The organism is uncultured Rhodospira sp. (assembly GCF_937138205.1).
GTDB lineage: Bacteria > Pseudomonadota > Alphaproteobacteria > Rhodospirillales > Rhodospirillaceae > Rhodospira.
This window is the reverse complement of sequence record NZ_CAKZOT010000081.1, coordinates 1-89,413: the sequence shown is the minus strand read 5'-3', so window position 1 is coordinate 89,413 and position 89,413 is coordinate 1. Positions and strand designations below refer to the sequence as shown.

Below are 89,413 nucleotides of genomic sequence, written 5' to 3'. Positions count from 1 at the left end.
CCTGGTCGCGGCGCGCTGCCAGGCCTGACCGCCCGGACTTTTGCCCCGGTTACGCGACGTTTGCCGTCAAGGGTGTAGCCCTTGACGGCGTCGCTGCACTAGGTCGGCCGGAAGAAGTCGTTGCCCTTGTCGTCGACGATGACAAAGGCGGGGAAGTCCTCGACCTCGATGCGCCAGACGGCTTCCATGCCCAGTTCGGGGTACTCCAGTACCTCGACCTTCCGGATACTGTTGAGCGCGAGCTGGGCCGCCGCGCCGCCCACCGAACCCAGATAGAACCCGCCGTGCTTGGCGCAGGCGTCGGTGACGGCCTTCGACCGGTTGCCCTTGGCGATCATGACCATGGAGCCGCCGTTGGCCTGGAACAGGTCGACGTAGGCGTCCATGCGGCCGGCCGTGGTGGGACCGAACGAGCCCGAGGCCATGCCCTCCGGCGTCTTGGCCGGTCCGGCGTAGTACACCGGGTGGTCCTTGAAATACTGCGGCAGGCCCTGGCCGGCGTCCAGGCGTTCCTTCAGCTTGGCGTGGGCGATGTCGCGGGCGACGATCATCGGTCCCGTCAGGCTGACCCGGGTCTTGATGGGAACCTGGCTGAGCGTCCGCCGGATCTCGGTCATGGGCTTGGTCAGGTCGATCTTGACCACGTCGCCCGACAGCTTTTCGTCCTTGATGTCCGGCATGTACTTGGCCGGGTCGGTCTCCATCTGTTCCAGGAAGACGCCGTCGCGGGTGATCTTCGCCTTGGCCTGACGGTCGGCCGAGCACGACACGCCGATGCCCACCGGCAGCGAGGCGCCGTGGCGCGGCAGGCGCACCACCCGCACGTCATGGCAGAAGTACTTGCCGCCGAACTGGGCGCCGATGCCCAGGCGCCGCGTCATCTCCAGCACCGCCTGCTCCAGGTCCAGATCGCGGAAGGCATGGCCGTGGTCGCCGCCGGCCGTCGGCAGCCCGTCCAGGTACTTGGCGGAGGCCAGCTTGACGGTCTTCATGTTGGCCTCGGCGGAGGTGCCGCCGATAACGATGGCCAGGTGATAGGGCGGGCAGGCCGCCGTGCCCAGGGTCTTGACCTGCTCCTCCAGAAACGCCAGCAGGCTTTTCGGGCTCAGGACCGCGCGCGTCTGTTGGTACAGGAACGCCTTGTTGGCCGAACCGCCGCCCTTGGCCATGAACAGGAACGAATAGCCCTCGCCCGGCGTGGCGTACAGGTCGATCTGGGCCGGCAGGTTGTTGCGCGTGTTGACCTCGTCGTACATGTCGCGCGGCGACATCTGCGAGTAGCGCAGGTTCAGGTTGGCGTAGGCGTTGGCCACGCCCTCGGACAGCGCCAGGGCGTCGTCGCCGCCGGTGAACACGCGCTGGCCCTTCTTGCCCAGGATGATGGCGGTGCCCGTATCCTGGCACATGGGCAGGACCATGCCGGCCGAGATGTTGGCGTTCTTCAGCAGTTCCAGGGCGACGAAGCGGTCGTTGGCCGAGGCCTCCGGGTCGTCCATGATGGCCCGCAGTTGCGCCAGATGCGACGGCCGCAGCAGGTGGGAGATGTCGCGGAACGCCTCCTCGGCCAGCCGGGTCAGGGCCGCCGGCTCGACCACCAGCATGTCCTCTCCCCGGAAACGGTCGAGGGCGATCCCGTCGGCGGTCACCTTGCGATAGGCCGTGTCATCGGTGGCGAGCGGAAACATCTCGGCGAAGCCGGCATCAAGCATGGCGCACTCCCGTTGAAACACGGCGCGAGCCAGCGCGCGCGGCGGCCGGCCGGCACCGATGATGTCGTCTGTGGACCGGGTTTACTGCTTCTTGCGGAAGGCGTCGAGGGCGATGACGTTGGCGCCGTCGGCGTCGGTCTGCGCCGCCGAGTCGGGCTGGCCCTGCTCGTCGTTGGTCTCGCCGTCGCCCATCAGCGCGTCCCACTCGGCCGCGCCGCTGTCGTCCATGTCGTCCAGGTCGGTGCCGCTCTCGGTCTGGAACTGCAGGCCGAAACTGGCGTGCGGATCGGCGAAGGCGGTGACGGCGGCGAACGGCACGCGCAGGCGCTCGCGCTTGCGGTTGAAGCTGAGGGTCACCTCCAGCGCGTCGTCGAACACCTTCAGATCCCAGAACTGGTTCTGCAGGACGATGGTCATGTCCTGGGGGTGCTGCGCGCGCAGCCGGTCGGGCAGAACGACGCCCGGGCGGGTGGTCTCGAAGGTGATGTAGAAATGGTGCTCGCCCGGCAGTCCGCCCTGGGACTCCACCACCCTGAGTGCGTCACGCAGCACGCCGCGCAGGGCGGCCTCGACCATCCGGTCATAATGGAAGGTGGTGACTGTTTCGCTCACGTCGTTGATCCCGTGCGCTTGTCGTGGGCCGGCAAGCCGGCAGGGCGAAAAGCAACTGTCCGTTCTTGCGTCCCGAGTCTTGCGTCCCGAGCGTTCCATACGTTCCGTCCCGCGAACCCGGCCGAACAAGGCCAAGGTCCCGGTGCCCACGGTGCTGTCCACGGTGCGCCAGGATGGCCGGGACGAGTGGAGGGCTTCTGTTGCCAGGTGCCCTCCGGACCCCGCCCGAACGTGCTACCGCCCGGGGCTTAGATCGGTCACCAGCACCGCATTACGCGGCGACGGCTTCCGGAGCATAGTTGTCGTTGGCAACTATTGCGTTTGGCCCGATAACGGTGGTGCCATGCCGAACACAGCCTGTCTCTTTACCACGCGTGTCGATCCTGTTTCGCCCCCAGGACAGGTCCCGCCGCCGCCGGCGGGACCGGGAACTGGTGGAGGCGCCGGGCACTGCCCCCGGGTCCACTACGCTTATTCCAGACAGGGTTTAGCGTCATAGCCGGCGAACCGGCATTAAAGAATATAGGACGATGGGCGGCCGGATGCAAAGGCCGGGTGCGGTTCTGGTTTTTTGGCCAGCGGCTCGCGGCGGATGGGCCACACCGTCGGCCTGGCACATTACGCCAGCGGATCGGTGCGTCGGGCGATGTCCAGAAATACCTCCTCCAGGGTGCGGCGGCCGTGGCGGGCGATCAGGTCGCCCGGCGCGCCCTGGTCATGGATACGCCCGCCCTTCATGACGAACACGGTATCGCACAGCCGCTCCACCTCGGCCATGTTGTGCGAGGCCAGCAGGATGGTGGCGCCGCGCCGCGTCCGCCAAGTCTCCAGGTGGCCGCGCACCCAGTCGCCGGTGTCGGGGTCCAGCGACGCCGTCGGCTCGTCCAGCAGCAGGAGTTCGGGGTCGTTGAGCATGGCCTTGGCCAGGGCGACCCGGGTCTTCTGCCCGGCCGAGAGCTTGCCGACCGGGCGGGTCAACAGGTCCCCAAGGTGCAGGTCGGCCACCACCTCCGCGATCCGCTCCCGCACGTCGCGGACACCGTACAGGTGGCCGTAGACCGTCAGGTTCTCCCGCACCGTCAGGCGGTGCGGCAGGTCCACATAGGGCGAGGACACGTTCATGCGCGCCAGCGCCAGATGCCGTTCGCGCCCCATGTCGCGTCCCAGCACCCGGATCGTCCCCGTCGTCGGCAGCAGCAGCCCCGAGATGATCGACAGAGTCGTGGTCTTGCCGGCTCCGTTGCCGCCCAGCAGGCCAACCGTCGTTCCGGCGGAGATGGTCAGGTCGAGATCCCGCACGGCGGTCACCTTCGACCCGGAGGGACCCGGAAAGACCTTGCCGACGCCGCGTGCCTCGATCACCGCGTCGCCGGGCAGCGCGGCGGGTGGCGCGCCGGGGCCGTGGGCGGCGCCGGCGGTCATGCGCGCCTCGCGATCACCGGCCGCCGCCGCCCGCCAGCAGCTTGTCCATGTGGTGGCCCTGGAACATGGTGATCCCCAACGACTTGCCCAGGTCTATGGCCGCCGGGTCGTCGCAGCGGGCGAGGATGGTGGTGGCCCCCTCGCCGTCCCGCAACCGCTCGGCCAGTTCGGCGCCGGGACCCTGTGATAGAAGCTCGGGCAGGTCCGGCCGCCAGAACAGCTTCATCATGTCGACACCCAGGCGTTCCCGGTTGAGCAGGGCCATTTCCTCGGGGCTCAGTGAATCCAGGCAGATCCGGTACCCGCGCTGGTGCAGGAAGTCGCGCGCGAAGGTGAAGGCCTCCAGGTCGGCGAACACGTCCTCGACGCGCAGTTCCAGAACCGCCGTGCCGTGCAGGGCGGCGGCGACACGCTCCTCGAACCGCAGGAAGGCGTCCGACAGGATCGACCCGACGTTGATGTTGATGGCGAAGCCGCCACGGATCAGGCGCGGACCCTCGTGGTTGAGCCACGACAGGATGCGCCGATCCAGCGTTTCGGTGAAGTGCTGGAACAGCCACCGGTTGGCGGTCAGGTCCACCTGCGGCGCCACGGTATCGCGCAGCTTGGGGATGGAGACGTAGATCTCCGAGTACAGCGATTGCGGCGGCGCCCCCCCCACCACCGCGCAGATGGTCTGCAACCGCACGTGGTTCGACAGGTCGGCGCGGTTGAGGCCGCTGATCAGGCGGTCGAGAATGTCGGCGTCCAGGGGCTGGCGGTCCGACCCGGCCGGCCGGTTGCTGCCGGTACTGTCAATAAGGCCGGGCGGTGGCCCGTCGGGCGCCTCGTCATCGATGCCCTGGGGGCGTTGCGGGGCCGTTTCGGCCCTCTTGCCTTCGGCGAACGCGGCCGACCGGGAGTAGTCCGGCCGGGGCTTGGTCTGGCTCTGGGCGGCGGCGGTCTCGGCTTTGGCCATGGCCACGGCCTCGATCCGCTTGGCCATGGACCGCAGCACGGCGAAATCCCGGTCCAGCGACCACCACGTCAAAAGCGGGCTGTTCTGTCCGGCCGGGTTCAGCAGATGCGCGGTCAAGGGATCGTCGGGGATCAACAGGCGCATCCGGATCAGCAGCGAGCGCACGGCATCGGTCTGATCGCGGTGAAAACAGATCAGGTAATCCTTGCCCGGCAGCCGGAAGACGCGCACGCCGTTGGACCGCGCCAGCGGCTGGATGGCCTGATCCAGCGCCTGAATGACATCGGTGTCCCAGCTGTCGGGGCGCAACTCGGACAAGGCCAAGCGCAGGGCTCTCACGTCCTGATGGCTCTCGGAAATCTCTCTCACGTATTCGGGCAATGCAAACGCGGAGGAAACGGCGGAGCGAACCTCAGCCATGAGCACCTCCCTGGGGCGCGGCGGGGTTTCCGGAGGCGGACCGGCCACCGAGCCCGCCCGCGAGATTGTGCAGGCGCGTCACGGAGTCGAGATGCGGCGGATTGGGGCACGCCCCGCGGGTCGGACCCGCGGCCGAGCGGCGGCGCTCGACGCACTGCGCCAGGGTGCACATCTCGCGCTTCGGGCACCCGGCCATGGTCGTGGCGCCGATGACCCGGTCGACGAAAAACCCCTGGAAGGAGTGGATGCCCTGCGCCATGCCCCAGGTCAGGGCGGTCTCGTTCTCGACCCGGGCCAGGATGATGCGGTCGACCCCCAGCGTGCGGATCAGCGCCTTCGGGTGCGGACCGTCCCAGATGGCGGCCGGATCGGCCAGATCGGGATCCCAGGTCAGTTTCAGGCCGCCGACATCCAGCCGTGCCGGGTCGATCATGGCCAGGGCGCGGGGCGAGACGCCGTCCAGCACCAGGCTATGCCCGCGCTTGGTCAGCCACGCGTTGGCCTGGCCCAGGCGGTCGAGGTTGGTGAAGGCGTCGATCACCTGCACCTCGACCGTCATCCGCGATCCCTTGGGCAGGGCGGTGTGCAGCCGTTCCATGGCCGGGCTGAGCACCGTTTCCAGGTTGAGGTTGAGGCCGACGCCAATCGGCGGCTTCGGCAGCGGCAGTTGGGTGATCGCGGCGACGATGCGTGGGTCCAGTTGCCGGCAGACGTCCTGGAACAGCCAGCGGTTGGCGAACAGGTCGACGTTGGGCGCGCAGGCCTGGCGCACCTCGGCCATGGCGACAAAATATTCTTCGTACTGGAAGCGACCGTGGCGATCCTCGTCGATTCGCAGCACGGCCTGACGCTGCACCAGCGGCTGTGGGTCGAGGTTGCCCAGCGCCCGGCCGATATGGCGCAGGTGACCCGGTGCCAGGGGCTCGTCCTTGGCGCGTTCGGTCTGAACGTCCTTGCGTTGGGACTCGATCAGCTCTACGTGGTCCCGACCCAGCTCTTCCACCTTCAGGCGCAACGACTCCCGGTCGCGTTGCAGGTCGTAGAGGGTCAGGAAGGGATCGTTGCCATCCGAATCTTCGCTCGTGCTGCCCGGGTCGGACCGGAACAGGGCGCGCAGGCGCTCGCCCTGGACCTCCAGGGCGCTGGGCGGCATGTCCGTTCCCAGGACCACCAGATCCCCGTTCGAAAGGATGAAGACCTCACAGCCGTAACCGGCCACGAGGGGCGCGAACAACTGGGCGGCAATGCGGACCCGGATCGGCGTTCTGTTGCGTGGCCGCAGGCGCGACAACGCTATATATATGGCCTCGCGCCCCCGGATCGATCGCGACATGCGGGCCAGGGAATCCAAAAGACTCTGGTCCGCATGGAGGAAGGCATTGCCTGTGATCATGTGTTAAACTGCCATGAAATCATTACAGGGCTCCATGCGACCAAGGCATGACCGAAGGGTGCGCGCGACACGGCAACATTAGCCTCTTGCTCGCCTCCCGCCAAGGCGGAGAACCCGCCTCCACGGTTCGTTGGTGGAATTGGTGTCGGGTTTCGCGACCGAAAAGAGAGAGTCTGCATCGTGACCATGATGGAGGGAACCTGGCCCGTCGACTTCTGGATCCCGGCGCCCGGCCGGGCGCCGGACGGCACCAGGGTCTACGCCGTTCCCGACATCCATGGGCGTGCCGACCTGCTTGAGGGGCTGCTGGACGCCATTGACGTGGACCTGGCCCGGGCCGACGAGAGCCTCGATCGGGCTGTTGCCGTGTTCCTGGGGGACTACATTGATCGCGGGCCACGGTCGCGCCGGGTTCTCGATATCCTGACCAACGGAATGCCCAAGGGCCTTGAAACGGTCTTCCTGAAGGGCAACCACGAGGATTTCCTGCTGTCGTTCCTCGACGGCAAGGCGGAGGTGGCGGGCTGGCTGTGCAACGGCGGGTTCCAGACGCTCGCGAGCTATGGCGTGCCGGCACCGGACAGCGCCTTCCTGGTCGGGGAGGCGGAAAACCACTTGCGCGCCGCGCTTCTGGACGCCCTGCCCGAGCGGCACATGCTGTTCCTGCGTGATCTGAACCTGATGCACCGCGAAGGGGGTTACCTGTTCGTCCATGCCGGGATCCGGCCCGGGGTGGATCCGGATCACCAGGCCGCAGACGATCTGTTGTGGATCCGGGGGCCGTTCCTGACCAGCGATGCCGATTTCGGCGCCGTCGTGGTACATGGCCACACCATCACGCCGCGCCCCCTGATGCTGACCAATCGCATTGCCCTCGACACCGGTGCCGTGGAGACAGGCCGCCTGACCTGCGGCGTGTTTGAGGCCGACCGGCTGCGGTTCCTGCAGACCGAGCCCGGCGCCTAACGCTCGGCCAGAAAGGCGCCCAGGACGCGCCGCAGGTTCTCGCTCAGCGTCGGCGAGATGTAGCCCCCCTCCTGCACCAGGACAGTGGGCCACCGGACGGCGCCCAACAGCGCGCCCAGGCGGGCGAAACCGTCGGGGGTCACACGCAGGCCACCGAACGGGTCGTCCTCGGACGCATCCAGGCCCAGCGCCACCACCAGAGCGTCCGGCGCGAACGCGTCGATGCGCGCCAGCGCCGTTTCGACCGCCGCCAGATAGCCGTCGTCGCCGGTGCCCAGCGGCAGCGGCAGATTCAGGTTGAAGCCCAGCCCGGCGTCCCGGCCGCGCTCGGCGGCGTGTCCCCAGAAGAACGGATAGAACGCGGCCGGGTCGGCATGGACCGAGACGGTCAGCACGTCGGCGCGATGATAGAAGATGTCCTGGGTGCCGTTGCCGTGGTGCAGATCGACGTCCAGCACGGCCACGCGCCGGCCGCCGGCCGCCAGTTCGGCGGCGGCAATGGCGCTGTTGTTCAGGTAGCAGAAGCCGCCGGCCAGGTCCGGCCCGGCATGGTGCCCGGGCGGCCGGCACATGGCATAGGCCTCGCCGGCGCCGCCGGTCACCGCCCGCGCCGCCGCCACCGCCGCGTGCGCGCTGGCGCGCACCGTCGGCCAGGTATCACGCAGCACCGGACACGCTTGATCGCCCAGGTGGAACCCGGCCCGGCCCACTGGCGCCAGCGGATACGCGCCGTCGCGCCGGGGCGGGTGCACGTTGGGCCGCACATCGCCGCCGGCACCGGGCAGGGTCTGCCAGACGTCCCAGATGGTGCGCAGGAAGTCCAAATACTCCGGCGTGTGCACGCGGGCCAGCGGCCGGTCGCCGGCGTCGGGCGGGGTCTCGACGGACAGGCCCAGGGCGGCGACGGCGCGGTCAAAGTGGTCCAACCGCTCCGGCTGCTCCGGGATAGGACGGGGCTGACCGCTGACCAGGAAGGTGTCGCCGGCGTGGCCGCGCTGCGCCGGGGACTGGAACACGCGCATAAAAACCTCTTCGCTCCGGGCCTGTCGGATGCACACACGTCGTCGTCTTCGCCGCCTCATTGCGAGGAGCGAAGCGACGACCCTCGACTGACGGCCTATTGTATTCACACGTGATGGCAGACCGGCAAGACCGGTCAATCCTGGCGTCGGCCGGGATCACGCCGCGCCCTGGTCCGCCGGGTCGCCCACAACGCAGGCCGGCGCGTCCGTCAGGCCCTGGCAGCACTCTTCCAACAGGTAGTCAAGCATCGCCTTCGCCTCCTTCGTATCCACGAAGCAGCGCAGCGACCGGCCCTCGCGTTTCTGATGCACCAAGCCGACCATGATCAGGTGCTGCAGGTGGTGCGACAACGTCGACTTGGGGATATCCACGTGTCGCAACAGGTCGCCCACAACCGCGCCCTCCGGCCCCGCGCGCACCAGCAGGCGGAACACGGCCAGGCGCACAGGGTGGCCCAGTTCGCCCAGGCAGCGGGCGGTGGCTTCCAGGCGGTCGTCGATCATGGGCCGAGCGTGGCACGCCACCGACGCGCTGTCAATCGATTGTTCTGCAATCGCCGAACAGTCACGCATCCGCCCTGGCCACGCGCCGCCGCACCGCCGCGCCCGCCTCGTACCAGCCCTGGGTGCGGTTGACGATGGCCACGACGGACAGCATCACCGGCACCTCGATCAGCACGCCCACCACCGTCGCCAGTGCGGCCCCGGAGTCGAAGCCGAACAGGCTGATCGCCGCCGCCACCGCCAGTTCAAAGAAGTTCGAGGCGCCGATCAACGCCGACGGCCCGGCAACGCAATGGGCCTCGCCGCTGATCCGGTTCAGCAGATAGGCCAGCCCGGAGTTCAGGTACACCTGGATCAGGATCGGCACCGCCAGCAGGGCGATGATGAACGGCTGCGCCAGAATCTGCTCGCCCTGGAACCCGAACAGCAGCACCAGGGTCGCCAGCAACGCCCCCAGCGACGCCGGTTGAAGCCGGCTCAGCCATCCCGCCAACGCCGCCTCGCCACCCCGCGCCAGCACCCGGCGCCGCAACGCCTGGGCGAGGACCACCGGCACCGCGATGTACAGCACCACCGACAGCAGCAGCGTGTCCCAAGGGACGGTAATGGCCGACAACCCCAGCAGCAGGCCGACGATGGGCGCGAAGGCCACCACCATGATGGAATCATTCAACGCCACCTGGGTCAGCGTGAAGTGCGGCTCGCCCCGGCACAGGTTCGACCACACGAACACCATGGCCGTGCACGGCGCCGCCGCCAGCAGGATCAGTCCGGCGATGTAGCTGTCGATCTGCTCGGCCGGCAGCCAGGGCGCGAACAGCCAGCCCATGAACAGCCACGCCAGCAGCGCCATGGTGAACGGCTTCAGCGCCCAGTTGACCAGCAGTGTGACACCGATCCCGCGCCAGTGCTCGCCGACGCGGGCCAGCGCCGCGAAATCGATCTTCACCAGCATGGGAATGATCATCAGCCAGATCAACACCGCCACCGGCAGGTTGACCTTGGCCACCTCGGCGGCGCCGATGGCCTGGAAGACCGATGGAAAAAAGTGCCCCAGGGCGATGCCGGTGACGATGCAGGCCGCCACCCACAGGGTCAGGGTGCGTTCGAAAAATGACATTGCGCGCTCAATCCCTTGCGACGGCGCCACGACCGATCCGGTCGCGGCCGGAACCATAATTCGAGAATATTCGAACCGATCCGCGTCGTCGAGGTTATTTTCATGACAATCGAAATGTTACGGACTCGGAGCCGCCGACGGTCGGGTCCGCGTGGGGACACACTGCCGGCCCCGCCCGAGGGTCACTCCCACTCCATCTCCGAGAACACCTGCTGCGCGTTGCGGCCGGCGAGCCCCTCGAACTGCGCCAGATGGGAAAAGGCCGACTGGTCCACGCTTCCGACCTCGGTGATCGACCCGCCGGCGTCCAGATGCGCGCCCACCACCGCGCGCAGGTGGGCGAGGTAGCCCCGCGTCTCCGCGCGCGCCCGCTCCAGCGTGGTGGCCGGACCGTGGCCCGGCACCAGGTACGCCGGGTCGTGGGCGGCCATGGCGTCGAAGGCCTCGATCCAGGCGCGCGCGTTCGAATGCTCCTGCACCCCCAGCAGACGACCCACGAACACGATGTCGCCGCTGAACACGATGTCCTTCGACGGCACCCAGACATAGCTGTCGCCCGGCGTGTGGGCGGGACCGGGGTGGTACACCTCAAACGCCACGCCGCCCAGGCTGAAGGTGTGATTGTCATCGAACACCGTGCCGGCGTGGACCGGCTCGGTGCCGTTAAGGCCGTCCCCGATCAACTGCGCCAGCATGGAGAGCTGCATCGAACCGCGCTCCTGCTGGTCGGCGACAGCCTCGGCCGAGGCGATGATGTCCGCCCCCTGGTCCACCCAATAACCGTTGCCGAGCCAGCGGTGATCCTGCCCGCCGGTGTTGACGACCACGCGCACCGGCTGGGCGGTCACCGTGTCGATGGCCGCGTCGATCTGGGCGGCGCCCTTGTAACTGCCGCCCGGATCGATCAGCACCGCGCCGTCGTCCGTGACGACGAGGCCAAAGGTGGCGTTGTTGCCCAGGTTCTCCGGATCGCGCTGCGCCATCGGGCCGACCAGGGCATAGACACCGTCGGTGACGGGCTGCACCTCCAGCGGCGCAGCGACGGCAGGGGCGGAAAAGGCCAGGGCCAAGCCGATTCCCGCGCCGGTTGCCAACACACGAGACCAAGACCGCATCGGGCTTCCTCCTTCGGTTCCGTGATGGTGCCGGGATCGCCGGACCGGGCGAGGCAAAACCACGCGCCTATGCGTCCCGCCCTTCCTCCACCGCGTGACAGGCCACCAGCGCGCCGTCGTCCTGGGGCAGCGCCTTCGGCACCTCGGCCGAGCAGCGGGCATTGGCCAGCGGACAGCGGTCGTGGAACACGCACCCCGACGGCAGGTTCATGGCCGACGGCACCTCGCCGGGCAGGCCGGGCGGCTGCATCTCGTCGGTGGAAATGCGCGGGATGGCGGACAGCAAAATCCGCGTGTAGGGGTGGCGCGGCCGCTCGAACAGCGTCGCCGTGTCGGCCAGTTCGCACAGCGTCCCCAGATACATCACCCCCACGCGGCTGCCGAAGTGACGCACGACGGACAAATCATGGGTGATGAACAGATAGGTCAGGTCCAGCTTGTCCTGCGTGTCCATCATCACGTTGAGGACCTGCGCCTGGATGGACACGTCCAGCGCCGAGATGGGCTCGTCGGCCACCACGAAGTCCGGCTCGACCATCAGCGCCCGGGCGATGGAGATGCGCTGGCGCTGGCCGCCTGAGAACTCGTGCGGATAGCGCTTAACCCAGCCGGGATCGTTGCCGACCGACACCATGATGCGCTCGACCCGCTCCTTGACCTCGGCATCCGACAGCTTTGGGAAGTGGAAGCGAACCGGCTCCTCCAGCGTCTGCTGCACCGTGCGGCGCGGGTTCAGCGACGCATAAGGGTTCTGAAAGATCATCTGCATCCGGCGATGGAACGGCTTGCGCGCCGTGTGCTTGAGCGCGTCGATGCGCGTGCCGTCGAAATGAATCGCGCCGTCGGTGGGGTCGAGCAATCCCATGATGACCCGCGCCAGGGTGGACTTGCCGCAACCGGACTCGCCCACCAGACAGAACGCCTCGCCGCGCCGCACGGTGATGGAGACGTCGTTGAGCGCCTTCACCACCGGCCGCTCGCGTTGCAGGAAGTGCCCGCCCAGGTCGAAGTGCTTGACGATGCCCCGCGCCTCGACCAGCGGGTGATCGGCCGCCTCTCTCATGCCGCCGCCCCCGCCATCAACTCGTCGGCGCGCACGCACCGCACCCTGTGTCCCTCGAAATCGTCCAGCGGCGGCACGGCCGCGCGGCAGCGGTCCTGCGCATAGTCGCAGCGGGGATGGAACGGGCAGCCCTCGGGAATGGCGTTCAGCGACGGCATACTGCCCCGGATCTGGCTCAGGCGCGCGCCCGGCGTGCCCTCGCCCGGCAGCGCCGACAGCAGGCCGCGCGTGTAGGGATGCACCGGGTCATGAACCACACGCGCGGTGGCGCCCGATTCCACCACCCGGCCGGCATAGAGCACCACCACCCTTTGCGTGACCTGCGAGACCACGGCCAGATCGTGGGTGATGAGGATCAGCCCGACGCCGTGGCTTCTGCACAGGGCCAGCATCAGGCTCATGATTTCCGCCTGGATGGTCACGTCCAGGGCCGTCGTGGGCTCGTCGGCGATGATCAGCGCCGGCTCGGTCAACAGGGCGATGGCGATCACCACGCGCTGGCGCATTCCGCCGGACAGTTCGTGCGGATAGGACCCCATGCGGTTCTCCGGCGAGGGGATCTTGACCTCACCCAGGCGGGCGATGGCGATGCGCTTGGCTTCGGCATCGCTGATGTCGCGCCGGTGGGCCTTCAGGGTCTCGATCATCTGCGTACCGATGCTCAGCACCGGGTTCAGCGTCATCATCGGATCCTGAAAGATCATGCTGATCCGGTTGCCCCGCACCGAGCGCATCTGTTGCGTCGACAGTTTGGTCAGGTCCCGCCCCTCGAACAGAATCTGTCCGCCGGCGATGCGCCCGGGGCGGCTGAGCAGGTTCAGGATGGCGAACGCGGCCACGGACTTGCCGGCGCCCGACTCGCCGACGATGCCCAGGCGCTCGCCCTTGTCCACGGTGAAGCTGACGGAGTCGACCGCCGTCAGGGTGCCGTGCCGGGTGGGGAACTCGACCACCAGGTCACGCACGTCCAGCAGGGGCATTCAGGAGAGTCCTTCGTGGTTTTGGCCGGAAAGCGGACCCCGGATCGTCCCCGGGACCCCTCAAGACATGGGGTCGCCACGCTCCCTCAGAACCCATGCAAATGCAATTCCTGAATCGCCGGGCGGAGGCGGCACGGGGGCCATTTTTGTTCTTGCTCCGTTCTGACCTTCGGGCATGATGGCCGCATGAGCCGAGCCACGCATCGACCGACCGCCCCCCATCGCGGCGCGCTGTCCAACCCGGACGGCCGCTTTGAGCCGGTGCGCCACGAGATCGAGGACGACGGCTGGGGCACACTGGCGCCGCGCGCGGACGACGGAGACGACCCGGAGGGCTGGGGTCCCCTGCCCGCCCCGGAAACGCGGGTCGCGGTGGACACCAGCCGCTCGATCATGACGCGGAACTGTTCGCCGGACGTGCCGTTCGACCGCTCGATCAACCTGTACCGGGGCTGCGAGCACGGCTGCGTCTACTGCTACGCCCGGCCGACGCACGCCTATCTGGGCCTGTCGCCGGGGCTGGACTTCGAGACGCGGCTGTTCATGAAGCCGGACGCCGCCGCCCTGTTGGACGCCGAACTGCGCAAGTCGGGGTATCGGCCCGCGCCCATCGCCATCGGCACCAACACCGACCCGTACCAATCGGTCGAACGGCGGCTCGGACTGATGCGGCAGGTGCTGGACGTGCTGTCCGCGTTCAACCATCCGGTGACCATCACCACCAAGTCGGCCATGGTCGAACGGGACGCGGACCTCCTCGCCGACATGGCGGCGCGCAACCTCGCCGCCGTGGCGCTGTCGGTCACCACCCTGGACCGCGACCTCGCCCGCCGGTTGGAGCCGCGCGCCAGCCCGCCGGCCGCGCGGTTGCGGGCGGTCCGCACGCTGGCCGACGCGGGCGTGCCGGTGGCGGTGATGGTGGCGCCGATCATCCCGGGCCTGACCGACCACGAGATGGAACGCATCCTTGAGGCCGCCGCCGAGGCCGGCGCGGCCCAGGCGGACTATATCGTCGTGCGCCTGCCGCTGGAGGTGGAGGGGCTGTTCCAGGAGTGGCTGGAGACGCACGTGCCCGACCGCGCCCGCCGGGTCCTGAGCCGGATCGGCGCGATGCGCGACGGCGCGGCGTCCTCGTCGCGCTTTCATGAGCGCATGAAAGGCACCGGACCGGATGCCGCGTTGCTGTCGCGCCGGTTCGCCGTGGCCACCCGCCGCCTGGGCCTGACCCGGCGGGGCTACGACCTGGATTGCACCCGCTTTGCACCGCCGCCCCGGGCGGGGGATCAACTGCGGTTGTTGTAGGGCCTCGGCGGGCTGACCTTTCAGGGTGCCGCTCAGGCTATCGCCGCTCTTGGAAGAAGGCGCGCATCAGGGCGCCGGCCTCACTGGCGCGCACACCGCCGATGACCTCCGGACGGTGATGGCAGGTGGCGCGCTCGAACACCCGCGCCCCGTGCTCCACCCCACCCCCCTTCGGGTCGTAGGCGCCGAACACCAGTCGCCGCACGCGCGCCAGGGCGATGGCCTGGGCGCACATGGCGCACGGCTCCAGCGTGACCACGAGGGAACAGCCCTCCAGCCGAGGCGTCCCGAGGCGCCGGGCGGCGGCGCGGATCACCAGCATCTCGGCGTGGGCCGTGGGATCGGCGTCGGCTTCCACCTGGTTGCCCGCTTGGGCGAGAACATGGCCCTGGGCGTCCAGCAGCAGGGCGCCAACAGGGACCTCGCCGCGCGCACCGGCCGCGCGCGCCTCGGCCAGCGCCAGCGCCATGGAGTCGCCGACCCCTGAGGTCACCAGGGAAGACATGAGAAGAGACCCGGGATGCCCCCGCCCTTTCGGCTACTGCCGCAGGGCATCAAGCAGCCGTTGCAGCGGCCCCGGCGACTCGCCGGCCGCCGGTTCCAGCGCCGCCAGGTCCTCGGGCGACAGGGCGTTGAGATCAGCGGCGACCCGGCTGGACCCGGCGTCCATCGATCCGAGAACGGCGCCAAGCTGGGGCACGCCCAAGGCCACGACGACCAAGCCCACGGCCCCGCCCATGAGGAGCCGGTTCCGCAGCCGCCGCGCCGCCCTTGCGTCGTCCGCATAGAGGGACCGCGCGAAGCGTTCGGTCTCCGCATAGGCCGAGGCCCGCGTGTTCGGCGCCAAGCCGCGTGCCGCGCGCGACGCCTGATGGCGCGAGTCCGACTGTCGACGCCCGAAGGCTAGCGTCCGTGCCATGGCGGTCCCTCCCGGAGGTTTTCCGCAAATTTTACCACTATTTTGACGATACGACAGTGGCCCGCCGTGTCAAGAGGCCACCGGCCCTACTCCGCCGCCGCGCCGGTGCCCGCCGCCTGGGCGTCCTCCTTGGCCTTTTGGGTCGAGCGTGCCCCGCCCGAGCAGCCGGCCGCGTTCAGGCGCCGCACCCGGTTGACCGACGACAGGATGGCGTTCAGCGACGCCTGCACGATGTTGGTATGGCGGCCGACGCCGTACATGGGCGCGTGGCCTTCCGCCTTCATCTCGACGTAGGCGTAGGCCTGGGCGTTCGCCCCCACGCCCAACGCGTGCTCGGAGTAGTTCACCACCTCCAGCGCCATGCCGAGGTCTTTCCGGAGGGCATCGACGAACGCATCCAGCGGTCCGTTGCCGCGCCCGGAGATCTTGTGCTCCTCGCCGTTCACCACGAGCACGGCGTCAAGCACGCGAACATCGGTGGCGTGGGTGTCGGGCACCGTACGGTATTCCTTGAGCGACAGATCGCCCGGGTGCTGGACCAGGTATTCCTTCTGGAAGATGTCCCACAATTGCTTGGCCGTGACCTCGCCCTCGCTCTCGTCGGTGATGTGCTGGACGACACCCGAGAACTCAACCTGAAGGGTACGCGGCATCTGAAGCGCGTGGTCCCGCTCCAGAATGTGCGCCACCCCGCCCTTGCCGGACTGGCTGTTGATGCGGATGACAGCCTCGTAGGTGCGGCCCACGTCGGCCGGGTCGATCGGCAGGTACGGAACCTCCCACACGCCGCTGTTGGACTGGCGGATGGCGCGCAGGCCCTTGTTGATGGCGTCCTGGTGCGAGCCCGAGAAGGCCGTGAACACGAGTTCGCCCGCATAGGGGTGGCGCGGATGCACCGGCAGGCGGTTGCAGTATTCGGCCGTGGTCACGAGCTCGGGCATGTTGGAGCAATCAAGCCCCGGGTCCACGCCCTGCGTGAACATGTTGAGCGCCAGGGTGACGATATCGACGTTGCCGGTGCGTTCGCCGTTGCCGAACAGCGTGCCCTCGACCCGGTCGGCCCCGGCCATGAGCGCCAGTTCCGTCGCCGCCACGCCCGTCCCCCGGTCGTTGTGGGGGTGCAGGGAAATGATGACGCTGTCGCGGTTCTTGACGTTCCGCGAGAACCACTCGATCTGGTCGGCGTAGACGTTCGGCGTGGCCATCTCCACCGTGCTGGGCAGGTTGAGGATCAGGCGCTTTTCGGGCGTCGGCTGGAAGACATCCATCACCGCCTCGCAGATCTCAACGGCGAAGTCGAGCTCGGTGCCGGTGAAGCTCTCGGGTGAATACTGATAGTGAATGTCGGTGTCGGTCTCACCGGCCAGCGAGTGGATCAACTCGGCGCCTTGGCGGGCGATGTCGATGATGCCGGCGCGATCCATGCCGAACACGACGCGGCGCTGCAATTCCGACGTCGAGTTGTACACGTGGACGATGGCCCGGCGGCAGCCCTTCAGCGCCTCGAACGTGCGGCGGATCAGCGGCTCGCGCGCCTGCACCAGCACCTGAAGCGTCACGTCCTCCGGCACCATGTCGTTCTCGATCAGGTAGCGCGCGAAGTCGAAATCGGTCTGCGAGGCGGCCGGGAAGCCGACCTCGATCTCCTTGAAGCCCATGCGCACCAGGGTTTCGTACAGGCGCGCCTTGCGCTGGATGCCCATGGGCTCGATGAGCGCCTGGTTGCCGTCGCGCAGATCGACCGAAGCCCAGATGGGGGCCTGGGTGATGGTCGCCGACGGCCAGGTGCGGTCGGGAAGGTCGATGGGTTGGAACGGGCGGTACTTGGCTTTCGGATCGACGTGCATGGAAACTCTCCGGTCGTCGCGGGGCGCCTTTCGGGGCGCGATTTGGGCTCAGTCTACACGAGGAGATCGGTGGCCGCGATACGGTCGCCGGCGGGCCACGCAAGACGCGGCCGGCGACCGCAGGCTAGTCGCAGGGTGCGGATGGACGTCAAACGACCGGAGGCGGCCGGACTGCGCATGGCGGGGATCATGGGAACGGAACCTTGCGGGACGGTGGTCTCTGGACGGCGCCGCGCGGGCGCGGCAACGGGCTTACCGGCGGGTTAGAGCCAGTAGCAGGTCCAGGCGTAGGGCCAGCGTCTTGATGGGCAAGGTCGTGATCATGCGGCCACGATGGGCAAGCCGGGCGCCGCCGTCAACACAAAAAAAAAGTCGGGCTGCGTCAGGCGCTACCCGGCCGGAGGGCTCACAACCTTTCATGGGCCGCGCTACCTGGCCCGCTACACCGACGACGGCACCCTTCTTGCGGACGCCGATGGCAGACAGGCCGCTTAACTCCGCTCGGCGGCCCGGCCTGTGGATTTGTGGACGCCGCTTCGCGCCGCCCACAACCCCACAGGCCCAACATCAGCAGCGGACATTTGATGTGCTATGAAAACCTGACATCTTCACGTGCTATTGACACTTTCGGTCGCGCATGGACGGACCTCTCGTCCGGTGGACGCACGCCAATTTGCCACACTGGTCGTCGCGGTGCGGCCCCTGTCGACGCGCCATCTGGTCATGTCTATTCGATGGCGCTAAAGTTACGACCGTGCGCAAAAAAAAGGGACCGCGCGGCGGGGATGTGGAGGCCGAACGGTGAACGACCTGACACCGGTGCCGGGCGTTGGCGCGCCCGGTGACCAATACGAGATCGAACTGGACGCCGGGCAGACGTTGTTTCACGAGGGAGACGCGGGCGACCGCGCCTACGTGGTGCGCTCCGGCAAGTTGGAGATCTCGCGCCGGGTCGGCGGTGCCGAAGTGGTGATCGCCGTGGTCGAGGCCGGCACCCTGCTGGGCGAGATGGCCCTGATCGACGACCAGCCCCGCAGCGCCACCGTCCGCGCCCTGGAGCCGTCGGTCCTGACGGTGGTTCCGAAAGCGGCGTTCGAGTTTCATCTCGCGCGCACCGATCCTGTCATCCGCATGATCCTGGAACGGTTCACGAACATCATTCGCACCCTTAACGCGGAGAACGTGCGCCTGACGCTGGGGATCCGTTAACCGCCCCTGCGCGCCATCCCCGCCAGCACCGCCCGATAGCGGGCCAAGACGGCCTCGCGTGAAAAGTCGACGGCGACGCGCTCCAGGCCGCGCCCGACCAGATGCGCGGCCAGATCCGGCGCCTCCAGCACCCGGCGGATGGCGCCGGCCAGGGCGGCGGCGTCGTCCCTGGGCACCAGCAGGGCGTCGTCCCCGTCGCGCACGGTCTCGGCCGGGCCGGCGGCGTCGGCCACCACCAGCGGCCTGGCGTGCGCCCACGCCTCGACCGTGACCGTGCCGAAGGGTTCGAAGCGCGAGGGAAACACCACGAGATCGGCGGCGCGCATCAGCGCCGTGCGGTCGTCGCGCCAGCCCAGGAAGCGCACCCGCCCGGCGACATCGAGCCTCTCCGCCAGGGCCTCCAGCGCCGCCCGCTCGGGTCCCTCGCCGGCGATCCACAGCCAGGCGCCCGGCACGTCGGCCAGGGCGTGCAGCAGCACGTCCAGCCCCTTGACCGGGTGCAGCCGCCCCAGGGCCAGAAGCAGCGGTGCGGCCTCGGGCGTGTCGTATTCGGCGCGCGGCACAGGGATCGCCGTCTCATCGACGACGCAAAAATTGGGAATGTAATGGACGCGGTGGTCCGGCCAACCGCCGTCCAGGATGTGGCGGCGGATGCCGGGGGTGACCGCGATCAGGTGGTCAAAGCCCCGGTAGTACTTCAGGTCGTAGTACCCGCCCAGGCGAGCGGCGCGGATCCACGGCCCGGCCGGCAGTTTCGACGCCGCCCGGTTCATCCAGGACAGTGCCACCGTGGCCTCGTGGGACCGCAGGTGGCGGCGCAGAAGGCCGGGCGTGCGCAGGTCCAGGCGACCGCCGAACGGCGCGGTCTCGACCCGGCAGCCGGCCGCGCGCAGGGCGTCGACCCGGTGCACGTGCGGGCGAACGACCAGCGACTGGTCGACGCCGTCCTGCTGCAGGGCGACAGCCAGCGTGGAGAAAAAGGTCTCGGCGCCGCCGTGGGCCGCGCCGGCCAGGACTTGGGTGAGATGCATGAACGCGGCCACTAGACTCTATGAACCGAAGGGATATCTGACGGTTTCAGCACCGGCTTATTCACTTGGCTCCGGCAAACCCAACATGGTGTGCTGGACGAGTGTCCCATCGTACCAGATCGCGCCTCTACCGGAGCCAAGTGAATATGCCTTTTCGGCATTTGACATCTCCGTCCTCAAGGAGCCCCTTTGACAGGGCGAACACGCCCGGGAACCACGTAAGGACGCACCAACCTCAACCTTGCCGCGAAAAGGCGCGGACCATCGGCCAGAGAGGCCCGACCCTAATCGCCAGCCTCTACTGCAGCCAGATCTCGGCGGCGGCGGAGCGGCCGGCGGCATCGACCACCGTCACCCGCGCCTGCCCGCGTCCGTCCGGCCGCCATTGGGCGCCCCGGTGCCAGGGCGCGGTCTCCAGCGGACGGCCGTTGACCAGCCAGGCATAGGGGCGGCGGCCGCCGTCGGCCTCCAGCACCAAGCCGAGCGCCGCCTGGTCCCAATCGAGGGTAGCACCGTCCGGCGGGAAACGCAGCCGCAGGGGATCGGCCCCGGTCCCCGGCCCGGTCAGCCGCCGGCCGGCGTCCGGCGCGGTCAGGCGGCGCAGCGGCGGCGGCAGGTCGGCGGGGCTGGCCACCGCCAGCAGCCCGGGCGGGGGTGGCCCCGGCACCGGATGGCGCGGCGATGGCAGCAGATCGAACAGCGCCCGCATGAGCGGCGCCGCCGTGTCGCGGCCGATGTGGCCGGGAATGGGCGTGCCGTCGGCGCGGCCCACCCACACGCCGATGACGTGGTCGCCGTCCAGGCCGATGGCCCAGGCGTCGCGGAACCCGTACGACGTGCCGGTCTTGAACGCCACCGCGCGCCCACCCCGGGTGGCATCGTCGGGCGCGAAGCCGGCGGCCGGCGGCGCCTCGGCCAGGATGGCCCGCACCTGCCACGCGGCGGCCTCGGACAGGATGCGCACCGGGTCGTCCGTGTCCGGCGGGGTCGGCTGAACCCGAACCGTGCGGCGCTCGCCGCCGGCGGCCATCGTGGCGTACAGCCCCACCAGTTCCTCCAGCGTCACCCCCAGCCCGCCCAGCGCCAGCGGCAGACCCGGCGTGCCGAGCCCGCCCCGGCGGCGCGGGGTCACTCCGGCCTCGGTCAGGCGGGCGGCGAAGCGCATCGGTCCCACGCGGTCCAGCACCGCCACCGCCGGCACGTTCAACGAGCGCCGCAGCGCCTCCGCCGCCGTCACCCGGCCGTGATGGGCGAAGCCGAAGTTCTCGGGCGTATACCCGCCGCCGAACCTCATTGGCCGGTCATCAATCTCGGTCAGCGGATGCAGCAGGCCGTCCTCGAACGCCATGCCGTAGATCAGCGGTTTCAGGGCCGACCCGGGCGAGCGCGGCGCCTGGGTCATGTCGATGGCGCCCCGCCGTTGCGTGTCCAGCAGGCCGGGCGAGCCGACCCAGGCGCGGGCCGCGCCGGTGGGTGCCTCGACCACCAGGGCGGCGACGGACACGCGATCGCCCAGGCTGTCCGCGTGGGCGCGCACCAGGGACTCGACCCTGGCCTGAAGGGCGGCGTCCAGCGTGGTCGGGATCACCGGCGGGTCGGCCGGGTCGCGCGCCGCCGCCAGCCGCCGCGCCACGTGCGCCGCCAGCAGGGGCATGGGCTGGCGCACGTCGGGCAGCGGCTCGGCCTCGGCCTCGCGCGCCTGGGCGGCGGTCAGCACCCCGGCGCCCACCATGCGCCGTAGCACCTTGGACCGCGCCGCCCGCGCCGCCTGCGGGTGGCGGTCGGGGCGCCACGCCGTGGGGTTCTGCGGCAGCGCCACCAGCAGCGCCGCCTGCCCGGGGGTGAGCCGGCGCGGCTCCTTGCCCCACCAGGCCAGCGCCGCCGCCCGCACGCCCTCGATGTTGCCGCCGAAGGGGGCCAGCGTGAGATAGGCGTTCAGCACGCCGTCGCGGCCCAGATGCGCCGTCAGTTGCAGCGCCCGGGCCATCTCGATCAGTTTCGAGGACAGCGTGCGCGGGCGCGGCTCCAGCAGGCGGGCCGCCTGCATGGACAGGGTCGACGCGCCGGAGACGACCTCGCCGTGCCACGCGGCCTGCGCCGTGGCGCGGACCACCGCCAGCGGGTCCACCCCCGGGTGCCAGGGGAACCGCTTGTCCTCGTAGGCCATCAGCGTGGCCAGATACAGCGGATCGACGTCGGCCCGGGTGGTCGGCAGCCGCCACGTCTCGTCGGGGCTGAGGAACCCGCGCAAGACCTGCCCGTCCCGCGCCGTCACCGTCACCGTCGGCGCCAGCCGGCGCAGGTCGGGCGGGTGCAGGCGGTCGAGCGCCAGGGCGCCGGCCACGCCCGCGACCACCAGCACGCAGGCCGCCAACGCGACGGGCTTTGCGGCCGCGCGCGCCCGCGCTAGAAAGGGGCGACGAGACCCGATCACGAGAGGACCCCCATGCAGCCGTTCACCACCCTGACCGGCGTCGCCGCGCCGCTGGCCATCGTCAATGTCGACACCGACATGATCATCCCCAAGCAGTTCCTGAAGACCATCAAACGCACCGGCTTGGGCAAAAGTGTGTTCTACGAGATGCGATTTGACGATGATGGAAAGGAACGGCCGGAATTCGTGCTGAACCAGCCCGCCTATCGCAAGGCCTCGATCCTGGTGGCCGGCGACAACTTCGGGTGCGGCTCGTCGCGCGAGCACGCGCCGTGGGCGCTGCTGGACTTCGGCATCCGCTGCATCATCGCCCCCAGCTTCGCCGACATCTTCTATAACAACTGCTTCAAGAACGGCATTCTGCCGATCCGCCTGCCGCAGGAGGACGTGGACAAGCTGATGGACGACGCCCAGCGCGGCGCCAACGCCACGGTGACGGTGGACCTGGAGGCGCAGGAGATCCGGGGGCCGGACGGCGGCGTGGTGCGCTTCGACATCGACCCGTTCCGCAAGCATTGCCTGCTCAACGGCCTGGACGACATCGGCCTGACGCTGGAGAAGGAAGACGCCATCACCGCGTTCGAACAGACGCGGGCGCGGCAGTTCCCCTGGCTGGCGGCGGAGTAGGGGCGATAGGCGGCCCGTTCAAGTCGTCGCGCCGGTATAGCCCGGATCGGCGTCCGATCCCTCACCCGATCCGCCGGGCGGCGCGTTCGGCCTGCCAGAGGATGTCGGCCGGGTTCTCGCCCCGGCGGACGACGTGAACCCCGATCAGCGGGTGCACGGGCACCATCCCGCCCTGCCAGGCCAGGTGGACCTCGGCGGCGCGGCCGAGCGCCCGGGCGCGCGCCCACAGGTGCTCCACATCGCCATCAAAGGGCACCAGCACCACCACGCTGGCGCCGCCGGTCGATCCCATCGCCTCGGGCTCGTCGCGCGCGTCGGCCAGGGCGTCGACCATCGCCCGCCGCGCCGCCTCGGCCGCCGCGATGCCGTGGCGGACCCGCACGTCCTCGTAGTTCGCCATGTACAGAAACGCCACCGCCAGACCGGTCTTGCCGCTGGTCATGGCGGCCAGGCGGGCGTGCAAGGTCTCTTCCAAGGCGGCGGGATCAAGCAGACCGGCGCGCGACTCGGGCCGCGCGTCATCACCTTGATCGGCCTCGAACGGATGCGGCGCGACCAGCCCGGACGGCGCGCGCTCGGCCAGGGCGCGGCGCAGGCGGTCCACCTCGCTGATCAGCCGGCTCAGGGCGCGACGCACCGCCGGTGTCAACTCCTCCGGCGGAATGCCCTGCACCGAGACGGAGTCCGACGGCTCGCCGGGGTCGGCGCCGTAGCGCTCGTACACCTCGGCCGCCCGCGCGAACGCGGTGCGCCCCTGTTTCCTGCCGTCGCGCGGATCCTGACGCCTTTGTTGCTGCCACACCACCGCCTCTGGCGGCGCGGCCTGTCCGATGTCGTCGGCCATGGTCCCCCTCCGCCCGGCTTTGTCCCGGGGAGTCCCGTTCTGGTCTCCCCGGGATCATAGCACGAGGCACGGGGTCGCGGGTGGAGAAAGAGACAAAGCCCGCAACTTTTGTGGCGACGTTTAGAAAGCGTCCTCCGCCATCGCCATCAGGCTGTCCGGCCCGGCCTCGGCCGCCGCCCGGTGGGCGCGGGTGAACGGCAGGATGGCGCCGGCATAGAACTGGGCCGTGTCGATTTTCGCGGTCCAGAGGGCCGGGTTGCCCTCGCCGGCGTCGAGGCGCCGGCGGGCCTCCAGCGCGCCCCTCATCATCATCCAGCCGCCGGCGGCCACCCCGAACAGCAGGGTGTAGGGCATACAGGCCGCCTGTGCCGAGGCCGGCGAGGTGTGCCCCAGCAACCAGGCCGTGGTCTCCTCCAGGTCGTCCAGGGCGGACGCGAACGCCCTGGCCATGCCCGCCACATCGTCCGGCGCCGTCGCCAGCGCCGCCTGGGTCGCGCGCATTTCCTCGAACAGAGTCCGGGCCGCCGCGCCCTTGTCGCGCAGGATCTTGCGGCCCACGAGGTCCATGGCCTGGATGCCGTTGGTGCCCTCATAGATGCGGCAGATGCGGGCGTCGCGCAGATGCTGGGACGCGCCCGTTTCCTCGATGTAGCCGGTGCCGCCGTGCACCTGCACGCCCAGGTCGGCCACCTCGAAGCCGACCTCGGTGCACCACGCCTTGACCACCGGCGTCAACAGGTCCTGGCGGGCGTGGGCCGCCGCCTGCACGGCCTCGTCGGGGTGGGCGCGCACGATGTCGGCCTGGGCCACGGCGTAGTAGGTCAGCGCCCGCGCGGCCTGGGTCTTGGCGCGCATGGTCAACAGCATCCGCCGCACATGCGGGTGGTGGATGATGGTGACGGGACCGTCCTTGGGGGCGGCGATGTTGACGCCCTGCACGCGCTCGTGGGCGTAGGCGACGGCCTGCTGATAGGCCCGTTCGGCGATGCCGACGCCCTGCAGGCCGATGTTCAGGCGGGCGTTGTTCATCATGGTGAACATGCAGGCCAGCCCGTGGTGGGGGGCGCCGATCAGGGTGCCGACCGCGCCGGCGTCATCACCGAAGGCCATGACGCAGGTGGGGCTGCCGTGAATGCCCAGCTTGTGTTCCAGCGACACCGCCTTGACGTCGTTCTTCTCACCCAGCGATCCGTCAGGATTGACCAGGACCTTCGGCACCAGGAACAACGAGATTCCATGCACCCCTGGCGGCGCGTCGGGCAGACGCGCCAGCACCAGATGACAGATGTTCTCGGCCAACTCGTGGTCGCCGTGGGTGATGAAGATCTTCTGGCCGTGGATGCGGTACATCCCCTCGCCCAGGTCCGGGGCCGGTTCGGCCTTGCACCGCAACTGGGCGAGATCAGACCCGGCCTGCGATTCGGTCAGGTTCATGGTCCCGGTCCACTCGCCACTGACCAGCTTGGGCAGATAGAGCGCCTTCTGCTCGTCGGTGCCGTGGGCCGACAGCGCCTCGATGGCGCCGGTCGTCAACAGCGGGCACAGCGCCCAAGCCATGCTGGCGGCCTGCCAGATCTCCTGGACGGCGGCGCCGACCACGCCGGGCAGGCCCTGGCCGCCGTAGTCCGGGCTGAACGGCAGGCTGTTCCAGCCCCCCTCGACGAACTGGGCATAGGCCTCGGCGGCCCCGTCCGGCAGGCGCACGGTGCCGTCCGGCTCCAGCGCGCAGCCCTCGCGGTCGCCCGGCTCGTTGAGGGGCGCCAGCACGCCGGCGCCGAACTTGCCGGCCTCCTCCAGGATCGCGTCGATCAGGTCGGGGGTGGCCTCGGCGAAGCGGGGCAGGGCGGCGATGTCGGACAGCCCGGCAAGATCAAGCGCAAAACGCATATCATCCAGGGGCGCCGCGAACACACTCATGACGGACTCCTTCGGTCTTCAGGGGCCGGAGGCGGGGCGGACCGGACCGGACGGGCCGGCGCCCCGCGAGGCACCCCTTACAGTAACGCCTGAACCGCCGGACATCACGTGTTGTTCGTGCATGGCGGCGGTATCGTGGCGGGCCGCCGCCTTGCCGCGCGTGGCGTCATCGGTTGCCATGTGCGCTGATCGATGATATAACAAACCAAGAAGAACAGAAGTCCGCATCAAGACCGCCGCGCGCCACGCAAAATGACACGCGGGTTGGCAGGTGCGATGCAAATTGACGGAGCGGGCCAACGGCAACAAAAAGAAGACATTCGCCTGCAAGCATTTTTGTGCTTGCTTCGTTTGGCGATTTGTTATATGACCTTTGCTATGGGTGCAAGCCTTTATGCGTCGCGCGATTATTTGTGCGCGCACAAGAAACGCGCATCGCTGCGCCAACACCAAACCGCGACCGCCGGAGGCGGCCGCGGGGTGTGCTTTGGCTTGGACTTTGGTTTATGTGGGAGGAAAGGGACTGAACTTCGCGCTTTCGTTGGCGTTTTTGGTGGGGCCAAAAGACCCGCGCCAGCGCGGAAGGCGGGGAACGGGGTGGCGAAGAGAGGGAGCAAAACGACACCACCGTTCCCCGCGCCGCCGTCCGACCCGTAAGCCCGGTAACCGAACCCCCGGGGATCGGATGTCGAACGGGACCTGGGGTGTATCCGACCGCGGACACGGAAAAGCCGGATACGCCCCGCGTGACAGGATCGCCGGAGGGGGGGGTGCGACCCTGTCACAGGGATTTTTTGCACGCGCCGTGCCAAACCTAGGTTGCGGGGGCGGTGGTGTGCGATTAATCGGTATTTTCGCGCGAACCCTTTTGGTCGCATCGATTCTGCCGATCAACTTGTTATATCAGCGTGCGTTACAACACGGGAGGCCGTCCGACCTTCCGGTCAGCCCTGTCATACCGGCCGACGATAGGATTGACTCGTCCGGCCTTCACGACGCCCAGCCGGCGTTGTTGAGCCTTTGTTTTTTTTCGCCGCAGCGCCCCTTCGGGGCGCGCGGCTCCGCCGCTTCGCGGCGCCGGTGCGGTCGCACCGGCCGCCCTCCGAAAAGGTCACCCTTTTCGTCGCGCGGTATCACAGCCCGGCGGCCATGTCCTTGACGAAGGCCGCGACCTTGTCGCGCATGTCCGGGCGGTCCAGCGCGAACGCGAGGTTCGCCTGCAGGAAGCCCACCTTGTCGCCGCAGTCGAAGCGGGTGCCCTCGAACCGCACGCCGTGGAACGGCACGCCGTCGTCGAGCGTGGCCGCCATGCCGTCGGTGAGTTGGATTTCCCCACCCGAGCCCTTGCCGATGGACCCCAGCCGGTCCATCACCTTGGCGTCCAGCACATACCGGCCGATGATCGACAGGGTGGAGGGCGCGTCCTCCGGCTTGGGCTTTTCCACCAGGCCGTCGGCGCGGGCCAGGCGGCCGTCGTCCGACTGCACCTTGAGGATGCCGTACTTGTTGGTCTGGTCGCGCGGCACGTCCTCGGTGGCCACCACGTTGCCGCCGACCTCCGAATGGGCCTGGATCAACTGGCCGATGGCCGGCGTGTCCGACAGGATCAGGTCGTCGGGCAGGATGACGGCAAACGGCTCGTCCTCGCCGATGAAGGCGCGCGCGCACCACACCGCATGGCCCAGGCCGAGCGGGTTGCGCTGGCGCGTCGAGATGACGGTGCCCGGGGCGGGAATGGCGGCGCGCAGGTCTTCAAGCGCCTCGGTCTTGCCGCGCGCCTCCAGCAGCTGTTCAAGCTCCACGGCGTGGTCGAAATGCTCGACCAGCACGTGCTTGCCGCGTCCGGTGACGAAGATGAAATACTCGATGCCGGCCGCCGCCGCTTCCTCGACCGCGTACTGGATCAACGGCTTGTCCACCACGGGAAGCATTTCCTTGGCCATGGTCTTGGTCGCCGGCAGGAACCGGGTGCCGAGACCGGCCACCGGAAAGACGGCTTTGCGCACAGGCTTGGTCATGCTCTTTCCCCTTGCGAAGGATGAACTGCTCGCGTCAACAGAGTGACGGTCCAGGGTGCGTGGGTTGTGCCACGGTTGCGCACCGGCCGCAAGCGGGGGGCTTGGTGTGACGTCGGGCGGAAAAGCGCGTGCAACCCCCAGCGGCTCATGTCCCGAGGGGTTGTTTCGGCAGATAGTCAACCCGAGGCAAACCCTCGAAATGGCGATCACACGTCACGACATCGGCATCCCACATGAGGGCCGTCGCGTAAACGACGGCATCGGCCATCGCCAGAGTGTGCCGGGCCGCGACCTCAGCGGCGAAGAGTGCCGTTCTGGTGTCCAGCCCGGCGACCACACACGTCTGGGTAAACGCGATCACGCGATCGCACGTCTCATCTCCTGTCTCTCGCATCAGCCACTTTGCCAGCTCGAACTGCACGATCGTCGGAACCAGCCATTCACCCGGGGACGGCAGCCTCGGCGTGATCGCGGTGGCGAGAGGAGATCCTATTAACACCTCGATCCACGCGGACGTGTCGACCAGCCGCATCACCTGCGATCCGTACGATCACGGTACCCTGCCGGGTCGGCATCTCGGGCCAGCCCGACCAAATCCGGGGGGCTTGGCACCGGGATCAACAGAACACCGTCGCCTTTGGGCACAAAGGCGAACTCCTGCCCCGGCTGCCAGTTCCGGTCCGTCCGCACCGCCTTTGGAATGGCGATGCGGAACGAGGCCGATAACGTGGCGGTGTTCTTCGCGTACATGGGCGACCTCCAGACCACACTCCCGTCCACTCAAATCAGCGTATCGCGCCGGCGTCGGCGGTTCCAGGGCGGTCGATGCCATTCGGCCCCGTCACCGCCGCCCGTCGCCCAGCAACACGTCGCGGGCCTGGTTGAGCCGCGCCGCCAGGTATGGCGTGCCGCCCCGGTCCGGATGCACCAGCACGATCAGGCGCCGGTGCGCGGCGCGGACGTCGTCGGCGCTGGCGCCCTCCTCCAGGCCGAGCACCTGCAGCGCCTCGGCGCGCGACATCGGGCCGTTGGAGGCCGGGGACTCGGGCGGCTCCTCCGGCCCGGCCGCGCGGGCGGCGGCGTGCCACTCGGGCCGGGCGCGCTCCAGCCAGGCATCGAGCACCCGGGCGCTTTCCGGATCGGCCTGGACCGCCTGCCACAGGCTGGCCGCCTCCTGCTCGCTCAGATCATCCAGGGCGCGGCCGCGCAACGGTCCTTCGCGCACGACGCCGCTCATGGCGCCGGTGGCGTGCGACAGCCTCATGCGCAGGAAGCGCGTGGTGACGGTCGACTGGTCGTCCGGGTCCGGGTCGGCGCGACCGAAACCGCCCGGGCCGCCGAGCCCACCGCCCCCAGACAAACCAAGCCCGCGCAGAATGCCGGCCGCCTGACGCCCGACGGCCGCGACCCGCAAACCGCGCACCACCCACGGCGCCAGCGCCGCCAGCCCGGTCAGTGCCCAGGCCATGCGCCCGCTGACGATTAGGAACAGCACGCCCGCCAGGATCACCGCGCCAAGGCTCCACCCCAGCACGCGCAGCAGCTGGCGCGCGTCGACCGCCGTCGCTTGCCGCAGCACCACCACCAGCACCAAGGCCAGGATCACACCAAGAATGAGCATCGGCACCATGGCTCAGCGACTCCCACGGCCGGTCGCGGCGCGCGTCATCTGGTCGGTCAGGCGCAGCACGGCGCCGCCGGCCTTGCGGGCGTGATCCTCCAGCGCCGGGCGGCCGCCGGCCGCGTACACCGCCACGGCGCCCAGCAGCCGGCGCAGCTCGTCCGGTCCGCGCGCGTCAAAGCGGCAGCAGGCCCCGCCCGACAGGCGGGCGATGTGGCCCAGCGCCTGGGCGGCGTGGGGTTCGTGCCCCTCGTGAAAGATGAAGGCCGGCAGCTTGCGCAGGCCCATCTCGCCGGCCAGCCCGTACAGCTCGTCCGGTTCCTCCTCGACGCAGTCACCGATGAACACCAGGGCACTGACCGGGGCCTCGGCGTGGACCTTCAGCGCATGGCGGAGGATGCGGGCGATCTGTGTGCGGCCGGCGCGGCAGGTGACCGACGTCATGCGCCGCACCATGTCGTCGGGGCGGGTGACGAACGGGCCGGCCTTGCATTCCCCCATGCCGCGATAGAACACCAACTGAACGGCCAGATCGCCGGCCGTGGTGGCGGTGGCGAACATGGCCGCCTGGGTCTCCATGGCCAGGTCCCAGGTGGGCTGGCGGCTGGCGGTGGCATCCATGGCGAAGATCAGACGGCCCCGCCCGGTGGTCGGGGTGGCCCGCACCTGATCGAGAAAGGCATCGACCGACCCGCCGGCCGCCGGCGCGGGAGTCGCCGCGCGCGCCCGCTTTAGGAAGGCGTCGACGTCGGAGCCGCCGCGCGGCGCCGGCGTGTAATCGTCGGGGCGTTTATGATCCTTGTCAGACGGCACCACGCACTCACCCAAGCCCTTGTCGTCCCCGCAAGATGGGGCGTTTCCGGGCGCGGGGAAAGGGGGGGTGGATGCCCTCACCCCACCGCCGCCGCGCGCACCGGCTCCGGCTCGTCGGCGCCGCCGGCCTGCTGCGGCACGCCCAGCGCGTCGAGCAGGCGGCGCAGTTCCTGCCGCGCGGCGATGTGCGACATGGACAAGGTGATGTCGGTGCCCTTCTCGCGCAGGTCCAGCAGGGTCAGGCCCTTCAGGTACATCTCGCGGTAGATCACGCGCTCGCACAGGCCCTCGATCAGCTGGAAGCCGATGCGCCGCGCCAGATCGCGCAACAGGCCCTCCATGTCGCGCTTGTTGCGGGCGTCGAGTTGCGACAGTCGGTTGCGCAGCACCACCCAGTGGATCGAGCCGCCGTCGCGCAGGCCGCGCTGTTTCTTGATGTCCCAGACCATCTCGCTGTAGTGGCTGGGGCGCAGGATGCGCATACTGGCCGGGCTCCCTCCCCATGAAATGGGGAGGGTTGGGGTGGGGTTTTGTGCCGATCTGTCGGCTCTCGCCAACGCATGAGGGGGTCGAGGAAACACCTGGATCACCGAACCGGCGCGCGGACGCGCGCGGCGGCGTCGATCACCTCGCTGGTCGGCAGGTCGGCCAGGGCGTCGCGCCGCAGGCACGCCACGGCCGGGCCGCGCGGCCGGTGCTTGTCGGGGTTGGAGGCGGCCGAGAACAGCGCCACCGTCGGGCAGCCGGCCAGGGCGATCATGTGCAAGGGGCCGGTGTCGTTGCCCACGGCCAGGGCCGCGCGGTGTCCCAGCGCCGGAATATCGAGCAGCGCCGTGCGGTCCACCAGCGGCACGGCGGCCGGGCAGCCGGCCCGCACCTGTTCGATCACCCCGGCCTCGGACGCCGTGCCCAGCAGCACCGGCGTCAGGCCCTCGTCGCTGAGGGAGCGCGCCAGCGCGGCGAACCGCTCGGCCGGCCAGCGCTTCTCCGGCCGATGCGCCGAGCCGCCCGGCACCAGCAGCGCGAACGGCTGCGGCAGGCCGAAGCGGTCCACGTCGGCGGCGTTCGGTCCCTGCCACGTGAACGACAGGTCGGGGAACAGGGTCTCCGGAATGCCGGCCAGGCGCAGTTGCTCCGCCTGACGCTCGATGGAGTGCAGGCGCGTGCGGTGCGGCGTGTCGTGGCGGAAGGCACAGCCCCGGGCGATGCCGCTCCACGGTGGCGCCTGGCCCATCAGGCGCAGGGCCTGGAAGTATCCGGACGAGCGGTCCGATGTCTGCAGGTCATACACCCGGTCGAACCGCGCCGCCGCCAGCCAGCGGATCAGGCCGACATAGGCGCCGGGCCGCCGCGGGCCGGCCTTCGGGTCCAGGTGGATGGCGTCGAACAGGCCGCTCGCCTCCAGCAGCGGCGCGAACGGGCGCGTCGTCAGCAGGGTCAGGTGGGCGTCCGCGTGGTGCCGGCGGAGGGTGGCCATCGGCCCCAGCGCCAGGACGACGTCGCCCAGGGCGGACAGCTTGATGACCAGAATGCGCGGGCGGCGGGAGGGGTCGGGCATGGTGTCGGTGACGGTCTACGCGGGTGGTCCGTGCCATCGAATCTCGGCCGGCGGTGCCTCGTCGTACAGGACATCGCGGTACACCGCCAGGGTGCGGCGGACCATGACGTCTTTCGCGAACTCCCGGCGGGTCAGCATCATGCCGCGCCAGGCCATGGCGTCATAGGCGGCCTCGTCCAGGTCCAGGGCCACGGCCAGATGATCGGCCAGGCTGGCGCCGTCGCCGGGCGTGAACAACCAGCCCGATCCGCCGGCCTCGACGATCTCCGGCGCCGCCCCGTGGTGGGGCGCCACGACCACCCGGCCCATGGCCTGCGCCTCGGCCGGCACGCGGCCGAACGCCTCCGGCTCCAGCGAGGCCGACACCACAACGCTGGCCAGGCGATAGGCCGCCGGCATGTCGTCGCAGTGATCGACGATGTGAACCTGCCCGCCCAGGCCGTGCGCGGCGACGAGCGCGTCCAGCTCGTGGCGATACTCCCTCCGGCCCTGGTCGGACCCGACGATCACGCACCGCACCGTGGGCCGGTTCAGACGCGCCATGGCCTCGATCAACAGGGCCTGCCCCTTCCAGCGGGTCAGCCGCCCGGGCAGCAGCACCACCGGCGCGTCGTCCGGCAGCCGCCACCGGGTGGCCAGTCGGGCAATGCGGGCGCGGGTCACGGCCTCCGGCGTGAAGCGGGCCAGATCGACGCCGCGTGGAATGACGCGGATGCGCTCCGGCGGCGTATGGTAATGCTCGTGCATGTGCCCGGCGATGAAGCGGGAAATGGCGATCACCCGCGCGCCCAGCGTCATGACGCGGTTGTACGGAATCTTCAGGCCCAGCGGCCCGTGCGTGTAGGTGCCGTGAAAGGTGGTGACCAGCGGCACACCGGTGGCCCGCGCGGCCAGCCACGCGCTCCAGGCCGGGGCGCGGCTGCGGGCGTGGATCAGCGAAACCCCGTGCTCGGTCACGAGGCGAGCCAGCCGAGCGGCGTTGCGCCGCATCGCCAGAGGGTTCTTGGTTGCCAATGGCAGGGTAACATGGGTGCCGCCGGCCCGCTCGATCTCGCGCGCCATGCGGCCGCCGGACGAGGCCACCAACGAGCCCCAGCCGGCCGCCGCCAGCCCCTCGGCCACGTCCACCGTGCCGCGCTCGACCCCGCCGGTCTCCAGCGCCGGCAGCACCTGCAGCACGACCGGTGCGCCGTCCGTTTCCCTGCTCCGCCCGTCGGTGGTACCGTGCGCCGCCAATCCATCCCCCGCACCAACCCCAGGACACCCGCCAGACATGACCCAGACGACCACCGAACCCGATGCCCCGCGGCGCCTGACCCGGCCGGATGGGGCCACCATCGCCTATCACGCGACAGCCGGCAAGGGGCCGGGCGTGGTGTTCATCCACGGCTTCATGTCGGACATGACCGGCAGCAAGGCGGTCCACCTGGAGGCCTGGGCACGCCGGACCGGCCGCGCCTTCGTCCGCTTCGACCAGCGCGGCCACGGCCAGTCGGACGAGCGTTTCGAGGACGGCACCATCGGCGCCTGGGCGGACGACCTGATCCAGGTGCTGGACCATGTCACCGAGGGACCGCAGGTGCTGGTGGGCAGTTCCATGGGCGGCTGGCTGATGCTGCTGGCGGCGCTGGCCCGGCCGCAGCGGGTAGCCGCCCTGGTGGGCATCGCCGCCGCGCCCGACTTCACCGAGGAGCTGATGTGGTCGCTGTTCGATGACGCGGCCCGGGCGACGCTGGAGCGGGACGGCGTGCTGTACGCGCCGACCGAATACGGCGACGACCCCTATCCCATCACCAAGCGCCTGATCGACGAGGGGCGGGACCACCTGCTGCTGGGCGGGCCGATCCCCATCCGCTGCCCGGTGCGGCTGATCCAGGGCATGAAGGACGAGTCGGTGCCGTGGCAGACCGCGCAGCGCCTGCTGGAGCGGCTGGACAGCGACGACGTCGACCTGACGCTGATCAAGAGCGGCGAACATCGCCTGTCCGAGCCGCATGACCTGGCCCGGCTGGAGGCGGTGGTCGAGGGGGTGTTGCGCCGGGTCGAGGGGTGAGATTGGCCCACGCGGGAGCCCCGACGTTTCGGCCTTGACGAACTGTTCGCTCTATGTTCTCATTCCCGACAGGAACATAGAGGGAACAACTTCAGCAAAGGGGCGAAAACGATGACCATGACGGACATGCTGCGGGAAGGGGCCGCGTTGTCGGGGCTGTTCCTGGTGTTGGTTCTGTGGTCGGTAGTGGGGCACGCGATGATCGGGTGACGCCGGTGTCACGCCTCCACCCGCACCGCCAGCAGGCTGGCGCCGCCGCCGCCGTGCCAGGCGCTGGGCCGCCCGAACACGGCCCAGAACGAGGCCAGGTCGGAGACGGCGGACGTGTCGGGCAGGGGCTCCAGCACCCGGTTGCCGTCCTCCGTCCGCGCCTCGACCAGGACGATCAGCGCCACCGCCCGATAGCCCGGCCCGGGCGCCAGGGCGCCGGCGTCGGCAAGTTCAAACCCGTTGGGCGTGAACCGCCGGGCGCCGCCGGGAACGGTGAACGTCTCCTGGCCGACGCTGGTCCAGCCGGTGACGTCGGCGAACCCCGGGTACGGCGCGGCGAACAGGCGCACCTCGACCTCGATGGGGGCCTGACGCCGGTTGCCCACGGCGACGTAGATGTGCCGGGTGCCCGTCGCCGGCAGCGTGGGCGTTTCCGCCGGCGGTTCGGCGAGCGCGGCGTCCGGATCGGGCAGCGCAGTTTCGGCGATGCGGATGGCAGGGCTGCGACCGCCCCAGGCCAGCATCCGCAGGTCCCGGTCATCCACGCCGTCGGCCACATGCAGGACGGGCTCGGTCCGCACCACCCGCAGGGCCACCCGGCGTTCCGTCCGCGACAGCGCCCCGGCGTCGTTGCGCGCGTCGACGCTCAGGGAGGGACCGTCGGCCGTCAGGTCGTCGTCGGCGTGCGTGATCACCGCCAGCACGGCCACGTGCCGGCCCAGCGTGCCCGGCGGCGTCCAGGGCAGGCCCACCACCTTCGGCGTGTCGGGGGCGACGCCGTCGACGGTCGTGTGCGCGGCCAGCCGCCATGTGGCGCCGTCCGGCGGCGGCGTCGGGAAGTCGTCCCAGAAGCCGGCATCGAGATCCGGCGCGCGCGGATCCTGGCCGGGCGCCGCCGCCTCGGCGTGGGCGTAGTACAGGCGCAGGTCGATCCCGTCGACCGTCTCGTGCCCCGCCGTGTGAATCTGCGCGAAGATCCGGTTCTGCCGGCCGACGTTCAGAATGCCACTGCGGAACGACTCGTCGAAGTCGACGCCGTCGAACGTGTCGCCGTAATCGAAGTTGTCCCGGCTGTCGACGCGCAGGTCGAACGCGCGGTGCCAGTGCAGCTCCTCCGTCGCGTCGGTTCCCACCATGCGAATGCGCGGGTCGATGGTCGTGGCCGCCTGCGAATCGTGATAGGTCGTGCCGTCATCGATGACCGTCGCGCGCATGAACAGCCGCACAGCGGGGGTGCCGTCCAACGCGCACTCGTACAGGCCCCGGCCGTAGGTCGCGCACAGCAACAGATGCCGGGCGACCGAGCCATCCTCGGCCAGGATCGGCACCAGGTGCAGGTCCTGCACCGTGACCAGGGGCATCCCGGCGTTGAGGTGCCGCCACGTTCCGTGCGGGCTGGCGGCCGACAGGTCTATGTCGCGGGCCACGAACACGCCCGCCCCGGTGCCCACATAGAGCGTCTGTGGCTGGCTCAGGTCGTTCGGGCTGTTGGGATCGAAGCGAACACAGGTGACCGGCGTCCGGGGCATGTCGCGGTTGGGATCGCCGCTGCTGCGGGCGACTTCGTGCCACGTGGCACCCGAATCCGGCGTCACGTAGACCTGATCGGCATCGCGCGACAGGGCGACCGCCGCCACCTCCGGCCGGGTCGGGTGGCCGCTGACGTCGGCGATGTAGCTCATCTGGCTGGTGTCCACGCGCAGCCACGACGCGCCGCCGTCCGTGGTCCGGAACAGGAACGCGTCGTTGGCGGTTCCCTCCGTACCGACCCACCAGTGGGTGTCCGGGCTGGCCGGCGAGTAGGCCAGCGCCGTGACATCGCGGCCGCTGATGGCCGACGGGTCGTTGGCGCCGCTGCCCGTCAGGCGGTCGAACTGGACACCGTCGGTCGAGCGATAGGCCGCGCCGCCGCGCGCCACCAGGAAATCCGGCGTCGCGTCGGGATGGTCGATGACCCGGCCGCCGAACACGCCCCCGTGCTGGAACCCGGTGGTCCGGTTCGTCTGGTTGCCGACGGTGATGCGAAACGGGCCGTCGTGCTCGGTCGGCCCCAGCCCGGCCACATCGGGCAGCGGGTTGCGGTATTCCAGTTCCGGCTGCACACGCGGAAGGGGCATCAGGCGGGTTTCCGGCCGGGCATCGATCAGGCTGAAAACATGGTCGGATCCGCCCTGCCAGCTCAGCAGCAGGCGCTGGATGTCGCCGTGGTAAAAGGCGGACCCGCCGCCGTCGCCGCCGCCCATGTGGTGCCAGGTCGGACCGCCGAAGCCCATCCAGGTGCCGTTGTCCTGGAACCCGCCGGAGCGGATGTAGGGGAACTCCGGATGCACCTGGATGTCATAGAACTGGGTGGCCAGAATGCCGTGACTGCGCTTGCGCCAGGCCGAGCCGTCCGTCAGGCCCTGACTGACGCCACCGTCGTTGGCGACCCAGATCTCGCGCGGCCGGCGGGCGTCCGGCCCGGTGAAGGCGGCGGCGTTGCCGTACTGGGCGTGTTCGAACACCACCGCCTTCATGTCGGCGTGCTGGGCCCGGTCGCCCAGGTCGTACTGCGTCCAGTCCAGGATCTTGGTCCAGGCGCCGCCGCCGTCGCGGGTGGCATACAGATTCACCGACCCCGCCACCACCACGTCCGGGTCGCGCGGGCAGACCTCCAGCACGTAGGCGTGGAAGTGCTGGTTGCCGTCCCGATGCACACCTTGGCTCGCGCTCAGGGCCGGCGTGGGGTTCCACGTGGCGCCGGTATCGTCCGAGCGGAAGACGCGCGAGGACTTGGTGCCGTCCTGGTAGTAGCTGAACACGCAATACAGCCGGTCGGGCTGCGACGCGCACAGCGCGAACAGGATGCGTCGCGGATTGGCGGCATGGGGCGACGGATCGAACACCCGGGTCCACGTGGTGCCGCCGACCACGTCATAGGTCTGCGTCGACCAGTCGAATACGCCCCGATAGACGCCCTGTCCCTTGATGGCCGCGTAGACCGTATACTTGGCCGGCCGCGCGGCGGGGTTCAGGCCGCCGAAGTCGATGGCCAGATCGCTGACGTCGGTGCTGGGCAGGCCGGTCGTGTCCGCCGTAGGCTGGGCCTGCGGCGGATCGCCCGCCGTCGCCGCCGGTTCCGTGCGGTACAGCCCGTGCTCCGAGGCGCACCAGGCCCGGCCCGGTTCCCACGGATCGACCAGGATCTTGGAAAAGCGCCGAAAGGCGTCGCCGGCGCCGTGGGTTTCCGCCGCCACCTGGTCGAAGGTCTGGCCACCGTCGTCGCTGTAGAACAAGCCGATGCCGGTGATGGTGTCTTTGTCGATGAGGACCCCCGTCGCCACATAAACATGATCGGGCGAACGCGCGCACAGCCCCACCGCGCCGACGGCGGCGGCCACCTCCTTGTTGGCCCGCACCAGACCTGTCAGGGGCGCCCAGGTGTCGCCGTGATTGGTGGTCTTCCATGCCCCGCCCTGGCTGCTGCCGGCGTAGAACGTTCCCGGGTTCTGCGGGTCCTGGACCAACGCCGTGATGCGCCCGCCGACGTTGCGGGGACCGCGCCCCGCCCAGGTCAGGGCCGCCGACCGCGCATCGGCGAAAGCCGGATCGGCCGCCCGGTCGAAGGCGCTGGTCGGGATGCGGTCCAGGTCCAGACTGGTCAGCGCGTGCAGGATGACGTCCGGGCGGTCCCATTCGTCGTCGGGCTTGCGGGCGAAGAGCCGGCTGTCGTTGTCGGCTTCGGTTCCGGCCTCAAGCAGGGTGTCGTCGTCATCCGCCATGGCGTGGCCCTCGGTCTTTCCTGGATCGGCCCGGACCCGGACACGTCCGGCTCCCGGCCTCCGCGGTGTCGCGCGCCGTCAGCCGCGTTCGATGATCATCCACGTCTCATGCACGCCGCCCGGGGCGTGCAGGGTCTCGACGCCGATGGCGGCATCCAGGGCGGCCGAGAAGAAACGCTCTTGTTCGTCGAAGATCGAGCCGACATGCAGACGGATGATCAGACGCCCGCCGTCGATCAGAACCTCCTCGATCATGCCAGGCTCGACCGCCGGCTTCCAAAAGACGCCGGCGCCGTCGAGGGTGGTGGTCCCGTGCAGGGTCAAAAGCGGCTGTGGCGCCTGAGTCTCGGCGCGCGAGAACCAGACCTCGACGATCTGCGGCTGGCGCTCCAGCACCGTCGGGTGCGGGTCGACGGACAGGGTGGCCTGGAGATTGGACAGCAGGCGCACGGCATCTGGCGGGCTCATGGTGGCGCCGTGCTTCCAGGCCATCTCGGCCACGAACGGCCACTCGCGGGACAGGCCCTTGCCGGGCTCGCCCTGGGGGCCACGGGAGCCCCGGGGGCCGGGCGGGCCGGTGTCGCCGGGCGCGCCGGGTGCACCGGTTTCCCCCTGCGGCCCCGGAGGCCCGGGCTCGCCCTGTGGTCCCGGATCGCCGGCCGGACCCGGAGGCCCGGGATCCCCCGGCGGACCAGGATCGCCCGCCGCGCCCGCCGGACCCGGGTCTCCCTGCGGGCCTTGTGGCCCGGGCGGGCCTTCGGGGCCTTGTGGCCCGGGCGGACCTTCGGGGCCTTGCGCCCCGGGCGGACCATCCGGCCCCGGCGGCCCTTGCGCCCCCTGGATCTCGGCGCCGTCGAAGCGCCAATGGCCGAATTCGTCCTGAACATGGGCGCCGGTGTGCCCATGAACGCCCGTGGCCACGAACAGCCCGTCCGGCTGGGCCAGCGCGTCCGACCCGTCCACCGTGGCGATGACCAGGGCGTCCGGCCCCACGTCGCCGCCGTCGTCCGGTTCCAGTGTGACCGTGGTGGACAGGGTCACCAGGGTCTGCACGTCGCCCACCCGCAACGCCTCGACATCGCTGTTGGCCGCCCGCATGACCAACCGCAACGGCCGCTCCGGCGGCAGGTCGTGCGATTGAGGACTGTCCACGAACAGCCGCACGCCGGACGGCGTGAAGGCCGCGCCGGGGGTGAGCGCCACGGCGCCCCCATCCAGAGTCGCCCGCAGGCCCCAGGCGACGCGGCCCAGCCCGACCGTCATCCGCAGGTCCATGACGGCCTCGCGCAGCCGGTCCTGCATATGCTGCAGGTGGTCGGCCGTGACCCGCAGGCCGTCGACGAAAGTGGTGCGCGCATCCTGGGCCATGGCTCGTCCGTCCTAGATATCGGAAACGACGTCGATGTCGGTCAGGGTCAGGGTCATCGCGGTCAGGGCCACCAGGTCGAGCGCCGGCCCGCCCCCCGCCCCCACGGGGAGCGTCACCCGCGTCCCCTTCTTGGTCGGCATGACCGTTGCCGTCGCGGGCCAGCCCAGCGCCAGCGGGTCGATCGGGCTCTCCGCCGGGGCGGTGCCGGTCACGCGAACGCGGGCGCGCAGGCCGGCATAGCCCTCTTCATCGAACAACGCCGGCAGTGTCTGGAACGGCCCGGCGCTCGGCCCGACCCGCACCCGCCCCACCTCTGTTGGGGTTGGGGTCGGGGTTGCGGTTTGGGGCGCGGCGTCGGTCATGGTCAGGGTGGCGGCGCCCCGGCTGCACAGGATGGCGGCCCACAGCGGGCGGTCGGCGGGCATTTCCACCGGCTCCGCGAACGGCAGGCGCGCCCAGCCCTCGACCCCGGCCGCCAGCGTGGCCGGCTCGCTGGCCGGGGCATCGAACGGACCCGTGGGGATCGAGACCAGGGTTTCGGTCACCGCCTCCTCCGCGTCCACCCGCGAGTCCCACAACAGGGCGCGGATCTCGGCCCCGGCGGGACCGGCCGTGGCGGCGACCTTCAGGCCCTCCAGGACCGCCAGCCCGGCGGCCACCGGCAGGCGCACCAGCACGGCATGGTCGGGGTCCAGCGTCAGAGTCACCTTCGGGCTCGGGTCCGGCCCCACCGGAGGGATGGTGCGCGGCGGTTTCGGCGTGGCGCTGGCGGTGAAGCGGATCTCGCTGATCTGAGCCTCGGCGGGCAGGCCGGCCACGGTCAGGGCCTGGACGATCCTCCCCTCCCCGTCGAACTCAACCGCCTCGCCCGACTGCCCGGTCAGTGTGGCGCGGCGGATGCGCCGGGTCTCGCCCTGAAGGTCGGAGATCAGCAGCACGCCCGGCGCCGTGCTGGTCAGCGTCAGGGCCAGGGTCGCCTCGCCGCCGGCCGTCGGGTCGCCCAGGCGCGCCCGCAAGGCCTCGGTCAGGTCGACCCGGCGCTGGCCCTGGTCGTTCCAGGCGGTGGTCGTCAGGTCGCTCCCGGTGGTGGGGGTGACGATCCCCTGCTCGCGCCAGACGATGCCACTGCCCTCGATGGCCAATTGCAGGTTGGCCGGCGCGTCCGGCAGGGAGAGGATGGTGCCGTCGATCAGGTCCTGCTCGGCGCCGTCGCCCGTCAGGGTGATCTCCAGCCGCTCCGTCCGCACCTCGGCGGGAAACACGATATACGAACCAAAGCTCGATCCATCGGCCGGCAGGGCATTGGGCACCGGGAACACCGGCGGATCATTCGCGAAGGCCGTTCCGTTCCAGGCGCGCACCGCGTAGACCCCGAAGCCGGACGGCACCGCCACGGCGGTCACCGTGCGCGGCACGCCCAGGTCGACGATCAGCGCCCGCTCGGCGATGGCCTCATAGCCGTGTTGGGGCGGCGCGGTGCGCACCTGCGCCACCGCGCGCGCCGGGGTCAGGGCGGCGGGATAGGCGCTGAGCACCACGGACACATCGTCGACCAGCGTGTTCGCGGGCAGCGTGATCTCCCGTCGTGCCTCCAGCGCGCCCCGTGGCAGCAAGGCCTGGATCAGGCCGGCGTCGAGCTGCGCCGCCAGTTCCGTGACCGCGCTCTCCAGCACCTCGGCCGTCACGCTGACGGCGAACTGCGCCGGTTTGGCCCGAGCGTAACGGCTCTCGGCGTGTCCCTCCACGACAAGCGCGTCGGCGGCAGCGTTGGAGGTGCTCTTGACGGCCATGGCACGGCCCCCGTCTCGACTGAAGGCCAGCCTCAACTGAAGGCCAGGGCCGACTTCATGGTGCGGAACGCGGCATCGGCGCTGAGGTCGGCCTGCGTGTCGTCGACAGGCACATCCCGGTCCTGCAGGCCCTGGCGGAATGCCGCGCGTTCAGGCTCCGGCATTTCCTCAAAAGACTTGTATTTCGCGACCCGTTCCCGTTGGTCGCGCGGCGCCAGGACGCCTTTCACGATATCGTCCATCGTCGTGTCCTCTTGGGCGATGCCGCGATGCGGCGCCGGGATCAGGGTGCCCGGCACCGACTGGCGCGGCGCCATGAACAGGTCGACCACCGTGCCGCGTGGCACCTTGTTGCCGGCCTTGACCGACTGCGACACCACGCGGGGCGCCGAGGACGGCTTGACCACGTCCTCCAGCACGAAACGGTCAAGCGCCTCCTTGTCCAGCGTCACCGACGGGACGGACAGGCCCTCGCGCACGATGTTGGCCTTGGCCGCCTCCTCGCTCAGGTCCACGAACTGTACCTTGGAGGAGACGGTCATTGTCTTCGCCTTGACCGGCGGGCTCGTGAACCGGGGTTCAGCCATGGTGTTTTTCCTCCCATCAGGTTCGGGTGGTGACCTTGCCGAGCACCAGGCCCAGGTCGTCCAGGACCTTGCGCGCCTCGTCCAGCGTCAGGCCGGTCAGCGACGGCACCTCGACCGACGGCTCGACCTTCAACGCGGCGGCGACGACAAGCTGGGCGCCGCTGTCCGCCGCCACCGGCTCGCCAGCGGCCGGCAGGTGCATCAGCACCGGCGCGTCGCGGTAGTCCGGGTCGGGGTTGGCGGGGGCGACGTCGCGGCCGGTCACGTCGACGATGCGCGCCACCACGATCCCCGCCGCCTGCAACGTCGACAGCGTGGCGTCCAACGCCTGGCCGAACACCGCCGGCATTCGCGGCTTGGTCCGTTCCATGGTCAGTTGGACCGGCGCGGCGGCCGGCGCCGTGATGGCCGCCGTGGCAGCGCTGAAGCCGGGGGCGCTGGCCCGGATGGTGTACGGCCCGGGCATCAGGTTGGTGAGGATGAACGGGCCGCCCGGTGTGATGGGCCGCGCCGCCTCGACCGCGCTGCCGTCCTCGCCCAGCGCCGTCACCCGGATGCGCGCCGGGTCCAGGTCGCTGTTGCCGACCGTGACCTCGACGACCGAACCCGACAGGCCCTGGACGGTCGAAATGAGATCGGCCGTGGCGCGCACGATGTCGTTCCAGGCCTGGGCGGTCAGGGGCTCGCCTGGCGCCACCTCCCGCGCGATGAAGTCTTCCAATGCCATAGCCGTGTCTCGCTCCTGCTCGCCGAACGCCTGAACATCATTCTGTCTCGGGGCTGTCCCACAGCACCGTGCCGCCCTTCAGGGCATCGATCGGATCGACCGCCGCGCCCTCGCTCAACACCGCCTCGCCGACCACGAACCGGTCGTCCAGGAAACGCACCTCCAGCACGATCCCGGCGGCGCGGAACCGGTCGAGCGCCGTTGCCACGTGTCGGCGCACGGCGGCGCCGTCCTCGTCGTCGGGGTCCAAAGCGCGGAAGCGCGCCGGGATGACCACCTGAACGGTGTAGGCCCGCCGCTCCAGCCAGCTGAAGGCGATGGCGCCGAAATCGGGCCGCGTGCCGTCGTCGAGGCCGGCGAACACGGTGCGGTCGAAGGTACCGGAAAAGGCCGTCGGCACCGGCGTCACCACGGGCGCCTCCGCGTTGATCCGGCTGCCGAAATGGGCGAGGCCGCAGAAGGCCGCGTAACGCGTCACGCCGACGCCAATGCCCGGCACGGTGATCGGCTGACCGGCGTGGGGATAGGAATAGCCGCGCCCGATGGCGCCGGCCGGCTGGCTGACGGCAAAGGTGCAATCCGCCGCGTCGAAACGGAAATCCTTGGCGTGCGGCGCGTCGGCGTCGGCGAACACGGCGCCCTGGAACGAAAACGCGAACGACGTCACGTCGGCGCCGTCCAGGCGCGCGTGCCCGTCCTCGTCGATCTCCAACAGGCTGCCGGCCGGCACCTGCCCCATGAAGCCGACGCCGCGCCCCTCGTCACGGTTGACCACCATCGGCCGGTGGGTGCGCTCGGCCTCGCCGTAGACCTGGATCGCCAGCCGCACACGCTCGAACCCGCGGCGTTTCACCTCGAACACCTCGCCGTGGTGGCGGAAGGTGGCGTCCGTCGTCTCACGCCGCCGCGGGTTCTCGATCAGGCCGATGATCTCCTCGGCCGCCGGTAGAGGTGCCGCGCGGCCGGTGTCGTCGGGTGGTCCGTTCAGGCGCAGCCGGTCGGTGGCCAGGGCGGCGTGCAGGTAGCGGTCCTCGCTGTGCAAAATCGGCCCGATATCCAGGTCCAGCGCGTTGGCCGCGCCCTCGATCAGCGCCGCCACCGTGCCGTTGCCGCGCGCGTGCCGGCGGCAGATGCCCAGCACCCGCGCCCGCGCCAGAGTGACGTACGCGGCCCGGCGCAGGGCGCGATGCGCGGCCGCCGACAGCCGCACCAGGGCGATGGCGCCGTCCGGCCCGTCAAGCGCGGAGGCGTCCAGGCCCGCGTCCAGCCAGGCGGTGAGGCGCGGCGCCTCCACCGCCACCCCAAACGTATCGAGCAACCGTTCCGCCGCCGCCAGCCGGTCGGGCTGCGGGTCGGTGCCGTCCATGGCCGCCAGCTCGGCTTTGGCGCGCTCGAAGCGCAGCGCCAGCACCTCAAGTTCGGCCGGCCTGATCCGGTGCAGCGCCCCCAGGCGCATGACGTCGACCAGCTCGTCCGCCTCGCGGATGCGATGGGCGCGGCGGATGGCCGCCATCTCGGCCGCCGCCACGTCCATGTCGCGCGCCTGCGCGCCGGCGATCACCCCCAGCAGCTTGCGCGGTTGCCCGGCCTCCAGGTGGGCCGGAAAGCGCGACAGGATGGTGTCGGCCCGGCTCATGCGCCGTCTCCGTCCAGCAGCGACACACCGCGCACCCAGAGTTGCTCAAGCCCGCCCAGCGGCAGCGTCACGTCCTGGCTCTGCACCCGCACGCCGGCGTCCTGGTAGGTGACCATGTAGTGCAGTTCGCGCACCTCGTAGGTGTCGGACGTGGACAGCACGCCGCGCAGCACGGCCTCGGTCAGTTCGGGCGCGGCCAGGGTGGGCACGCCGGCGCGCAGTTCGGCCTCGACCGCCGCCCGGGCGCTTTCCCGCGCCGAGTCCGGCTGGTCGAGCAGGGCCACGCCCTTCAGCGTGACGGCGATGGACACGTCGATCAGGATCAGCGAGGCGCCCACCTGCACGGCGATGGTGCCGGCCCGGGGCCGCGCGCCGGGCTTGGCGGGAAGAATGTTCTTCTGCCGGGCGCTGGAGGCGTCGCCGGGCAGGCTCATCTCCAAGGAGACGTCCAGCACGCCCTCCAGCGCCATCAGCCGGGACACGAGGCGGTTGAACACCAGTGTCTCGCCCAGCCCGGCCTCGGCGATGAAGGCATTGACCTCGCTCTCGCCGGCCGCGCGCAGGGTGGCGCGCTCCTCGGCGGCGAGATCAAGGCGGGCCGGGATCAGCGTGGCCGAGACGTCGACGTCGACGAACAGGTCCTCGCCACCGGCCATGGTGACGGGATCGCCGGCCTCGCTGGCGCGCGGGTTGGCGGTGGGCGCCGTCGCCCCAACCGGCAGGGGCGCGTCCAGGTTGGCCAGAACACGGATCCCGGCGGGCCGGCTCTCGTCCAGCAGGTCGGCCACGCGGGCGACGGTCTCGGTCCGCTGGATCTCGTCCAGCTCCTGACCGATGGCCACGTCGAGTTCGATGATGCCCGGGCGGGCGATGGGATCCTCGCCCACGCGCACGTCCTTCTCGCGCACGCCGGCCACGCGGGTCAGGGCGCCGACGATGGCGCCCCGCGTGGCCTTGCCGGCGCTTTCCAGGGCGCGCGAGGCGCGGGCGCGCAGGTCGACGTCGCTTTCCCGGGCGCCGCTGAGCGCCGTCGGCCGCGGGTTGCTCACCGTGTCGATGCCCAGGATGGGCCGGTGCAGCAGGCCGATGGCCCCTTCCGGCACGATGCCGTCGGGGCCGTCGATCAGGGCGGAGACGGGCACATCGACCGACAGCTCGCCGCGCCGCAGGGTGCGGGCTTCGGACACCTCGAAGATCACCTCGGGCGTGTCCACCGTCGACAGCCGCACCCCGGCCGCGATTGAGATATCGCCCGGCGCCGGCGTGGCGCGCGAGAACACCACCAGCCCGGTGGCGGCGCTGGCCCCGCGCCGGGTCACCCCCACCAACGCCACCACCTGGTCCAGATCGCGCCCCTCGGCGGTCTCCAGGAAGGCGGCGCGGTAAACCGCCTCCAACTGCCCCGACAGCACCGCGTGCTCGCGGCCCATGCTCTCGGCCAGCAGGCGGGTCACACTGCCCGGGTTGCGGTCGGTCAGGCGCGGCGTCGACTGGAACAGGCCCCGGTGTTCGAAGTTGGCGTAGAAGCGCGTGCCCGGGTCGGGCCAGACGGCGGTCTCGCGCCGGCCGCCGTCGGGTCCGGTCAGCCAGACAATGCGCGTCTTGTCGACCTCGAAATCGCGGGTGCGCTGGAACACGCGGTGCGCGCCACCCGCGATGCCGTGGACCCGCACGGTCTTGGCCAGCACCTCGGCCGGAGCGCTCAACTCGAACGGCTCGTTTTCCGGCAGGAAGCGGAACACCTGCCGGATCGACCCGCCGGTGAACGCCGTCAGCAGGTCATCGACGAACAGGGCATAGGGCTCGGCGACATAGGTCATCTAGGACGCCTCCAGCGAGAACGGGATGACGAGGTTGGCCGGCGCCTGCACGCCGATCAGCTTCAGGCCCAGGGCGATCCGCACCACCTCGCGCGGCGGGGTGTGGGCCGCCGTGACGTCGCAGCGGATCACCTTTTCGATGCGCGGCTCGCGCTTCAGCGCCTGCAACACGTACAGCTTGATCAGGTTGCGCGTGCGCTCGACGTTGGGCTCGCCCAGCAGTTCGTGGTGGCGCGAGCCGTAGTCGGGGTGCCCCAGCGGCGCCAGTTCGCCCTTGCGCGTCTTCAGCCGGTTGGCGACCGCCTGGATCACGGTGTCCAGCTCCGGCGCCACGGTCAGGTCGGCGAGGCGGCCCGGCCCGGCCGAGCGCTCGGCGATCACCAGGTCGGCGTCCTCGTAGAATCCGCCATGCCGGTAATCGAGCAGGAGGTCGCGCCCCCAGACGGGCCGCTGGGTGATACTCATGTCACGGCGCCCCCTGGTCGGTGATCCACGGCGCGGCGGGCGGGCCGAGGATGGTCATGATGCCGCTGCCGGAGGGGATCATGTCGCCCATGCGTACCAGGGCCTTGCCCTCGACAGTGACCACGGTGGAGCCGCCGGCCGAGCCGATGGGCAGCGGATAGGGCGCGCCGCTGACGGAATTGACCATCTGGCACAGGCTCCCGGTGGTGGCGAGCGGCATTCCGCCCGCCGAGATGAACGGCGGCAGCACGGTCATGATCACGCCGGTATCCGGCGGGCCGGCGGCCCCCGGGCTGACGGTCACGGCGCATCCGATGGAGACGGGCGGTCCTGGCATGGCGTTGCCTCCTCACGCCATCTTGAAGCTGGTGGTGCCGGCGAGGGTCAGGAGTGTCCCCTTCACCGAGGTCTCGGTCTGGCCCTCGACGGCGACCTTTAGGCCCTTGAGCGTCAGGTCGGTGGCCGCCTGCAGCGTCAGGGCGGCATCGCTGGAAACCTCGATCCCGGCGGCCGCCTTGATGGTGATCGACCCGGCGGCCTCGATGACGATGTCGCCGTCCTGCTGCACCTCGACCTTGGTGCCGCCGGCCTCGATGGTCGTGCCCTGGTCGCCGATGGTCACCGATCCGCCGCCCGGGGTTTCGATGTGGAAGCGCTTGACGGCGTCGTCCGGGTCGTCGGGCGGGACGAAGGCGGTATCCAGCTTCTCGGCCGGCGGCGGATTGCGGTCGCTGTCATAGACCGAGCCGACGACGATCGGCCGGTTGCGATCGCCGCCGATGAACACGACCACCACGCGGTCGTCCACCCGGGGCAGCATGGAAAAGCCGAGGCGCGGCACGGCCACCGGCACGTACGGCAGGGCGGTGCCCGAGGCGAGCAACTGCACGCTGACCTGGTGGTTGCCCGCGCCGCCGGCCGGATAGACGTCGGTCACCACGGCCAGTTCCGCCACGCGGATGTTGGCCAGTTCGTCGCGCACGATCTCCCGCAGGATGTCGACGAGTTCGGTCATAGGCCCACCCCGCCCAGTCCGCCGGCGCCGCCGCCGGCCTCGTCAGGAGCCGTCGACCCGCCCAGGTCGAGGACGGTGACGAAGCCGGCCTCGCGGTTCATGTGATGCGACAGGCCCACCACCCGGTACGGCGGCTTGGACGCGCCGCCCAGCCCCCCCAGGGCGCCAGCCACGGCGTCGAGCAGGCCACCGCCGGCCTGCTCCAGCGCCAGGTCGACCGTGTCGCCGATGCGCACCGCCGGCCGTCCCCACAGGCGGGCGCGGGCGCGCACGGCGGCGTTGGCCGCCCGCGCCGCCGCCGCCGCCGTCGCCGCCTCGGCCGCGTCCTTGGTGGCGAACGCGCCGACGACGCGGCTTTCGCCCGTGTCCGCGCCCTTCACCTCGGCATCCAGCCAGTGCCACTTGTCCGACCCGGCGCGGCTGCCCGCCCCGTGCACGGCGTAGGTCTCGGCCGGCGCGGCGGCCACGGCCAGCGTTTCCCACGACAGCAGGTCGATCCCCTTGTGGAAGGTGTGCGTCTCGCCCGCCCCGTACGGCGCGAACACCAGCCCGCCGTCGGGCGCGCAATGCAGGTCGGCGCCGGCCATGTCGGCCAGCTCGCGCAGATGGGTCCAGACGCTGCGGCGGCCCTCGACGGCGTACAACGAAAGCTGGATATCGCTCTCGGCCGCCGAGACGGACACCTCGCCGGCCAGCCCGCGCACGATGGCGGCGATGGTCTGGTTGACAAAGGACTGATTGACCCGGGCCGACAGCAGCGGCGCCGGCGCCTCGCGGGCTTCGATGACGACGGCCTGGTGGTCCTTTCGCACGGTCTCGACGGTGCCGCTGAAGACGGGGTCGAGAGCATCGGCGGCGCCCAGATTGAGGGTGATCTGCTCGCCCGGCGCCGCGTCCTTGAATGCCGAGTCCGGCCACAGGCTGATGCGGGCGGATCCCACGGATCCGGTGGCCAGGTCGATCACCAGGCCGGCCATGGCCGCCTCCGCCGCCGTCAGGGCGCGGCCGGCGATGTCGATGGAGGCATCCGGTTTGAGCACCCAGGTCATCGGCCGCGTCCTCCGATCCCTTGGGCGCGCGCCTCGCGGCGCAGCAGGTCGGCGAGGCGTTCGGCGAAGCGCGCGTCGTCGTCGAGACTCCCGGCGACCGCGTCGGAGCGGGGCCGATCATTGGCGCCGGTCAGATCTACGGACGAGGCGGCCTCGGCAGGCGGTGGCGCCTCGGCGTGCGGGGGCGCGACCGACGCCGGGATCGCCCCCGCCCGCTCGGCCAGACGGCGCAGGCCCGACGGCGCGGTGCCGATCAGGATGGGCGCGGGCGTCGGCGACGGCGTCGGCGTCTCGAACGCCTGCGCGTGCGGCGCCCCGGGGGCGGGCGCGTCGGACAGGGCCGGCGCGGCCGGCGGCGCGGGCTGGCGATGGGGCGGAGGCGGCGCCGCCCGGGCCGCGTCACCCCGGATCCGCGCCAGCGCGTGGTCGATCCGGGACAGCGCGTCCGCCAGGGGACCGGCCGTATGGTCGGATTTCGGCCCCGCCGGCGTCGCCCGCGCCACCGCCGCGTCGAGCGCCCGCCGGTCGCCCGCCAGCAGGGCGCGGCGCACGGCCGGCGGTAGACCATCCTCCAGGCGCACCGGCCCTGTCGTCCGAGCGTCCCGGGGCGGAGCGTCCGTCATCGGCCGCGGCTCGCCCGGGGGAGCGACCGCTGCCCGGTCCGGAGCGGACGGCAGGTCGGCCGCGTCCAAGCGAGACGATCCAGACCGCCGCGCGGATCCAGCGTCCGGCTCGGCGTGCGGCCCGCGATACGATTCCAACGGCTGAGGCCACGCCTCTGAGCGGCGCGGCGCGTGCCCGCCAACCGATGGACCCCGCTCTTGTTGGGCGGAGGTCCGCTCCCGGGAGGCCCACTCCTGGTGGCGCTTCTCGGTGGCGCGCGGACCAATCCCGTCGCGCTCCGGGTCTCGTACCGTCGCCGAGGGTGGCGCGTGGGCCGGCGCAGGACCCTCGTTCACTACACGACCATGCTGTGCCAACTCTGGGCCAGGCGCGGCTCGCTCCGCCGGAGCAGTGGGTGTCCCGCCCGCCGCCAGCCGCGCCAGGGCGGCGGCCAGACGGTCGTCGGCCACCTCCGGGTCGACCAGATCGGCGAAGCCGTCCGCGCCCAGCAACAGGGGCTCGTCCAGGTCGGCCATCAGGTCGCCCAGCCGGTCACCCGCCGCGCGCAGGTCGGTCCCGGCCCGGATCAGGGCATTGGCGCCCCGGTCGAACGGCGTGCGGACGGCCGTCATGGCATCCCCTCCGGCGTCTCGCCCCGGCCCAGCATCTCCAGGTACAACAGCACCTGCCCGAGGGTCAGGCCGGCGCACTGCTCGGGCGTCCAGCCGAACTCGCGCGACAGCGTGAAACAGGCGCGCGCCAGCGGAGCGCGGAGGGTCGCCTCCAGGTCGTCCTCGCCCATGGCCAGGCCGCTGATGCGGTTGACCGCGCCCACCAGGAACCGCACCAGCCCGGCCGGCAGGGCCGAGACCTGCTCGACCGTCAACTCCGGCTCCACCAGCGCCTGCTGGGTCATCAGGACGCTGGTCAACACCTTCTGTTCCTTGGCCGCCGCCGTGATCCGCTGCACGTCGCGCACGGTCAGCGGCCGCAGCACCACCGAGCCGCCCGACGCCTCCGCGTCCGGCAGCAGGTCCGCCGGCACGTCGATGCGGTGGGTCTGGTGGGCGCCGGCCAACAGGTCGGCGGCGGTCAGGACGTGGTTCATGGAAAAGGTTCCCTTTTTCAGAACGACCGGGGCAAGTCACGCCGTCATTGCGAGCCCTCGTCGTCAGACGAGGGCGAAGCAATCCAGGGCGATTGGAGCCGTCCTCCGCCCTGGATTGCTTCGGCGCTTCGCGCCTCGCAATGACGGTCTCTTCCTGTTCAAGAGACGTGCTCCCCTAAAAGGCCTACGCCGTCGCGTCCTCGACCTTCACCCACAGCGCCTGGAAGCCGACCTTTTCCATGACGAAGTCGTCCTCCGGAATCCCATACGCCCACTCGTCCAGCTTCACGCCCATCACCGTCACCGTGGAGCGATTGCCGGGCAGCGCCGGGTTCTCCAGTTGCAGCGACAGGTTGAACGCCGGGCTGGCGAACGTGCCCTGCGGCCGGGTCTGCGCCGCCGGCCCCAGCATCAGGCCGAGCAGCGCGCCGTTGACGTGCGCCCGCTCGATGGTGCCGGAGACGTTGATATTGCCGGGCCGCAGCTCGGTGGCGAAGCGCTGGCCCAGTTCGTGGAACGGCTTGACCTCGCTGGTCACACGCACCGTGACGCCGGTGACGCGGCCGATGGGCGCCAGCCCGTATTTCTCGTCGACGGCGGCCGCCAGGTCGCCTTCGGGCGTGGACTCGACGGCCACGGACAGGGTGCCGTCGGAGCCGCGATAGACATTGGTTGCCATCTCTCAAAAGCCTCCCCGCTCATTCCAGGATCATCGTGACGCGGACGAAATCGATGGAGAACGTCGGCCGCAGCGTCAGGGTGACGGCGGCGATGCCGTTGATCTCCTGGGCGCGGGTGGCGCTGACGTCCAGTTCGTAGCTGACCAGCATCTCGTCCTGGACCATCTGCGCCAGGAAGCCGTCGAGCGTGGCCTTCAGGGCCGCCCGCACGCGGATATTGTTCAGCCGGCCGATGTAGGGGTTGGCGCCCTTGCGCACGCCGGCCTTGGCGTAGTCGACGATGCGGCGCACCGAGATCTGGGTGAAGGCGCCGGTGTCCGTGGTGATGCCGCGTAGCGCCCGGAACCCGAGGTTCTGCATCAGCACCATGATGCGGTTGCCCAGCAGCACCTTTTGCTGGGCGCGCGAATAGACCGTGGTCAGGCCCGAGGCCGGCACGTCCTTGTTGGTCAGGCTGATGTGCGGCGCCAAGCCTGAAAGCCGCCCGGCCACCAGCGCGGCGGCGTAGGCCGGCGGCAGGTCGACCGAGGCACCGTTGTCGGCGGCGTCGCCGGCCTCGATCCCCGGCGCCACCAGCACGATGCGCTTGTTGGAGACGGCGTTGGAATCCTGCGCCACCTCGGCCAGGCTGTCGCCGCGCGTGCCCAGGATGGCGATGCGCTCGCGGCCGTCGTTCTCGGTGCGCTCCAGGTGGGCGAGCACCGTCCCGGCCACCGTGTCGGCGCCATAGCCGGCCACCAGCAGGATGTTGACCGCGCGGCTTTCCAGCAGCGCCAGCCCCTCGGCGATCTGCGGGATCAGCGCGCCCATGGCCCCGGCCCCGTCCGGTCCGCCCACGTCGTTGCCGGTGGCGGCGGTGACGGTGTCGGGCTGCGCGCCCTCCTGACCGGCCTCGACCGCGCCGGCGCGGACCAGGGCACTCTCGGAGTTCACCTCACGCGCCAGGCTCTCGGCGTCCGCCGCCTCGTGGGTCTCGCGCTGGCGGCCGTGGGTCAGCGTCAGGCGGATCGGGTCCGTGTCCGTCGCCGCCTGGATGGCGACCGTGATGTCGTTGGCCCAGGTGCCGGGCGAGGTGGCCGTCAGCGTGAACGCCGGGGTGCCGCCGGTGGCGACGGTCCAGCTCATGGCGTTCATGGTGACACCCTCGGCCAGGTTCGCCACCCGCACCGCGTGCACGGTGGAGGCACCGCCCCGGAACGCCTGTTCCAGCGTGCGCACCAGGGTCAGGTGCGCGCTCGCCGCCGGATCGTCTGGCCAGGCGTCGTAGGTGCCGAACACGGCCAGCGCGTCGGCGTAGGAACCGAGCACCACCACCTGGTTCAGGGGACCGCGATTGGCCGTCCCGACGATGCCGATGTTGCCGGTGGCGATGCCGCCGACGCCGATCAACCCTTCCGCCCGGACCTCGATGTAGGTCCCCGGCAGGATCATTTCGCCGATGCTTTCGCTCATCTATGCATCCTCTTCCTGGCCAACGAATGTCTCGGTGTCGGTCTCGACTCCGTCGACCGCGACACCGGTGTCGGGGTCGACGGTGACGGTCCTCAGGGTGCTGGTGATCGGCACGCGGGCGATGACGCCGCCGGCGGACAGCGGCCGGTCGGCCACGTGGTCGTAGGCAAAGCGGAAGTCGGCCTCGCGCGTGCGGGCGCGCGCCCGGTCCTGGATCTCCGGACCGACCGGCCCCAGGCGGGTCAGCGCGATCCGCTTCAGGCCGGCCGGCCGGCCGGCACCAGTCAGCGCGGCGATGGCCTGATCGGAAACAGTGGCCACGTCGGCGCCGGCGACGTCGAGCACGGTCAGGCGCAAGACGCCCTCCAGGCGCACCATTTCGCGCTCCCACGACCCGACGAAGTAGTTGGCGCGCAGGGTACCGGAGGCGGGCTGGGCCGAGCCAAAGGTCAGACGGCCGGCCAGCGGATCGGCCGCATACTGGTTCTGTGTCGTCGGCGCGCTGGTCAGGGTCAGGGCCTGGCCGCCGCGTTGCACCTGGATGTCGGCCGTGCCCAGGTCGCCGTGCGTGCCGTCGGCCCGCACCAGGCCGCCGTGCGGCAGGGTCAGGCGCAGGCGGTCCTCGCTCAGCAGGTCCAGGTCCGGCACCTCGGGCACGGTTGGGTTGGTCAGCGAGATCACGGTCTCCACCGCCAGCGCGCCCTCGACCGTGTCGACGCCGCCGCCCAGGCCCATCTCCAGCCGCGCCACCTCCGGCAGGTCGAGCACGATCGCCGGCAGGTCCTGCGCGCGGTTGGCGGGATCGATCACGCCAACCATCGCCGGGGCCGGGGTCAGGCCGGCGCCGGTCAGAAAATCGCTCAACGCCGTCAGCATCGCGGTTTCGGCCATGGCTACGGCCCTCCCGGTGGTGGACGGCTCGGGTCGGGCCGGTCGAACAGATAGGCCATGGCCCGGCTCAGCGTGCGCGTGGGGGGCGTGTCGTCGCCCGGATCGGTCTCGTCGAGCGCGTCGGTGTTCGGATCGGCGATCCGCTCCAGCCAGGTGCGCAGCATCGGCACCCAGCCCAGCCCGCGCGCCGCCGTGTCCGCCGCCGCGATGGCCGCGCCGGCGCCCATCGGATGCTCCCAGGTCGCGGGCGTGTTCGGGCCGTAGGGCGCGGGCGGAAGGGCGCCGTCATAGGCCTCGGCGGCGGTCTTTTCGGTGCGGGCGTTGCCGGAGACCAGCAGTCGCCACTCGTTCACCCGGCGGCGGTCGAGGTTCCAGTTGCGGAACACCTGGTAGACGCGCGGTTCGTCGGCCCCGGCCGCCAGGGGATCCGGCGCTGGCGGATCAATGTGCCCCATGGCGCCCAGGCACAGCATGGCGGCGAAGTCGCCGGCCAGGGCCATGATCGAGTCTTCACTGTCCTGACGGCCCGGCTCGACCACGTAGGCGTAGCCCTGGGCGGTCTCGAAGGCGCCGGCGGCCGCCTCGATGTCGGCGAAGGGGCGCGGCATGATGCGCGCCTTGCCGGCGCGCACCGACTGCCAGGACTTGGGCGCGTGATAGAGGGCGTAGGCGTCGTCCTCGTCGTCCTCGCTGCCCAGGTCCTTGAACACCGCCGACTGCTCGCGGATCGCCTCCTCGGTCTCCGCCGCGTCGCCGTGCGCGGCGAAGGTCGCCCCCGGCGGCAAGAAGACGTCGTTTTCTTCGTCGACGGGCGCGGCATTCAGCGAGCCCGTCGCGCCGCCGGAGTCCTGGACCGTGGCGGTGAGGAAATCGAGGTATTCCGACAGGCGCATGGGCGCCAGCGGCGCCGGCACCGCCTGCTCGTCGCCGCCCTCGGGGCGGAAGGTCAGACCGTAGCGGTCGGAGCGGACCTGCATGGTGCCGCCGCCGGTCCACCACAGCCGCGCCAGCTTGCGGCGGCCGGCGGGGTAGAGGGTCTGGTCGTCGACCGGGTTGCCGTCGTCGTCCAGGTCGGGCGCCATCGCGTCGTCGTCGAACAGGCGCACGGCGTGGCGCTGGCGGGCGAGGAAGTGGTCCGGCTCCTCGGGGATGCGGATGTCGCGCAGCCACTTGCCGCCCAACACCCACAGCGTGATGACGCCAGCCAGCCAGATCACGGTGGTGGTCCAGAACGAGGCGGCCTTGAAGTCGAATTCGGCGCCGGCCAGCCCGGTCAGGCCGTTCACCCCCCACAGGATCAGGGTGAAGATGCCGAACAGCGCCAGAAAGGCGACCATCGGCCCGAATGCCAGGGCAACGGGGATGATCGTCGCCGCCGAGCGCCGCTCCAGGCCGTCGTGGTCGAGGTCGTACAGGGCGAAGCCGGCCAGCACGGTCATCAGAACCAGGGGCAGGCCGAACAGGATGCTCCAGCGCGCCCCCTTGGGCCAGGCGCGCACCCCGCCCTCGATCAGGAACAGCACCAGGAACACGGTCATCAGAATGGCCGCGATCAGGCCGAACAGCATCCGGTCCTCGACCCCCTTGGAGGCCAGGGACATCACCCACGCCTGCAACCCGACCGCGCTGCCCGAGCCGATCAGCATGGGCAGGGTGACCAGGTTGAAGGCCAGCCGGTCCTCGTGGCCCTCCTCCGTCTCCTCGAACGACAGGCCGGCCAGCGGCCGCGTGTCCGGCAGGGCCAGGAACAGGAACGGCAGGGCGATCAGCGGCAGGGCCACGGCCGACAGCACGCCCGACCAGTCGCCCCAGTCCAGCTCGTAGACGACCGAGATCACCGCCCGGCGGTAGGTCTCGTAGCCCTCCTGGATGAAGGCCGCGTCGGCCACGGGCGGATCGAGCGCGGCCAGGGCGTCCTCGAACGGGTTGAACCCCGTCGGCCGCTCGCTCCGCGCCGTATAGACCTCTTCCAGCGCGTCGGCATAGGCGCCGTACAGCTCCGGCGGCACCTCGTCCTTGGTCGGCCACCACGCGTCCCAGCCGCCGCCCGCCCGCACACCGGCGCGGCCGAACACGCGTTGCGCCACCAGGGCGTCGAGCGCGCCCTCGGCATCGTGGTGCTCGTAGGTGCGGCGGCCGTCGGTGCCCAGGTGCCATTCGATGTCGTTGATCAGCGGGTGAGAGATGATGTCGCCGGCGCCGTGGCACAGGTGCCCCAGGACGAACGCCTTCAGCTTGTTCATCGGGTCGGTGCGGTCGCCCCCGGCGTAGGCGCCGGTGATCTGGTCGCGGCCCTTGGCGAAGAGCGACAACGCCAGGGTGCTGGTGCCGGCGCGCATCCGCTCGCGGTGCGTGTCGGGCGTGCCCTTGTGGATGGTGTCGAACAGCCAGCCCTGCCCCGGGCGCAGGATCTGGGCGAAGGCCGGAATGTCCGGCCCCATGGCGCCCATGACCGCGAACTTCGACAGGCTGTCGGCGACGGTCTGGCCGGCCAGATTGCCGGGCACATGGGCGTCGACGTGCGGCGTGGTCTTGAACACCTCCAGCGCCGCGCGGGCGAGATCGCGCAGGCGCACCTCGACGTCGGTGGCGGTCTGCCCATCCGGCGCCGCCGCGATACGCGACGACAGCACGCGCTCGACCTGGCCCAGGCGCTCGCGGGCCAGCAGCATGATCGCGGTGTGGGTCAGGACCGATGGCATGGCCGCACCTCCCTCACGCTGCCTGGACCGACACGGACGCGGACACGCTGGTCGACCCCACCTGATCGGGCAGCGCGTCCTGCAGGTCGCGGAAGGACTCGGCCGTCTCGTCCAGGCCCTCGCTCACCTGGATGGCCAGCCGGTCGAGCTGATCGAACACGCTGGCCATGAGCTGGGTCACGTCCAGGCGTTCGATCTCCGCGACGATGGCCGCGTGCAGGTCGATCACGCCCGCCAGAATCTCGGACGGGGTCAGCTTGGCGACGGTGCGGTCGGCCCGCTCGGCCAGTTCGTCCAGCAGCGCCTGCACCGCGCCCAGCGGATCGAACGCGGCAAGTGTGTTCTGCGCGTCGGTGAAGGCCCCCAGGGGCTCGGCCAGAATGGCGGACGGCCGCAGGGCCTCGATCCGCTCCACCAGATCGCCGTGGATGTCGGCCAGCTCGTCGCGCAGGGGGCTCAGGTCGATGACGTTGATCGCCGCGATCAGGTCGGCCACCCCCTGTTGCAACGGATCCAGCACGGACTCGATCAGCGCGTCATAGCGCGCGCGCACGGCGGCGAAGATCGGCGTCAGCAGGCCGGCCAGCCGCTGTGGCGGCACCACCTCGAACAGGCGCTGCAACAGCCCGCCCAGGCCCGGTTCCTCGCCGTCGAGCCCGAGCGCCTCGATCACGTCGACAAAGGGCGCCTTCAGCGCCGCCAGCGGCGAAAACCCGCCGCGCAGCCGGTCCAGCGCCGCCTCGGCCTCGCCGAAGCCGCGCTGGGCGACCGCCTGCAAGGCGGCGGACACGGCGTTCAAGCGGTCCAGATACGCCTGACGCGGCGCGGCGATGAGCTGCAACTGATCGACACTGACCTGGACGGAGAAACTGACCTGCAGCCGGCCGCGCAACACGGGGTCGGCGGTGCCGTCGATGGCCGCCTGGATGGGCGCTGCGCGGCCGGACATGCGGCTGTCCAGGGCCGCCGGATCGACGGCCTGCACGGCGGTCAGGGTGGCCGTCACCCGCGCCGCGATCGCCGCCGCGCGGGCGTCCAGCGCGGCCTGGGCGCCACCCTGCGTGACCCAGCCGGCCACCGCGCGGAAGGCGCGCGGCTGGGCGCCGCCCGCCCGGTCGGAAAACAGGCCGCCCAGGGCGACGATCCAGCCATCGACCAGCGACAGACGCGGATCGGCCTCGATGCGGTTCCGGAACGCCTCCATCTCGGTCTTGATCAGCGGTTCCAGCAGCACCGGGTCGACCGCGTCGAGAATCCCCTTGGCGGCGGTCTCCAATTCCTCCAGCCGGGTCTGGATCTCCTCCAGGCGCGTGGCCTCCAGCACCTGCCCGCGCAGGGTGTCGACACGATCGTCAAGCGGGGCGATGAGCTGGTCGGGGGCGTACTGGTTCAGCGCGGCGACGATGTCGTCGAACGCCGTTTCGGCCGGCGCCAGCAGCGCCGCCGCGTCCAGGGCCGTGACCTGCGATTTCGCGTCCTCGAACATCTGACGCAGGCCGGACAGATCGATGCCCTGGTGAATCTCGGCGATCGCCGCGCGCAGGTCGGCCATTTTCGGGTCGAGGTGTGCGAACGCCTTGGCCGGGTCCAGGTCGTCGCGCACGAAGGCGATCAGGGCGTCGATCTTGGCCTGGATCTCGGCCAGCCCGTCCTCAAGCTCCTTGGTCAGGGCCAATCCCTCGTCGCTGAGGCCGAGCGTATTCTTGAAGCCGTCGATTTCACCCTGAACGTCGGTCTGTTTGATCGGCCGGATGGCGTCGACCACGTCCTGTTCCATGTCGTCGGGCAGCAGCGCGAAGGGCACGGCATCCACGACATTGGCGGCGGTGCCGATGGCGTCGCTGGCGGTGTCGAAATAGGGCGCCATGTCGGCCTTGGCGATCTCGGCGGCCAGGGCGTCGATGCCGGCCTGGACCTGCCCCAGCAGCCCGTCGATGTCGACCGCCTCGACCACGTCCACGGCATTGCCGAAGGCGGTGTCCAGGTTGGCCTTGACGGTGTCGACCCCGGTTTCGATCGCCTCCAGTGCCGTGATCGCCGCGTTGGCGCCGGTGTCGATGGCGTCTTCCACCACCTCGACCAGCCGTGTGAGGGCCTCCAGCAGGTCGGCCACCAGCCCCGCCACCCGGCGCAGCGCATCCACGACGGTCTCGATCGGCAGGGCCTCGACGGCGGCGCGGATCGGCTCCAGCGCCGCCCGCACCGTCTCGGCCGCCTCGGTCATGGTCTCGGCCAGTTGGGCGGGCACGGCGGTGACCGCCGCCATGGCCTCGTCCAGCGGCCCCGTCAGGCCGGACAGGTCGAGCGCGGCGATGGCGTCCGCGAACTCGTCCATCCGGTTCTCGATCTCGGTGACCAGCCCGTCGAGCCCCTGGTCAGGCGGGTCGGGCAGGTCAAAACTGACCAGTTCACTCAGGCGCGGGGCGTTGGCGGCCATGAAGCGCTCGATCGCGGAGACGTCGGCGCCGCGCACCTGCTCCAGCGCCCGGTCGAGGTCGGCGGCCAGCCGGTCCGGGTTGAGGTGGACCAGAGTGGCATCGCCGAAGCCCATGGCCTCGGTCACCTGCCGCACCAGGTTCGCTTCCGTCTCCGACAGCGTGCGCAGGCGGGCCATGACCGCCGCGACGGCCGCCGAGTCCGACGGGTCCAGCGCGGTGATGGCGGCGGCGAGGTCCTGGCCGCCCTGGATGATCACCGCCTCGGCGATCCCCTCCAGGCGGGCGATGCGCTGCGGCGCCAGTTGCGCGGCCATGATGCCGGTCAGGCGCTCGGCCTCCTCCAGGCGGGTTTCCAGCGCCGCCAGTCCTTGCAGAAGCTGGATCAGCCCGCGCACCGCCGCCATCAGGTCGGCCAGATCAAAGCCGTGCGGCATGGAGGCATCCGCGCCCAGCGCCGACTTGATGGCCGTGAAGGCGGCCCCCAGGCGCGCGCCCTCCGGCGCCGACAGCAGGGCCTCGATGGCCCGCAACACGGCCTCCAGCCGGCCGTCCTCGCCGCCCTTCAGGTCGGCGGACAGCCGCTCCACCAGCGCGGTGAGTTGCTCCTCGATCGTGCCGTCCGGCCCGCCGATGACCGCCTCGATGCCGTCGAGCACGGCGGTCACGCCGGAGATCACCTCGGCCGCGTCGGGCACTGTGCCGGTCAGGGCACCGATCTCGCTGACCAGCCCGGCGATCGGCCCTTCCAATGCCGACAGGTCGAGGGCCGCCAGGGCCGCCGAGGCGTCGCCGGTCTCGGTCGGGGCGTCGGGCAGGCTGATGGCCGTCAGGTCGCCGGACCCTGTGGTCAGGGTCACATCCAGCGAGGCGGCGAACCCGCCGGTGTCGACCTCTGCCTGGAGTTGGGCCTGCAACGCCATCGCTCGCCCCCCCCTCAATCCAGGATCGCGTTCAGGGGATCGAGCAGGCTGCCGGCGCCGCCCAGCGCCGACTTCAGGCTCTCGGCCGCCGTGCCGATGGGCGACAGCATGTCGTCGAAGGACGGCACGTCGAACAGCAGGCCCGGCAGGTCGAGCAGGTCCAGCCCCAGGTCGATGTCCAGGCCCAGATCCACGTCCAGGCCCAGGTCCAGCCCCGGCAGGCCGGGCGGCTCCGGCGGTTCGGTGTACTCGACCAGCGTGATGGCGTAGCGGAAGCTGTCGGCCGACCCGGCCACCTCGCTAAGCCGGAAGTCGCGGATGAGAACCTGTTCCAGGTCGCTGTCGGTCAGGATGTCGGCGACGAAGTCCACCGGTTCGCCGGCGGCGAACTGCTCGCGCAGGCTTTCCAAGAACCCGTCGCGGGCCTCGTCGCCGGCCAGCGTGCCGGAGAGGGTGACGGCCAGCGCCGCCCGGCCCAGGTCCTGGTGCAGGTCCCCGGCCAGCCCGGGCACTGGCATCCGCACCAAGTGGCGTGCCTCGGCCGTGGCAACGGTCTCGATGCCGCGCGGCTCCCACTCTCCGATCATGGGTCGAACGAGCACGGTTCCCCCCTCGGTAGACAGACTCGGGTCGGGACTCGACTGGGGGCTGTTCTAGCCAAAGCGGGTACTGGTGAGGCCGGCGCGCGCGGTGTGGCGCCCCCGTCGCGGGGGCGGCGCGCGTCAGTTGCTGGATTTGGCGCTGTATCGGGATGCCGTGAGGGGCGCGCCGAACAGGCCGCGCGCCACGTGAACGATCAGATCAAAGACGAACCACGTCGCCAGAAAGGCGAGGCATTCCAACAGGAAGCTGCCGAATTTGTAGAACAGTTCCGCGACCAGGAAGGCGGCCGCCAGCACGGGCAGGTGGGCGGTCAGGGCGTCGCGCACGGGAACCAGACGGAACAGCGTGAACATCGGCCCCCCTCGGCGTGACCACCTTTATATCGTTCGTTATACGCTAGCATGGGTTCCGGGGGAAAATAACACCAAATTCTCTGTGCCGGCTTATCCCCCCTGTACCGGGAGCCACAGGATGTCGGGGGCACGTGGACGTGATCCGCACTCCATCGTGGGCCGGCCTGAAACAGGAGGATAAGCCTTTCTCTCTCTTCTCTGTAAGCGTGTCAGGGTGCGCTGCTGGCCGGAGGTGTCTCGCGCTCCGCACCCGGCGTGAGCCCGGCTGAACCGCCGGCACCTTGCATGACAGCGCGCCCCAACCATGGTAGTAAAAACGAAGGGGGATCGTTCGTGGCGCAGGTTGGCGGCGACCATGCCCCCGCTGAGGCACCACGATCCACGGTCGGACACCATGTCTCGAACCCGCCCTTCGCCGTTCCGTCGTCCGTTCCGTGCCGCCGTTCTGGCGCTGGCCGTTGGTCTGCTGGCCGCCTGCGGCGAGGAACCGCCCGTCGTGATCGGCGCCATTCTGCCCCTGTCGGGTCCGGGCGTCTCCGTGGGGGCCGACATCCGCGACGGCCTTGCCCTGGGCGTGGAGGAGGTCAACGAGAGGGGTGGCATCAACGGGCGGCGTCTGGTCCTCGCGGTCGAGGACGGCGCGGGCGACGAGGAGGCCTCGCGGGCGGCCTGGGAGGCCATCGTGTCCGGCGCGTCCGGTGGGGATGATCCGCTTGTCGTCCTGGCGGGCACCAGCGCCCTGTCCCTGTCCCTGAAACCGTTGGCCGAGGAGCAGAACCGCCTCCTGGTCGGTCTGGTGGCGGCGGCGCCGGCGCTGACCGAAGACGCACGGTCGGTCTACCGGTACTGGCCCACGGCGGAACAGGAACTTCCCGTGCTGACCTCCGTTCTGCCGCGCGATGCACAGACCCTGGTGGTCTACTACCTCGACGACCCGTATGGGAACGCGGTGTTCGACCGGACCAAGGCCCGCCTGGCAGAGACCGACATGCGGATCGCGGGCGTCGCGTTTCCGCTCGCCGTCACCGATTTCACCACCCTGGTGTCCGCCGCCTCCCAGGGAGACGCCGTTTTGGTCGTTGGATTCGCGCCCCACATCCGGGGCGTGCTGGGTGCCCTGGAGGCGCAGGGGTACGACGGCCCCATCGCCGCGACGACGACAGCGACCCTGCCCGAGGTGGTGGGGGATCCTGCGGCCGACGGCGTTCATGTGGTCGCTCCCGCAATCTTCAACCGCAACTTCGTGTTCGCCGACGAGGTCCGCGTCCGCTACGAGGCGCGCCACGGCAAGTCGTTCAACCACTACGTGGCCAACGGCTACGACATCATCGTCATGCTGGCGGGATTGCTGGACGGCCGCGTCGCGGACGAGCCGACTCTGCGCGCGCAGCTTGAGAACGGCTTCCGGTATTCCGGGCTCTTCGGTAATGTGTCACTGGCATCCGGTGCGCGCGACATGGACTTTCCGTTATTTCCTGCGCGTATCCGCAAGGGTGAGCTCGTCTACCGATAAGTAAACATATGGCCACGCCACTGAACAGACTTGGGATTCGCTTTCGGCTGATGGCCATAGCCGCGTCCGCTCTTATGGTTCTCGTCCTGGCGGGCGCCTATACCGTGCAGACGAGCGTCGCCCACCTGGAGCGGACACACGGCGCGCGCGCCGTGGAAACCGCCGACATCATCCTTGGCCAGATGGGTGCCAACGTCGCGGCCCGCATGGACCAGATCGTCCGCGCGACCCGCAACGGTATCGTCCGTTTGGCCCTGAACGAGGCCAACGAACGGCGGGGGGGTCCGCCGCTCGTTCATGGTTTCGCTGTGGGCACGCGGGCGTCGCGGACCCTGCGGGACGTTTTCATGGACTACGAGCAGCGTGTCTTCGGCCGCACGGTGTTCGCGGCGGTCCTGCTTACCGACCGTCGCGGATGGGTGGTCGCCGACACAGGCCCGTCGTCCGGTCCGGTGGACCTTTCCGGTGCCGCCTGGTGGACGGCGGCGCGGGACAACGGTCGCCACGTGTCAGAGGTGGAGGAGGGGACCGGCCCCCTGCCGCCCGGCCTGGGGGTGGCCGTGCGCCTGGATGACGAGAACGGCCGCATGATCGGCGTGGCCCGGGCCGTGCTGTCGGTGGCCTGGATCACGCGAGAGGCCGCCCTTGCGACACAGTTGCGGCACCCGGTCGACATTCTGCTGACGACCGGTGATGGCAAGCTGGTCTTCTCCCGCCTGCCCTTTCGGTTCCTTGAGGACGTCTCGGACCGCCCGTTCTTCCAGGCCATGACGGAACCGCGCGGTTTTGCCACGGTGACCATCGGGTCCCGCTCGCGCCTGGTGGCCTACACGGCCAATCCAAGCGCGCCGGCCATCGGCCCCCTGGACTGGACGCTGTTCATCCTGGCCGACCGCGAGGCCGTGCTGAAGGACCTGAACACGTTGCGCCGGCGGCTGCTGATCCTGCTGGCGCTGATCACGCTCGCCACGGCGGTCGGCACGGCGATTCTGGCGCGGTCGTTCCTGCGGCCGCTGAGCGAGCTGCGGGAGGCGGCGCGGGCCATGGCGGACGGAGACCTGTCCGTGCGCGTGGGGCCGAAGGGGCGCGACGAACTCACCGACCTGGGCCTGGCGTTCAACAGCATGGCCGACCGGTTGCAGGCCAACGAGGCCACGCTGCGCAACCTCGCCGCCACCGATGCCCTGACGGGGGTGCCGAACCGGCGCGGCTTCATGGCGCGCGCGGCGGCGGAATGGGATCGCCGCCGGCGCTACGGTGCGGGGCTGAGCGTGCTCGTCCTGGACATCGACCATTTCAAGCGCATCAACGACATCCACGGGCACGACATCGGCGATGATGTCCTGGTGCATGTGGCCGCCATCTGCCGGGACGGCGTGCGCACCTCGGACCTGTTCGGCCGCCTGGGCGGCGAGGAGTTCGCCGCCATCCTGCCGGAGGCCGGGATCGACGCGGCGAAGACGCTGGCGGAACGGCTGCGCGAGGCCGTGGTGAGCCGGCCGTGTCCGTGCGGCGACATGCCGATCACCGTCAGCGTCAGCATCGGCGTGGCCGTGGTGGGGGAGGCCGACGGTTCCTTCGAAGCCGTCCTGAAGCGCGCCGACGAGGCCCTGTACGCCGCCAAGCGCGCCGGCCGCAACCGAGTCGAGGTGGCGGCCTGACCGGTACGGCCCGATCGTGCGACTGCCGGTATCATTCGCACTCAAGTAATACAATTTATGGCGTCTTCTTTCTTGCGGTCGACCACGCGGGCAGTGCTCGATCGGTGGAATATAAGTAAGAATTCAATATAAATATGCCGAATTCGTAACATTGCCATCGCAATAACTTCACGGTTCGGCCTCTTTACAGACAAATCCCACTATGGTTGATCCCTCACCCGTGCAGGCTTGGCACAGAGCGCCGGGCGGCGTGCTCCGCGTTCGTGCGCGCACGCAGGGCCATTCCCGCCGCCGCAGGCCCGCCCATCGGCCGATTTTCAGGGGAGTCGTTCGTGAAGGTCTCGTACCGCATTCTCGCCGGCTTCGTTGCCGTGCTGTCCCTGACGGCCTTCGTGTCGGTGGTGGGCTGGCAGTCGCTCGAACAAAGCAGCGGCGGCTTCGAGACGGAACGAACCGGCCTGCGCGCCCTGGTCCGACTGGGGCAGACGGTCAAGACAGAGTTGCACGGCCGCCTGGTCGGCGACCTCGACGCGGCCGACGACGTGCAAGCCGGCCTGGCCGAGATCGAGGCCACCCTTGCCGTCCTGGCCCAACGCCCGGGCCTGCGCCAGCCGGTGGCGGCGGCGCAAGAGGCGATCGCCACCTACCGCGCCGACTACGAGGCTTTCCTGGCCAACGCCCGGGCGGTGCGGACCGCCGAGGCGCAGGTGGTCACCCTGGACGCCGAATTGGGGGGGATCATCGCCGGCGTGGTTGAGGAGCGGGTCGGCCAGTTGCAGGCGGCCCGCGATAGCGCACACGCGGCGATGGAAAAACGGGATCATGCCGATGCCCTGGCCCAGGCGCTGACCGCCGTCAACCAGGGTCTGTCCAAGTCGTCCAAGGCGCTTGAGGACGTCGAGCGCGAGAACACCGAGGCGCGGAGTCTGCGGGCCGGGGCCGAGATCAAGGCGTTGGGCGCCATGGTCCAACGGCTGATCGACGCGGACCAGGGCAGCGGTCTGGTCGACGCCGCCGTCTTGACCGGTCGATGGACCGCCTGCTCACGGCGTTCCAAGCCTTCGAAGACAGCTCGGCTGAGCAGCGCGCCCTACAGGCCGAACAGACCGCCACCACGGCCGCGCTGGACGCGGCAGCGACAGTCCTGGCGCATCAAATCGCCGCCCACCGTCAGGCGGCGGAGGATGACCTTGCAACCCGGCGCCAGGCCGGGGCGCCACCGGCGGCCGTGCTGACGCTGGCCGACCAGGCCCTTCGCCTGGCCAACCTCGACCGCCGCGTCGGTCATCTGAGGGCCCTGGAGCGCGCCTTTCTCCAAGACGCGGATCCGGAGCAGGCCAAACGGATCGCCGCCGAAGCGCGACGACTCGCCGAAGACCTGAGCGGGCTGGCGGCCAACACCGATCTGCTTGAGGCGGCCGAGATACACGCGGCCGCGGTGCACGAGGGTCTTCGGATCACGCAGGCCGTGACGGCGGTCTCCGAGACACGCGCGCAGCACCTGGAGACGACCGCCGGTGCGCTGAAGGTCGTGGGCGGCAAGCTGATGAGCGCGGAATTCGGGTCGCTGGATCTCTCGGAAAAGGCGAAGCGGGCCAGCACGCAGTCCTTCAACGCGCTGGACGCGGCGCAGGATACCATCCGGGCCGCCGAAGTGCTGACGGCGGCGGCCGCCGAGGCCAAGAACATGATGGTTCGTTTCATCGAGGACCCCGAGGCGGTGAACGCGGACGCCGTGCGGGCGGAACTCGCCGAGGTGGAGGCACGCCACGTCGGGTTCATCGCCAAGATCAAGGAGCACTATCCCTGGCAGGTGGAGGACCTGGAGACGGCGTTTGGCGATCGGGTGCCGATGCTGGGCCGCCTGTTCGAGGATCTGGCCCGCGCCTCCGCCGCGATCCAGGCGGCCGCCGGGGGCATGGAACGCGCCCGGGTGGACCTGGAAGTGGCCCTGGAACAGGCCAACGCTGCGGCTCTCGACGCCGCCGCCGCCGACATGGGTTTCGCCAAGAGCCTGTTGATGGGCGGCGCCGCGTCCGCGCTGGTTCTGGGCCTGGTGGTGGCGCTGCTGATCGGCCGCTCGATCACCCGCCCCCTGACGGCGATCACCAAGGCCATGAAGCGGCTGGCGGACAACGACCTGTCGGTGGAGGTGCCGGGCCGCGCCTGCCGGGACGAGATCGGCGCCATGGCCGCGGCGGTGGAGGTGTTCAAGGAAAACGGCCAGAGGATCGAGGCCATGCAGGCCGAGCAGGCCGCCGACGCGCGCCGCAACGCGCGCCGTGTGAAGGCCGAGATGCTGGCGCTGACCAACGCGCTGGACGAGGAGGTGCGCGCCGCCATCGGCCTCGTACGCGATCGCGTGCATGGGATGCACGACGCTGCCCTGGACATGATGAAGAGCGTCGAGCAGGCCGAACGGCGCACCGAGGCGGCCGCCGGGGCGTCCCGCGATGCCGCCGCCAATGTGGACGCGGTGGCTGCCGCCGCCGAGCAGATGTCCGGCTCCGTCAAGGAGATCAACCGCCAGGTCGCGGGCGCGGCGACCATTGCCGACCGCGCCGCGCGCCAGGCGGAAACCACGAACGACCGAATCCAGGGGCTCGCCCGGGCCGCCGACCAGATCGGCGAGGTCGTCAACATGATCAGCGATATCGCCAAGCAGACCAACCTCCTGGCCCTCAACGCGACCATTGAGGCTTCGCGTGCCGGCGAGGCCGGCAAGGGCTTCGCCGTGGTGGCCAGCGAGGTCAAGACCCTGGCCAACCAGACCGCCAAGGCCACCGAGGACATCGGCACCGAGATCGGGGCCATGCAGACGGCGACCAACGAGGCGGTCGAGGCGATCCAGGGGATCGTCGCGGTGATCGCCGAGATCAACGAAATCACCTCAGCCGTCTCGGCGGCGGTGGAACAGCAGAGCGCCTCGACCGGCGAGATCAGTCACAGCGCCCTGCAGGCCGCGGAACGCACCCAGGACGCCTCCAACAACATGGGGGACGTCTCCGACGCCACCGCCGTGACCGGGCAACGGGCGCGTGACGTGCAGGGCGCCGCCCAGGACGTGCGCGAACACGTCCAGCACATGCTGGCGGCGCTGGACCGGATCATCCACTCCAGCGACGACGAAGACCGGGAGACCGCGCGCCTGCGCACGGTCAATCTGGCGGTGACCGTCGACCTTTCGGGTGGCCAGACCCAATCCTGCCTGTTGAACGAACTGGCCCTGAGCGGCGTGGCAACCCTTGACCGCTCCCTTGACGGCGACCGTGGCCAGGCCATGACCATCGATATCCCGGGGCTGGGGCCGGTGCCCGCCGCCCTGGTGGCCCGCACCGGGCAGGCCACCCATGTGCGCCTGGACCTGCCGGACGACCGGCTGGGCGCGCTAGAGACCATCCTGCGGACCCGCGACCCGGGGACGCCGACCGCCCGACCGTGGCGCATGGCGGCCTAAATCAAATCGTTAGGGCGTCCACACACGCCCTAGGGTCGTCGCGCGTCCGAAAAAACCGGCGGCGGACGAGTCGCCCTCATCCGCCGCCGGTGCTCGCTAATTGGCTTGGCGTCGCAGGAACGCCGGGATTTCCAGTTGATCCTCCTGGTGCGACGTCACCGGCCGGTCGTCCGGGTCGACGCGCATGGCCCGGGGCGAGGTGGTGTCTTGCCCCCGGTCGGCTCCGTGGTGCCCCTGGGTGTGCCCCTGGCCGTGTCCATGACCGTGCTCCTCGTCGGCGCGCGCGCGCCCGAACCCGGTCATGCGCTGGAACAACGACGGCCGGTCGCGGCGCGACTCGCCGTGGTCGGCATCACGGCCGCCCACCGGCTCGCCCCGCCCGTGCGCTTGGCGTGGCTGCGGCGCCGCGCGCAGGCCGGGTTGCACCGGAGCCCGGTGTCCGCCCGCGTGTCCGCCTGCGTGCTCACGCTGGGCCGAACCATGGTCCAGGTCCCGTTGCGTGTAGCGCGGGTCCAGCGCCGTCTGGCCATGCACCGGCGGCGGCGTCTCCATGTGCCCCACCGAGCCCTGATCCCGGTTGCCGCCGCCAAAGGCGGCACCGCCTCCGGCCGTGCCCGGCGGCGTCAGGCGCGCCGCCGGCGCGGCGGGCGACTGGGCCGGCGGTTGCGGGATGAAGGCCCGGTTGCCGACGGCCGCCTGTCCGTTCGACGGAACGGCGCTCGGCTGGGCGCGGAACGGCGGCCGGGCCGGCTGCGTGGGTGCACCGCCCTGGGCCGGGCGGGGCGCGCCGGCGGCGGGGCGAGGCTCTTCCTTTGCCGCCGCCGGGGCCCGGGCGGGCGCCGCCTGATCCGAGCGGGGTCCGGGGTCGGCTCCAAGCACGAGGGAGGGATCCACAAGGTCGTCGCTGTCCGCCGCACTGGCCTCGTGCTGGACGGGCGCGGCCCGCACCGGCGCGGCGGCGGGCCGGGCGGCGGCCGCCGGGCGGGCTCCCTGCTCCGCCCCACCGGCGGCGGCGGCGACCTTGCCGGCCGCCGCCAGCCCGAGGCCGAACCCGCCGGCGCCGTCGCGGTCCTCACCCAGCCGCGCCTGGGAAACGGCGTCGATGCCGCTGGCCACCACCGAGACCCGCATGGTGCCGTCCAGGCTGGCATCCAGGCAGGAACCGAAGATGACGTTGGCGTCCTCGCACTTGATCTCCTCGCGGATGCGGTTGGCCGCCTCGTCCAGCTCGTACAGCGTCAGGTCGTTGCCGCCGGTGATGTTGATCAGCACCCCGCGCGCGCCGCGCATGGAGGTCTCCTCCAGCAGCGGGTTGGCGATCGCCGCCTCGGCCGCCTCGATGGCGCGGTTGTCGCCGCTGGCCTCGCCGGTGCCCATCATGGCCCGGCCCATGTCCATCATCACCGTGCGCACGTCGGCGAAGTCCAGGTTGATCAGGCCCGGCATGATCATCAGGTCGGTGACCGAGCGCACGCCGGCATACAGCACGTTGTCGGCCATCTTGAAGGCGTCGGCGAATGTGGTCTTTTCGTTGGCCACGCGGAACAGGTTCTGGTTGGGGATGATGATCAGGGTGTCGACGTACTGGGACAGTTCCTCGATGCCGCCTTCGGCTAGGCGCATCCGATGCGAACCTTCGAACTGGAACGGTTTGGTCACCACGCCGACGGTGAGAATCCCCATGTCGCGGGCGCAGCGGGCCGCCACCGGGGCCGCGCCGGTGCCGGTGCCGCCGCCCATGCCGGCGGTGATGAAGCACATGTGACTGCCCTTCAACTCGCTGGCGATGGCCTCGTAGCTTTCCTCGGCGGCGGCGCGACCGATGTCCGGCCGAGCGCCGGAGCCGAGACCGTGCGTGGTCTCACCACCGAGCTGGATGCGCCGGTCGGTGCGGGCCTGGGCCAGCGCCTGGGCGTCGGTGTTGGCGACGACGAACTCGACGCCTTCCAGCTTCGCCTCGATCATGTTGTTGACCGCGTTGCCGCCGGCGCCGCCGACGCCGATGACGGTGATGCGGGGCTTCATTTGCGGCTCGATGTCGTCGGGCACGCCAAGATTGATGCTCATGCTTGCCTCCGTGAGAGTCTCAGGCTGTGGCGGGCACGTTGTGTCGTGCCGCTTGTGCCGGTCTGCTGGGTGGTCGGGGGCTCGGTTGGCCGAGTCTTGGTCGGTCTTGGTCGGATGCGCCCCGAAGGGCGAAGCGGCCGCGCGTTCTGCCTGAGGCCTGGTCCCGGTGCGGTCGGGCTCCGCCGTCGCGGCGGCGCCCGGAGGATCCCCCCAGTCGGCGACGAGCCGGTCCGCCAGCGTGCCGGCCATCTCCTCCCCGGCCGGGCTGGCGGACGGTCTGCCCTGTCGAGACGCGGCCGGGGCCGGGATCCCGGCCCGCTCGAACAGGTCGTCGCCGTGGTGGGTCATCAGAAGTTCTCCTTCAGCCAGCGGCCGATGCGGCCGACGGGCGCGAACAGCCCGCCGGAGCGGGGCGGCTCGTCCAGCATCGGCCGTTCGACGTGGTCCTGGATGGCGTGGCTCAGCAGGCCAGCGCAGGTGGAGAAGGCCGGCCCGGCGGCGCTGTCCGCCAGATCGCGCAGCCGCAGGGGCCGGCCGGGGCGCGCCTGCTTGTCCAGGATCGCCTCGGCCAGTTCGCGCACGCCGGGAAGCTGGCTGGCGCCGCCGGTCAGCACGGCGCGCCGCCCGGCGATGCGGTCGACGCCGGCGGCCTCCAGGTGGGCGCGCACCAGTTCCAGCGTTTCCTCGACGCGCGGACGGATGATCTGCACCAGATACGAGCGTGGGATTTCCAGCGCCGGCTGGTCCTCCTCCTCGCCGACCAGCGGCACGCGCAGGATCTCGCGGGCATCGGCCGGCGAGGTCAGGGTGGCGCCGTACATGGTCTTCAGGCGCTCGGCCGTGGCCAGGGGTGTGGACAGCCCCTGGGCGATGTCATTGGTGACGTGACCGCCACCGATGCCGATGACGCCGACGTGGATGACATGGCCGCCCAGGAACACACTGACTGTGGTGGTGCCGCCGCCCATGTCGATGACGGTGGCGCCCAGGTCGCGTTCGTCCTCCACCAGGCACGCCAGACCCGAGGCATAGGGCGCGGCCACCAGGCCGTCGACGTCCAGCTCGCAGCGCTCGATCACGGTCGACAGATTGCGCAGCGGCCCGGCGGCGGCCGAGACCAGGTGAATGCGCGCGCCCAGGCGGTCGCCGTACATGCCGCGCGGGTCGAGAATCCCGTCGGTGCCGTCGATGGTGTAGCCGACCGGGATGCAATGCAGCAGCTCGCGGTCGGGGTCGCTCGGCTGCTGGCGCCCACAGGTGAGAATGCGCCGCACGTCGGCGTCGCGAATCTCGTGGCCGGCCACCGCCATTTCGACGTCGATGCGCCGGCTTTCCGGCGCACCCCCCGAAACCGCCACGACCACGCCGTCGATGCGCTCGCCGGCCAGTTCCTCGGCGCGGGCGACGGCCTTGCGGATCGACACCCCGACCTCGTCGAGATTGGCCACCCGGCCCGAGCGCACGCCGCGCGACTGATGGTAGCCGACGCCCAGAACGCGCAGGCCCTCGCCGGACTCGTCGGCCCGGGCGATGAAACACGCGACCTTGGTGGTGCCGACGTCCAGCGCCGCGATCAGGCCGCCACGGCGCCGCACGGCGGACAGGTGGCCGTCGGCGTGTCGGTCTTTCTCGGTGCGGGTCAGCATCAACATGGCGCTCACGTATCCTGTCCAGGCGTGGAGACCAGAACGCGGCGGGCGCCGGTCGGGGCCACGGGCTTCGCCGGGTCCTCGCCGCTGGTGCCGGGCACGGCGCGCGGCCGCACCACCAGGCGGTCGGGCAGGCGCAGGTCGACGCGGTCGATGTCGCGGGCCAGAAGGCGGTCGTCCCGCTCCAGCTCGGCCAGGCGGGCCAGGGCGGCGGCGGGATCATCCTCCGGCAGGCGCACGTCGATGCCGGTGGCGACGTCGTCGAGGTGGAGGGTCCAGCGCCGGCCGTCGACCCAGGTGGCGGCCCGCACCCGGTCAGCGAGGGCCGGCTCCAGCGCCAGCAGGCGCATCAGTTCGGGCACGGCGGGCGGCGCGTCGGCGCCGACGATCACCGGCAGGTCGGCGAAGGGACGCGTGTCGACCTCCACCACCGCGCCGGTGCGGTCGATGATGGCATAGTCGGCGCCCGGCACCCGCTGCCACAGGGCCAGCGGCTCGCGTTCGCTCAGCACCACGTGGATGCTGTCCGGCAGGCGCCGTTCGACGCGGGCCGTGGCCACCCAGGGCAGGGCCTCGACGCGGGCGCGGGCGGCGTGCGGATCGAAGCGCAGGATCGGCTCGCCGCGCGCCGTGCCCAGCGCCGCCAGCAGGCGGGTGGGGTTGGTGCGGGCGCGGCCCTCGACGGTGACCGAGCGCACCACCAGCCCGCCGCGCGCGGCGATGCGTTCCAGGGCGGCGCCAGTGGCCTCGATCTGGCGGCCGATGATGCCGGAGTCCCACACCCACAGGCCGCCGCCCGTGAGCGCGATCAGCGCCAGCAGGCCGGCGACCAGACGACTCCCGCGCGCGATCTCGGCCCAGGTCATCGGGCGCCGCTTGGGCGCGCCGCGCCGACTTTTTGTTCGTCCCTTGGCGGCGGTTCGTTTGCGTGCCGGACGGGCCTTGTCAGGGCGCCCGGCGCCGAAGCTCAGCCATCGCATGTCGCGTCCTCCACCATCCAGGCGCACAGCTCCGGGAACGGAATGCCCACCAGGGCGGCCTGCTCCGGCACCAGCGAGGTGGCCGTCATGCCGGGCTGGGTGTTCACCTCCAGCACCACCAGCCGGTCGCCATCGCAGCGCAGGTCGGCGCGGCTGACGCCCCGGCAGCCCAGCGCCCGGTGCGCCCGCGCCGCCAGGTCCATGCAGGCGGCGGCCACGGCCGGGTCCAACTCGGCCGGCAGGATGTGGCGCGAGCCGCCGACCACGTACTTGGCGTCGTAGTCATAGAAGCCGCGCGCGGTGGTGATCTCGGTGATCGCCAGCGGGCGCGCCTCGGCGCCCCGGCCCATCACCGAGACGGTGAGTTCCCGCCCGGGCACGAAGCGCTCGACCATGGCCCGCTCGCCGAACGGCCAGTCGGCGCGCAGGCGTTCGAGCACGTTGCTGCCCTCCTGCACGACATAGACGTCGACGCTGGAGCCCTCGTTGAGCGGCTTGACCACATAGGGCCGTTCCATCGGCTCCAGGGCCGGGTCGGCGAAGGCGTCGCGTCCGACCACCACGTCTTCGGCCACCGGAATGCCGGCGGCGGCGAACATCGCCTTGGCCGTCGGCTTGTCCATGGCGATGGCGCTGGCCAGCGCGCCGGAGTGCGTATACGGCAGCCCCAGAAGGTCCAGCAGCCCCTGGATGCGGCCGTCCTCGCCGTAGCGGCCGTGCAGGGCGTTGAAGACCACATCCGGCCGACTCTCCCGCAATACATTCAAGAGGGCGTCCATGTCGCGGGTCACGTCGTGGCCGGTCACGGCATAGCCGGCCTGTTCCAGCGCGGCCATGGCGGCCCGGCCGCTGTTCAACGACACCTCGCGTTCGGCGGAGAACCCGCCCATCAGCACCGTGACGCGCCGGGTCATGAGTCACCTCCCCCGGTGGAACCCGGCAGGGGCACGCCGATCCGGCGGATTTCCCAGCGCAGCTCGACGCCGCTGGCCTCGCGCACGCGCCGGCGCACCTCCTCGCCCAGGGCTTCCAGGTCGGCGGCGGTGGCCTCGCCGGTGTTGAGCAGGAAATTGCAATGCTTTTCGGAGACCTGTGCCCCACCGCGCCGCAGGCCCCGGCACCCCGCCTTGTCGATCAACTCCCACGCCTTGCAGGTGGGCGGGTTGGCGAAGGTCGAGCCGCCGGTGCGGCCGCGGACCGGCTGGCTGGCCTCGCGAGCCGCGCGGATGGCCTCCATGCGGTCGTCGATCTTGGACGGATCGCTCGGCTTCACCGCGAACACCGCCGAGATGAAGATCCAGTCCTCCGGCGCACCGCAGTGCCGATAGGACAGGTCCAGGTCGTCCGCCGTGACCTCGAACACGTCCCCGTGTCGGTTCACCGCGCGCGCCGAGACCAGGCATGTCTTGACATCGCGGTCGAAGGCGCCCGCGTTCATGCGCAGACCGCCGCCGATGGTGCCGGGAATGCCCGAGAAGAACTCCAGCCCCGAGAGGCTCGCGGCCTGGGCGACCTTGGCCACCGTGGCGCCCAGCGCGCCCGCGCCGGCCACCACGCGGTTGCCGTCCACGCGCACGTCGGCGAACCCGCCCGTCAGCCGAACAACGACGCCCGGCACGCCGCCGTCGCGCACCAGCAGGTTGGACCCGACGCCGATGACCGTCACCGGCACGTCGCCGGGCACCGCCGCCAGGAAGGCCGCGAGGTCCTTGGCGTCGGCCGGGCGGAACAGGACCTCGGCCGGGCCGCCGACCCGGAACCAGGTGTAGGACGCCAGCGGCGCGTCGGCGCGCAGGCGCCCGCGCACCGGCGGCAGGCGCTCGATCAGGTGGGTCGGGGCATCCAAGCGTTCGGCAGCCATCATTGACGTCCTCCCAGGCTGGCCGCTGTGGGAGAGCCGGCGGCGGCGCCGCGCGCCGCCTGGGCCTGCAACTGCTCGGGCAGGGCGTTGGCCCAGCCGGAGATGCTGCCGGCCCCCAGGCAGACCACCAGGTCGCCGGGCCGGGCCATGGCGGCGATCACCTCGGGCAGCACATCAGGGCTGGCCAGCGGCGCCACGGTGCGGTGGCCGCGCGTGCGCAGGCCGTCCACCAACGCGTCGCGGTCGACGCCGGGAATCGGCGCCTCGCCGGCCGGGTAGACGTCGGCCACCAGCACCTCGTCGGCGTCGTTGAAGCAGGTGCAGAAGTCCTCGAACAGCGCCTGAAGGCGGGTGTAGCGGTGCGGCTGCACCACGGCGATCACCTTGTGGTCGCCCGCCACCTCGCGCGCGCCGTTGAGGACGGCGGCGATCTCCACCGGGTGGTGGCCGTAGTCGTCGATGACGGTCACCCCGTTCCAGGTGCCGGTGTGGGTGAAGCGCCGCCGCACGCCGGCAAAGCCCGCCAGCCCGGCCCGGAGGGTCTCGCCGGGAATGCCCATCTCATGGCCAATGGCCACGGCGGCCAGGGCGTTCTGCACGTTGTGGCGCCCGAACATGGGCAGCGTCAGGTCGCCCAGGGTCTCCGACGCGCCGCTGATCCGATCGGTCAGCACCACGTCGAAACGCGCGCCGTCGGTGCCGCGCCGCAGGTTCACCGCGCGCACGTCGGCCTGGGGGCTGAAGCCGTAGGTGATGATCTTACGGTCCAGCACCTCGGGGATCAGCGATTGCACCTCCGGGTGATCGATGCACAGGGTGGCGAAGCCGTAGAAGGGCAGGTTCTGCACGAAGGTCTTGTAGGCCTCGCGCATCCGCTCGAAGGTGCCGTAGAAGTCCAGGTGCTCCGGGTCCATGTTGGTGACGACGCCGATGGTCGCCGGCAGCTTGGTGAAGGTGCCGTCGCTCTCGTCGGCCTCGACCACCATCCAGTCGCCGTGCCCCAGGTAGGCGTTGGTGCCGCGCGCGTTGAGGATGCCGCCGTTGATGACGGTGGGATCGAACCCGGCGGCCTCCAGCAGGGCGGCCACCATGGACGTCGTCGTGGTCTTGCCGTGGGTGCCGCCGATGGCGATGGCCCACTTCAGGCGCATCAACTCGCCCAGCATCTCGGCCCGGCGCACCACCGGCACGAGGCGGGCGCGGGCCGCGTCCACCTCGGGGTTGCCGCTTTTCACGGCGGACGAGATCACCACCACCTGCGCCTCGCCCAGATTGGCGGCGTCGTGGCCGACGGCGATCGGCATCCCCAGGTCGCGCAGGCGCTTGACGTTGGCGTTCTCGGCCAGGTCGCTGCCCTGGACGGCATAGCCCAGGTTGTGCAGCACCTCGGCGATGCCGCTCATGCCGATGCCGCCGATGCCCACGAAGTGGATGGGGCCGATATCGAGGGGCAGGGCTCTCAAGGGGCGATCTCCCCGGGTTTGGTAAGGGACAGGACGAGGTCGGCGAGCCGCTCGGCGGCGTCCGGGCGGCCGAGGTCGCGGGCGTTCGCGGCGGCGGTGGACAGCGCCGGGCCGTCGCTCAGCAGCGCGGCCAGACGTTCCGCCAGCGTGGCGGCGTCCAGGCTGTCCTGCGGCATCAGCCAGGCGGCGCCGGCCTCTTCCAGGGCGCGGGCGTTGGCGGCCTGGTGGTCGTCGATGGCGTGCGGGAAGGGGATCAAGACCGCCGGCCGGCCGACACAGGTCAACTCGGCCACCGTCGAGGCGCCGGCGCGGCAGATCACCAGATGCGCCGCCGCCAGCCGCCGCGGCATGTCGTCGAAGAAGGTGGCCGTCTCCGCCGTGATGCCGGCCTCGGCATAGGCGGCGCGGGCGCGTTCCAGGTCCTCGGGGCGGCACTGCTGGGCCACCTCCAGCCAGCCGCGCAGGTCATCGGGCAGCGTGGCCAGCGCCGCCGGCACCAGATCGGTCAGCGCCCGCGCGCCCTGGCTGCCGCCGGTCACCAGCACGCGGATGGGGCCGGCCTCGTCCGGCGCGGCATAAGGCGCCTCGCGCACCGCCAGCATCCCCGGGCGCACCGGGTTGCCGACATGGCGGGCCTTGGCCTCCGGCAGGAACCGGACCCTCGGCAGCGCCGTGGCCACCACGGTGGCGCGCCCGGTCAGCATCCGGTTGGCGCGGCCGAGAACGGCGTTCTGCTCGTGGATGACGGTCGGCCGCTTCAGGCCGTTGGCGGCCACCACCGCCGGGAACGAGGCATATCCGCCGAACCCGATGACCACGTCCGGCTTCAGCTGCGCCATCAGGGGCCACGCCTGGAACACGCCCTTGGACAGCTTCATCATGCCCGACAGGCGCCCCGTCAGGCCGCGCCCGGCGATGCCGCCGGCCTCGACCCGCCAAGTCTCCAGCCGGCCAAGCGCGCCGCCGTGCGCCTGGCCGCGCGCGTCGGTCATCAGGCCGAGCCGGCAGCCGCGCGCCTCCAGCACGCCGGCCAGGGCCTCGGCCGGGAAGACGTGACCGCCGGTGCCGCCGGCCGCCAGCAGGATGAAGGGACAGTCGGTCATGGCCGGTCCTCCGTCCGGGCGCGGCGGCGGGTCAGCGCCAGGATCATCCCGGTGGCCAGCGCCACGCCGATCATCGAGGAGCCGCCGTAGCTGAGGAACGGCAGCGTCATGCCCTTGGTGGGCATCAGGTGCAGGCTGGACGCCATGTTGATGACCGCCTGCATGGCGAGTTGCACCGACAGGCCGCCCACCGCCAGCATCACGAACAGGTCGCGGGCACTCATGGCCCGGGTCAGCGCCCGCAGGATCAGCAGAGAGAACAGCGCCACCACCAGCAGGCACAGCCACAGTCCGAATTCCTCGCCGGCGACGGCGAAGATGAAATCGGTATGGGCGTCGGGCAGGTCCTCCTTGACGCGGCCCTCGCCGGGGCCGCGCCCGAACAGGCCGCCCTCGGTGAACGCCTTCATGGACTGCACGATCTGATAGCTGTCGCCGCTGGCGGGATCGAGGAAGCGGTCCACCCGCGACGCCACGTGCGGGAACAGGACGTAGGCCGCCGCCAGACCGGCGAGCCCCGTCACCCCCAGAAGGGCCACCCACACCAGCGACAGGCCGGCCATGAACATCTGCGCGCACCAGATGGCGGCGATCACCAGCGTCATGCCCACGTCCGGCTGCGACAGCAGCAGGCCGGCGACGACCAAAGCCAGCCCGATGGAGATCAGGGTCCCGGGGACCTCCTCGGACTGGGCGCCGCCGGCCAGCATCCAGGCCACCACCACGGCGAAGAACGGCTTGAGAATCTCCGACGGCTGCACGGTGAACCCGGGCAGGGAGAGCCAGCGGGTCGCGCCGTTGATCTCCGGCCCGATCAGCGGTGTGAGCGCCAGCATGACGAACGTCAGGCCGAAGCCGACCACCGCCAACCGGCGCACGCCGCGCGGAGACAGCAGCGAGACCGCGAACAGGACCATCAGGCCGAGCGGCACGAACACCATCTGCCGGGTAACGAAGTGGAACGGATCGGCGCCGATGCGCCCCGCCGCCGGCGGCCCGGCGGCCATGATCAGCACCACGCCGATGACCACCAGGGCGGCGATGGTGGCCAGCATCAGGTGATCGACCGACAGCCACCAGCGGCCGATGACGCTGCCGTCGCTGGCCCGGAATCGCACCCGCCGGGCGTGCCCGCCCGTTCCCGCGGCTGGCGCCGGCGGGGGGGCGAGACCGCCGCTCGGGCCAAGGGCGGTCGCGACCAGCGGGGCGGAACGGGCGGGGCGGCGGCTCATCCGTCCTCCTCGGCCTGGGTGTCGTCGTCGGTCTCGTCGGTCTCGTCGGCGTCGTCGGCATCATCCTCGGCGTCGGCGGCCAACTCGGCCACCAACGCCTTGAAGGCATCGCCGCGCGCCTCGAAGTTCTCGAACTGATCGAACGAGGCGCAGGCCGGCGACAGCAGCACCACGGGCGCCGCCTCGCCGTCCTCAAGAGCGTGCTGGAAGGCCAGATCCACGGCCTTGTCGAGCGTCCCGCACAGCGAGAACGGCACCTCGTTGCGGTCCAGGAAGTCCCCGAACGCCTCGGCCGCCTCGCCGATCAGGTAGGCGTGCACAATGCGGTCGAGATGCGGTTCCAGGCGGTCGATGCCGCCCTCCTTGGCGCGGCCGCCGGCGATCCAGTAGATGTCCTCGTGACGCACGATCGCCGTCTCGGCCGCCTCGGCGTTGGTGGCCTTGCTGTCGTTGACGAACAGAATGCCGTCGATGGTGGCCACCTCTTCGTGGCGGTGTGGCAGGCCGGGGTAGGTGCGCAGCGCCTCGACGATCAGGGCCGGCGCCACGCCGCGCGCGCGGCAGGCGGCGTAGGCGGCGGCGGCGTTCTGGGCATTGTGGGCGCCCGACAGCACGGTCAACTCGGACAGGTCGAGCACCCGGACGGCCTTGCCGTCGACGTCGTCGACCAACACGCCGTCCTTGGCCGACACACCGCGCGGCACGGCGCGGCCGGCGGCGAAGGGGATCAGGTCGCGGCTGTCCTGCCGGGTCAGCTCGGTGTGGATGTTGCGGCCGATGGTGTCGTCGAGGCCGATGCAGATCGTGCGGGGCGGCAACACGCCCTGGAAGATGCGGCGCTTGGCGGCAATGTAGCCCTCCAGGCCGCCGTGCCGGTCCAGGTGGTCGGACGAGACGTTCAGCAGCACGGCGACGTCGCACACCAGCGAGGGCGTCAGTTCAAGCTGGTAGCTGGACAGTTCCAGGACATAGGTGCCGAACGGACCGACGGGGTCCAGGTCCAGGACGGGCGTGCCGAGGTTGCCGCCCACCTGCGGCGCATGGCCGGCGTGGTGCAGAATGTGGCCGATCAGGCTGGTGGTGGTCGACTTGCCGTTGGTCCCGGTCACGCCGACGACGAAAGCCGCAGGCTGGGCATTGGCCAGCAGCTCGATATCGCACACAAGCTGAGCGCCGGCGGCGCGGGCGCGCGTGGCCACCGGGTGCGGCCGTGGGTGGGTGTGCGGAATGCCGGGGCTCCACACCACGGCCCGCACGCCGGTCAGGTCGGCCGTGGTCAGGTCGACGATGGGGATGTCCTCGGCCGCCGCCACCTCGCGCCGCGCCGGTGCGTCGTCCCAGGCCATGACGCGGGCACCCCCGGCCTTGAGGGCGCGCGCCGCCGCCAGTCCGGACCGGCCCAGGCCCATGACGGCAACGGGTTCCATGGCGTAGGTGTAGACGGGGATCACGGTCGGGGCCTCCGGTGGTCTATCGCAGTTTCAGGGTGGACAGGCCGATCAGCGCCAGGATCATGGCGATGATCCAAAAGCGGATGACGATGGTGTGCTCGGCCCAGCCCTTCTTTTCGAAATGGTGGTGCAGCGGCGCCATGCGGAAGACGCGCTTGCCGGTCAGCTTGAAGCTCGCCACCTGGACGATCACCGAGACCGTCTCCAGCACGAACAGGCCGCCGACGATCGCCAGCACGATCTCGTGCTTGGTCACCACGCTGATGGCGCCCAGCGCGCCGCCCATGGCCAGAGAGCCGGTGTCGCCCATGAACACCATGGCCGGCGGCGCGTTGAACCACAGAAAGCCGATGCCGGCGCCGATCAGGGCACCGCAGAACACGGCCAGCTCGCCGGTGCCGGGAACGTGGTGGATCTGCAGGTATTCGGCGAAGACCGTATTCCCGACCAGGTAGGCGATGAGCGTGAAGACGGCGGTGGCGATGATCACCGGCACGATGGCCAGGCCGTCGAGGCCGTCCGTCAGGTTGACGGCATTGGAGGCGCCGACCATCACGAAGGCGGCAAAGACCACATAGAACCACCCCAGATCCAGAAGAACGTCCTTCAGGAAGGGGAACGCGAGGCCGGTGCTCTGGGTTGGGGCGCCCAGGACCACGATCCAGGCGGAGGCGCCGACGGCAATGAGGATCTGCCCGATCAGCTTGGACCGCCCCGGCAGGCCGCCGTGATGGCGCCGCGTGACCTTGAGATAGTCGTCGGCGAAGCCCAGGCCGCCGTAGCCCAGCGTCACCAACAGGACCGCCCAGACGTATCCGTTGGACAGGTCGGCCCACAGCACGGTGGCGATGGCCACCCCGAACAGGATCATCACGCCGCCCATGGTCGGCGTGCCCTGCTTGGTCAGCAGGTGGCTTTCCGGACCATCTGCGCGGATCGGCTGGCCGTTGGACTGCCGGCTGCGCAGCCAGCGGATGATGGCCGGGCCGAAGACGAAGGCGAACAGCAACGCGGTCATGACGGCCCCGCCGGTGCGGAACGTCAGATAGCGAAAGACGTTCAGCGCGCCGAACTGGTCCGAGAGTTCGTACAGATAGTACAACATGACCGTATGCTTTCCCTATGTTGGAGGACCGGCCCGTGTCTCAGGCGGCCGTTCCCTCCGCGTCCTGGAGCGTCAACAGCGCGCCCACCACCCTGTTCATGCGGCTGCCCAGCGAGCCCTTGACCATCACCACGTCGCCCGGACGCACCGCCGCCGCGACCTGCGACGCCAGGTCCTCGGCCGTGGGGGCGTGACCGGCCCGCAGCCGCGTGGGCAGGCTGTCGTGCAGGTGCGCCATCAGCGGCCCGGCGGTGAAAACCATGTCGACGCCGTGTTCCATCATCGTGGTGGCCAGATCGGCGTGCAGCGCCGGGGCGAGGGCTCCCAGCTCCAGCATGTCGCCCAGCACCGCCACCCGCCGGCCGCCAGGGTCCGGCCGCGCCAACGCCAGCGTGGCCACGGCCGCCTTCACGGAGGCCGGGCTGGCGTTGTAACTCTCGTCGATCAGGTGCAGGCGTCCGCCGGGCATGTGGATCTCTCCCCGTTGCCCGCGTCCCTTCGGCGGGGCGATGCGGCCCAGCGCCGCCAGCGTGCGGGCGGGATCGCCGCCCACGGCCTGCACGGCGGCGATGACAGCCAGACTGTTGATGGCCCAGTGGCGCCCCTCGGCCGCCAGCCGGTAGCCCAAGGGCGCCCCGTCGGCGACCATGAACACGCGGGTGTTGCCGGGATCGAGCGCCAGATCGAGCAGGCGGGCGTTGGCTTCCGGGTGGGCGCCGAAGCCCACCACGCGCCCGGCCCCGGCGGCCAGCGCGGCCTTGCGCAGGCGGCGGATATGGCGGCTGTCGCGCGGCAGGATGGCGGTGCCGCCGGGCTCCAGGCCGGCGAAGATCTCGGCCTTGGCGTCGGCGATGGCTTCCTCGGAGCCCAGAAACTCGATGTGCGCCGGGGCGATGGCGGTGATGACCGCCACATGCGGGCGGGTCAGGCGCGACAGGGGCTCGATCTCGCCGGCGTGGTTCATGCCCATCTCGATCACGGCATGGGCCGTGTCGGCGGCCATGCGGGCCAGGGTCAGCGGCACACCCCAATGATTGTTCAGGTTGCCTTGGGTGGAATGCGTCGGCCCCAACGCGCCCAGGGCCAGCGCCAGCATCTCCTTGGTGCCGGTCTTGCCGACGCTGCCGGTCACGCCGATGACGCGCGCCCCGCCGGCCCGGTCACGGGCGAAGCGACCCAGGGCGCTGAGGGCGTCGAAGGTGTCGTCCACCACCAGCAGCCGCGCCGGATCGACGCCGTCCGGCACCCGGTGGACGACGGCGGCGGCGGCGCCGGCCTCCAGCGCGGCGGCGACGTGGTCATGGCCGTCGTGGGTGGGACCGCGCAGGGCCACGAACAGGTCGCCGGGCTGGACGGTGCGGCTGTCGATGGACACGCCGTCGGCCGACCAGTGCCCCTCGGCGCGTCCACCGGTGGCACGCGCCGCCTCGTCTTGGGTCCACAGCGGGCGATGGGTCGTCATGCCGAGCCCTCCCCGTCGCATTGGTGCGCGGCGATGGCGGCGCGGACGTGCGTGGCGTCGTCGAACGGCAGCACGGTCCGGCCCACGATCTGGCCCTGCTCGTGGCCCTTGCCGGCCACCAGCAGCACGTCACCGGCCCCTTTCAGGGCGGCGACGCCGGCGCGGATGGCCTCGGCGCGGTCGCCGATCTCCACCCCGCCCGGGCAGGCGGCCATGATGGCGGCGCGGATGGCGGCCGGGTCCTCGGAGCGCGGGTTGTCGTCGGTGCAGATGGCCAGGTCGGACAGGCGGGCGGCGATTCCGCCCATCAGCGGCCGCTTGGCGCGGTCGCGGTCGCCGCCGCAGCCGAACACGCACACCAGACGGCCGGTGGCGTGGGGGCGGAGCGCGGTCAACGCTGTCTCAAGGGAATCCGGCGTGTGGGCGTAGTCCACATAAGCCACGGCGCCGCCGCGCAGCACCGCCACCTTCTGCAACCGGCCGGGCACGCCCTCCAGCCGTTGCAGAGCGGCGACGGCACGGTCGGCGTAGACCCCCGTGGCCAGCGCCAGCCCCAGGGCGGCCAGCGCGTTCATGGCCTGGAAGCGCCCGGCCAGCGGCAGATGCACGCGCCGCGCCTGCCCCAGCACCGTCAGGCGCAGGTCCTGGCCGTCCACGGTGGGCACGGCCTCGTCGAGCCGCAGGTCGGTGCCGTTGGCGCCGTAGCTGAGGATGCGGTGCCCGCGCCCCCGGCACAACTCCGCCAGGGTCTCGTATTGCGGCACGTCGGCATTAAGCACCGCCACCCCGCCCGGCGCCATGACCTCGCTGAACAGGCGCATCTTGGCCTTCAGGTAGGCGGCCATGGAGCCGTGATAGTCCAGGTGGTCGTGCGTCAGGTTGGTGAAGGCGGCGGCGCTCACCGACACGCCGTCCAGCCGGTACTGGTCGAGCCCGTGGCTGGACGCCTCCATGGCCAGGTGATCGCAGCCGGCCTCGGCCATCTCGGCCAGGATCTGGTGCAGCAGCACCGGGTCCGGCGTGGTCAGCGTGCCGTCGCGGCCGTAGCCGGGCGCGGCGGCGCCGAGCGTGCCCAGGCTGCCGGCCGAGCGCCCAAGCAGCGCCCAGATCTGGCGCGTGAACAGGGCGGTCGAGGTCTTGCCGTTGGTGCCGGTCACAGCCACCACGGTGGCCGGCTGGGGACCGTGGAAGCGCGCCGCCATGCGGGCGAAGGCGCGGCGTGGATTGGTCTCCAGGATCATGTGCACCGGCGGCTCGCCTGGGTCCAGGCGCGTGCCGGTGGGGGCCAGCACGGCGACGGCGCCGCGCGTCACCGCGTCGTGGATATAGGCGCGGCCGTCCGCCTTCGCCCCCGGCAGGGCGGCGAACAGGAAGCCGGGCGCGACCTGACGCGAATCGGCCGTCAGCCCCGTGATCTCCAGGGCTGAGTCCCGTCCGTCCCGGCCGATGTGCAGCGCGCGGCCCATGTCGTCTCCCGTCTCCAATTCCAGCAGATCACTCAGTCGCACCGGCGGCTCTCCTCGCCGCGACGAGTCGGATGTCCTCCTGGTTGGCCATGGCCTCCAGGCTCGGCATCACGCCCAGCAAGGGCGCGATGCGCGCGATGATGGCGCCCACGGTCGGCGCGGCATTCCATCCGGCGGTGGCGAAATTGTGGGTTTCCGGCAGGCCCTGGGGTTCGTCCAGGGTCGCCAGGACCACGTATTGCGGGGCGTCGATCGGAAAGGCGGCGATGAACGAGGGCATCAGCGCCTTTTCGCGGTAGCCGCGCCCGACCACCTTCTCGGCCGTGCCGGTCTTGCCGCCGATCCGATAGCCCGGCACGTCGGCGTTGCGGCCGGTGCCGTCGGTGACCACCCGGCGCATCAGGTCACGCATGGCCGCCGAGGTCCGTTCGCTCACCACGCGGCGCCCCGGGTCGACAGCCTCCGGCGGGCGGTGCAGCAGCGTGGCCGGGCGGGACAGGCCGCCGTTCACCAGCGGCGTCACGGCGTTCACCAGGTGCAGCGGCGTGACGGCAATTCCATGGCCGTAGGAGATCGTCACCGTGTTGATGGGCCGCCAGGGATCGGGAACCAGCGGCTCGCCCGCCTCCGGCAGTTCGATGCTCAGCGGCGACAGCAGGCCGAGGCGGTCCAGAAACGCTTTTTGCGCCGGCCCACCCACCGACAGCGCCAGCCGCGCCGAGCCGATGTTGGACGAATGCACGAGAATCTCGGGGATCGACAGCCACCGGTTCTCCGGATGGTAGTCGCGGATGGTGTAGCCCGCCATGCGCAGCGGTTCCGAGGCGTCGAAGCCGTCCGACAGCCGCAGACCGCCTTCCTCCAGGCCCAGCGCCGTGTTCAGAAGCTTGAACGTGGACCCCATCTCGAACACGCCGAGCGTGGCGCGGTTGAAGCGGGCGTCCTTGGCGGCTTGGCCGTAGCCGGCGGGGTCGTAGTCCGGCAGGCTGACCAGGGCCAGGATCTCGCCCGTGCGCACGTCGGCCACCACGGCCGCGCCGGCGATCGCCCGGAAGCGGTCGACCGCCTGCGACAGCACGTCGTGCACCGCGTGCTGCACGCGGATGTCGAGGGACAGGCGAACCGACCGGTTGTCCTCGCCCAGGCGGGCGTCAAATGCGCGCTCGATGCCGGCGATGCCCCGGTTGTCGACGTCGGTGGCGCCCAGCACGTGCGCCGCCAGCCGGCCGTGCGGATAGACGCGCCGTTCCGCCGGCTCGAAGTCCAGGCCGGGCAGGCCCAGGCGGTTCACCTGGTCCATCTCCAGCGGGGTGAGGTTGCGGCGCAGATAGGTGAACGTCAGGCCCGAGGCCAGCTTGCGCCGCGCGGTCTCGAACGGGATGTCGGGCAGCACCTTGACCAGCCGCGCGGCGGTCTCGTCCGGATCCAGAACCTTGGTGGCGTCGGCGTACAGGTTCACCGTCGGCAGGTTGGTGGCCAGGATCTCGCCGTTGCGGTCAAGGATGTCGCCGCGCTGCACTACGGCCTCGACAGGAGCGCCCCCGCCGGCCGCCATGCGCGCGGCCGCCTCGCCACCGTTCAGGGCCATCAGGTCCACCAGACGAACGGCGATGACGCAGAACGCCAGTGCGAACACGCCGGCGGTGATGGCCAGCCGGAAGCGGCCGACCTCGACCGCCGCCTTGATCTGTCCTTCCATGCTGACGCGCTCGGCGCGGCCCCGGCGCGCGTCGTCGGGCGCGCGAATTTCCGCGCCCGGATACAGGAACGCGCCGCGTTGACGGCGGCTGTGCAGCAGGTCAAGCATCACCGTCTCCCCATGTCCGCGACGATCGTGGGCTTGCGCCCGGGCACCGGAATGGCGTCGGCCTCGCCTGGGTTCAGCACCCGGGGCGGCCGCGCCGGCGGCTCCGTCCGCTGCGGCTCGGCGGACGCTCGGGGCCGGAACGGCAGGGCGTCGATCACCGTCACCCGCTCGGGCGAGACCGGCACCAGGTCCAGGTGGTCGGAGGCCAGCGTCTGCAGCCGGCCCGGTTGGTTCATGTAGCTCCACTCGGCCCGCAGCACGTGGATGGCTTCGCGGTGGCGCTCGTTGGCCTGCTCGATCCCCGCGAGTTCGGTTTCCAGGGCCTGCACCTCGTACTTCAGCAGGAACAGCCCGGTGGCCGCGACCAGCGCCAGGACCGCCCACACCACCGCGCCGCCGCCGCGCATCAACATCCGGATCATGACGCGCCTCCCTCTGCGGGGTCGGGACGGACGGGCGCGTCGGTGCGCTCGGCCACCCGCAGGCGGGCCGACCGGGCGCGCGGATTGGCGGCCACCTCGGCCTCGTCCGGGCGCAGCGCCCGGCGGCCGACGGCGCGGAAGGTCGGCGCCGGGGTGCCGGGATCGTTGGCCGCCGCCGGCAGATGGCGCGACGGGTTGGGCCGGTCGCCGGTGCGTTCGCGCATGAACTCTTTGACGGCGCGGTCCTCCAGCGAATGGAAACTGACCACCACCAGCCGCCCGCCGGGGGCCAGCAGCCGTTCCGCCGCCGCCAGACCGGCCGTCAGTTCGCCCGCCTCGTCGTTGACGTGCAGGCGCAGCGCCTGGAACGTGCGCGTCGCCGGGTCGATGCCCTCGCGCGCCTGCTGGCGCCCCGCGCCCGGGATGGCCGCGCGCACCACCTCGGCCAGCCGCGCCGTGCGGGTCAGCGGTGCCTCGGCGCGGGCGGTGACGATGGCGCGGGCAACGCGCCGCGCGTGGCGTTCCTCTCCCAGGGTGCGGATCAGGTCGGCCAGGGTCTCTTCGTCCTCGGTGTTGACCACGTCGGCCGCCGACGGCCCATCGCATCCCATGCGCATGTCCAGCGGGCCGTCGTGCTGGAAGGAAAAGCCGCGCGCGGGGTCGTCGATCTGGAGGGAGGAGACACCGAGATCGAGCGCGACGCCGTCCACCGACGCCACCCCGCGCGCGGAAAGAAGGGCATCCACGGCGCCGAAGCGGCCCTGGACCAGCGTGAAACGGTGCGGATGCTCCGCCGCCACGGCATCGGCGAAGCGCGTCACGGTCGGGTCGCGGTCGATGGCCCAGACGACGCAGCCGGGCGCGGCGGCCAGGATGGCGCGGCTGTAACCGCCGGCGCCGAAAGTGCCGTCCACATAGACGCCGCCGTCGCGCAAGGCCAGGGCCGCCACCACCTGGGCGGCCATCACCGGGATATGGGGGGGCTTCGCGGTCGTCATGACGCCCCCTTCGGTGCCGGGCGCGCCGCCTCGGCCAGGGCCGGGGCGGTCGGGCGCCGGCCCTTGCTGCGCGCGCGCAACGCGGTGATGTGCTGTTGGTAGGTTTCCGGCTCCCACACCTGGAACGTCTTGCCCAGGCCGACGAACGCCGCCTGGGTGGTGATGCCCGTGGCCTCCATCATCTCGCGCGGCAGCATGATGCGGCCGGTCTGGTCATAGGGAAGCTGCGCGGCGGCGGCGAAGACGAAGTGGTTGATCGTCTCCTGCTCCTCGGAGAACGTGGGGAGCGTTTCCAGTCCGGCGCTCAGTCGTTCCAGGAATTCCATACCGCACCCTTCCAGGAATTCATGCTGGTCTGTGTTGCCGGGGAACAGGATGACGCCTTGGAATTCCTCCTGCTTGAGAGCCGCACGGAAGTTGGCCGGGACGGAGACCCGTCCCTTGCTGTCCACCTTGTTGATGACTGTGGACAGGAACAGCCCCATGGCCGTTCGCCTTTCGTGTCCGTGTGTCGTTCGGCTCCGTGTCCCGCCGCCGCTCTCCCTGCTTCGGAGACACCACGAGTTCTGATCCAGCTTGGGAATTTATGGTATATCGTGGGATAGGATGGTAGTCAATGCCCTGACTGGTCAAACACATGGGATCGAAAGTTTGAGCAGACAGATCACAAGATATTGAGAAAGAAATTGAGAGATATGCGGCAACACGTTGGTATTTTGGCGGGAATCGGCATTCTTCTAGACTCACCCGCAAGACGCGTTCTCTTTATGTTCTCTGTCCGGGAAAAAGGCGTCAGCCCGGGCCGTCCATGGGATGGCATGGGACGAGGCGCGTTCTTTGGATGTCAGAGGGGGACGTCAGAGGGGGCTTAAAAAGGGGGGCGATGGCGCGCAAGGGCGGCTGGACAGGCCGTCCCATGCCGTCCCATGGGGGAGGACCTTGCGGCCGGCCTACTCGTCGCGGCCGCGAATGGAGCGCAGCAGCACCAGCATGAGCACGATGGCCACCACGTTCAGGACGATGATGAAGGCCACCCCCAGCAGCAGGATGGACATGCCGCGCCCGACCTGCATGATCAGGTCGCCGGTCATCCACACCCCGGCCAGGATCAGGCCGATGGCGACGAAAAACAGCACGGCCACCACAGTCAGGCGCGAGGGCCAGCCCGTCCGCCGGCCGTCATCTTCGCGTCCCGCCTCGTCGCGGTCCGTGTCATCACCGTCGTCGGTCATCGCCGGTGCCCATCGCGGGAAAAGGAGGAAGGGGGTCAGTGTGGTGAGCCGCTCAGATTAAGGCCGATGACCCCAATCAGGATCAACAGGATCGAGACTGCCCGCGCCCAGGTCAAGGCCTCGCCGAACCACAGGATGCCGACGACGACGATCAACGCCGTCCCCAGCCCCGACCAGATGGCGTAGGCGACCGAAACGTCCCACTTCTTCAGCGCCAGGGTCAGCATCGCCAGGCTGGCGCCGTAGAAGACGAACACCGCCACCGACGGCACCGGCCGGGTGAAGCCGTGGGCGAGCTTCATGGAGGTGGTACCCATCACCTCCAGGACGATGGCGCTCATCAGGGTTAGCCAGTGCACGGGCGGGTCCTTCCTTGGGCGGTTCGGCACGGCGGGGCACAGGTGCTCCGCCAACCGCGCACCATGAGGGAGCCACGTCCCACTCCGCAAGGGCCATCGCGGCCACGCGCCTATTGCTGCGCGTGTTCCGGCGCCGGATCGTTGTTCGTCCGGGGCTGGCCCGCTCCGCCGTTCAGGATGCGGTCAGGGCCAGGCGCGAGGCGCGGACCGGAATGAACGCGGGTCCCGCGCTCATGCGCTCTCCGACAGGTCCTGCGAAAAGCCGATGGCCGCCCCGGCGGCGTCGCGCAGGATGACCATGCGGTAGCCGGCGGCCTCGAACGGCTCGCGCAGCACCTGGGCGCCGGCCGCCCGGGCTTTTTTCAAAGTGGCCTCCAGGTCGTCGGTACCGATGTAGCAGAACCAGTGGTCGGGGATGCTGTCGAATGCCTCGCCCTCCATCAGGAACAGTCCGGCGACCGGCCGGTCGTCCTTGTGGGCGACCCAGTAGGTCCCGGCGTCGTCATGAGGGGTGAAGGTCCACCCCAGCGTGGCCGCATAGAAGGCCTTGGCACCGTCCAGGTCGCGGGTCATCAGTTCGGTCCAGCAGAACTCGGCGTGCGGATGCGACATGGCCGTAGCCTCCCTTGCTTGTCACGAAACCGGTGTCGAACGGCGGCCCGCCGATCACGGCAACAGCGGCGACCAGGCCGGGTCGGAGGCATCCGTCGGCGTCGGCACCGGGCGTTCGCTGAAGCCGGTCAGGTCGATGCTGTACAGGCGCGTCGCCCCGCCCGGCTGCTGGCGGAAGAACATCAGCACCCGGCCGTTGGGCGCCCAGGTGGGGCCTTCCACCAGGTACCCCTCGGTCAGGATGCGCTCGCCGCTGCCGTCGGGGGCCATGACGCCGATGTAGAATGTCCCGCCCTTCATCTTGGTGAAGGCGATCAGGTCGCCGCGCGGCGACCACACCGGCGTGGCATAGCGGCCATCGCCGAAGCTGATCCGTTCCACCCCGCCGCCATTGGCGCCCATCACATAGATCTGCTGCGAGCCGCCCCGGTCGCTGTTGAAGGTGATGCGGGTGCCGTCGGGCGAGAACGATGGCGAGGTGTCGATGGCCGGATTGTCGGTCAGGCGGCGCGACTGGCGCGTGCGCAGGTCCATCACATAGAGGTCTGAATTCCCGCCGTCGGCCATGCTCATGACGACGCGGTTGCCGTCGGGCGAGAAGCGGGGCGCGAACGTCATGCCGGGGAAATTGCCGAGCAGCTCGCGCCGCCCGGTGTCGATGTTGAACAGGTACACCCGGGGCGTGCCCTGGAAGTACGACATGTAGGTGATTTCCTGCGCCGTCGGCGAGAAGCGCGGGGTCAGCACCAGCGCCTGTCCGTCGGACAGATAGCGGTTGTTGGCGCCGTCCTGGTCCATGATGGCCAGGCGCTTGGTGCGGTTGGTGGCCGGCCCGGTCTCGGCGATGTAGACGATGCGGGTGTCGAAGTACCCCTCCTCGCCGGTCAGCGCCTTGTAGATCTCGTCCGACACCATGTGCGCGGCGCGGCGCCAGTTGGCCGGCTCGGTGACGATCTGCGTGCCCACCAGCTGCTGGCCAGCGAACACGTCCCACAGCCGGAAACCCACCTGAATGCGGCCGTCGGGCAGGGTCTGCACCTGCCCCTGCACCAACGCCTGGGCCTTCAGGGTGCGCCAGTCCTCGAACCGCGGGCGGTCGTCCAGCGAGGTGAAGGTCTGCAGGAACGCGGCCGGGTCGAGCGGCCGGAACAGGCCGGATCCGCGCAGGTCGTTGGTGATGACGGCGGCCACCTCGCGCCCGCGCTGGGCGGCGGCGGCATCGCCGGCCGCGCCGAAGTCGGGGATGGCGATGGGCAGGGGATCCGGGCGCCCGCCGGTGATGTCGATGCGCACTTGGGCGGGGGCGGGTGTGGGCGCGCCCGCCAGCATCAGCGCCACCAGGATCAGGGTGGCCGCACTGAGGGTGGCGCGCAGACGCACGAGGGAGTGGGAGACTCGGAGCATGGCGTCGACCTCTCGTCGCCGGACAGAAGGGGAACTCGTCCCGCCTTGATGACCGGAGAATGGGGCATGATTGGGGCGTGGCGGGACGCATGTCATGGCGGTGGTTTTTGGACGCCGCGAGGTCTTTATCATGGTGCGCGTTAAGCGTACAATCTGGCCATGGTCTCCGAAATGCCCCCCGAAATGCCCATTGTTTTCGACCCGGCAAAGGATGAGGCAAACCGCGCCAAACATGGGCTGTCCCTGACCTTTGTCGGCCCGGTCCTGAAAGGCAGAGTGTTTTCCCGCCTGGATGACAGGTTCGACTACGGAGAGGATCGCTTCGTGACCTTTGGCTGGGTGAGTGGGCGCTTGTATGTCGCGGCCGGCTTATTCACTTGGCTCCGGTGAGCACAGCATGTTGTGCCGCAACGCGACCCCGTCGTACCAGATCGCGCTTCTACCGGAGCCAAG

At 70.6% G+C, this 89,413-nt stretch carries 75 protein-coding genes, 1 other RNA gene and 1 pseudogene; 10 read left to right on the top strand and 67 right to left on the bottom strand.

Annotation, left to right across the window (positions count from 1 at the left end):
• Positions 1-98 precede the first annotated feature (98 nt).
• The 6 genes from Q0309_RS11815 to Q0309_RS11790 form a co-directional block, all read right to left on the bottom strand.
• A complete protein-coding gene (locus Q0309_RS11815; RefSeq protein ID WP_299440965.1) occupies positions 99-1,709 on the bottom strand; it encodes a fumarate hydratase in 1,611 nt (536 codons plus the stop codon).
• An 81-nt stretch (positions 1,710-1,790) separates the two neighbouring features.
• Positions 1,791-2,285 carry a ClpXP protease specificity-enhancing factor SspB gene (locus Q0309_RS11810; RefSeq protein WP_299440987.1) on the bottom strand — a complete coding sequence of 165 codons (495 nt, stop codon included), beginning with the start codon at positions 2,283-2,285 and terminating at the stop codon, positions 1,791-1,793.
• 221 nt (positions 2,286-2,506) lie between these two features.
• Positions 2,507-2,873, bottom strand: a transfer-messenger RNA (tmRNA) gene (ssrA, locus tag Q0309_RS11805).
• Positions 2,874-2,939: 66 nt separating this feature from the next.
• Positions 2,940-3,743, bottom strand: a complete 804-nt coding sequence (locus Q0309_RS11800; RefSeq protein ID WP_299440962.1) for an ABC transporter ATP-binding protein — start codon at positions 3,741-3,743, stop codon at positions 2,940-2,942.
• A gap of 13 nt (positions 3,744-3,756) precedes the next feature.
• Positions 3,757-5,121 carry a hypothetical protein gene (locus Q0309_RS11795; RefSeq protein WP_299440959.1) on the bottom strand — a complete coding sequence of 455 codons (1,365 nt, stop codon included), beginning with the start codon at positions 5,119-5,121 and terminating at the stop codon, positions 3,757-3,759.
• Positions 5,114-6,514 carry a hypothetical protein gene (locus tag Q0309_RS11790; RefSeq protein WP_299440956.1) on the bottom strand — a complete coding sequence of 467 codons (1,401 nt, stop codon included), beginning with the start codon at positions 6,512-6,514 and terminating at the stop codon, positions 5,114-5,116. The genes Q0309_RS11795 and Q0309_RS11790 overlap by 8 nt, the downstream gene beginning before the upstream one ends.
• A gap of 186 nt (positions 6,515-6,700) precedes the next feature.
• On the opposite strand from Q0309_RS11790, the gene Q0309_RS11785 reads away from it, so the two are divergent.
• On the top strand, positions 6,701-7,480 hold the full coding sequence (locus Q0309_RS11785) for a metallophosphoesterase (protein WP_299440984.1): 780 nt from the start codon (positions 6,701-6,703) through the stop codon (positions 7,478-7,480).
• Here Q0309_RS11785 and Q0309_RS11780 read toward each other — a convergent pair.
• The 6 genes from Q0309_RS11780 to Q0309_RS11755 all read right to left on the bottom strand — a co-directional run bounded on the left by Q0309_RS11780 (position 7,477) and on the right by Q0309_RS11755 (position 13,284).
• Complete coding sequence (locus Q0309_RS11780; RefSeq protein WP_299440953.1) at positions 7,477-8,496, bottom strand: histone deacetylase family protein; 1,020 nt, start codon at positions 8,494-8,496, stop codon at positions 7,477-7,479. The two genes, Q0309_RS11785 and Q0309_RS11780, sit on opposite strands and share 4 nt — an antisense overlap.
• Positions 8,497-8,658: 162 nt before the next feature.
• Positions 8,659-9,006, bottom strand: a complete 348-nt coding sequence (locus tag Q0309_RS11775; RefSeq protein ID WP_299440951.1) for a helix-turn-helix transcriptional regulator — start codon at positions 9,004-9,006, stop codon at positions 8,659-8,661.
• 61 nt (positions 9,007-9,067) lie between these two features.
• Positions 9,068-10,126, bottom strand: coding sequence for an ACR3 family arsenite efflux transporter (gene arsB, locus Q0309_RS11770; RefSeq protein ID WP_299440949.1), 1,059 nt, complete (start codon positions 10,124-10,126; stop codon positions 9,068-9,070).
• A gap of 182 nt (positions 10,127-10,308) precedes the next feature.
• Positions 10,309-11,241, bottom strand: coding sequence for an MBL fold metallo-hydrolase (locus tag Q0309_RS11765; RefSeq protein WP_299440947.1), 933 nt, complete (start codon positions 11,239-11,241; stop codon positions 10,309-10,311).
• 67 nt (positions 11,242-11,308) lie between these two features.
• The gene (locus Q0309_RS11760) at positions 11,309-12,304 is read right to left on the bottom strand and encodes an oligopeptide/dipeptide ABC transporter ATP-binding protein (protein ID WP_299440944.1); all 996 of its coding nucleotides are present in this window, start codon (positions 12,302-12,304) and stop codon (positions 11,309-11,311) included.
• The gene (locus tag Q0309_RS11755) at positions 12,301-13,284 is read right to left on the bottom strand and encodes an ABC transporter ATP-binding protein (RefSeq protein ID WP_299440941.1); all 984 of its coding nucleotides are present in this window, start codon (positions 13,282-13,284) and stop codon (positions 12,301-12,303) included. Before Q0309_RS11755 ends, Q0309_RS11760 begins: the two co-directional genes overlap by 4 nt.
• A 186-nt stretch (positions 13,285-13,470) precedes the next feature.
• Here Q0309_RS11755 and Q0309_RS11750 point away from each other — a divergent pair, with 186 nt between their 5' ends.
• A complete protein-coding gene (locus Q0309_RS11750) occupies positions 13,471-14,586 on the top strand; it encodes a PA0069 family radical SAM protein (protein ID WP_299440938.1) in 1,116 nt (371 codons plus the stop codon).
• 37 nt (positions 14,587-14,623) lie between these two features.
• Here Q0309_RS11750 and Q0309_RS11745 read toward each other — a convergent pair whose 3' ends face one another.
• The 3 genes and pseudogenes from Q0309_RS11745 to leuA form a co-directional block, all read right to left on the bottom strand.
• Positions 14,624-15,091: a nucleoside deaminase gene (locus Q0309_RS11745; protein WP_299440937.1), complete on the bottom strand. Its 468-nt coding sequence runs from the start codon at positions 15,089-15,091 to the stop codon at positions 14,624-14,626.
• Positions 15,092-15,124: 33 nt separating this feature from the next.
• Positions 15,125-15,505 (bottom strand): hypothetical protein, encoded by a 381-nt coding sequence (locus tag Q0309_RS11740; protein WP_299440935.1) that lies wholly within the window; start codon positions 15,503-15,505, stop codon positions 15,125-15,127.
• A 185-nt stretch (positions 15,506-15,690) separates the two neighbouring features.
• Positions 15,691-17,352 (bottom strand): annotated as a pseudogene (leuA, locus tag Q0309_RS11735) (2-isopropylmalate synthase); the annotation flags it as partial.
• Between the two features lie 801 nt (positions 17,353-18,153).
• On the opposite strand from leuA, the gene Q0309_RS11730 reads away from it, so the two are divergent.
• Positions 18,154-18,561 carry a cyclic nucleotide-binding domain-containing protein gene (locus tag Q0309_RS11730; protein WP_299440934.1) on the top strand — a complete coding sequence of 136 codons (408 nt, stop codon included), beginning with the start codon at positions 18,154-18,156 and terminating at the stop codon, positions 18,559-18,561.
• On the opposite strand, the gene Q0309_RS11725 is transcribed toward Q0309_RS11730, so the two are convergent.
• Complete coding sequence (locus tag Q0309_RS11725) at positions 18,558-19,592, bottom strand: glycosyltransferase (RefSeq protein ID WP_299440933.1); 1,035 nt, start codon at positions 19,590-19,592, stop codon at positions 18,558-18,560. The genes Q0309_RS11730 and Q0309_RS11725 overlap by 4 nt on opposite strands.
• A gap of 298 nt (positions 19,593-19,890) precedes the next feature.
• Positions 19,891-22,026: a penicillin-binding protein 1C gene (pbpC, locus tag Q0309_RS11720; protein WP_299440932.1), complete on the bottom strand. Its 2,136-nt coding sequence runs from the start codon at positions 22,024-22,026 to the stop codon at positions 19,891-19,893.
• A gap of 12 nt (positions 22,027-22,038) precedes the next feature.
• Here pbpC and leuD point away from each other — a divergent pair, with 12 nt between their 5' ends.
• On the top strand, positions 22,039-22,653 hold the full coding sequence (leuD, locus tag Q0309_RS11715) for a 3-isopropylmalate dehydratase small subunit (protein ID WP_299440930.1): 615 nt from the start codon (positions 22,039-22,041) through the stop codon (positions 22,651-22,653).
• A 61-nt stretch (positions 22,654-22,714) separates the two neighbouring features.
• On the opposite strand, the gene Q0309_RS11710 is transcribed toward leuD, so the two are convergent.
• From Q0309_RS11710 to Q0309_RS11665, 10 genes are all read right to left on the bottom strand, one after another.
• Complete coding sequence (locus tag Q0309_RS11710) at positions 22,715-23,497, bottom strand: hypothetical protein (protein ID WP_299440928.1); 783 nt, start codon at positions 23,495-23,497, stop codon at positions 22,715-22,717.
• A gap of 120 nt (positions 23,498-23,617) precedes the next feature.
• A complete protein-coding gene (locus tag Q0309_RS11705) occupies positions 23,618-25,414 on the bottom strand; it encodes an acyl-CoA dehydrogenase (protein WP_299440925.1) in 1,797 nt (598 codons plus the stop codon).
• A gap of 1,133 nt (positions 25,415-26,547) precedes the next feature.
• The gene (locus tag Q0309_RS11700) at positions 26,548-27,432 is read right to left on the bottom strand and encodes a UTP--glucose-1-phosphate uridylyltransferase (protein WP_299440922.1); all 885 of its coding nucleotides are present in this window, start codon (positions 27,430-27,432) and stop codon (positions 26,548-26,550) included.
• A gap of 145 nt (positions 27,433-27,577) precedes the next feature.
• Positions 27,578-27,964 carry a type II toxin-antitoxin system VapC family toxin gene (locus Q0309_RS11695; protein ID WP_299440919.1) on the bottom strand — a complete coding sequence of 129 codons (387 nt, stop codon included), beginning with the start codon at positions 27,962-27,964 and terminating at the stop codon, positions 27,578-27,580.
• Positions 27,964-28,182, bottom strand: a complete 219-nt coding sequence (locus Q0309_RS11690; protein WP_299440916.1) for an AbrB/MazE/SpoVT family DNA-binding domain-containing protein — start codon at positions 28,180-28,182, stop codon at positions 27,964-27,966. The genes Q0309_RS11695 and Q0309_RS11690 overlap by 1 nt, the downstream gene beginning before the upstream one ends.
• Before the next feature lie 91 nt (positions 28,183-28,273).
• The gene (locus Q0309_RS11685) at positions 28,274-29,062 is read right to left on the bottom strand and encodes a hypothetical protein (RefSeq protein WP_299440913.1); all 789 of its coding nucleotides are present in this window, start codon (positions 29,060-29,062) and stop codon (positions 28,274-28,276) included.
• A 3-nt stretch (positions 29,063-29,065) separates the two neighbouring features.
• Positions 29,066-29,866, bottom strand: coding sequence for a VWA domain-containing protein (locus tag Q0309_RS11680; RefSeq protein WP_299440910.1), 801 nt, complete (start codon positions 29,864-29,866; stop codon positions 29,066-29,068).
• Between the two features lie 77 nt (positions 29,867-29,943).
• The gene (locus Q0309_RS11675; protein ID WP_299440907.1) at positions 29,944-30,348 is read right to left on the bottom strand and encodes a division plane positioning ATPase MipZ; all 405 of its coding nucleotides are present in this window, start codon (positions 30,346-30,348) and stop codon (positions 29,944-29,946) included.
• 104 nt (positions 30,349-30,452) lie between these two features.
• Entirely contained in the window at positions 30,453-31,424 is a 972-nt protein-coding gene (locus tag Q0309_RS11670; RefSeq protein WP_299440904.1) for a glycosyltransferase family 9 protein, read from the bottom strand.
• A 15-nt stretch (positions 31,425-31,439) separates the two neighbouring features.
• Positions 31,440-32,603 carry a glycosyltransferase family 4 protein gene (locus tag Q0309_RS11665; RefSeq protein ID WP_366940600.1) on the bottom strand — a complete coding sequence of 388 codons (1,164 nt, stop codon included), beginning with the start codon at positions 32,601-32,603 and terminating at the stop codon, positions 31,440-31,442.
• Between the two features lie 94 nt (positions 32,604-32,697).
• On the opposite strand from Q0309_RS11665, the gene Q0309_RS11660 reads away from it, so the two are divergent.
• Positions 32,698-33,477 carry an alpha/beta hydrolase gene (locus Q0309_RS11660; protein WP_299440898.1) on the top strand — a complete coding sequence of 260 codons (780 nt, stop codon included), beginning with the start codon at positions 32,698-32,700 and terminating at the stop codon, positions 33,475-33,477.
• A gap of 218 nt (positions 33,478-33,695) precedes the next feature.
• On the opposite strand, the gene Q0309_RS11655 is transcribed toward Q0309_RS11660, so the two are convergent.
• The 20 genes from Q0309_RS11655 to Q0309_RS11560 form a co-directional block, all read right to left on the bottom strand.
• A complete protein-coding gene (locus Q0309_RS11655) occupies positions 33,696-37,448 on the bottom strand; it encodes a hypothetical protein (RefSeq protein ID WP_299440896.1) in 3,753 nt (1,250 codons plus the stop codon).
• A 78-nt stretch (positions 37,449-37,526) separates the two neighbouring features.
• The gene (locus tag Q0309_RS11650; protein ID WP_299440893.1) at positions 37,527-38,816 is read right to left on the bottom strand and encodes a collagen-like protein; all 1,290 of its coding nucleotides are present in this window, start codon (positions 38,814-38,816) and stop codon (positions 37,527-37,529) included.
• 12 nt (positions 38,817-38,828) lie between these two features.
• Complete coding sequence (locus Q0309_RS11645) at positions 38,829-40,607, bottom strand: hypothetical protein (protein ID WP_299440890.1); 1,779 nt, start codon at positions 40,605-40,607, stop codon at positions 38,829-38,831.
• Between the two features lie 32 nt (positions 40,608-40,639).
• A complete protein-coding gene (locus tag Q0309_RS11640) occupies positions 40,640-41,194 on the bottom strand; it encodes a PASTA domain-containing protein (protein WP_299440887.1) in 555 nt (184 codons plus the stop codon).
• A gap of 16 nt (positions 41,195-41,210) precedes the next feature.
• Positions 41,211-41,921, bottom strand: coding sequence for a PASTA domain-containing protein (locus Q0309_RS11635; protein ID WP_299440884.1), 711 nt, complete (start codon positions 41,919-41,921; stop codon positions 41,211-41,213).
• Between the two features lie 37 nt (positions 41,922-41,958).
• Complete coding sequence (locus Q0309_RS11630; RefSeq protein ID WP_299440881.1) at positions 41,959-43,557, bottom strand: hypothetical protein; 1,599 nt, start codon at positions 43,555-43,557, stop codon at positions 41,959-41,961.
• A complete protein-coding gene (locus tag Q0309_RS11625; RefSeq protein WP_299440878.1) occupies positions 43,554-45,377 on the bottom strand; it encodes a baseplate J/gp47 family protein in 1,824 nt (607 codons plus the stop codon). The genes Q0309_RS11630 and Q0309_RS11625 overlap by 4 nt, the downstream gene beginning before the upstream one ends.
• Complete coding sequence (locus tag Q0309_RS11620) at positions 45,378-45,842, bottom strand: GPW/gp25 family protein (protein ID WP_299440875.1); 465 nt, start codon at positions 45,840-45,842, stop codon at positions 45,378-45,380. It abuts the gene before it with no gap.
• A 1-nt stretch (position 45,843) separates the two neighbouring features.
• Positions 45,844-46,179: a hypothetical protein gene (locus tag Q0309_RS11615; protein ID WP_299440872.1), complete on the bottom strand. Its 336-nt coding sequence runs from the start codon at positions 46,177-46,179 to the stop codon at positions 45,844-45,846.
• 12 nt (positions 46,180-46,191) lie between these two features.
• Positions 46,192-46,857, bottom strand: a complete 666-nt coding sequence (locus Q0309_RS11610) for a phage baseplate assembly protein V (protein WP_299440869.1) — start codon at positions 46,855-46,857, stop codon at positions 46,192-46,194.
• Entirely contained in the window at positions 46,854-47,906 is a 1,053-nt protein-coding gene (locus Q0309_RS11605) for a hypothetical protein (protein WP_299440866.1), read from the bottom strand. Before Q0309_RS11605 ends, Q0309_RS11610 begins: the two co-directional genes overlap by 4 nt.
• Entirely contained in the window at positions 47,903-49,141 is a 1,239-nt protein-coding gene (locus Q0309_RS11600; RefSeq protein ID WP_299440863.1) for a hypothetical protein, read from the bottom strand. Before Q0309_RS11600 ends, Q0309_RS11605 begins: the two co-directional genes overlap by 4 nt.
• The gene (locus tag Q0309_RS11595; protein WP_299440860.1) at positions 49,138-49,617 is read right to left on the bottom strand and encodes a hypothetical protein; all 480 of its coding nucleotides are present in this window, start codon (positions 49,615-49,617) and stop codon (positions 49,138-49,140) included. The genes Q0309_RS11600 and Q0309_RS11595 overlap by 4 nt, the downstream gene beginning before the upstream one ends.
• A gap of 184 nt (positions 49,618-49,801) precedes the next feature.
• Positions 49,802-50,296, bottom strand: a complete 495-nt coding sequence (locus Q0309_RS11590) for a hypothetical protein (RefSeq protein ID WP_299440857.1) — start codon at positions 50,294-50,296, stop codon at positions 49,802-49,804.
• Between the two features lie 19 nt (positions 50,297-50,315).
• Positions 50,316-51,749: a phage tail sheath C-terminal domain-containing protein gene (locus Q0309_RS11585; RefSeq protein ID WP_299440854.1), complete on the bottom strand. Its 1,434-nt coding sequence runs from the start codon at positions 51,747-51,749 to the stop codon at positions 50,316-50,318.
• Positions 51,750-52,640: a hypothetical protein gene (locus Q0309_RS11580; protein WP_299440851.1), complete on the bottom strand. Its 891-nt coding sequence runs from the start codon at positions 52,638-52,640 to the stop codon at positions 51,750-51,752. It lies immediately after the preceding gene.
• A gap of 2 nt (positions 52,641-52,642) precedes the next feature.
• Positions 52,643-55,342 carry a hypothetical protein gene (locus Q0309_RS11575; RefSeq protein WP_299440848.1) on the bottom strand — a complete coding sequence of 900 codons (2,700 nt, stop codon included), beginning with the start codon at positions 55,340-55,342 and terminating at the stop codon, positions 52,643-52,645.
• Between the two features lie 13 nt (positions 55,343-55,355).
• Entirely contained in the window at positions 55,356-58,700 is a 3,345-nt protein-coding gene (locus Q0309_RS11570; RefSeq protein WP_299440845.1) for a hypothetical protein, read from the bottom strand.
• Between the two features lie 14 nt (positions 58,701-58,714).
• Positions 58,715-59,302 carry a hypothetical protein gene (locus tag Q0309_RS11565; RefSeq protein WP_299440842.1) on the bottom strand — a complete coding sequence of 196 codons (588 nt, stop codon included), beginning with the start codon at positions 59,300-59,302 and terminating at the stop codon, positions 58,715-58,717.
• A 120-nt stretch (positions 59,303-59,422) separates the two neighbouring features.
• On the bottom strand, positions 59,423-59,656 hold the full coding sequence (locus Q0309_RS11560; RefSeq protein ID WP_299440839.1) for a hypothetical protein: 234 nt from the start codon (positions 59,654-59,656) through the stop codon (positions 59,423-59,425).
• A 394-nt stretch (positions 59,657-60,050) separates the two neighbouring features.
• On the opposite strand from Q0309_RS11560, the gene Q0309_RS11555 reads away from it, so the two are divergent.
• From Q0309_RS11555 to Q0309_RS11540, 4 genes are all read left to right on the top strand, one after another.
• The gene (locus tag Q0309_RS11555) at positions 60,051-61,169 is read left to right on the top strand and encodes an ABC transporter substrate-binding protein (RefSeq protein WP_299440836.1); all 1,119 of its coding nucleotides are present in this window, start codon (positions 60,051-60,053) and stop codon (positions 61,167-61,169) included.
• Positions 61,170-61,177: 8 nt separating this feature from the next.
• Positions 61,178-62,830, top strand: coding sequence for a diguanylate cyclase (locus Q0309_RS11550; protein WP_299440833.1), 1,653 nt, complete (start codon positions 61,178-61,180; stop codon positions 62,828-62,830).
• A gap of 332 nt (positions 62,831-63,162) precedes the next feature.
• The gene (locus Q0309_RS11545; protein WP_299440830.1) at positions 63,163-64,065 is read left to right on the top strand and encodes a hypothetical protein; all 903 of its coding nucleotides are present in this window, start codon (positions 63,163-63,165) and stop codon (positions 64,063-64,065) included.
• A gap of 311 nt (positions 64,066-64,376) precedes the next feature.
• Complete coding sequence (locus Q0309_RS11540) at positions 64,377-66,287, top strand: HAMP domain-containing methyl-accepting chemotaxis protein (protein ID WP_366940606.1); 1,911 nt, start codon at positions 64,377-64,379, stop codon at positions 66,285-66,287.
• A 96-nt stretch (positions 66,288-66,383) separates the two neighbouring features.
• On the opposite strand, the gene ftsZ is transcribed toward Q0309_RS11540, so the two are convergent.
• The 20 genes from ftsZ to tolB all read right to left on the bottom strand — a co-directional run bounded on the left by ftsZ (position 66,384) and on the right by tolB (position 88,960).
• Positions 66,384-68,354, bottom strand: a complete 1,971-nt coding sequence (ftsZ, locus tag Q0309_RS11535; protein WP_299440977.1) for a cell division protein FtsZ — start codon at positions 68,352-68,354, stop codon at positions 66,384-66,386.
• Positions 68,355-68,701: 347 nt separating this feature from the next.
• A complete protein-coding gene (gene ftsA, locus Q0309_RS11530; RefSeq protein WP_299440974.1) occupies positions 68,702-70,006 on the bottom strand; it encodes a cell division protein FtsA in 1,305 nt (434 codons plus the stop codon).
• A gap of 5 nt (positions 70,007-70,011) precedes the next feature.
• Positions 70,012-70,869, bottom strand: a complete 858-nt coding sequence (locus tag Q0309_RS11525) for a cell division protein FtsQ/DivIB (RefSeq protein ID WP_299440827.1) — start codon at positions 70,867-70,869, stop codon at positions 70,012-70,014.
• A 101-nt stretch (positions 70,870-70,970) separates the two neighbouring features.
• The gene (locus tag Q0309_RS11520; RefSeq protein WP_299440824.1) at positions 70,971-71,897 is read right to left on the bottom strand and encodes a D-alanine--D-alanine ligase; all 927 of its coding nucleotides are present in this window, start codon (positions 71,895-71,897) and stop codon (positions 70,971-70,973) included.
• Positions 71,894-72,847, bottom strand: coding sequence for a UDP-N-acetylmuramate dehydrogenase (gene murB / locus Q0309_RS11515; RefSeq protein ID WP_299440821.1), 954 nt, complete (start codon positions 72,845-72,847; stop codon positions 71,894-71,896). The genes Q0309_RS11520 and murB overlap by 4 nt, the downstream gene beginning before the upstream one ends.
• Positions 72,844-74,307 (bottom strand): UDP-N-acetylmuramate--L-alanine ligase, encoded by a 1,464-nt coding sequence (gene murC / locus Q0309_RS11510; RefSeq protein ID WP_299440818.1) that lies wholly within the window; start codon positions 74,305-74,307, stop codon positions 72,844-72,846. The genes murB and murC overlap by 4 nt, the downstream gene beginning before the upstream one ends.
• On the bottom strand, positions 74,304-75,410 hold the full coding sequence (gene murG, locus Q0309_RS11505; protein WP_299440815.1) for an undecaprenyldiphospho-muramoylpentapeptide beta-N-acetylglucosaminyltransferase: 1,107 nt from the start codon (positions 75,408-75,410) through the stop codon (positions 74,304-74,306). The genes murC and murG overlap by 4 nt, the downstream gene beginning before the upstream one ends.
• Positions 75,407-76,642 (bottom strand): putative lipid II flippase FtsW, encoded by a 1,236-nt coding sequence (gene ftsW, locus Q0309_RS11500; RefSeq protein WP_299440811.1) that lies wholly within the window; start codon positions 76,640-76,642, stop codon positions 75,407-75,409. Before ftsW ends, murG begins: the two co-directional genes overlap by 4 nt.
• Positions 76,639-78,093: a UDP-N-acetylmuramoyl-L-alanine--D-glutamate ligase gene (murD, locus tag Q0309_RS11495; protein WP_366940598.1), complete on the bottom strand. Its 1,455-nt coding sequence runs from the start codon at positions 78,091-78,093 to the stop codon at positions 76,639-76,641. Before murD ends, ftsW begins: the two co-directional genes overlap by 4 nt.
• Positions 78,094-78,112: 19 nt before the next feature.
• On the bottom strand, positions 78,113-79,198 hold the full coding sequence (gene mraY / locus Q0309_RS11490) for a phospho-N-acetylmuramoyl-pentapeptide-transferase (RefSeq protein WP_299440807.1): 1,086 nt from the start codon (positions 79,196-79,198) through the stop codon (positions 78,113-78,115).
• Between the two features lie 40 nt (positions 79,199-79,238).
• Positions 79,239-80,660, bottom strand: coding sequence for a UDP-N-acetylmuramoylalanyl-D-glutamyl-2,6-diaminopimelate--D-alanyl-D-alanine ligase (locus Q0309_RS11485; protein WP_299440804.1), 1,422 nt, complete (start codon positions 80,658-80,660; stop codon positions 79,239-79,241).
• Positions 80,657-82,126 carry a UDP-N-acetylmuramoyl-L-alanyl-D-glutamate--2,6-diaminopimelate ligase gene (locus Q0309_RS11480; RefSeq protein WP_299440968.1) on the bottom strand — a complete coding sequence of 490 codons (1,470 nt, stop codon included), beginning with the start codon at positions 82,124-82,126 and terminating at the stop codon, positions 80,657-80,659. The genes Q0309_RS11485 and Q0309_RS11480 overlap by 4 nt, the downstream gene beginning before the upstream one ends.
• Before the next feature lie 28 nt (positions 82,127-82,154).
• Positions 82,155-83,933: a penicillin-binding protein 2 gene (locus Q0309_RS11475; protein ID WP_299440801.1), complete on the bottom strand. Its 1,779-nt coding sequence runs from the start codon at positions 83,931-83,933 to the stop codon at positions 82,155-82,157.
• Positions 83,933-84,355, bottom strand: a complete 423-nt coding sequence (locus Q0309_RS11470; RefSeq protein ID WP_299440798.1) for a hypothetical protein — start codon at positions 84,353-84,355, stop codon at positions 83,933-83,935. The genes Q0309_RS11475 and Q0309_RS11470 overlap by 1 nt, the downstream gene beginning before the upstream one ends.
• Positions 84,352-85,353, bottom strand: coding sequence for a 16S rRNA (cytosine(1402)-N(4))-methyltransferase RsmH (gene rsmH / locus Q0309_RS11465; protein WP_299440795.1), 1,002 nt, complete (start codon positions 85,351-85,353; stop codon positions 84,352-84,354). The genes Q0309_RS11470 and rsmH overlap by 4 nt, the downstream gene beginning before the upstream one ends.
• On the bottom strand, positions 85,350-85,838 hold the full coding sequence (locus tag Q0309_RS11460; protein WP_299440792.1) for a division/cell wall cluster transcriptional repressor MraZ: 489 nt from the start codon (positions 85,836-85,838) through the stop codon (positions 85,350-85,352). The genes rsmH and Q0309_RS11460 overlap by 4 nt, the downstream gene beginning before the upstream one ends.
• A gap of 465 nt (positions 85,839-86,303) precedes the next feature.
• On the bottom strand, positions 86,304-86,585 hold the full coding sequence (locus Q0309_RS11455; RefSeq protein WP_299440789.1) for a hypothetical protein: 282 nt from the start codon (positions 86,583-86,585) through the stop codon (positions 86,304-86,306).
• 35 nt (positions 86,586-86,620) lie between these two features.
• Complete coding sequence (locus Q0309_RS11450; RefSeq protein ID WP_299440786.1) at positions 86,621-86,944, bottom strand: multidrug efflux SMR transporter; 324 nt, start codon at positions 86,942-86,944, stop codon at positions 86,621-86,623.
• A gap of 231 nt (positions 86,945-87,175) precedes the next feature.
• A complete protein-coding gene (locus Q0309_RS11445) occupies positions 87,176-87,556 on the bottom strand; it encodes a VOC family protein (RefSeq protein ID WP_299440783.1) in 381 nt (126 codons plus the stop codon).
• A gap of 54 nt (positions 87,557-87,610) precedes the next feature.
• Positions 87,611-88,960, bottom strand: coding sequence for a Tol-Pal system beta propeller repeat protein TolB (gene tolB / locus Q0309_RS11440; RefSeq protein WP_299440780.1), 1,350 nt, complete (start codon positions 88,958-88,960; stop codon positions 87,611-87,613).
• Positions 88,961-89,119: 159 nt separating this feature from the next.
• Between tolB and Q0309_RS18630 the strand changes: the two genes are divergently transcribed.
• Positions 89,120-89,350 (top strand): BrnT family toxin, encoded by a 231-nt coding sequence (locus Q0309_RS18630; protein WP_366940597.1) that lies wholly within the window; start codon positions 89,120-89,122, stop codon positions 89,348-89,350.
• Positions 89,351-89,413 lie beyond the last annotated feature (63 nt).

Coding starts and splice junctions, on each gene's coding strand:
- Q0309_RS11815 (WP_299440965.1), bottom strand. CDS start 1,709: ATGCTTGATGCCGGCTTCGCCGAGATGTTTCCGCTCGCCACCGATGAC.
- Q0309_RS11810 (WP_299440987.1), bottom strand. CDS start 2,285: ATGGTCGAGGCCGCCCTGCGCGGCGTGCTGCGTGACGCACTCAGGGTG.
- Q0309_RS11800 (WP_299440962.1), bottom strand. CDS start 3,743: ATGACCGCCGGCGCCGCCCACGGCCCCGGCGCGCCACCCGCCGCGCTG.
- Q0309_RS11795 (WP_299440959.1), bottom strand. CDS start 5,121: ATGGCTGAGGTTCGCTCCGCCGTTTCCTCCGCGTTTGCATTGCCCGAA.
- Q0309_RS11790 (WP_299440956.1), bottom strand. CDS start 6,514: ATGATCACAGGCAATGCCTTCCTCCATGCGGACCAGAGTCTTTTGGAT.
- Q0309_RS11785 (WP_299440984.1), top strand. CDS start 6,701: ATGATGGAGGGAACCTGGCCCGTCGACTTCTGGATCCCGGCGCCCGGC.
- Q0309_RS11775 (WP_299440951.1), bottom strand. CDS start 9,006: ATGATCGACGACCGCCTGGAAGCCACCGCCCGCTGCCTGGGCGAACTG.
- arsB (WP_299440949.1), bottom strand. CDS start 10,126: ATGTCATTTTTCGAACGCACCCTGACCCTGTGGGTGGCGGCCTGCATC.
- Q0309_RS11765 (WP_299440947.1), bottom strand. CDS start 11,241: ATGCGGTCTTGGTCTCGTGTGTTGGCAACCGGCGCGGGAATCGGCTTG.
- Q0309_RS11760 (WP_299440944.1), bottom strand. CDS start 12,304: ATGAGAGAGGCGGCCGATCACCCGCTGGTCGAGGCGCGGGGCATCGTC.
- Q0309_RS11755 (WP_299440941.1), bottom strand. CDS start 13,284: ATGCCCCTGCTGGACGTGCGTGACCTGGTGGTCGAGTTCCCCACCCGG.
- Q0309_RS11750 (WP_299440938.1), top strand. CDS start 13,471: ATGAGCCGAGCCACGCATCGACCGACCGCCCCCCATCGCGGCGCGCTG.
- Q0309_RS11745 (WP_299440937.1), bottom strand. CDS start 15,091: ATGTCTTCCCTGGTGACCTCAGGGGTCGGCGACTCCATGGCGCTGGCG.
- Q0309_RS11740 (WP_299440935.1), bottom strand. CDS start 15,505: ATGGCACGGACGCTAGCCTTCGGGCGTCGACAGTCGGACTCGCGCCAT.
- Q0309_RS11725 (WP_299440933.1), bottom strand. CDS start 19,592: ATGCATCTCACCCAAGTCCTGGCCGGCGCGGCCCACGGCGGCGCCGAG.
- leuD (WP_299440930.1), top strand. CDS start 22,039: ATGCAGCCGTTCACCACCCTGACCGGCGTCGCCGCGCCGCTGGCCATC.
- Q0309_RS11710 (WP_299440928.1), bottom strand. CDS start 23,497: ATGGCCGACGACATCGGACAGGCCGCGCCGCCAGAGGCGGTGGTGTGG.
- Q0309_RS11705 (WP_299440925.1), bottom strand. CDS start 25,414: ATGAGTGTGTTCGCGGCGCCCCTGGATGATATGCGTTTTGCGCTTGAT.
- Q0309_RS11700 (WP_299440922.1), bottom strand. CDS start 27,432: ATGACCAAGCCTGTGCGCAAAGCCGTCTTTCCGGTGGCCGGTCTCGGC.
- Q0309_RS11695 (WP_299440919.1), bottom strand. CDS start 27,964: ATGCGGCTGGTCGACACGTCCGCGTGGATCGAGGTGTTAATAGGATCT.
- Q0309_RS11690 (WP_299440916.1), bottom strand. CDS start 28,182: ATGTACGCGAAGAACACCGCCACGTTATCGGCCTCGTTCCGCATCGCC.
- Q0309_RS11685 (WP_299440913.1), bottom strand. CDS start 29,062: ATGGTGCCGATGCTCATTCTTGGTGTGATCCTGGCCTTGGTGCTGGTG.
- Q0309_RS11675 (WP_299440907.1), bottom strand. CDS start 30,348: ATGCGCATCCTGCGCCCCAGCCACTACAGCGAGATGGTCTGGGACATC.
- Q0309_RS11670 (WP_299440904.1), bottom strand. CDS start 31,424: ATGCCCGACCCCTCCCGCCGCCCGCGCATTCTGGTCATCAAGCTGTCC.
- Q0309_RS11660 (WP_299440898.1), top strand. CDS start 32,698: ATGACCCAGACGACCACCGAACCCGATGCCCCGCGGCGCCTGACCCGG.
- Q0309_RS11655 (WP_299440896.1), bottom strand. CDS start 37,448: ATGGCGGATGACGACGACACCCTGCTTGAGGCCGGAACCGAAGCCGAC.
- Q0309_RS11650 (WP_299440893.1), bottom strand. CDS start 38,816: ATGGCCCAGGATGCGCGCACCACTTTCGTCGACGGCCTGCGGGTCACG.
- Q0309_RS11645 (WP_299440890.1), bottom strand. CDS start 40,607: ATGGCCGTCAAGAGCACCTCCAACGCTGCCGCCGACGCGCTTGTCGTG.
- Q0309_RS11640 (WP_299440887.1), bottom strand. CDS start 41,194: ATGGCTGAACCCCGGTTCACGAGCCCGCCGGTCAAGGCGAAGACAATG.
- Q0309_RS11635 (WP_299440884.1), bottom strand. CDS start 41,921: ATGGCATTGGAAGACTTCATCGCGCGGGAGGTGGCGCCAGGCGAGCCC.
- Q0309_RS11630 (WP_299440881.1), bottom strand. CDS start 43,557: ATGAGCCGGGCCGACACCATCCTGTCGCGCTTTCCGGCCCACCTGGAG.
- Q0309_RS11625 (WP_299440878.1), bottom strand. CDS start 45,377: ATGACCTATGTCGCCGAGCCCTATGCCCTGTTCGTCGATGACCTGCTG.
- Q0309_RS11620 (WP_299440875.1), bottom strand. CDS start 45,842: ATGAGTATCACCCAGCGGCCCGTCTGGGGGCGCGACCTCCTGCTCGAT.
- Q0309_RS11615 (WP_299440872.1), bottom strand. CDS start 46,179: ATGCCAGGACCGCCCGTCTCCATCGGATGCGCCGTGACCGTCAGCCCG.
- Q0309_RS11610 (WP_299440869.1), bottom strand. CDS start 46,857: ATGACCGAACTCGTCGACATCCTGCGGGAGATCGTGCGCGACGAACTG.
- Q0309_RS11605 (WP_299440866.1), bottom strand. CDS start 47,906: ATGACCTGGGTGCTCAAACCGGATGCCTCCATCGACATCGCCGGCCGC.
- Q0309_RS11600 (WP_299440863.1), bottom strand. CDS start 49,141: ATGACGGCCGTCCGCACGCCGTTCGACCGGGGCGCCAATGCCCTGATC.
- Q0309_RS11595 (WP_299440860.1), bottom strand. CDS start 49,617: ATGAACCACGTCCTGACCGCCGCCGACCTGTTGGCCGGCGCCCACCAG.
- Q0309_RS11590 (WP_299440857.1), bottom strand. CDS start 50,296: ATGGCAACCAATGTCTATCGCGGCTCCGACGGCACCCTGTCCGTGGCC.
- Q0309_RS11585 (WP_299440854.1), bottom strand. CDS start 51,749: ATGAGCGAAAGCATCGGCGAAATGATCCTGCCGGGGACCTACATCGAG.
- Q0309_RS11580 (WP_299440851.1), bottom strand. CDS start 52,640: ATGGCCGAAACCGCGATGCTGACGGCGTTGAGCGATTTTCTGACCGGC.
- Q0309_RS11575 (WP_299440848.1), bottom strand. CDS start 55,342: ATGCCATCGGTCCTGACCCACACCGCGATCATGCTGCTGGCCCGCGAG.
- Q0309_RS11570 (WP_299440845.1), bottom strand. CDS start 58,700: ATGGCGTTGCAGGCCCAACTCCAGGCAGAGGTCGACACCGGCGGGTTC.
- Q0309_RS11560 (WP_299440839.1), bottom strand. CDS start 59,656: ATGTTCACGCTGTTCCGTCTGGTTCCCGTGCGCGACGCCCTGACCGCC.
- Q0309_RS11555 (WP_299440836.1), top strand. CDS start 60,051: ATGTCTCGAACCCGCCCTTCGCCGTTCCGTCGTCCGTTCCGTGCCGCC.
- Q0309_RS11550 (WP_299440833.1), top strand. CDS start 61,178: ATGGCCACGCCACTGAACAGACTTGGGATTCGCTTTCGGCTGATGGCC.
- Q0309_RS11540 (WP_366940606.1), top strand. CDS start 64,377: ATGAGCGCGGAATTCGGGTCGCTGGATCTCTCGGAAAAGGCGAAGCGG.
- ftsZ (WP_299440977.1), bottom strand. CDS start 68,354: ATGAGCATCAATCTTGGCGTGCCCGACGACATCGAGCCGCAAATGAAG.
- ftsA (WP_299440974.1), bottom strand. CDS start 70,006: ATGTTGATGCTGACCCGCACCGAGAAAGACCGACACGCCGACGGCCAC.
- Q0309_RS11525 (WP_299440827.1), bottom strand. CDS start 70,869: ATGACCTGGGCCGAGATCGCGCGCGGGAGTCGTCTGGTCGCCGGCCTG.
- Q0309_RS11520 (WP_299440824.1), bottom strand. CDS start 71,897: ATGACCCGGCGCGTCACGGTGCTGATGGGCGGGTTCTCCGCCGAACGC.
- murB (WP_299440821.1), bottom strand. CDS start 72,847: ATGATGGCTGCCGAACGCTTGGATGCCCCGACCCACCTGATCGAGCGC.
- murG (WP_299440815.1), bottom strand. CDS start 75,410: ATGACCGACTGTCCCTTCATCCTGCTGGCGGCCGGCGGCACCGGCGGT.
- ftsW (WP_299440811.1), bottom strand. CDS start 76,642: ATGAGCCGCCGCCCCGCCCGTTCCGCCCCGCTGGTCGCGACCGCCCTT.
- mraY (WP_299440807.1), bottom strand. CDS start 79,198: ATGTTGTACTATCTGTACGAACTCTCGGACCAGTTCGGCGCGCTGAAC.
- Q0309_RS11485 (WP_299440804.1), bottom strand. CDS start 80,660: ATGACGACCCATCGCCCGCTGTGGACCCAAGACGAGGCGGCGCGTGCC.
- Q0309_RS11480 (WP_299440968.1), bottom strand. CDS start 82,126: ATGGGCCGCGCGCTGCACATCGGCCGGGACGGACGGGACTCAGCCCTG.
- Q0309_RS11475 (WP_299440801.1), bottom strand. CDS start 83,933: ATGCTTGACCTGCTGCACAGCCGCCGTCAACGCGGCGCGTTCCTGTAT.
- Q0309_RS11470 (WP_299440798.1), bottom strand. CDS start 84,355: ATGATCCGGATGTTGATGCGCGGCGGCGGCGCGGTGGTGTGGGCGGTC.
- rsmH (WP_299440795.1), bottom strand. CDS start 85,353: ATGACGACCGCGAAGCCCCCCCATATCCCGGTGATGGCCGCCCAGGTG.
- Q0309_RS11460 (WP_299440792.1), bottom strand. CDS start 85,838: ATGGGGCTGTTCCTGTCCACAGTCATCAACAAGGTGGACAGCAAGGGA.
- Q0309_RS11455 (WP_299440789.1), bottom strand. CDS start 86,585: ATGACCGACGACGGTGATGACACGGACCGCGACGAGGCGGGACGCGAA.
- Q0309_RS11445 (WP_299440783.1), bottom strand. CDS start 87,556: ATGTCGCATCCGCACGCCGAGTTCTGCTGGACCGAACTGATGACCCGC.
- tolB (WP_299440780.1), bottom strand. CDS start 88,960: ATGCTCCGAGTCTCCCACTCCCTCGTGCGTCTGCGCGCCACCCTCAGT.
- Q0309_RS18630 (WP_366940597.1), top strand. CDS start 89,120: ATGGTCTCCGAAATGCCCCCCGAAATGCCCATTGTTTTCGACCCGGCA.